This window comes from Streptosporangium roseum DSM 43021, assembly GCF_000024865.1.
Taxonomy (GTDB): Bacteria; Actinomycetota; Actinomycetes; order Streptosporangiales; family Streptosporangiaceae; genus Streptosporangium; species Streptosporangium roseum.
The window spans coordinates 1,765,484-1,878,730 of record NC_013595.1 but is presented as its reverse complement, the minus strand read 5'-3'; the positions used below and the strand labels follow the sequence as shown (position 1 = coordinate 1,878,730).

110 protein-coding genes, 1 tRNA gene and 2 riboswitches (1 of these 113 running past the window's edge) are annotated in these 113,247 nt (G+C 70.6%); of the genes, 43 read left to right on the top strand and 68 right to left on the bottom strand.

Annotated elements, in window-relative coordinates:
- From SROS_RS08480 to SROS_RS08445, 8 genes are all read left to right on the top strand, one after another.
- On the top strand, positions 1-1,049 hold the 3' portion of the coding sequence (locus SROS_RS08480) for a glutamine synthetase family protein (RefSeq protein ID WP_012888496.1). The gene continues 295 nt to the left of window position 1, outside the view; the window shows 1,049 of its 1,344 coding nt (coding positions 296-1,344); its start codon lies off the left edge, out of view; it ends in the stop codon at positions 1,047-1,049.
- A 2-nt stretch (positions 1,050-1,051) separates the two neighbouring features.
- Complete coding sequence (locus SROS_RS08475; protein ID WP_012888495.1) at positions 1,052-2,398, top strand: aldehyde dehydrogenase family protein; 1,347 nt, start codon at positions 1,052-1,054, stop codon at positions 2,396-2,398.
- 5 nt (positions 2,399-2,403) lie between these two features.
- Positions 2,404-3,168, top strand: a complete 765-nt coding sequence (locus tag SROS_RS08470; RefSeq protein ID WP_012888494.1) for a 3-oxoacyl-ACP reductase — start codon at positions 2,404-2,406, stop codon at positions 3,166-3,168.
- 180 nt (positions 3,169-3,348) lie between these two features.
- Positions 3,349-4,044, top strand: coding sequence for a gamma-glutamyl-gamma-aminobutyrate hydrolase family protein (locus SROS_RS08465; RefSeq protein ID WP_012888493.1), 696 nt, complete (start codon positions 3,349-3,351; stop codon positions 4,042-4,044).
- A 252-nt stretch (positions 4,045-4,296) separates the two neighbouring features.
- Positions 4,297-4,395, top strand: a riboswitch (glycine riboswitch).
- Positions 4,396-4,490: riboswitch (glycine riboswitch) on the top strand.
- Positions 4,491-4,523: 33 nt separating this feature from the next.
- A complete protein-coding gene (gene gcvT, locus SROS_RS08460; RefSeq protein WP_012888492.1) occupies positions 4,524-5,612 on the top strand; it encodes a glycine cleavage system aminomethyltransferase GcvT in 1,089 nt (362 codons plus the stop codon).
- Positions 5,609-5,998: a glycine cleavage system protein GcvH gene (gene gcvH, locus SROS_RS08455; protein ID WP_012888491.1), complete on the top strand. Its 390-nt coding sequence runs from the start codon at positions 5,609-5,611 to the stop codon at positions 5,996-5,998. The genes gcvT and gcvH overlap by 4 nt, the downstream gene beginning before the upstream one ends.
- A 79-nt stretch (positions 5,999-6,077) precedes the next feature.
- Positions 6,078-7,454: an L-serine ammonia-lyase gene (locus SROS_RS08450; protein ID WP_012888490.1), complete on the top strand. Its 1,377-nt coding sequence runs from the start codon at positions 6,078-6,080 to the stop codon at positions 7,452-7,454.
- 214 nt (positions 7,455-7,668) lie between these two features.
- Positions 7,669-9,357 carry a hypothetical protein gene (locus SROS_RS08445; protein WP_012888489.1) on the top strand — a complete coding sequence of 563 codons (1,689 nt, stop codon included), beginning with the start codon at positions 7,669-7,671 and terminating at the stop codon, positions 9,355-9,357.
- A gap of 185 nt (positions 9,358-9,542) precedes the next feature.
- Here the strand turns inward: SROS_RS08445 and SROS_RS08440 are convergent, their stop codons facing one another.
- The gene (locus SROS_RS08440; protein ID WP_012888488.1) at positions 9,543-10,160 is read right to left on the bottom strand and encodes a DUF6286 domain-containing protein; all 618 of its coding nucleotides are present in this window, start codon (positions 10,158-10,160) and stop codon (positions 9,543-9,545) included.
- A gap of 151 nt (positions 10,161-10,311) precedes the next feature.
- On the opposite strand from SROS_RS08440, the gene SROS_RS08435 reads away from it, so the two are divergent.
- Complete coding sequence (locus tag SROS_RS08435) at positions 10,312-11,505, top strand: amino acid deaminase/aldolase (RefSeq protein ID WP_012888487.1); 1,194 nt, start codon at positions 10,312-10,314, stop codon at positions 11,503-11,505.
- Positions 11,506-11,701: 196 nt separating this feature from the next.
- Here SROS_RS08435 and SROS_RS08430 read toward each other — a convergent pair whose 3' ends face one another.
- Positions 11,702-12,040, bottom strand: a complete 339-nt coding sequence (locus SROS_RS08430) for a DUF3618 domain-containing protein (RefSeq protein WP_012888486.1) — start codon at positions 12,038-12,040, stop codon at positions 11,702-11,704.
- A 111-nt stretch (positions 12,041-12,151) separates the two neighbouring features.
- Between SROS_RS08430 and bcp the strand changes: the two genes are divergently transcribed.
- The 3 genes from bcp (at position 12,152) to SROS_RS08420 (ending at position 13,224) form a co-directional block, all read left to right on the top strand.
- On the top strand, positions 12,152-12,616 hold the full coding sequence (bcp, locus tag SROS_RS08425; RefSeq protein WP_012888485.1) for a thioredoxin-dependent thiol peroxidase: 465 nt from the start codon (positions 12,152-12,154) through the stop codon (positions 12,614-12,616).
- Between the two features lie 74 nt (positions 12,617-12,690).
- Complete coding sequence (locus SROS_RS54375; RefSeq protein WP_081453060.1) at positions 12,691-13,161, top strand: HNH endonuclease; 471 nt, start codon at positions 12,691-12,693, stop codon at positions 13,159-13,161.
- Positions 13,152-13,224, top strand: a tRNA-Leu gene (locus SROS_RS08420). The genes SROS_RS54375 and SROS_RS08420 overlap by 10 nt, the downstream gene beginning before the upstream one ends.
- 206 nt (positions 13,225-13,430) lie before the next feature.
- Here SROS_RS08420 and SROS_RS08415 read toward each other — a convergent pair.
- Positions 13,431-14,174 (bottom strand): SAM-dependent methyltransferase, encoded by a 744-nt coding sequence (locus SROS_RS08415; protein WP_012888484.1) that lies wholly within the window; start codon positions 14,172-14,174, stop codon positions 13,431-13,433.
- A gap of 543 nt (positions 14,175-14,717) precedes the next feature.
- Between SROS_RS08415 and SROS_RS08410 the strand changes: the two genes are divergently transcribed.
- From SROS_RS08410 to SROS_RS08395, 4 genes are all read left to right on the top strand, one after another.
- Entirely contained in the window at positions 14,718-15,917 is a 1,200-nt protein-coding gene (locus SROS_RS08410; RefSeq protein ID WP_148268990.1) for a sensor histidine kinase, read from the top strand.
- 97 nt (positions 15,918-16,014) lie between these two features.
- Entirely contained in the window at positions 16,015-16,668 is a 654-nt protein-coding gene (locus SROS_RS08405) for a response regulator (RefSeq protein WP_012888482.1), read from the top strand.
- Between the two features lie 191 nt (positions 16,669-16,859).
- Positions 16,860-17,624, top strand: a complete 765-nt coding sequence (locus SROS_RS08400; protein WP_043655046.1) for an ABC transporter ATP-binding protein — start codon at positions 16,860-16,862, stop codon at positions 17,622-17,624.
- Position 17,625: 1 nt separating this feature from the next.
- Positions 17,626-20,136, top strand: a complete 2,511-nt coding sequence (locus SROS_RS08395; protein WP_012888480.1) for an ABC transporter permease — start codon at positions 17,626-17,628, stop codon at positions 20,134-20,136.
- A gap of 32 nt (positions 20,137-20,168) precedes the next feature.
- Here SROS_RS08395 and SROS_RS08390 read toward each other — a convergent pair whose 3' ends face one another.
- The 3 genes from SROS_RS08390 to SROS_RS08380 form a co-directional block, all read right to left on the bottom strand.
- Positions 20,169-20,438, bottom strand: a complete 270-nt coding sequence (locus SROS_RS08390) for a hypothetical protein (protein ID WP_012888479.1) — start codon at positions 20,436-20,438, stop codon at positions 20,169-20,171.
- Positions 20,435-21,184, bottom strand: coding sequence for a toxin glutamine deamidase domain-containing protein (locus SROS_RS08385; protein WP_245564587.1), 750 nt, complete (start codon positions 21,182-21,184; stop codon positions 20,435-20,437). The genes SROS_RS08390 and SROS_RS08385 overlap by 4 nt, the downstream gene beginning before the upstream one ends.
- 75 nt (positions 21,185-21,259) lie before the next feature.
- The gene (locus tag SROS_RS08380; protein ID WP_012888477.1) at positions 21,260-21,736 is read right to left on the bottom strand and encodes a MarR family winged helix-turn-helix transcriptional regulator; all 477 of its coding nucleotides are present in this window, start codon (positions 21,734-21,736) and stop codon (positions 21,260-21,262) included.
- A gap of 83 nt (positions 21,737-21,819) precedes the next feature.
- On the opposite strand from SROS_RS08380, the gene SROS_RS08375 reads away from it, so the two are divergent.
- Positions 21,820-22,386: an NADPH-dependent FMN reductase gene (locus SROS_RS08375; RefSeq protein ID WP_012888476.1), complete on the top strand. Its 567-nt coding sequence runs from the start codon at positions 21,820-21,822 to the stop codon at positions 22,384-22,386.
- Between the two features lie 188 nt (positions 22,387-22,574).
- On the opposite strand, the gene SROS_RS08370 is transcribed toward SROS_RS08375, so the two are convergent.
- The 9 genes from SROS_RS08370 to SROS_RS08335 all read right to left on the bottom strand — a co-directional run bounded on the left by SROS_RS08370 (position 22,575) and on the right by SROS_RS08335 (position 31,740).
- Positions 22,575-24,233 (bottom strand): molybdopterin-dependent oxidoreductase, encoded by a 1,659-nt coding sequence (locus tag SROS_RS08370; RefSeq protein ID WP_043651588.1) that lies wholly within the window; start codon positions 24,231-24,233, stop codon positions 22,575-22,577.
- Positions 24,234-24,368: 135 nt separating this feature from the next.
- Positions 24,369-24,743 (bottom strand): hypothetical protein, encoded by a 375-nt coding sequence (locus tag SROS_RS08365; protein WP_012888474.1) that lies wholly within the window; start codon positions 24,741-24,743, stop codon positions 24,369-24,371.
- 2 nt (positions 24,744-24,745) lie between these two features.
- Positions 24,746-27,487, bottom strand: coding sequence for an ADP-ribosyltransferase (locus SROS_RS53800; RefSeq protein ID WP_148268989.1), 2,742 nt, complete (start codon positions 27,485-27,487; stop codon positions 24,746-24,748).
- A 24-nt stretch (positions 27,488-27,511) separates the two neighbouring features.
- The gene (locus SROS_RS50815; protein ID WP_012888472.1) at positions 27,512-27,649 is read right to left on the bottom strand and encodes a hypothetical protein; all 138 of its coding nucleotides are present in this window, start codon (positions 27,647-27,649) and stop codon (positions 27,512-27,514) included.
- A gap of 220 nt (positions 27,650-27,869) precedes the next feature.
- On the bottom strand, positions 27,870-28,508 hold the full coding sequence (locus tag SROS_RS08355) for an XTP/dITP diphosphatase (RefSeq protein ID WP_012888471.1): 639 nt from the start codon (positions 28,506-28,508) through the stop codon (positions 27,870-27,872).
- Positions 28,505-29,221: a ribonuclease PH gene (rph, locus tag SROS_RS08350; RefSeq protein WP_012888470.1), complete on the bottom strand. Its 717-nt coding sequence runs from the start codon at positions 29,219-29,221 to the stop codon at positions 28,505-28,507. Before rph ends, SROS_RS08355 begins: the two co-directional genes overlap by 4 nt.
- A 5-nt stretch (positions 29,222-29,226) precedes the next feature.
- Entirely contained in the window at positions 29,227-29,979 is a 753-nt protein-coding gene (locus tag SROS_RS08345) for an MBL fold metallo-hydrolase (RefSeq protein WP_012888469.1), read from the bottom strand.
- Between the two features lie 79 nt (positions 29,980-30,058).
- Positions 30,059-30,880 carry a glutamate racemase gene (gene murI, locus SROS_RS08340; protein WP_043651586.1) on the bottom strand — a complete coding sequence of 274 codons (822 nt, stop codon included), beginning with the start codon at positions 30,878-30,880 and terminating at the stop codon, positions 30,059-30,061.
- A 68-nt stretch (positions 30,881-30,948) separates the two neighbouring features.
- Positions 30,949-31,740 (bottom strand): thioesterase family protein, encoded by a 792-nt coding sequence (locus tag SROS_RS08335; RefSeq protein ID WP_012888467.1) that lies wholly within the window; start codon positions 31,738-31,740, stop codon positions 30,949-30,951.
- A 151-nt stretch (positions 31,741-31,891) separates the two neighbouring features.
- On the opposite strand from SROS_RS08335, the gene SROS_RS08330 reads away from it, so the two are divergent.
- Positions 31,892-32,227, top strand: a complete 336-nt coding sequence (locus SROS_RS08330) for a hypothetical protein (protein ID WP_012888466.1) — start codon at positions 31,892-31,894, stop codon at positions 32,225-32,227.
- Between the two features lie 103 nt (positions 32,228-32,330).
- Complete coding sequence (locus SROS_RS08325; protein WP_012888465.1) at positions 32,331-34,187, top strand: DUF3352 domain-containing protein; 1,857 nt, start codon at positions 32,331-32,333, stop codon at positions 34,185-34,187.
- A 97-nt stretch (positions 34,188-34,284) separates the two neighbouring features.
- Here SROS_RS08325 and SROS_RS08320 read toward each other — a convergent pair whose 3' ends face one another.
- The 6 genes from SROS_RS08320 to clpS all read right to left on the bottom strand — a co-directional run bounded on the left by SROS_RS08320 (position 34,285) and on the right by clpS (position 37,198).
- Positions 34,285-35,232 (bottom strand): PLP-dependent cysteine synthase family protein, encoded by a 948-nt coding sequence (locus SROS_RS08320; RefSeq protein WP_012888464.1) that lies wholly within the window; start codon positions 35,230-35,232, stop codon positions 34,285-34,287.
- An 84-nt stretch (positions 35,233-35,316) separates the two neighbouring features.
- Positions 35,317-35,595: a MoaD/ThiS family protein gene (locus SROS_RS08315; RefSeq protein ID WP_012888463.1), complete on the bottom strand. Its 279-nt coding sequence runs from the start codon at positions 35,593-35,595 to the stop codon at positions 35,317-35,319.
- 86 nt (positions 35,596-35,681) lie between these two features.
- Entirely contained in the window at positions 35,682-35,819 is a 138-nt protein-coding gene (locus tag SROS_RS50810) for a hypothetical protein (protein ID WP_169369270.1), read from the bottom strand.
- Between the two features lie 62 nt (positions 35,820-35,881).
- Positions 35,882-36,298, bottom strand: a complete 417-nt coding sequence (locus SROS_RS08305; RefSeq protein WP_012888461.1) for a M67 family metallopeptidase — start codon at positions 36,296-36,298, stop codon at positions 35,882-35,884.
- A 9-nt stretch (positions 36,299-36,307) separates the two neighbouring features.
- The gene (locus SROS_RS08300; protein ID WP_012888460.1) at positions 36,308-36,832 is read right to left on the bottom strand and encodes a DUF2017 domain-containing protein; all 525 of its coding nucleotides are present in this window, start codon (positions 36,830-36,832) and stop codon (positions 36,308-36,310) included.
- Between the two features lie 96 nt (positions 36,833-36,928).
- Positions 36,929-37,198 (bottom strand): ATP-dependent Clp protease adapter ClpS, encoded by a 270-nt coding sequence (gene clpS, locus SROS_RS08295; protein WP_031159029.1) that lies wholly within the window; start codon positions 37,196-37,198, stop codon positions 36,929-36,931.
- A gap of 61 nt (positions 37,199-37,259) precedes the next feature.
- Here clpS and SROS_RS08290 point away from each other — a divergent pair, with 61 nt between their 5' ends.
- The 3 genes from SROS_RS08290 to SROS_RS50805 all read left to right on the top strand — a co-directional run bounded on the left by SROS_RS08290 (position 37,260) and on the right by SROS_RS50805 (position 39,969).
- On the top strand, positions 37,260-38,546 hold the full coding sequence (locus SROS_RS08290; RefSeq protein ID WP_012888458.1) for a nicotinate phosphoribosyltransferase: 1,287 nt from the start codon (positions 37,260-37,262) through the stop codon (positions 38,544-38,546).
- 5 nt (positions 38,547-38,551) lie between these two features.
- Entirely contained in the window at positions 38,552-39,124 is a 573-nt protein-coding gene (locus SROS_RS08285; protein ID WP_012888457.1) for an isochorismatase family protein, read from the top strand.
- 299 nt (positions 39,125-39,423) lie between these two features.
- Positions 39,424-39,969, top strand: coding sequence for a hypothetical protein (locus tag SROS_RS50805; RefSeq protein ID WP_012888456.1), 546 nt, complete (start codon positions 39,424-39,426; stop codon positions 39,967-39,969).
- A gap of 51 nt (positions 39,970-40,020) precedes the next feature.
- Here the strand turns inward: SROS_RS50805 and SROS_RS08275 are convergent, their stop codons facing one another.
- The 6 genes from SROS_RS08275 to SROS_RS08250 all read right to left on the bottom strand — a co-directional run bounded on the left by SROS_RS08275 (position 40,021) and on the right by SROS_RS08250 (position 46,044).
- Positions 40,021-41,769: a DEAD/DEAH box helicase gene (locus SROS_RS08275; RefSeq protein ID WP_012888455.1), complete on the bottom strand. Its 1,749-nt coding sequence runs from the start codon at positions 41,767-41,769 to the stop codon at positions 40,021-40,023.
- Positions 41,770-41,986: 217 nt separating this feature from the next.
- Positions 41,987-42,772: a hypothetical protein gene (locus tag SROS_RS08270; protein WP_012888454.1), complete on the bottom strand. Its 786-nt coding sequence runs from the start codon at positions 42,770-42,772 to the stop codon at positions 41,987-41,989.
- Positions 42,773-42,870: 98 nt separating this feature from the next.
- Positions 42,871-44,259, bottom strand: a complete 1,389-nt coding sequence (locus tag SROS_RS08265; RefSeq protein WP_012888453.1) for an MFS transporter — start codon at positions 44,257-44,259, stop codon at positions 42,871-42,873.
- Entirely contained in the window at positions 44,256-45,107 is an 852-nt protein-coding gene (locus SROS_RS08260; RefSeq protein ID WP_043651581.1) for a zinc metalloprotease, read from the bottom strand. Before SROS_RS08260 ends, SROS_RS08265 begins: the two co-directional genes overlap by 4 nt.
- A gap of 180 nt (positions 45,108-45,287) precedes the next feature.
- Positions 45,288-45,542, bottom strand: a complete 255-nt coding sequence (locus tag SROS_RS08255) for a DUF3039 domain-containing protein (RefSeq protein ID WP_012888451.1) — start codon at positions 45,540-45,542, stop codon at positions 45,288-45,290.
- A gap of 10 nt (positions 45,543-45,552) precedes the next feature.
- The gene (locus SROS_RS08250) at positions 45,553-46,044 is read right to left on the bottom strand and encodes a hypothetical protein (RefSeq protein WP_012888450.1); all 492 of its coding nucleotides are present in this window, start codon (positions 46,042-46,044) and stop codon (positions 45,553-45,555) included.
- A 192-nt stretch (positions 46,045-46,236) separates the two neighbouring features.
- Here SROS_RS08250 and SROS_RS08245 point away from each other — a divergent pair, with 192 nt between their 5' ends.
- Positions 46,237-47,655: a cellulase family glycosylhydrolase gene (locus tag SROS_RS08245; RefSeq protein ID WP_012888449.1), complete on the top strand. Its 1,419-nt coding sequence runs from the start codon at positions 46,237-46,239 to the stop codon at positions 47,653-47,655.
- A gap of 55 nt (positions 47,656-47,710) precedes the next feature.
- Here the strand turns inward: SROS_RS08245 and SROS_RS08240 are convergent, their stop codons facing one another.
- Positions 47,711-49,303 (bottom strand): MFS transporter, encoded by a 1,593-nt coding sequence (locus tag SROS_RS08240; protein WP_012888448.1) that lies wholly within the window; start codon positions 49,301-49,303, stop codon positions 47,711-47,713.
- A 143-nt stretch (positions 49,304-49,446) separates the two neighbouring features.
- On the opposite strand from SROS_RS08240, the gene SROS_RS08235 reads away from it, so the two are divergent.
- Positions 49,447-50,082, top strand: coding sequence for a TetR family transcriptional regulator (locus SROS_RS08235; protein WP_043651577.1), 636 nt, complete (start codon positions 49,447-49,449; stop codon positions 50,080-50,082).
- Positions 50,083-50,086: 4 nt separating this feature from the next.
- Here the strand turns inward: SROS_RS08235 and SROS_RS08230 are convergent, their stop codons facing one another.
- A complete protein-coding gene (locus SROS_RS08230) occupies positions 50,087-50,665 on the bottom strand; it encodes a YqgE/AlgH family protein (protein WP_012888446.1) in 579 nt (192 codons plus the stop codon).
- A gap of 134 nt (positions 50,666-50,799) precedes the next feature.
- On the opposite strand from SROS_RS08230, the gene SROS_RS08225 reads away from it, so the two are divergent.
- The 3 genes from SROS_RS08225 to SROS_RS08215 all read left to right on the top strand — a co-directional run bounded on the left by SROS_RS08225 (position 50,800) and on the right by SROS_RS08215 (position 56,095).
- On the top strand, positions 50,800-51,324 hold the full coding sequence (locus tag SROS_RS08225; protein ID WP_012888445.1) for a hypothetical protein: 525 nt from the start codon (positions 50,800-50,802) through the stop codon (positions 51,322-51,324).
- Between the two features lie 222 nt (positions 51,325-51,546).
- Positions 51,547-52,512 (top strand): LysR family transcriptional regulator, encoded by a 966-nt coding sequence (locus SROS_RS08220; protein WP_012888444.1) that lies wholly within the window; start codon positions 51,547-51,549, stop codon positions 52,510-52,512.
- Positions 52,513-52,651: 139 nt separating this feature from the next.
- Positions 52,652-56,095 (top strand): M28 family peptidase, encoded by a 3,444-nt coding sequence (locus SROS_RS08215; RefSeq protein ID WP_012888443.1) that lies wholly within the window; start codon positions 52,652-52,654, stop codon positions 56,093-56,095.
- A gap of 85 nt (positions 56,096-56,180) precedes the next feature.
- On the opposite strand, the gene SROS_RS08210 is transcribed toward SROS_RS08215, so the two are convergent.
- The 5 genes from SROS_RS08210 to SROS_RS08190 form a co-directional block, all read right to left on the bottom strand.
- Positions 56,181-57,593 (bottom strand): NAD-dependent malic enzyme, encoded by a 1,413-nt coding sequence (locus SROS_RS08210; protein WP_012888442.1) that lies wholly within the window; start codon positions 57,591-57,593, stop codon positions 56,181-56,183.
- An 82-nt stretch (positions 57,594-57,675) separates the two neighbouring features.
- Complete coding sequence (locus SROS_RS08205; RefSeq protein WP_012888441.1) at positions 57,676-58,305, bottom strand: cytidylate kinase-like family protein; 630 nt, start codon at positions 58,303-58,305, stop codon at positions 57,676-57,678.
- Between the two features lie 48 nt (positions 58,306-58,353).
- Positions 58,354-59,286, bottom strand: coding sequence for a tetratricopeptide repeat protein (locus SROS_RS08200; protein WP_012888440.1), 933 nt, complete (start codon positions 59,284-59,286; stop codon positions 58,354-58,356).
- Positions 59,287-59,332: 46 nt separating this feature from the next.
- Positions 59,333-61,000 carry a coenzyme B12-dependent isobutyryl-CoA mutase large subunit gene (gene icmA, locus SROS_RS08195; RefSeq protein ID WP_012888439.1) on the bottom strand — a complete coding sequence of 556 codons (1,668 nt, stop codon included), beginning with the start codon at positions 60,998-61,000 and terminating at the stop codon, positions 59,333-59,335.
- A gap of 232 nt (positions 61,001-61,232) precedes the next feature.
- Entirely contained in the window at positions 61,233-61,766 is a 534-nt protein-coding gene (locus SROS_RS08190; RefSeq protein WP_012888438.1) for a MarR family winged helix-turn-helix transcriptional regulator, read from the bottom strand.
- A gap of 339 nt (positions 61,767-62,105) precedes the next feature.
- Here SROS_RS08190 and SROS_RS08180 point away from each other — a divergent pair, with 339 nt between their 5' ends.
- Complete coding sequence (locus SROS_RS08180) at positions 62,106-63,497, top strand: hypothetical protein (RefSeq protein ID WP_012888436.1); 1,392 nt, start codon at positions 62,106-62,108, stop codon at positions 63,495-63,497.
- Between the two features lie 55 nt (positions 63,498-63,552).
- Positions 63,553-64,227 (top strand): DUF4230 domain-containing protein, encoded by a 675-nt coding sequence (locus tag SROS_RS08175; RefSeq protein ID WP_012888435.1) that lies wholly within the window; start codon positions 63,553-63,555, stop codon positions 64,225-64,227.
- Positions 64,228-64,589: 362 nt separating this feature from the next.
- Here the strand turns inward: SROS_RS08175 and meaB are convergent, their stop codons facing one another.
- Together meaB and SROS_RS08165 are read right to left on the bottom strand one after the other, a co-directional pair.
- Entirely contained in the window at positions 64,590-65,528 is a 939-nt protein-coding gene (meaB, locus tag SROS_RS08170) for a methylmalonyl Co-A mutase-associated GTPase MeaB (RefSeq protein WP_043655036.1), read from the bottom strand.
- A 47-nt stretch (positions 65,529-65,575) separates the two neighbouring features.
- Positions 65,576-66,763: an acetyl-CoA C-acetyltransferase gene (locus SROS_RS08165; RefSeq protein WP_012888433.1), complete on the bottom strand. Its 1,188-nt coding sequence runs from the start codon at positions 66,761-66,763 to the stop codon at positions 65,576-65,578.
- A gap of 84 nt (positions 66,764-66,847) precedes the next feature.
- Between SROS_RS08165 and mce the strand changes: the two genes are divergently transcribed.
- The 3 genes from mce (at position 66,848) to SROS_RS08150 (ending at position 70,237) form a co-directional block, all read left to right on the top strand.
- The gene (gene mce, locus SROS_RS08160) at positions 66,848-67,270 is read left to right on the top strand and encodes a methylmalonyl-CoA epimerase (protein ID WP_012888432.1); all 423 of its coding nucleotides are present in this window, start codon (positions 66,848-66,850) and stop codon (positions 67,268-67,270) included.
- Between the two features lie 197 nt (positions 67,271-67,467).
- Positions 67,468-68,754, top strand: a complete 1,287-nt coding sequence (locus SROS_RS08155; RefSeq protein WP_012888431.1) for a DivIVA domain-containing protein — start codon at positions 67,468-67,470, stop codon at positions 68,752-68,754.
- Between the two features lie 151 nt (positions 68,755-68,905).
- Positions 68,906-70,237 (top strand): AI-2E family transporter, encoded by a 1,332-nt coding sequence (locus SROS_RS08150; RefSeq protein WP_012888430.1) that lies wholly within the window; start codon positions 68,906-68,908, stop codon positions 70,235-70,237.
- On the opposite strand, the gene SROS_RS08145 is transcribed toward SROS_RS08150, so the two are convergent.
- On the bottom strand, positions 70,197-70,988 hold the full coding sequence (locus SROS_RS08145; protein WP_012888429.1) for an alpha/beta fold hydrolase: 792 nt from the start codon (positions 70,986-70,988) through the stop codon (positions 70,197-70,199). The two genes, SROS_RS08150 and SROS_RS08145, sit on opposite strands and share 41 nt — an antisense overlap.
- A gap of 139 nt (positions 70,989-71,127) precedes the next feature.
- On the opposite strand from SROS_RS08145, the gene SROS_RS08140 reads away from it, so the two are divergent.
- Entirely contained in the window at positions 71,128-72,204 is a 1,077-nt protein-coding gene (locus tag SROS_RS08140) for an RNA-guided endonuclease InsQ/TnpB family protein (protein WP_012888428.1), read from the top strand.
- Between the two features lie 172 nt (positions 72,205-72,376).
- On the opposite strand, the gene SROS_RS08135 is transcribed toward SROS_RS08140, so the two are convergent.
- The 3 genes from SROS_RS08135 to SROS_RS08125 form a co-directional block, all read right to left on the bottom strand.
- Entirely contained in the window at positions 72,377-73,090 is a 714-nt protein-coding gene (locus SROS_RS08135) for an alpha/beta hydrolase (RefSeq protein WP_012888427.1), read from the bottom strand.
- A 70-nt stretch (positions 73,091-73,160) separates the two neighbouring features.
- The gene (locus SROS_RS08130) at positions 73,161-73,460 is read right to left on the bottom strand and encodes a hypothetical protein (protein ID WP_043651574.1); all 300 of its coding nucleotides are present in this window, start codon (positions 73,458-73,460) and stop codon (positions 73,161-73,163) included.
- Positions 73,461-73,480: 20 nt separating this feature from the next.
- Complete coding sequence (locus SROS_RS08125; protein WP_012888425.1) at positions 73,481-74,950, bottom strand: 3-hydroxyacyl-CoA dehydrogenase family protein; 1,470 nt, start codon at positions 74,948-74,950, stop codon at positions 73,481-73,483.
- An 87-nt stretch (positions 74,951-75,037) separates the two neighbouring features.
- Between SROS_RS08125 and nucS the strand changes: the two genes are divergently transcribed.
- The 7 genes from nucS (at position 75,038) to SROS_RS08090 (ending at position 81,981) form a co-directional block, all read left to right on the top strand.
- A complete protein-coding gene (gene nucS / locus SROS_RS08120) occupies positions 75,038-75,697 on the top strand; it encodes an endonuclease NucS (protein ID WP_012888424.1) in 660 nt (219 codons plus the stop codon).
- 151 nt (positions 75,698-75,848) lie between these two features.
- A complete protein-coding gene (locus tag SROS_RS08115) occupies positions 75,849-76,691 on the top strand; it encodes an ABC transporter ATP-binding protein (RefSeq protein ID WP_012888423.1) in 843 nt (280 codons plus the stop codon).
- Positions 76,692-76,970: 279 nt separating this feature from the next.
- Positions 76,971-77,813, top strand: a complete 843-nt coding sequence (locus SROS_RS08110) for an ABC transporter permease (protein ID WP_012888422.1) — start codon at positions 76,971-76,973, stop codon at positions 77,811-77,813.
- Entirely contained in the window at positions 77,810-79,003 is a 1,194-nt protein-coding gene (locus tag SROS_RS08105; RefSeq protein WP_012888421.1) for a sensor histidine kinase, read from the top strand. Before SROS_RS08110 ends, SROS_RS08105 begins: the two co-directional genes overlap by 4 nt.
- Before the next feature lie 3 nt (positions 79,004-79,006).
- The gene (locus tag SROS_RS08100; RefSeq protein ID WP_012888420.1) at positions 79,007-79,630 is read left to right on the top strand and encodes a response regulator; all 624 of its coding nucleotides are present in this window, start codon (positions 79,007-79,009) and stop codon (positions 79,628-79,630) included.
- A gap of 137 nt (positions 79,631-79,767) precedes the next feature.
- Complete coding sequence (locus SROS_RS08095) at positions 79,768-81,252, top strand: aldehyde dehydrogenase family protein (RefSeq protein ID WP_012888419.1); 1,485 nt, start codon at positions 79,768-79,770, stop codon at positions 81,250-81,252.
- A gap of 147 nt (positions 81,253-81,399) precedes the next feature.
- Positions 81,400-81,981 carry a TetR/AcrR family transcriptional regulator gene (locus SROS_RS08090; protein ID WP_148268986.1) on the top strand — a complete coding sequence of 194 codons (582 nt, stop codon included), beginning with the start codon at positions 81,400-81,402 and terminating at the stop codon, positions 81,979-81,981.
- Between the two features lie 123 nt (positions 81,982-82,104).
- Here the strand turns inward: SROS_RS08090 and SROS_RS08085 are convergent, their stop codons facing one another.
- From SROS_RS08085 to SROS_RS08060, 6 genes are all read right to left on the bottom strand, one after another.
- Positions 82,105-82,422, bottom strand: coding sequence for an STAS domain-containing protein (locus tag SROS_RS08085; RefSeq protein ID WP_012888417.1), 318 nt, complete (start codon positions 82,420-82,422; stop codon positions 82,105-82,107).
- A gap of 192 nt (positions 82,423-82,614) precedes the next feature.
- Complete coding sequence (locus SROS_RS08080) at positions 82,615-83,208, bottom strand: response regulator transcription factor (protein ID WP_012888416.1); 594 nt, start codon at positions 83,206-83,208, stop codon at positions 82,615-82,617.
- Positions 83,205-84,485 (bottom strand): sensor histidine kinase, encoded by a 1,281-nt coding sequence (locus SROS_RS45780; protein WP_012888415.1) that lies wholly within the window; start codon positions 84,483-84,485, stop codon positions 83,205-83,207. Before SROS_RS45780 ends, SROS_RS08080 begins: the two co-directional genes overlap by 4 nt.
- Before the next feature lie 13 nt (positions 84,486-84,498).
- The gene (locus SROS_RS08070; RefSeq protein ID WP_012888414.1) at positions 84,499-85,296 is read right to left on the bottom strand and encodes an ABC transporter permease; all 798 of its coding nucleotides are present in this window, start codon (positions 85,294-85,296) and stop codon (positions 84,499-84,501) included.
- Between the two features lie 81 nt (positions 85,297-85,377).
- Positions 85,378-86,439, bottom strand: a complete 1,062-nt coding sequence (locus SROS_RS08065; RefSeq protein ID WP_012888413.1) for an ABC transporter ATP-binding protein — start codon at positions 86,437-86,439, stop codon at positions 85,378-85,380.
- Between the two features lie 95 nt (positions 86,440-86,534).
- On the bottom strand, positions 86,535-89,690 hold the full coding sequence (locus SROS_RS08060) for a S41 family peptidase (RefSeq protein WP_012888412.1): 3,156 nt from the start codon (positions 89,688-89,690) through the stop codon (positions 86,535-86,537).
- 66 nt (positions 89,691-89,756) lie between these two features.
- Between SROS_RS08060 and SROS_RS08055 the strand changes: the two genes are divergently transcribed.
- On the top strand, positions 89,757-90,347 hold the full coding sequence (locus tag SROS_RS08055) for a cob(I)yrinic acid a,c-diamide adenosyltransferase (protein ID WP_012888411.1): 591 nt from the start codon (positions 89,757-89,759) through the stop codon (positions 90,345-90,347).
- A 54-nt stretch (positions 90,348-90,401) separates the two neighbouring features.
- A complete protein-coding gene (locus SROS_RS08050; protein ID WP_245564585.1) occupies positions 90,402-90,932 on the top strand; it encodes a flavoprotein in 531 nt (176 codons plus the stop codon).
- Between the two features lie 159 nt (positions 90,933-91,091).
- Here the strand turns inward: SROS_RS08050 and SROS_RS08045 are convergent, their stop codons facing one another.
- The 19 genes from SROS_RS08045 to rpmE form a co-directional block, all read right to left on the bottom strand.
- Complete coding sequence (locus tag SROS_RS08045) at positions 91,092-91,502, bottom strand: DUF2550 domain-containing protein (protein ID WP_012888409.1); 411 nt, start codon at positions 91,500-91,502, stop codon at positions 91,092-91,094.
- A gap of 42 nt (positions 91,503-91,544) precedes the next feature.
- Positions 91,545-91,952, bottom strand: a complete 408-nt coding sequence (locus SROS_RS08040; protein WP_012888408.1) for a F0F1 ATP synthase subunit epsilon — start codon at positions 91,950-91,952, stop codon at positions 91,545-91,547.
- 65 nt (positions 91,953-92,017) lie between these two features.
- Positions 92,018-93,445, bottom strand: coding sequence for a F0F1 ATP synthase subunit beta (gene atpD, locus SROS_RS08035; protein ID WP_012888407.1), 1,428 nt, complete (start codon positions 93,443-93,445; stop codon positions 92,018-92,020).
- Between the two features lies 1 nt (position 93,446).
- Positions 93,447-94,346 carry a F0F1 ATP synthase subunit gamma gene (locus SROS_RS08030; RefSeq protein WP_012888406.1) on the bottom strand — a complete coding sequence of 300 codons (900 nt, stop codon included), beginning with the start codon at positions 94,344-94,346 and terminating at the stop codon, positions 93,447-93,449.
- 3 nt (positions 94,347-94,349) lie between these two features.
- Complete coding sequence (gene atpA / locus SROS_RS08025) at positions 94,350-95,999, bottom strand: F0F1 ATP synthase subunit alpha (RefSeq protein WP_012888405.1); 1,650 nt, start codon at positions 95,997-95,999, stop codon at positions 94,350-94,352.
- Between the two features lie 23 nt (positions 96,000-96,022).
- Complete coding sequence (locus tag SROS_RS08020; RefSeq protein ID WP_012888404.1) at positions 96,023-96,835, bottom strand: F0F1 ATP synthase subunit delta; 813 nt, start codon at positions 96,833-96,835, stop codon at positions 96,023-96,025.
- Positions 96,835-97,383, bottom strand: coding sequence for a F0F1 ATP synthase subunit B (locus SROS_RS08015; protein ID WP_012888403.1), 549 nt, complete (start codon positions 97,381-97,383; stop codon positions 96,835-96,837). Before SROS_RS08015 ends, SROS_RS08020 begins: the two co-directional genes overlap by 1 nt.
- A gap of 31 nt (positions 97,384-97,414) precedes the next feature.
- Entirely contained in the window at positions 97,415-97,648 is a 234-nt protein-coding gene (gene atpE, locus SROS_RS08010; RefSeq protein WP_012888402.1) for an ATP synthase F0 subunit C, read from the bottom strand.
- A 64-nt stretch (positions 97,649-97,712) separates the two neighbouring features.
- The gene (gene atpB / locus SROS_RS08005) at positions 97,713-98,504 is read right to left on the bottom strand and encodes a F0F1 ATP synthase subunit A (RefSeq protein WP_012888401.1); all 792 of its coding nucleotides are present in this window, start codon (positions 98,502-98,504) and stop codon (positions 97,713-97,715) included.
- A 67-nt stretch (positions 98,505-98,571) separates the two neighbouring features.
- Positions 98,572-98,787 carry an AtpZ/AtpI family protein gene (locus SROS_RS08000; RefSeq protein ID WP_043655021.1) on the bottom strand — a complete coding sequence of 72 codons (216 nt, stop codon included), beginning with the start codon at positions 98,785-98,787 and terminating at the stop codon, positions 98,572-98,574.
- Between the two features lie 88 nt (positions 98,788-98,875).
- A complete protein-coding gene (locus SROS_RS07995; RefSeq protein WP_012888399.1) occupies positions 98,876-99,292 on the bottom strand; it encodes a Cg1360 family ATP-synthase-associated protein in 417 nt (138 codons plus the stop codon).
- Positions 99,293-99,444: 152 nt separating this feature from the next.
- A complete protein-coding gene (locus tag SROS_RS07990; RefSeq protein WP_081453058.1) occupies positions 99,445-100,740 on the bottom strand; it encodes a glycosyltransferase family 4 protein in 1,296 nt (431 codons plus the stop codon).
- A gap of 57 nt (positions 100,741-100,797) precedes the next feature.
- Positions 100,798-102,063 (bottom strand): serine hydroxymethyltransferase, encoded by a 1,266-nt coding sequence (locus tag SROS_RS07985; protein WP_012888397.1) that lies wholly within the window; start codon positions 102,061-102,063, stop codon positions 100,798-100,800.
- 77 nt (positions 102,064-102,140) lie between these two features.
- Positions 102,141-102,521 carry a hypothetical protein gene (locus SROS_RS07980; RefSeq protein ID WP_012888396.1) on the bottom strand — a complete coding sequence of 127 codons (381 nt, stop codon included), beginning with the start codon at positions 102,519-102,521 and terminating at the stop codon, positions 102,141-102,143.
- Positions 102,522-102,537: 16 nt separating this feature from the next.
- Positions 102,538-104,022 (bottom strand): hypothetical protein, encoded by a 1,485-nt coding sequence (locus SROS_RS07975; RefSeq protein WP_012888395.1) that lies wholly within the window; start codon positions 104,020-104,022, stop codon positions 102,538-102,540.
- 108 nt (positions 104,023-104,130) lie between these two features.
- Positions 104,131-104,796 (bottom strand): L-threonylcarbamoyladenylate synthase, encoded by a 666-nt coding sequence (locus tag SROS_RS07970; RefSeq protein ID WP_012888394.1) that lies wholly within the window; start codon positions 104,794-104,796, stop codon positions 104,131-104,133.
- A gap of 243 nt (positions 104,797-105,039) precedes the next feature.
- The gene (gene prmC, locus SROS_RS07965) at positions 105,040-105,894 is read right to left on the bottom strand and encodes a peptide chain release factor N(5)-glutamine methyltransferase (RefSeq protein WP_012888393.1); all 855 of its coding nucleotides are present in this window, start codon (positions 105,892-105,894) and stop codon (positions 105,040-105,042) included.
- 9 nt (positions 105,895-105,903) lie between these two features.
- Positions 105,904-106,956, bottom strand: coding sequence for a peptide chain release factor 1 (prfA, locus tag SROS_RS07960; protein ID WP_012888392.1), 1,053 nt, complete (start codon positions 106,954-106,956; stop codon positions 105,904-105,906).
- A gap of 108 nt (positions 106,957-107,064) precedes the next feature.
- A complete protein-coding gene (rpmE, locus tag SROS_RS07955; protein ID WP_012888391.1) occupies positions 107,065-107,283 on the bottom strand; it encodes a 50S ribosomal protein L31 in 219 nt (72 codons plus the stop codon).
- Positions 107,284-107,567: 284 nt separating this feature from the next.
- Between rpmE and SROS_RS07950 the strand changes: the two genes are divergently transcribed.
- Complete coding sequence (locus SROS_RS07950) at positions 107,568-108,677, top strand: hypothetical protein (RefSeq protein ID WP_012888390.1); 1,110 nt, start codon at positions 107,568-107,570, stop codon at positions 108,675-108,677.
- A 132-nt stretch (positions 108,678-108,809) separates the two neighbouring features.
- Here the strand turns inward: SROS_RS07950 and SROS_RS07945 are convergent, their stop codons facing one another.
- The 3 genes from SROS_RS07945 to rho all read right to left on the bottom strand — a co-directional run bounded on the left by SROS_RS07945 (position 108,810) and on the right by rho (position 113,113).
- Positions 108,810-109,454: a response regulator transcription factor gene (locus tag SROS_RS07945; RefSeq protein ID WP_043651567.1), complete on the bottom strand. Its 645-nt coding sequence runs from the start codon at positions 109,452-109,454 to the stop codon at positions 108,810-108,812.
- 11 nt (positions 109,455-109,465) lie between these two features.
- Positions 109,466-110,785, bottom strand: coding sequence for a sensor histidine kinase (locus SROS_RS07940; protein WP_012888388.1), 1,320 nt, complete (start codon positions 110,783-110,785; stop codon positions 109,466-109,468).
- Positions 110,786-110,998: 213 nt separating this feature from the next.
- The gene (rho, locus tag SROS_RS07935; RefSeq protein WP_012888387.1) at positions 110,999-113,113 is read right to left on the bottom strand and encodes a transcription termination factor Rho; all 2,115 of its coding nucleotides are present in this window, start codon (positions 113,111-113,113) and stop codon (positions 110,999-111,001) included.
- Between the last annotated feature and the right edge of the window lie 134 nt (positions 113,114-113,247).

Here is a 113,247-nt window from a genome sequence, read left to right as displayed (position 1 = left end):
TGGTGATGGCCGACCTGGGGTGGGAGGACGGCTCGGACGTGGCCGCCTCGCCCAGGCAGATCCTGCGCCGGCAGCTCGGCAGGCTGGACGGGCGGGGCTGGGGCGCCTTCGTCGGGACCGAGCTGGAGTTCGTGGTCTACAACGACACCTACGAGGAGGCCTGGCGGCGCGCGTACCGGGACCTGACCCCGGCCAACCTCTACAACGTCGACTACTCCATCCTCGGCACCTCCAGGATCGAGCCGCTGCTGCGCAGGATCCGGCTCGGCATGGAGGGCGCCGGGATGTACGTCGAGTCGGCCAAGGGCGAGTGCAACCTCGGCCAGCACGAGATCGCCTTCCGCTTCTCGGACGCCCTCACCAGCTGCGACAACCACGCCGTGTACAAGAACGGCGCCAAGGAGATCGCCTCCCAGGAGGGCATGTCGATCACCTTCATGGCCAAGCCGAACCAGCGCGAGGGCAACTCCTGCCACATCCACGTCTCCCTCCGCGACGGAGCCGGGGAGCCGGTCATGGCCGGCGCCGGGCCGTACGGGCTGTCGAAGGTCGGCGAGCACTTCATCGCCGGCCAGCTCGCCCGCATGCGCGAGCTGACCCTGCTCTACGCCCCCAACATCAACTCCTACAAGCGGTACGTGCCGGGCAGCTTCGCCCCCACCGCGGTCAAGTGGGGCGTGGACAACCGCACCTGCGCGCTGCGGCTGGTCGGCCACGGGCCGTCGCTGCGGATCGAGAACCGCGTGCCCGGCGGCGACGTCAACCCCTACCTGGCGGTCTCGGCGCTGGTCGCGGCCGGGCTGTACGGCATCGAGAACGAGCTGCCGCTTGAGGAGCCGCTCACCGGGAACGCCTACACATCGGGCGCGGAGACCGTGCCGCACACGCTCCGCGACGCGCTGGAGCTGTGGGAGGGCTCCGAGACGGCCCGTAACGCCTTCGGCGAGGACGTCGTGGCGCACTACGCGAACAACGCCCGGGTCGAGCTGACCGCCTTCGACGCGGCGGTCACCGACTGGGAGCTGTTCCGGGGATTCGAACGGATGTGAGCATGAAGATCATCAATCCGGCGACCGAAGAGGTGCTCGCCGAGGTCGGGTCCGTGGACGCCGCCGAGGTGGACCGGGCGGTGGAACGCGCCAGGCGCGCCTTCGCCACCTGGCGGAACATCGGCCCGGGTGACCGTGCCCGGCTGCTGCGCGCCTTCGCCTCCCTGGTGGAGGAGCACGCCGAGGAGCTGGCCCAGCTGGAGATCGCCAACTCCGGGCACACGGTCGGCAACGCCCGCTGGGAGGCGGGCAACGTCCGCGACGTGCTGAACTTCTACGCCGGGGCGCCCGAACGCAACCACGGCAGGCAGATCCCGGTGGCCGGCGGGCTGGACGTCACCTTCCAGGAGCCGCTGGGCGTCGTCGGCGTCATCGTTCCGTGGAACTTCCCGATGGTCATCATGACCTGGGGGGTGGCCCCCGCGCTGGCCGCGGGGAACACGGTGATCGTCAAGCCCGCCGAGTGGACGCCGCTGACCGCCCTGCGGCTGGCGGAGCTGGCCCTCGCGGCCGGCCTCCCCGAGGGGGTGCTCCAGGTCCTGCCCGGGGCCGGGGAGGTGGCGGGGGCCCGGCTGGTCGACCACCCCGACGTGGCGAAGATCGTGTTCACCGGCTCGACCGCGGTCGGCAAGGAGATCGCCGCCAAGTGCGCCGCGCAGGTCAAGCGGATCACGCTGGAGCTGGGCGGCAAGAGCGCCAACGTGGTCTTCGCCGACGCCGACCTGGAGAGAGCCGCGGCGACCGCCCCGTACGCGGTCTTCGACAACGCGGGCCAGGACTGCTGCGCGCGCTCCCGCATCCTGGTGGAGCGCACGGTCTACGACGACTTCCTGGAACGGCTCGCGCGGGCGGTGCTGAAGGTCAGGGTCGGCGACCCGCGCGAGGAGGGCACCGAGATGGGCCCGCTGATCAGCGCCGAGCACCGGGACCGGGTCGCCTCCTTCGTCACCGGGCCGGTCCACCTGCAGGGGCCGTGCCCGCCGGGTCCGGGCTTCTGGTTCCCGCCGACGGTCCTGACCCCCGGCCGCCTCGACGACCCGGCGTTCACCGAGGAGATCTTCGGACCGGTGGTGTCGGTGGTCCCGTTCGACGACGAGGCCGACGCCGTACGGATCGCCAACGACACGAGGTACGGCCTCAGCGGGTCCATCTGGACCAGGGACGTCGGCCGCGCGCTGCGGGTGGCGCGGGCGGTCGAGGCGGGCAACCTCAGCGTGAACTCCCATTCGAGCGTCCGCTACTGGACGCCGTTCGGCGGCTTCAAGCAGTCCGGGCTCGGCCGCGAACTGGGCCCCGACGCCCTGTCCGCGTTCACCGAGACCAAGAACGTCTTCATTTCGGAGGATTGACAGCCATGCAGCGTTTGCAGGACCGGGTCGCCGTCATCACCGGCGCGGGGAGCGGGATCGGCCTGGCCACCGCCCGCCGGTTCGCCGAGGAGGGGGCCCGCGTCGTGTGCGTGGACCTGGACGAGGCGAGCGGGTCGGCGGCCGCGGCCGAGGTGGGCGGCCTGTTCGTCAAGGCCGACGTCACCGTCGAGGCCGACGTCGTCCGGATGTACCAGACGGCGTTCGACACCTACGGCAGCGTGGACATCGCCTTCAACAACGCGGGCATCTCGCCGCCGGAGGACGACTCGATCCTGGAGACCGGCATCGACGCCTGGCGCAGGGTGCAGGAGGTCAACCTCACCTCGGTCTACCTGTGCTGCAAGCACGCCATCCCCTACATGCGGCGCCAGGGCAAGGGGTCGATCATCAACACCGCGTCCTTCGTGGCCGTGATGGGCTCGGCCACCAGCCAGATCTCCTACACCGCGTCCAAGGGCGGGGTGCTGGCCATGTCCCGCGAACTCGGCGTGCAGTTCGCCCGCGAGGGCATCCGGGTCAACGCGCTCTGCCCGGGACCGGTCAACACTCCGCTGCTGCAGGAGCTGTTCGCCAAGGACCCCGAGCGGGCGCAGCGCCGCCTGGTGCACATCCCGGTCGGCCGGTTCGCCGAGGCCTCCGAGATCGCCGCCGCGGTGGCGTTCCTGGCCTCCGACGACGCGAGCTTCGTCACCGGGTCGGAGTTCCTGGTGGACGGCGGCATCTCGAGCGCCTACGTCACCCCCCTGTGATCGTCCCCGGACAGGACGGCGGCGTCCGGGCGCACCCCCGGCCGCCACCGTGGACGGCGCCCGGGTTTGCCCACCCCATACCTTCTCCTCGATAACGTGCCGGGAGTTCCTCGGTGACCGTGCCGGGAGGCGGGCACGGCCCCCGCGTCCCGGCACCCGGCACCCGGCAAGAAAGAGATCATGTCCCGTCCCGTCATCGGCATCACCTGCTACGTCGAGCCCGCGAAGTTCACCGTCTGGGAGATGACCACCGCGCTCCTGCCGTACGACTACGTCGACCACGTGGTCCGTGCGGGCGGGCAGCCGGTGATCCTGCCTCCGGCGGGCGACCCGGCCGCGCTGGCGGGACGGCTGGACGGGCTGATCCTGGCCGGTGGCGGCGACGTCGATCCGGCCCGGTACGGCGCGGCCCCGCACGAGCGGACCGGCAACGTCCGGGGTTTCCGCGACGACGCCGAGTTCGGGCTGGTGCGGGCGGCCCTGGAGCGGGGCATCCCGTTCCTGGGGGTCTGCCGGGGCCTGCAGGTCCTGAACGTCGCCCTCGGCGGCACCCTCCGGCAGCACCTGCCCGACGTGGTCGGCCACAGCGGGCACGCCCCGGCCCCCGGCGGCTTCGGCCGGATGCCGGTACGGCCGGTGCCCGGCAGCCGGCTCGCCAAGATCCTCGGCGTCGAGACCGCGGACGTGGCCCACTACCACCACCAGGCCGCCGACCGGCTGGGCGCGGGCCTGACCGCGACCGCCCACGCCGACGACGGCACGGTCGAGGCGGTGGAGCTGGAGGACCACCCGTTCGCCGTCGCCGTCCAGTGGCATCCCGAGGCCGACGACGAGAGCCTGCTGTTCGAAGAACTCGTACGGCAGACCCGTTCCTGACCTGTACGGCCGCCTCCAGACCTGTACGACCGCCTTCGGACCTGTACGACCGCCTTCGGACCTGTACGACCTGTACGGCCGCCTCAGGACCTGTACGGCCGCCTCAGGACCGCCTCTTCAGCCGTCTCCGGACCACCCCGAAGCACGCCGGGACGCCCGGAACCCCTCCGAACCGCTCCCAACGGCGAGAACACGCCGTCCGGGGGATTTCGCTCGGCCGGTGCGGACGGTTAGGCTGGCTACGACACCGATGAATCCCGTGCGGGAGAGCGTCCTGACATCCAGACCAGGACCCCTGAAGGAGCAAGCCCTCCCCGCGAACCTCTCAAGGCAAAGGACCGTACGGGTAGGTGACCTCTGGAAAGCAGGCCTGACGGCCTCGCCGAAGGTGAAAGTCCGGCAAAAACCGGGCGAAGCTCTCAGGCATCGATGACAGAGGGGGAGGATGCTCTCATCTGACCCCTGCCTGAGGTGCGAACATGTCCCGATCCACGCCGCTGCGCGGTGTCCACGAGACCCTCGGCGCGACGCTGACCGACTTCGCGGGCTGGCTGATGCCGCTGCGCTACGGCAGCGAGTCCACCGAGCACAACGCGGTCCGCCAGGCGGCGGGCCTGTTCGACCTGTCCCACATGGGCGAGATCTTCGTGACCGGCCCGCAGGCCGGCGAGGCCCTCGACTACGCGCTGGTCGGCCACCTCTCCGCCCTTGAGCCGGGCCGCGCCCGCTACACGATGATCGTCGACCCCTCCGGCGGCGTGCTGGACGACCTGATCGTCTACCGCCTGGCGGACGAGGAGTTCATGGTCGTCGCCAACGCCTCCAACTACCCGCGGGTCGCCGCCGAGCTCACCGAGCGCGCCAAGGCCTTCGACGCCGCCGTGGAGGACCGCTCCGAGCAGTACGCGCTGGTCGCGGTCCAGGGCCCGCACTCCCGCGCCATCCTGGGCGAGCTGACCGACGCCGACCTCGACGGGCTCAAGTACTACGCCGGCCTGCCCGCCACGGTGGCCGGCCGCGAGGCCCTCGTCGCCCGCACCGGATACACCGGCGAGGACGGCTTCGAGCTGTTCGTCGCGGCGGACGACGCCGAGCCGCTCTGGGCCGCGCTCACCGAGGCGGGCGAGCCGTACGGGCTGCTCCCGGCCGGGCTGTCGGCGCGCGACACCCTCCGCCTGGAAGCGGGCATGCCGCTGTACGGAAACGAGCTGTCGGCCGACCTGACTCCGTTCGACGCGGGGCTCGGCCGTGTGGTGAGGTTTGACAAGCCGGGTGACTTCGTCGGCCGGGCCGCCCTGGAGCCGCTCAAGGACGTCCCGCCGAGCCGTCGCCTGGTCGGACTGGTCGCGACAGGCCGCCGGGTGCCCCGGCACGGCTATCCGGTGGTCTCCGCGGACGGCGCCGTCGTCGGCGAGGTCACCAGCGGAGCGCCCTCCCAGTCCCTGGGCAGGCCCATCGCCATGGCCTACGTGGACGGCGACCTGTCCACCGGCCTGGCGGTGGACATCCGGGGCAGTCGCGAACCGGTCGATGTTGTCGAACTGCCTTTCTACAGGAGGAAAAAATGAGCAGCATTCCCGATGACCTGCACTACACCAAGGAGCACGAGTGGATCTCGGGCATCGATGACGGCCTGACCCTCACCGTGGGCATCACCGCCTACGCCGCCGAGGCGCTGGGTGACGTGGTCTACGTGCAGGTCCCCGAGGTCGGGACGGCGGTCAGCGCAGGTGACGCCGTCGGCGAGGTCGAGTCGACCAAGTCGGTGAGCGACATCTTCGCCCCCGTGGGCGGTGAGATCGTCGAGGTCAACCAGGCGGTCGTGGACGACCCGTCCCTGGTCAACAGCGACTCCTACGGGGAGGGCTGGCTGTTCCGCGTCCGTCTTGAGGGCGACGCCGACGACCTGCTGTCCGCCGAGGAGTACACCGCTCTCACTTCAGGCGAGTCCTGAAATTTCTCCTCTTGCGCCGTGATCATGCGCGTCATCCGGCGCGCATGATCACGGCGATGTGAAGGCAGGGACCAGATCAATGGCGATCAGCGTCTTCGATCTCTTCAAGATCGGAATCGGCCCGTCCAGCTCGCACACCGGCGGGCCGATGGCCGCCGCGCACAAATTCGCCCGCGGCCTCGACCAGGACGGGCTCCTGGACAAGACCGCCGGAGTCGAGGTGATCCTGTACGGCTCACTCGGACTGACCGGCAAGGGCCACGGCAGCGACAAAGCCGTCCTTCTCGGACTGTCGGGCGAGAAGCCGGAGCTCGTGGACGTCGACACCGTCGACGACCGGCTGGCCGCCATGCGCGCCTCCGGGACGATCCTCCTGTACGGCTCGCGCGAGATCCCCTTCGTCGTCGGCGAGCATCTCGTCTTCGAACGCAAGATCTCGCTGCCGCACCACCCCAACGGCATGCGCTTCACCGCCCTGTCCGAGACGGGCGAGCCGCTCCGCGAGAAGGTCTACTACTCGGTGGGCGGCGGCTTCGTCGTGGACGAGAACGCCACCGGCGCCGATCGGATCAAGCCCGACGACACCGCCCTGCCGTACCCCTTCACGACAGCCGCCGAACTGCTCACCCACTGCGCGGAGACCGGCCTGTCGATCTCCGGGCTGATGCTGGAGAACGAGAAGGCCTTCGGCCGCTCGGAGCAGGAGATCCGCGAGCAGTTGCTGAACCTGTGGCGGGTCATGGCCGAGTGCGTCCGGCGCGGCACCGCCAAGGAGGGCGTGCTGCCCGGCGGGCTGAAGGTCAGGCGCCGGGCCCACCAGCTCTACCGGCGGCTGCAGAGCGAGTCCCCCGAGAAGGACCCGCTCCAGGCCATGGACTGGGTCTCGCTGTACGCCCTCGCGGTGAACGAGGAGAACGCGGCGGGCGGCCGGATCGTCACCGCCCCGACCAACGGCGCCGCGGGCATCGTCCCGGCCGTGCTCACCTACTACGACCGCTTCACCCCCAAGTCCGACGACGAGGGCGTGGTCCGCTTCCTGCTCACCGCCGGGGCGATCGGCGTGCTGTTCAAGGAGAACGCCTCCATCTCCGGCGCCGAGGTCGGCTGCCAGGGCGAGGTCGGCTCGGCCTGCTCCATGGCCGCCGCCGGGCTCACCGAGGTGCTGGGCGGCACCCCGGAGCAGGTCGAGAACGCCGCCGAGATCGGCATCGAGCACAACCTGGGCCTGACCTGCGACCCCATCGGCGGCCTGGTCCAGATCCCGTGCATCGAGCGCAACGCGGTGGCCTCGATCAAGGCCATCGCCGCCGCCCGGATCGCGCTGCGCGGCGACGGCCGCCACTTCGTCTCCCTGGACAAGGCCATCAAGACGATGCGCGACACCGGCCGCGACATGCTCGACAAGTACAAGGAGACCAGCCGGGGCGGCCTGGCCGTCAACGTCATCGAGTGCTGAACGGGGCGCCCGGCGGCAAGTCGCCGGGTGCCCACCCCGCGGGCCTCCCGGGCGAACGCCCCGCGGGCCCCTCGACCTGTCCGGCAAACAGGTCAATCGGCATGATCTTCATCATCTCGTACAGGACCGCCCGTCCTCGCGCCTATGCTGGGGTGCCTTGTCGCGGAGGCTCCCGTCACGGAGCCCTCCTGTCGCGGAGACTCGGGAGGTTCTGGTGTCAGCGGGAGTACGCCCGGCGAGCCGCTTCCTCCGCGCCCACTGGCTCTTCCTGGCCGCGCTGCTGGCCGGCGCCGGGCTCAGGACCCTGGCCGTGCTCGGCTACCGGCCCGCCCTGTGGTTCTGGGCCGACTCCTTCGTCTACCTCAACGCGGGACTCGACCCCCGCCCCCTGGAGTCGCGCCCCTCGGGCTACTCGCTGTTCCTGTGGGCGCTGCAGCCGCTGTCGAGCGTCCAGGCCGTGGTCGTGGTCCAGCACCTGCTCGGCCTGGCCGTGGCCGCCTGCGTCTACCTCCTGCTGCGCCGCCTGGGCGGCCTGCCCGGCTGGGGCGCGACACTCGCCGCGCTGCCGGTGCTGCTGGACGTCCACCAGATCCAGCTCGAACACCTCGTCATGGCCGACCTGCTCATGGAGTTCCTGGCGGTGCTGGCGGTCACGCTGCTGCTGTGGTGGCGGCGGCCGCCGGTCTGGGTCGCCCTCCTCGCCGGGTTCCTGCTCGCCGCCGCGACCGTCACCCGGACGATCGGGCTGCCGCTGATCGCCGTGGTGCTGGTCTGCCTGGTCATCGGCCGCGCCGGCTGGAAGGCGGTCACCGCCACCGCGCTGGCCGCCGCGATCGGCCTGGGCTCCTACGCCGCCTGGTTCGGCTCCGAGTACGGCACCTACGGGCTGACCCGCGGAAACGCCTTCCTGTGGGCGCGCACGGCGACCTTCGCCGACTGCGCGAAGATCAAACCGACCGGGCCGGAGGCCGCCCTCTGCCTCACCGAGCCACTCAGCGAGCGCAAGCCCCCACCGGTCTACATCTGGGACGGCGCGTCGCCGCTCAACAAGATCAAGGGCACCTGGGCCGAACGCGACAGGCTCGCCGGCGACTTCGCCACCCAGGCCATCAAGGCACAGCCCCTGGACTTCCTCCGGGCGGGCCTGACCGACGTGGCCCACATCTTCGCCTGGGACCGCAGGGTCTACCCCACCCCCGGCCCGCAGAGCGCGTACATCTTCCCCGAGACGGCCAGGCCCTTCCCCAAGGGGACCGCCTCCCAGGGGAAGACCGCCCAGGAGCTGACCATCGCCTACCAGGGCGCCTCCGGCGCGCCCTCCCTGGCCGAGCCTTATGCCGGCTGGCTGCGCGCCTACCAGCAGTACGGCTTCCTCCGCGGCCCGTTCGTCGCCGCGATCCTGCTGATCGGCCTCGCCGGCGTCCTGCTCCGCCTGCGGCGGCTCGGCGGCCCCGCGCTGATGCCGTGGGCCGCGGGCACCGTCCTGCTGGCCCTGCCGCCCTTCATCGCGGCCTTCGACCACCGCTACGTGGTGCCCGCCCTGCCGCTGGCGTGCCTGGCCGCCGGACTGGCCTTCGGCCCCCGGCGGCGCTCAGCGACGCCGCACGTGCAGCCGGACGACCGCTCCGAGCCCGTCGTGGCCGACCGTCCTGCGGACCTTGCCCACGGCGTCCTTGTTCAGCCGCGCCACGAGTTTGGCGACGTCCGTCTCTGGCCCGCAGACGACCCCGATCCGCAGCCGGTCGCCCGCCACCGACCTGACCTGGATGCGCCTGAGCCCTTCGACTTCTTTAAGCGCGACCCCCAGCATCGCGGTCCCGCTCCCCGTCCGGCTCCCCCACCGCCCCCACCCCACGGCGCCCAGCACCCACCGGATCGCCAGCAGCGTCAGCGCCATCAGTAGCAGCGCGACCAGCCACCCCACCAGCGGATGCTCGGCCAGATAGCCCGGGATCCCCTTGTTCAGGATCCGGTCCCCACGCGGCTGGGGGAGCTTGCCCTGCCCCCGCAGGAACCCGTAGAGCCCGGCCCCGGCCAGCACCGCTCCGGTGACGGCCAGGCCGATCCGGTTGCCCAGGTACGCCTTCATCAGATCCCCCGCCTGCGCAGCCGTACCACGACCTCACCTCCGCACATCGCGCCCAGACCTGCCATCCGGTCGCCGACCGCCGTACCGACCTGACGCAGCAGGTGCCCGGTCCGGTCAGCGTCGCTGACCACCGTGATCTCGATGTTCCGCCATCCGAGACGGACCCGCGCCCTGCCCACGTCGTTGACCGACTCGGCCGCCGCCCGCAGCGTACGGCGGAGCCCCGACCTGGTCAGGCCCATCACCATCCGGGGATCGGCGGCCTCCAGCGGCACCAGCCGGGTCCTCCCCGGCAGCACCGCGAGCCCGAGCAGCAGGACCCCGGCCGCCGCCGCGAGCAGCGCCAGGGCGAGCGGGCCGGAGTCGGACCATCTCGACTCACCGGCCCAGGCGGCGAACTGCCGGTACGGCATCCGCCCGAACGGCGAGTCCGTCACCAGGCCGACCGTCGTCCCGGTCGCGGCCGCCAGCGCGACGGACACCGTCAGGGCGACCACCACACCGGCCGGGGTCCTGCCCGGCCTCAGCAGCCGCAGCGACCGGCGGCGGACCGCCTGCAGGCTCTCACCGCCCGCCGTGCCGCCCGCGCTCGACATGATGTCCTGGAGAGTGCTCATCACCCGGTCAGGTCTACGCGGCCCCGGCAGCCCGGGGGAGATCCGACCGGCCACTTTCACGATCTTGGGACCGCTCTGGCAGGAGAATTTACCGCCCCGACATTAACATGAATAATATTCATATTCGGTTGGATCAGGTTATCCTGCCGTCATGGATGACCGCCAGCGCTACGACCGGGCCACCGTACAACTGGATCCCCCCTTCGCCGTGCTCGACCTGGCAGCCCTGCGCTCCAACGCGTCCGGCATGACCAGGCGCGCCGGCGGCAAACCCATCAGGGTCGCCAGCAAGTCGATCCGATCCCGCCCCGTCCTGGAACGGATCCTCGCCATGGACGGCTTCGCCGGCATCATGGCCTTCACCCTGCCCGAAGCCCTCTGGCTCGCCTCCACCGGACTACGCGACATCCTCGTCGCCTACCCCACCGCGGACCGCGCCGCACTCACCGCACTCGCCGCCGACACCCGCGCGGCACAGGAGATCACGGTGATGATCGACCGGACCGAACACCTGGACTTCATCGAATCGGCCGTCACCGACGTCCGCGACCGCCACGAGATCCGGATCTGCCTCGACATCGACGCCGGATACGTCGCCCTCGGCGGCAGATTCCGCGCGGGCGCCCGGCGCTCCCCCGTCCGCGACGCCGACCAGGCCGCCGACCTCGCCGCCGACGTCGCCAAACGGCCCGGCTTCCGCCTGGTCGGCCTGATGGCCTACGAAGCACAGATCGCCGGAGTCGGCGACAACCCCCCCGGCAACGCCGCCCTCACCCGGGCGATCCGCCTGATGCAGGCCCGGTCACGGCGCGAACTGATCACACGCAGAGGCCGCATCGTCCAGGCCGTCACCCAGGTCGCCGACCTGGAGTTCGTCAACGGCGGCGGCACCGGCAGCATCGAGAAGACCACCCGCGAGAAGGCCATCACCGAGGTCGCCGCCGGATCGGGCTTCTTCCACCCCCGCCTGTTCGACTTCTACCGGAACTTCACCGGCCGCCCCGCCGCCCTGTTCGCCCTGCCCGTCGTCCGCCGCCCCGCCCCCGGAGTCGTCACCGTCCTCGGCGGCGGCTACCACGCCTCCGGCGCCCCCGGCCCCGACCGCCTCCCCCAGCCCTACCTGCCCTGCGGGCTGCGCTACGACTCCGACGAGGGCGCCGGCGAGGTCCAGACCCCACTCCTCGGCCAGGCCGCCGAAGACCTGCGCGTCGGCGACCGCGTCTGGTTCCGGCACGCCAAGGCGGGCGAGCTCTGCGAACGCTTCGCCACCCTGCACCTGATCGAAGGCGACGAGATCGTGGACCAGGTCCCCACCTACCGCGGCGAGGGCAGGACCTTCCTGTGAACACAGTCGAGCAGCCTGATCACGAACGGGCACCCTGACACGAGCGGACACCCTGAACACGGACGGGCACCCTGAACACGGACGGGCACCCTGACACGAGCGGACACCCTGAACACGGACGGGCACCCTGACACGGGCGGACACGCCCGCCGCCGGGCCGCCGGTGCCGGCCCGGCACCGGCGGACACCCCCGGGATCAACGGCGCCGGCGCCGCCACAACATGACCATCGCGCTGACCGCCAGCACCACGCCCACGCCGATCAGGACCGGCGCCAGGTCCGGCTGCTCGTCCGCCCACAGATCATCGGGCTCGTCCCCCAGCCTGACGGGCCGCGGCGCACCCCCCACCACCTCGCCGACCCTGTCTCCCACCGAGACCAGGAACTGCTTCGCACTCAACTCCGCCTTGCTGACGGTCCGCCTCGCGACCTTCTTCGGGCTCACCCGATCGGCGATGGCGTCAACCGTCTGGGCCAACTCCGCACGGGTCCGCTCGATCCGCCGTTCCAACTCCGCGGGATCGGTGTCCGCCATGGCTCTCCTCTCATCGCCCTTGACATTGATCAGTCTGTCAGGTCCGGCCCTCCCACGACACTTCGGGCAGGCCGGTAAGTTGACCTGGGAACAATTCCTCGGAGGAGCCGAATGAAACTCGAACCGGGCGACGCCGCCCCGGACGTCACACTTCCCGCCGCCGACGGCACGACCGTGTCCCTCGACGCCTACCGTGGCAAGCGGGTCATCCTCTACTTCTACCCCGCCGCGATGACCCCCGGGTGCACCAAGCAGGCCTGTGACTTCCGCGACAGCCTCGCCTCCCTGACCTCCGCGGGCTTCGTGGTCCTCGGCGTGTCGAAGGACACCCCGGCCAAGCTCGCCAAGTTCGTCGAGCACGACGCCCTGACCTTCCCCCTGCTGTCGGACCCCGGCCTGGAGGTCCACAAGGCCTACGGCGCCCACGGCGAGAAGACGATGTACGGCAAGACCACCGTCGGGGTCATCCGCTCCACCTTCGTCATCGACGCCGACGGCAAAATCGAAAAGGCCCTCTACAACGTGAAGGCGACCGGCCACGTGGCCCGCCTCCGCCGCGAACTCGGCCTCGATTAAATGCCTTTTTTCACCATTTAGCACGACCCGCGCATGCCCCAGGAATTGTCAGTCCCATTACTTATCCTTGGGGCATGCCAACCAAGTACACCCCCGAAATATTGGCCGAGGCGGCAGCCAACTCTCTGAGCATCGCCGACGTCCTCCGCCACCTCGGCGTGAAATGGACCGGCGGCTCCCACGCCCACATCAGTCGCCGCCTGAAGCACTTCGGAATCGATACCTCACACTTCTTGGGGCAGTCACACCACCGAGGACAGCCCTCACCCAGGCGCCTCCGCCCCGAACAGGTTCTCGTCGTCCTACCGGATGGCAGCCCCCGCCCCAACCCCAGGCAGCTCAGAAGGAGCCTGATCGCAACCGGGATGCCACATCGCTGCGCGGACTGTAAGATCGAGGCAGTCTGGCAAGGTCGGCCACTGACGCTACACGTCGACCACATCAGCGGCAATTGGCTTGACAACAGAAAAGAAAACCTGCGATTTCTCTGTCCAAATTGCCATTCACAGACAGAAAGTTTCGCAGGAAAAAGCAAGGGGCCGTAGTCCAAAGGCAGAGACACGCGGTTTAGGTCCGCGCCAGTTCGGGTTCGAATCCCGACGGCCCTACAGAACAGAAAATGATTATCCATTAATCAGATCGCCAGTTAATTTCATTTCCCAGCCGACCCGAGAGACGCTTTAAAAAAGCATGGCGGCGCCAAGAAGTAAGGTCACCCGGGATTTACGGCAGTACATGAAACAAATCAACTGGTGGGGCCGGTCGGCTGCGGCGGTGGTGAGCGCGACGCCGCCGACCGGTCACGGGATCTGGCTCAGTCGGTGCGGCGCAGCAGGAGGGTGACGAAGCCGAGGATGTCGCGGTAGCCGTTGAGCCACATGTCGCGGTGGTCGCGGGCTGCGGCGAGGGCGGCGTCGCCGTCGGGGCCGGGGTGGTCGAGGGCCCAGTTGGTGAGGGTGCCGATCCAGGACCATTCGTATTCGTGCCATTCGGCGAGGTCGCTGGTGTGGCCGTAGACGGTGGCGTATCCGGCGTCCTCGGCCTGGGCAACGGTCGCGGAGAGGTCGCCGTAGTCGTCGAGGTTCGCGCCGAGCTTGGTCAGTGCCTCCGGGGTGGGGGGTGTCTCCCAGAAGCCCTCTCCCACCAGTGCGAGTCCTCCGGGTCGCAGGTGGCGGCGTATGTCCTGCATGGTCGCGGTGAGCCCGTCGAAGGCGTGGGTGGAGCCTACGCAGAGGACGAGGTCGTAGGGTTCGGTGCCGGTGAAGTCGGCGGCCGGGACGTGGTGGAGGCCGAGCCGGTCGGACAGCCCGCGCTGGTCGGCGGCTTTCTGGGCGGCGGTCAGCGCGTGCTCGGAGATGTCGACCCCGTCGGCGACTGCTTCGGGGTGGAGTTCCAGTGCCCGCAGCACCCAGGGCGCCTCTCCGCAGCCGAGGTCGAGGATGCGTGCTCCGGGGGCGAGTTTGGCGCGGGTGAGCAGGCGCTCCAGGTTTTGCTCGCTCACCGGGGCGGCGATCGGGTGATCGTAGTGGGCGATGTGACTGATTAACTGGCGTTCCATCGGAGGAACTGTGCCAGAGGCCGAGGAAGGGGCGCCATCGGATTAAATCCGGCATTCGGCCAGGTCTGGGGGGCTGCGGGGAGTGCTGGGGCTGCGGCTGGAGCCGGGTGGTCCTTCGGCCGGCTCAGCGGTGTGGAGCGGTCAGCCGGTGGCGGTGGCGGACGGTCAGCCCGTCACAGTGACGGTCGGTCGGCCGGAGGTGGACGGTCAGCCCGTGGCGGTGACGGACGGTCGGCCGTGGCGGTGACGGACGGTCGGCCGGAGGTGGACGGTCAGCCCGTGGCGGTGACGGACGGTCGGCCGTGGCGGTGACGGACCGTCGGGTCGCGCGGTGCATCCTCTTCACCGCGCGACCCGGCGTGATTGTGATCCGCCATCACAAACATTCTCCCTTTACTCACCCCGGAGGGTGCTCCCGGAAACCATGATGCCCAATGAGGGGTAAAGAACACGTAAGCCATGTGCGATGTGCGACCTGGGTCGTAGGCGGGACTCCCCCTTGAGGGGGAAGGGCATTGATCTGCGGATACGTATTGTGGTGGTGTGTTCGGCAGATTGCGCGCCCGGAGCCGGCGCCATCCCGGTGTCGTGGACGCCCTGTGGCTGGCGCCGTTCATGCTGGCCTCTCTGGGCACTCTTTTCATGATCGCTTTTAGCTCGGAGGGGTATCAGAGCGGGCTGCTGGATCCGTGGGTCTATCTGGTGCTGGGTCTGGTGCTGGTGGGGCCGCTGTTCTGGCGGCGGAGCCGGCCGCTGACGGTGTTCGCGATCGTCTCGGTGGCGAGTTTCGGCCAGTGGCTCGCCGGTGTGGATCCGTTGCCGTTCAACGTGGCCGTGCTCATCGCGATGTACGCGGTGGCGTCGCTCCGGCCGTTGCGCTGGGCCGTGGCGGCGGGTCTGGTGGCCGAGCTGGGGTTGGCTCTCTCGTTCGGTCAGATAACGACGAATCCTGATCCGGGGACTTTCGCCAGTGCGTCGGTGTTCGTGGTCGCGATATGGATCGCGGGGATCTACGCCAACACGCGCCGTCGCTATCTGGAGAGTCTGGAGGAGCGGGCCGAGCGGGCCGAGCATGAGCGGGATCAGCAGGCGCGGCTGGCGGCGGCGGCGGAGCGGGCCAGGATCGCCCGTGAGTTGCACGATGTGGTCGCGCACAACGTGAGTGTGATCATTGTTCAGGCCGATGGGGCGGGTTACGCGATCGACAGTGATCCCGAGCAGGCCCGTGTGGCCATGCGGGCCATCGCTGAGACGGGGCGGCAGGCGCTGGCCGAGATGCGCAGGATGGTGGGGGTGCTGCGGACGGACGGTGTCGCCGTCGAGGAGTATGCCCCGCAGCCGAGTCTGTCGCAGTTGGACGAGTTGGTGGCGCAGGTGCGTTCTTCGGGGTTGCCGGTCGAGCTGCGGGTCGTCGGGGTTCCGCAGGAGCTGCCGGAGGGTGAGCAGTTGACGGTGTACCGGATCGTTCAGGAGGCGCTCACCAATACCCTCAAGCATGGTGGTCCGGATGCCAGTGCCACGGTCGAGATGGAGTACGGCGTGCGTGAGCTGCTTTTGCGGGTGACCGATGACGGTCGTGGTGGGGCCGCTGCGGGGCGTCCGGGCGGGCATGGGCTGGTCGGCATGCGGGAGCGTGCCGCGATGTTCGGTGGGAGCATCGAGGCCAGGCCTCGGTTGGGTGGTGGGTTTCAGGTGACCGCGCGGTTGCCGATCGGTGAGACCGGGCGGAGCCGGGCCGCGTGATGGAGCGGGTCCGGTGTGGTGGGCGGGGTCGTCGGGTGGTGGGCGGGGGCCGTTCGCGGGGTGTGCGGGGAGCGGTGAGCGGCCGGTGATCCGGGTCATGCTGGTCGATGATCAGGCGTTGCTGCGGGCCGGGTTCCGTATGGTGCTCGGGGCGCAGCCGGACATCAGGGTGGTCGCGGAGGCGGGCGACGGGGCCGCGGCGGTCGAGGCCGCGCGGTCGGCCGAGGTCGATGTGGTGCTGATGGATGTGCGGATGCCGGTCATGGACGGGGTGGAGGCGACGCGGTTGATCTGTGCGGCGGGTGAGCGGCCTCGGGTGCTGATCCTGACCACGTTCGATCTGGACGATTACGCGTTCGCGGCGTTGAAGGCGGGTGCGTCGGGGTTTCTGTTGAAGGATGTGCCGCCTTCGGATCTGATCAGTGCGATCCATTCGGTGCACAGTGGGGATGCGGTGGTCGCGCCGAGTACGACGCGGCGGCTGCTGGAGCGTTTCGCCGTGCATCTGCCGTCTCCGGGTGTGGTGGAGCAGGCGGCGCTCGGGGGGTTGACGGCGCGGGAGCGGGAGGTGCTCGTGCTGGTGGCCCGGGGGTTGTCGAATATGGAGATCGCTGATCGGCTGGATCTGGCGGAGGCGACGGTCAAGACGCATCTGGGCCGGGTTCTGGCCAAGCTGGGCCTGCGGGATCGGGCTCAGGTGGTGGTGTACGCCTATGAGTCGGGGCTTGTGACCCCTCATTCGGCGGGTTAGCGGGGCGGTGCGGGGGGTGTGTCTCGGCCGAATGGCTGAGGCGGGGCTACCCCGGAGGTGGCAGTGATCCCTCGGTGGGGGTCCTGCGGTGGACGGGGAGTCCGTCCTGGAGGCCGATGGCCTGCGCTTTCTCCGGCAATAGCGTTTGTCTCGTCATTACGCACATGTTGCCGAGGAGAGTTGACGTGACCATCACCGGAGAGGTCGGCGCGTGGAACGCGCGGGGGGACGCGGCGGCCGCCGTGGTAGCCAGGGGCCTGACGAAGGTGTACGGCCAGGGGGATGCGGCCGTGCACGCCCTCCGGGGGGTGGACATCTCTTTCGCGACGGGCGCCTTCACCGCGATCATGGGTCCTTCCGGGTCGGGTAAGTCCACGCTGATGCACTGTCTGGCGGGGCTGGACACGGTCAGCGGGGGGCAGGTCCACATCGGTGACGTGGAGCTCACCGGGCTCAACGACAAGCAGCTCACCCTGCTGCGTCGTGAGCGGATCGGTTTCATCTTCCAGGCGTTCAACCTGCTGCCGACGTTGACCGCGGAGCAGAACATCCGGCTGCCGCTGGAGATCGCGGGGCGTCAGGCCGATCGGGATCTGTTCGATCGGGTCGTGGAGACGGTGGGTCTGCGTGACCGGCTGGGTCACAAGCCGGCTGAGCTGTCGGGCGGGCAGCAGCAGCGGGTGGCGGTGGCCCGTGCTCTGATCAGCAAGCCGCAGGTGATCTTCGCCGACGAGCCGACCGGCAATCTGGACTCGCGTAGCGGTGCCGAGGTGCTGTCGTTCCTGCGCACGTCGGTGCATGAACTGGGTCAGACGATCGTGATGGTCACCCATGACCCGGTCGCGGCCTCCTATGCCGATCGGGTGGTCTTTCTCCGTGACGGTCTGCTGGTCAGCGAGCTGGTCAGGCCGACGCCGCAGACCGTGCTCGACACGCTGATGAAGCTGGAGGCCTGAGTTGCTGAAGACGACTCTGGCCGGGTTGCGGGCGCACAAGCTGCGTCTGCTGCTCACCTCGCTGGCGATCGCGCTGGGGGTGGGTTTCATCGCGGGCACGTTCGTGCTCACCGACACCATCGACGCGGGTTTCACCCAGAAGTTCTCCGCGGCGGCCGACAGGATCGATGCCGCCGTGACGCCGGCGCCGGGTGAGCGGTCCCGTGAGGAGCCGCTCGTTCCGGACGCCGTGCTGGAGAAGGTCCGCGCGGTCGGCGGGGTCGCCGACGCCCAGGGGCTCGTGCAGGGGACTTCGGCGCTGATGGGCAAGGACGGCAAGGTCGCGGGTGACTATCCCACGGCGGGTGTCTCCATCGCGGAGGGCTCGCTGAACCGCACCCTGATCACCAGTGGTTCCGCCCCGAGGACTCCGGCGGAGGCCGTGCTCGACGAGAACACCGCCAGGACCCGTGGTTTCACGGTGGGTGAGACGATCACGGTGCTGGACTCCAAGGAGGTCAAGCACGAGTTCACGCTGGTGGGCCTGTTCGATGTGGGTCTCAATCAGGAGCTCGGCTTTACCGGCGCGGTCGGTTTCACCACGGGTACGGCCCGGTCGATGACGGGGGAGAAGGGTTTCCGGGAGATCGACGTCGCCGCGGCCGAGGGCGTCACGCAGGATGCGGTGCGCGATTCGATCGCCGCGGCGCTGGGTCCGGATTATCAGGTCAAGACCGGCAAGGACTATGCCGACGCCCTGGCCAGGCAGAACGGCGCCGACACCCAGATGATCACGATGGGTCTGCTGATGTTCGGCCTGGTGGCGATGTTCGTGGCCGCGCTGGTCATCTACAACACCTTCAACATTCTGGTCGCCCAGCGGACGCGGGAGATGGCGTTGCTGCGCTGTATCGGCGCGACCCGCGGGCAGGTGTTCGGTTCCATCGTGCTGGAGTCGGTGGTGGTCGGTCTGCTGTCGTCGGTGCTGGGCCTGCTGCTGGGTTACGGCCTGGGGGCGGGTGCGCTGGCCGTACTGACCTCGGTGGGTGCGCCGTTGCCGTCCGCTACGGCCGCGCTGGCGCCGCGGACGATCGTGCTCGGCCTGCTCATCGGCCTGGTCGTCACGGTGGGGGCGGCGCTGCTGCCGGCCCGGTCGGCGACGAGGGTGGCGCCGATCGCGGCGCTGCGCACGCAGGTCGAGGAGCACACGTTCAGGGCCGGGCTGATCCGGGTGATCTTCGCTTCGCTGTTCCTGGTCGCGGGGGTGGGCGCGACGGTGGCCGCGCTGGGGATGGAGCCCGGTCAGGCCGCGCTCATCGTGGTCATGGTCGGAGGGTCGCTCGTCTTCCTCGGGGTGCTGACGCTGGGTCCGGTGATCGTCAAGCCGTTGGGGGCTTTCGTGGGCTGGTTGCCGGCGCGGCTTTTCAAGGTGCCCGGCAGGCTGGCGGTGGACAATTCGCGGCGTAATCCCAAGCGGTCGGCCACCACGACGGTGGCGCTCACCGTGGGGGTGACGCTGATGACGCTGATCGCCGTTCTGACCGGCACCATGCGGGCGACGTACTCCCAGAAGCTCGACGACCAGTTTCCCGTGGACTACATGATCCAGCCGCAGGCCCGTGATTCCGGGTTGCCCCGCGCGCTGGCGGAGGATCTGCGGAGCAGGCCGGAGCTGACCGGTGTGGCCGCGTTCCGCCAGACCATTGCCAAGGTCGGGAAGGACGAGTACGAGGTCGGGACGTTCGTCGCGCCCGCGGACTTCAGGCCGGAGCTGGTGACGGGTTCGATCGACGTGCTCAGGCCGGGGACCGCGGTCGTCGCCGACTATGTCGCCAAGGATCTCGGTCTCAAGGTCGGTGACCGGGTGCCGGTGCGGACGGCCAAGGCCGGCACGGTGGAGCTGGCGGTTGTGTCCACCTTCGACTCCGAGGTCACCGACCTGGCGGGGGTGACGGTGCCCAAGGAGGATTTCGAGCGTTACTTCGGCGCGGTCGGCGACAGCCGGGTGCTGGTCAACGCCAGGGACGGTGTCGGTCCCGAGCAGGCCCGCAAGGTGGTCGAGGCGGCGGCGCAGCCGTATCCGACGGCGAAGGTCGCCAGTTCGACGGAGGTGCGGGGCGAGTTCGACGAGGCGCTCGACATGATGTTGATGATCATCACGGGTCTGCTGGGCCTGGCGGTGCTGATCTCCCTGCTGGGTATCGCCAACACGCTCTCCCTGTCGGTCCATGAGCGGACCCGGGAGTCGGCGTTGCTGCGGGCGCTCGGGCTGACCCGGCCGCAGTTGCGGTGGATGCTCTCGGTGGAGGCGTTGATCCTGGGGCTCATCGGCGCGCTGGTCGGTGTGGTGCTCGGTGTCACGTTCGGCTGGGCCGCGGCGCAGACGATGACGGGGGATGTCGCGTTCCGGCTTCCGGTCCTGCAGATCCTGGCGTTCGTGGCGCTGTCCGGTCTGGCCGGGGTGCTGGCCGCCGTGCTGCCTGCCCGCAGGGCGGCGCGTGCCTCGATCGTGGGGTCGCTCGCCTCGGGCTGAGCGGGGTCTTCTGCCGGTGGCCGGGGCGTCTTCTATCGGGGGCGGCGCCCCGGCCACTGGTCCGCCACCGTCTCGGGGTTGAGCAGGGGGCGGATGACGACCTCGCCGGTGGCTCTGTCGATCACGACGCAGCCGGAGCCGACGGTGTCGGGCAGCACGCTGGGGTCGTCGGGTTCGGGCTCCTTCGACCAGGCGACGTAGCCTTCGTTGAAGGTGTATATCCTGATCTCCGCTGCGGAGCCGGGGCTGCGGACACCGTTGAAGTATTCCTCGGCGATGGCTCTGGCCTGGTCGAGGTTCACAGCCGGCGCCCGTCCCTGTCGATGACCACGCAGAAGACGCCCGTCACCGACTCGTAGGGCGGCTCGACCGCCATGTGGCCGCGCTGCGCGTCGATCCAGATCACCTCTCCGCCGGAGTTGACCGCGTTCCAGGCGTGGCTGCCGCCGGCCGGCCAGCGGTTGATGATGATCGCGGCGGCTCCGTGTCCTCCGGCCAGCAGGGCCTGGGCGATCGGGAGGTAGGCATGGCGCCCCTGTCCCACGTACTGGAAGCGCTGCCCCAGCCATCGCTCGGCTCGGGCGACTCCCCCGGCCTCACCGGTGAGCAGCGGCTTTCCGACCCGGTCGTACTCCGGCCGCCGGGGAGCGGCCACCGTCGGCGCGCCGTACCAGGTGCAGAGCACCGCCAGGGCGCAGTCCACCGCGTTGGTCGCCCGGAAGGGGTCCTCGGCGGCTCCGGCTCCGTTGATCAACCTGATCCACATGCCCCGGGGGTCGGGAAAGCGCCGGGGTATCCCCTGCTCCGTCACCGGCACGGCCCGCACCATGTCTTCCTGGGTCTGCGGATCGGGCCGCGCCAGCCCTCCGGCCACGCCGTACGGCCTGCAGCGCTCCAGCCGCAGTGGTCGCCACTGCCCCCGCTCGGGCTCCCGGGGCGCCGCCACCACGACCGACCCCTGAGCCTCCAGCTCGAAGTCGCGCCATCGCTGCCCGTCCGCGGTCACGACGGGGTTGTAGACCCCCGCGGGTAGAAACACCTGAGCCACACGGTCCCCCTCGCCCATCCGCCTCGGGCCCGATGTTAGGGCGGCCTGCGGTGCGGCGCGGGCGAGTTGACCAGTTCAAGGGGCGGTGTCGCCCTGGTCTTCGGCGAGGTGCGCCAGGACCGTGTCCGCGATGTCACCGAGGGTCTCGATCTGCTCCGTGGTGAGCAGGTCGATCAGGTGGCGGCGGACGGACTCGACGTGGTCGGGGGCGGCGGCCTCGATGGCGCGCATCCCTCCGTCGGTGAGGACGATGTCGGCGCCGCGGGCGTCGGCGGCGCACTCCTCGCGGGTGACCAGGCCGCGTTCCTCCATCCGGCTGATGTGCCGGGACAGGCGGCTCTTGGACCACAGCATGTGGGCGGCCAGCTGGTTGAGGCGCCAGCGGCGGTCCTTGCTGGAGGACAGCGCGGACAGCACGTCGTAGTCGGGGTCGGACAGGCCGGAGTCCCGGTTGAGGTCGCGGACGATCTGGGCGTCGAGCAGCAGGCGCATACGGCGGTAGCCGAGCCATGCCCGGAACTCCCGCTCGTCGAGCCACCGTGGGTCGGCCATGTGCCCACCCTAGCCGTTAGTTGACATGTAACCAAAATGGCGGCAAGCTCTGTTTACACGTAAACAACTTTTTGGGGGGCACCATGCCGCTGCTGAAGGTCATCGTCACCAGCACCCGGCCGACCCGGATCGGGCGGAACATCGGCGACTGGTTCACCCGGCACGCCGTCGAGCACGGCGGCTTCGACGTGGAGCTCGTCGACCTGGCCGAGGTGGGCCTGCCGTTCCTGGACGAGCCCGAGGACGCGACCACGGGCAACTACGTCCACCAGCACACCAGGGACTGGAGCGCGACGATCGACGCGGCGGACGCGTTCGTCTTCGTCATGCCGGAGTACAACTACGCCTTCAACGCGCCCCTGAAGAACGCCCTCGACTTCCTCTACCGCGAGTGGGCCCACAAGCCGGTCGGGTTCGTCAGCTACGGCGGGCTGTCCGGCGGCATGCGCGCGGTCGAGCTGCTCAAGCCGGTGGTGACCAAGCTGCGCATGGTCCCGGCGGGCGAGGCGGTGACCGTCTTCAGGCGCAGGAGCATGGACGCCGACGGCCACCTGGTCGCCGACGACACCCTGACGGGGTCGGCGGACGCGATGCTGGAGGAGCTCGGCCGGCTCACCCGGGCGATGTCCGCGATGCGCAGCCCGGTCTAGACGATCCCGAGACCGTCGCCATCCATCGGGGCGGCTCCGCACGGCATGGGAAACGGTGGGACGGGGCGGCTCCGCACGGAACGAGGGACGGCGGGGCCGGCGCTTCCCCCCGATCCGCCGGGCGCGGCCGTTCTCGGCGCGGCCGTTCTCGGCGCGGCTGACCCCGGTGGATCGGGGAAGACGCCCCGTCAGGCGACGTCGACGCTGACGCTGTGCCAGCCGGTGGCCCCGTCGGGGGCCACCGGGGCGAGGTCGGGGGTCTGGGTGTAGCCGGTGGCGTCGGTGGCCCGCACCTCGATGGTGTGGCTGCCGGGGGTGGCGTCCCAGTCGTCGACCACCCACTGGCGCCAGGTGTCGGCGGTCGGCGCCACGGCCAGGCGCGCCTGGCGCCACTGCCCCCGGTCGATCCGCACCTCGACGGCGTCCACCCCCTTGTGCTGCGCCCAGGCGACTCCCGCGATCACCGTACGGCCCGGCGCGACGCGGGCGCCGTCCCTCGGCAGGTCGATGCGCGACTGCGTCTTGACCGGCCCCCTGGCCGACCACCCCTTGGGCGTCCAGTAGGCCTCGTCCCGGTCGAACCTGGTGACCTTGATCTCCGTCACCCACTTGGTCGCCGAGACGTAGCCGTAGAGGCCGGGGACCACCTGGCGGACCGGGAAGCCGTGCGCGACCGGGAGCGCCTCGCCGTTCATCCCGAAGGCCAGCAGCGCGTCGCGGCCGTCGAGGACGACGTCCACCGGGGTGCCGCAGGTCCAGCCGTCGGCGGAGGTGCTGAGCAGCATGTCGGCCCCCTTCCGCACCCCCGCGTCGCGCAGGACGCCCGCCAGGCTGGTGCCCAGCCAGCGGGCGTTGCCGATGTACGGGCCGCCGACCTCGTTGGAGACGCAGCACAGCGTGATGTCGGCCTCCTCCAGGGGGCGTTTCATCAGGTCGGCGAAGGTCAGCTCGACGGGCCTGTCCACCATGCCGTGGATCCGCAGGGTCCAGTCGCGGGGGTCCACCTGGGGCAGCACGAGGGCGGTGTCCACCCGGTAGAAGTCGTGGTTCGGGGTGACGAACGGCGACAGCCCTCTGATCTTCAGGTCTGCGCCGGCCGGGAGCGGCGCGGCGGGGACGGCGGGGCGGGGCAGTGCCATGCCGACCCGGGCCGCGGCCACCTCCGCCCGGCCCGACAGCATCCGCCCGGCCACGCCGGCCGCTCCGGCGACGGCGACTCCACCCAGCGTCCCGATCAGCAGCCTGCGCCGGTCGAACGGGTAGGGGCCGTTCCCCGCCCGCATGACCGGCGGGACCGGCGCGCCGTACCGCTCCTCCCCTCCAGCTCCGGCGGCGGGTTCCCCGCCGCTCGGGCCGGTGCCGTGCGGGCCGGCCGGCGGACCCGCCTCGCGCGGGCCGGCCGGCGGGGCCAGGGCGCGGGCGGTGAGGCGGTGCAGGGCGAACATGGCGGCGGCGACGCCCGCCACCGTGGGGACGACGTCCACGACCGCGGCGCCGGGGCGGGTCAGGACGGCCAGGACGCCGACGACGCCGAAGGCGGCCAGGCCCGCCAGGCCGTACCGGAGGTCCCGGACCGCCAGGACTCCGACGGCGGCGGCGATCGCGGCGAGGACCAGGAAGATGCCCGTCAGCAGGACCATCTTGTCGTTCTCGCCGAAGGTGCGGATGGCGAAGTCCTTCAGCGCGGCCGGGGTGAGGTCGACGGCGGCGTTGCCGACCGCGACAACCGGGAAGGCCGAGGCTTTCACCAGGCCCGCGGCCAGCAGGGAAACCCCCACCGCCACCGCACCGGACACCAGGCCGATCAGCGCCGCCGCCCACGGGGGCATGCGCCTGTTGCTCTCCATCCTCCGACGCTACGCCCATCGGAGGGCGCAGGATCTTACGCCGCCATTACGGGACCGCCCGGCCCCGCTCCGGGCGTCGCCGGAGGCCGTTCTCCCAGCGCCGGCCTCCCTCGTCGCAGGCTCCCCGGAGGTCTTTCAGGAGCGGCCGGCGAGCTCGGAGAGCCCGGCCAGGCTGGAGATCTCGCTCTCCGCGCCGACAGGGACGGATCCGCACAGCGCGTCCTCGGCCTCCCCCGCCCACCTGCGCAGCGCCGCGAGGGGATCGTCTCCCGCCGCCTTGGCGGAACGCAGGCGTGCGACCCACGCGACACTCGCGTTCATGCCCGCCCCCCCGGAGGTGGCGGCCGGGACGAAGCCCGCGGCGCCGGGCGTCAGGGCGACCCAGAGGAAGCCCAGGGGCAGGCCCTCGCGGGTGACCGGGACATAGCGGACCGGCCCGTCGGTGGTCCAGGACCACTCCTGCGGGGCGTCGAACGTGCGGAACTCCGGATCGTCCCACCGAGGCTCCATTTTCAGCCCTCCTTGCCCAGCACCGTACCGAACACCTTCCAGCCACCGTCCTCGTACACCACCTTGTCGACCCGGTAGCGGACACCGCGGTCGAGCAGCAGCTCGTGGGTCGGGCCGAACATCTCGGTGTTCGGATGGAGACCGGTCATGTGAACCGCGTGCGTTCCCTCGGGGACGCGGAGCCAGAGCTTGACCAGCGACTCCAGCTCGAGGGCCAGGTGCATGTAGCGTTCGGGGTTCTTGGCGGTCGAGGTGGACACATAGGCGAGATCCCCCTGGACCGTCCCTTCCAACTGCGCGATCGGCCGGTCGAAAGCGGCCGGAGAGACGTGCCGGGCGACGACGACGTCCTCGGGGATGACGGACTGGTGCATCGCCGAGTCGATGTGAGCGGTGTGCTCGGCCGCGGCGGGCGAGTGGTGGCCGTGGCCGCGGAGCGGATCGTTGATCTCTCTGTAGGTCGGCTCCCTGCGGTAGGCGTCCAGCGAGTCCTTCTGGGCGTCGGTGAACCGCTCGGACTGCGGCACCATGGCTCCGTCCACCCAGGCGTCGTACTCCGCCTGGGTGCGGAAGCGCACAGCCCCCTCGCTCCACGCGGGCAGCCCGGGCCAGTCGCTGACATCCTGCGCCACGAACTCGCGTTGGCTGATCATGTCCTCGAACGGCTGGAAGCGCCCGCCCACGAAGTCGGCGAGCTCCTCGGCCGGCGACCGCCATGCCATGTGCTGCTGGACCGTCAGCGTGTTCGTGTCCGCGTCATAGGTGACCGGGATGAAGTTCTCCTGCCCCCTGACCTGCTCATCGAAGGTCCGTATCTCGATGTTGAGGCCGAATTCTCTGATCTTGGCCAGGTTCTCCGCGCGCAGACCGCCGATACCGTCCAGCTCCGCGACGACCTCGGCGATCCGCTCGGCCTGGAGGGCGTCCCGTTCGGCCCGTGCGACCTCGTCCCTGGGAGCCGTTCCCGATCGTCGCACCTCGTCGGCGGCCGCCCTGGCCGCGTCCGCCGCCGACCGGGCACCCGCGACGTCGCCGCCGGCAAGGGCGTCCCTGGCGGCGTCGAGGGGCCTGACCCCCTCGGCGGTCCTCATCGGCGCCGGACCCACGTCGGGCCACGTCGCCGCGGAGCCCGGATGGAGGTCCACGTTCTCGACATCCCTGACCGGCCCCCGATTCGAGGCCGCGGTCCCCTCACCCGGGTGTACGGGGGCGCGGTCGGGGACCGACGCGGCCACCGTGTCCGGCTCTCCCCCGCGCGGAGTGTCCGGAACGTCACGGGAACCCTCCCAACCGCCGTCGTTCCAGGTCTGCGGCCCCTCCTCGGCGTGCGCCGATCGCTCCGGAAAGCGTTGTGGCGCCGGCGCGCTCGGCTGCTCGGCCGGCCGGTTGATCAACTGGTCGATGCGCGAGAGCGGCGCCGCGCCGTCCGGCCGCCCTCCCGGGCCCGGCGCGCTGTCCGTCCTCCCGGCGGCGGGGCGCCCCCCTCCGGCCGCGCCGCCGTCCGTTCTCGCGTGTGCCGGCGGGGGTTGCGCCGCCCGCGGTGCCTGGCTCCCGTCCGGCCGCGCGCTGCCGTTCGGTACGGCATGGCCCTCCGGTGCGGCCTGCGCGCGGCCTCCCACGGGGAAACCGTTCTGGCCGGCGGGGGAAGAGGGGTCCGGTCCACCGTGCGTGGTGGAGGGAGGCCGGGCCGCCTCGGGGGTGGGGGTGTCGGCCTGGCTGAGCGAGGCGTCACGGCCGGAACCGGACGGGGACTCCGAGCCGAGCGAGACGTCACGGCCGGAACCGGACGGGGACCCCGGGCCGGGGTGGGGATCGGAGCCGGGCAGGAGGGGGGTGGGATGGGGCGGGGGCGCGCCGCCACCGTGGGTGATGGGTGCGGCCAGGTGCTGGCCGTCGGCGCCCAGCGCGCTGGAGGTGATGCCCTTGGCGAGCAGGTCCCAGCTGAAGTCGCCATTGACGAGCATGCTGCCGGCGGTGGTGATGCCGCCGGTCAGCGCGTACTGGGCGGCCTGGCCGTAGAAGGAGTTGGTGGCGGCGGCCAGCAGCTTCTCCGCCAGGCTCATCTCGGCTCGGGAAAGACCCGCCTGCAGGGCCGGAGTGGCCAGCTGGCTCAGCCCACCCGACAGTCCCCCCATCATGGCGCCCATCGCACCGCCGGCCAGCGTGGACATCAGCAGCTGCCACCGGTCGAAGTCGTCGCGGCGGCCCTGGGCGATCTGCAGGGACTGGACGCCGGCGTCCATGCCGCCGACGATGACGGCGAACAGCCGCATGTTGACCAGGGCCCGCTCGGCGATCTGCGCGACCGTCAGACGGGCGAGCTGCAACCGGGCCGGGATGAGCGCCAGGCTCGCGCCCCCACTGGTCACGGCGGCGGCCAGCAGGTAACCCAGCTGCAGGATCAGCAGCCATACCGTGGCCTCGATCATGTACTTGGCGTACTGGATCTGCACGCCGACGTTGTTGAGCGCGACGGCGGCATTGACCAGCCGGGTGACCAGCTCGGCGACCCGCCCGCCCACCACCCTGGTGACGTGCGCGGCGAAGGCGGTATGGGCCTCGCCGTCCCAGGCCGCGCCGATCTTCTGGGCGCTGTGGAGTTGGTCGGCGCCGGTCCCCTCAACGACCCGATGAGCGGCGGTCACGCAGGCGTCGGCGAGCCGGAAACACCCTTCCTCATCGCCTTCGGGCCAGTCCATCCCGACCACCCAGCCGACGTACGGCTTGGCCCAGTCGGGAACCAAGATCCCATCGAATCCCATGGGTTATCAGCCGCAGCTGTCACCGAGGTGATCGGCCCGCCGGCGTCTCCCGGCGCCGGTGCGGAGCCCGGTGACGGCGCCGTCCGGCTCCTCGACACAGGCGCCGAAGATCCCGTCTCCGACGCCGGGCTCCGCCTTCTCCAACTCGGCTCCGTGCTGATCGTCTCCGAGCGCGCCGATTCCGGTCGAAGACCGCGCGCGGCACCTCCCGTGCCTGGATCATGCTATCCCGCCGCTCGCCGGTAGCCGAGGCCTGACGGCGAAGCGCCGATCGCTCCACGGAGCAGCCGGACTCCCCACGCCGGCCGTCCCGGTCCACCGGAAGCTCCCCGGCTGTCGCCGTTCTCCCAGCTCTCAGGGCCCGTTAGGAGATCACTTCGGCGAGGATGGGCGCCAGGGCGCGGAAGGCGCGGCCCCGGTGGCTGATGGCGTCCTTCTCCTGCGCCGACAGCTCGGCGGTCGTCCGGCTCTCCCCGTCGGGCAGGAAGATCGGATCGTAGCCGAAGCCGTTGGTCCCGCGTGGCGCGTCGATGATCAGGCCGTGCAGGGACCCCTCGGCGACGCGCTCCTGGCCTGAGGGCAGGGCCAGCGCCGCGGCACACGCGAAGTGGGCGCCACGGTGCTCGCGCGGCACGTCGGACACCTGTGCGAGCAGCAGCTCCAGGTTCGCCCGGTCGTCGCCGTGCCTGCCGGACCAGCGGGCCGAGAAGATGCCCGGCATGCCGTTCAGTGCGTCGACGCACAGGCCCGAGTCGTCGGCGATCGCGGGCAGGCCTGACGCCTGGGCGACGGCGTGCGCCTTGAGCAGGGCGTTCGCGGCGAAGGTCAGGCCGGTCTCGGCGACGTCGCCGATCTCGGGGAACTCCTCCAGCCCGACGATCTCCACCGGCACCGAGGCGTCGGCGAGGATGCGACGGAGCTCGACGATCTTTCCCATGTTGCGGGTGGCCAGGACCACCCGGTCGGCGGGCACGCCGGGGCGGCCGGTCGGCTCCGCGCTCACGCCAGCGTCTCCCGCTGAAGGCGGGTGAGCTCCGCGCACCCGGCGACACCGAGGTCGAGCAGCTCGTCCAGGGCGCCGCGGTCGAACGGCTTGCCCTCGGCCGTGCCCTGCACTTCCACGAACGCGCCGCTCCCGGTCATCACCACGTTCATGTCCGTCTCGGCGGCGACGTCCTCGGTATAGCACAGGTCCAGCAGGGGTGTGGAACCGACGACGCCGACCGACACGGCCGAGACCGAGTCGATCAGCGGGTCGCCCTTGCACATCTTGCGCTCGCGCATCCAGGCGACCGCGTCGGCCAGCGCCACGTAGGCGCCGGTGATCGCGGCCGTGCGGGTGCCGCCGTCGGCCTGGAGCACGTCGCAGTCGATGACGATCGAGTTCTCGCCGAGGGTCTTGTAGTCGACGCAGGCCCGCAGGGACCGGCCGATCAGGCGGGAGATCTCGTGCGTCCGGCCGCCGATCTTGCCGCGCACCGACTCCCGGTCGTTACGGGTGTTCGTGGCCCGGGGCAGCATGGCGTACTCGGCGGTGACCCAGCCCTGGCCGCTCCCCCGGCGCCAGCGCGGCACGCTGTCCTGCACGGAGGCGGCGCAGAGCACCTTGGTGCCGCCGAACTCGACGAGCACCGATCCTTCGGCGTGGGCGAGCCAGCCGCGGGTGATGGTGACGGGGCGGAGCTGATCGGGAGAACGTCCATCTGCACGGGCCATGAAACTCACCCTAGGTCATACAGGGCCCCACTCCGCGCGAGTTCGGTCCGTCCCCCGAAACCTCCCAGGGACGCCTCCTGGAGGATCTGCTCGCGGTCGTACCAGGGCACGAGGTGGGTCAGCACCAGGGTGCCCACGTCCGCCCTCGCCGCGTGCTCGGCGGCCTGGCGGCCGGTCAGGTGCAGGCCGGCGGGGAGGCCGGGCCGTTCCAGGAAGGAGGCCTCGCACAGGAGCACGTCCGCTCCGGAGGCGAGTTTGACCAGCTCGGCGGACTCGCCGGTGTCTCCCGAGTAGGCCACCGAGCGCCCGCCGTAGGAGACCCGGAACCCGTAGGTCTCGACCGGGTGGTTCATCCGCGCGGCCGTCACCTGGAACGGGCCGACCTCGAACACCCCCGGCGTCAGCCGCGCGAAGTCGAAGGCCGTCTCAAGCCCCGGCTCGTCGGGCATGCCGTAGGCGGCGGCCAGGCGGCGGGGCGCGTCGGCGGGGGCGTGGACCGGCACTCTGGGGAGCGGTCCACGCGGGGAGTAGGTGCGGACCACATGGTAGGGGCAGAGGTCGAGGCAGTGGTCGGCGTGCAGGTGGGACAGGCAGATGGCGTCCACGTCGTAGAGGCCGATGTGCCGCTGGAGCGCGCCCAGCGCGCCGTTGCCGAAATCCAGCAGCATGCGGAACCCCTCGGCCTCCAGCAGATAGCAGGAGGAGGGACTGTCCGGGCCGGGAAAGCTTCCAGAGCACCCGATGATCGTCAATTTCACGGCGGCCTCCTCCTTCTTACGTTGCCTTCTCAGGTTGCGATGCGGCACGTCACGGCCCGGATGCCGGCGATCGCCGCCTTCACGGACGCTGCCCGTTGCCGGGGACGTCGCCCACCGGTGCGAGCTCGACCGCCTGGATCTCCGGTCCGAGGAAGCGCCGGCCGAGCTGCTCGAACAGGACGGTGTCGCCGGTGGCGCCGAACCGGTGGCGGGGGGTGCCGCCCGCCGCGGCCAGGCCCCGGTCGTGCAGGATGCGGTAGACGTCCTTGGCGGTCTCGTCGGCGCTGGAGACCAGCGTGACGCCGTCTCCGGCGACGTAGGAGATGGGGGCGGTGAGCAGCGGGTAGTGCGTGCACCCCAGGATCAGCGTGTCGCACCCGTCGCGCAGCACCGGCCCCATGTAGCCGCGGATGACCTCGATGAGCTCCTCGCTCATCGTCTCCCCGCGTTCCACGAACTCCACCAGCCGGGGCGCCGCCACCCCGGTCAGCATGACGTCGGGGGCGGCGGCGAACGCGTCGTGGTAGGCCATCGACTCGATGGTGGCCCGGGTCCCTATCACCCCGACCCGGCCGTTGCGGGTGGCCTGCACGGCCCGGCGCGCCGCCGGCTGGATCACCTCGACGACCGGCACGTCATAGCGTTCGCGCGCGTCCCGCAGCACCGCCGCGCTGGCGCTGTTGCACGCGATCACCAGCATCTTGACGTCGTGCTCGACGAGGTGGTCCATCACCTCCAGCGCGTAGGCGCGGACCTGCGCGATGGACTTGGGGCCGTACGGCTGCCGCGCCGTGTCGGCCACATAGAAGATCGATTCATTGGGCAGCTGATCGATGATCGCCCTGGCCACCGTGAGGCCGCCCACACCGCTGTCAAAGATTCCGATACTCGCTTGCGACACGGTTCCCAAGGTTAGGCGACCTGGGACGACCGCTCACGGTAAGAATCCTCACACCGCTGATTCGTGGCTCAGCCTCTGCCCACCCGGGCGAGCTGGCGGGACTGGGCCACCAGACGGCCGGCGGAGTCCCAGACCTCGACCTCCTCGTCGAACCAGCCGTCACTGATCATCCGGCCGCTGCCGAGCAGGGTGAGCCAGCCGGGGGCGGGCAGGGCGCGCAGGTGCCAGGTGAGATCCACGGTCGGGGCCCAGCCGCGGGCACCGGCGGAGAAGACCACCGGCGGCAGGGCATCCACGGCCAGCGCCAGCACGTAGGGGTCGGGGTCCTGCGGCTCGGCCATCCGGAAGTAGGCGCGGGCCTCGGGCCGGCCGGTGGGGTTGCCGTCGAGCCAGCCGATGGTGGGCGGGTCGAACGCCATCTCCATCTGCGCGTTGAGCGTCATGTTCGACTCGGGCTTGGGGGCGGGCAGCACGACGCACCGTTCGACGGGCGGCATGTCCGCCGAGGGGCGGTCCGTCCAGTCGGGGGCGACGTCGCCCAGGGTCGCCGTCGTGACGAGGGTCTCGATGAAGGAGGTGTCGTCCTGGATCAGGGTCGCCCTGGTCATCGCCGCGGTGCGACCGGCTTTGATCTGCTCCAGCCGGACCCGGGCGGGGCCGGGCCGAGGGGCGCGCAGGAACTGCGCGCTGGTGGTCACCGGGTGGTCGTGCGGCGAGGCGTCCACGACGGCGCGCAGGAGCACGGCCATCAGGTATCCGCCGTTGAGCGGCCCGCCGATCGAGTATCCGGGGTCCAGACACACGTCATAGGTGGTCTCGTCCACCCGGATGGCCTGTGTCGCCTCGTCGAACTTCGTCATCCACACTCCCGAACCTTGTTCTAGAGCGCTCACTTTACCCAGTCCGCGCCGTTCGCGCCTCACTGACCTCCAGTGCGTGCCGCTACCTGGGAAAACGTGATTCCACTGAAAGACTGATAACCATTTTCCGGGGGTTTCGCAGGAGGTCGGGATGGCGGGAGTCGGTGACCTCATCGGTCAGTCGGTGTGGGATTCGGAGGGTGTATGGGTGGGGCAGGTGGTGGACGTCCGGATGACGAGGAACCGCAGGGGCAACTTCGGCATGCAGCAGCAGTTCACGGTCTCCGGCCTGGTCGTCTCGCACCGGCGGGCTCCGGTGATGCTGGGGCTCACCCGTGACCCGGACAACCGGACGAGCTGGCTGTTCAAGATGGTGTTCCGGGTGCTCTACACCGGCAGCAGCCTCGTCTCGTGGGACGCGGTGGCCTCCACCGGCAACGGCGAGATCATGCTGAGGAAACCCGTCAAAACGCTGGAACGGGTCTGATTCCCCTTGGACAGAGCAATCTCCTGGTTAGTTCAATGCAAGCCGCCTGCTACCAATGTGCACTAACTTCTCTATATCCGAGAAGTCCACATTGTGAGTGAGCATGCCTGCCAACAATCCCCCCGACCAGTCGCCTACGCCAGGCCAGCAGCCTGACAGGACGATCGCCTACCGTTGGAACGAGGGTGCGCAGCAGAACAGTCAACCGCACGCCCAGGGCCACCCCCAGCAGGGTGGTTACCCGCAGCAGGGACAGCCCGGCTACCCGCAGCAGCCCGGATACCCACAGCAGAACTACGGCCAGCAGGGCCAGCCCGGCTACCAGCAGCAGCCGCCGAACTACGGCCAGCAGCAGGGCCAGCAGGGCTACCCCGGCTACCAGCAGCAGGGCCAGCAGGGTTACCAGCAGGCCCAGCCCGGCTACCAGCAGCAGCAGGGCTACCAGCAGCAGAACTACGGCCAGCAGCCCGGCTGGCAGCAGCAGGGCCCCGATTTCCTCGGCACGGGACAGCCGACCCCGCCCGCCCGCAAGGGCGGCAAGGGCTGGCTGATCGCGGTGATCGCCGCCCTGGTCGTCGTCCTCGTGGGCGGCGGCGGCGCCTTCGCGGTCAACCTGCTCAGCGGCGGTGGCACCCAGCCGCACGACGTGCTGCCCGGCAACGCCATCGGCTACGCGCGCCTCGACTTCGACCCGGCGGCCAACCAGAAGCTGGCGCTGTTCAGCATCGCCCGGAAGTTCACCGTCACCAAGGACTCCTTCACCGGCGACGACCCGCGCAAGGCCTTCTTCGACCAGGCCAAGAAGAGCGGCTTCGACAAGGTGGACTACGCCGCCGATGTCCAGCCGTGGCTCGGCGACCGCATCGGCATGGCCGCGCTCACCCCGGCCAAGCGCGGTGCCGAGCCCGGCTTCGTGGTCGCCGTCCAGGTGACCGACGAGGCCAAGGCGAAGGCGGGAATCGCCAAGCTGATGGACGGGGAGAAGTACGGCATCGCGTTCCGCGAGGACTACGCGCTGCTCACCGCCACCCAGGCGGAGGCCGACCAGGCCGCCAAGGCGGCGCCCCTGTCCGACAACGCCAACTTCTCCGACGACCTGAGCGCCCTGGGTGAGACCGGCGTGCTCTCCTTCTGGATGGACGCGGGCAAGCTCGCGGACCTCGCCTCCGAGATCGCCCCCCAGGACCCCGCCACCCTCGCGCAGATCAAGAACGTCCGCGTGGCCGGCGCGCTCCGCTTCGACGGCCAGTACGTCGAACTGGCCGGCATCAGCCGCGGGGCGAAGGCCCTGGAGGGCATGGGCGAGCCCGAGCCCTCCAGGATCGGCCAGCTCCCGGTCTCCACCGCCGGCGCGATCTCGATCTCCGGTCTCGGCGACGTGATCGGCAAGCAGTGGGCCCAGATCATGAAGTCGGCCGACCAGGCCGGCGGCGGCGGGAGCTTCCAGCAGTTCGCCGACCAGGCCCAGCAGAAGTACGGGCTGGCGCTCCCCGCCGACCTGGCGACGATGCTCGGCAAGAACCTCACCCTGGCGGTGGACGCCAACGGCCTCGACGGCGACCAGCCCAAGTTCGGGGCCCGGATCACCACCGACCCGGCCAAGGCGCAGGAGGTCGTCGGCAAGATCGAGAAGTTCCTCGCCGACTCGGGCACCGCGGTCCCGCAGCTCGCCAAGGTCCCCGGTGACGGCACCTTCGTCCTGGCCAGCTCGCAGGAGTACGCCGCCGAACTCGCCAAGGACGGCAGCCTGGCCGACGACGAGACGTTCAACCTCGCGATCCCCGACGCCGGCGCGGCGACCTTCGCCGCCTACGTCGACCTCAACAAGGTCGAGAAGTTCTACCTGGAGAGCCTGCAGGGTGACGACAAGGCCAACCTCCAGCAGCTGCGCGCCGTAGGGATCAGCGGAACGCAGTCCGGTACGGACGCCTCCTTCTCCCTGCGAGTGCTGTTCGACTGATTCACCCCGGCCGGGCACCGTCCCCGGCCGGACACGGACGGAGAAGGCGGGCGCCCCGGTGGGGTGCCCGCTTTCCTCGTCTTCCCCGGCTCTCCGCCTACGCCCAGAGCTGGCCTTCGAGCCGCTCCTCGGCCTCGTCCAGGGTCCCCTCGTAGGCGCCGGTGGACAGGTATTTCCAGCCGCCGTCCGCCACCACGAAAGCGATGTCGGCCCGCTCCCCGGCCTTGACGGCCTTGGCCGCCATGCCGAGCGCGGCGTGCAGGGCGGCCCCGGTGGAGACTCCGGCGAAGATGCCCTCGGCGGCCAGCAGCTCTCTCGTGCGACGGAGCGCGTCGCCGGAGGAGACGGAGAAGCGGGTGGTCAGCACGTCGGGGTCGTAGAGCTCCGGGATGAAGCCCTCGTCCACGTTGCGCAGGCCGTAGACCAGCTCGCCGTAGCGGGGCTCGGCGGCCACGATGCTCACGCCGGGGACGCGCTCGCGCAGGAACCGGCCGACGCCCATCAGGGTGCCGGTGGTGCCGAGGCCCGCCACGAAGTGGGTGACCGACGGCAGGTCCTCAAGGATCTCCGGACCCGTCGTCTCGTAGTGGGAGCGCCAGTTGGCCGGGTTGCCGTACTGGTAGAGCATCACCCAGTCGGGGTTCTCCGCGGCCAGACCCTTGGCGACCCGGACCGCCTCGTTGGAGCCGCCGGCCGCCGGGGAGGAGATGATCTCCGCTCCCCACATCCGCAGGAGCTGGCGGCGCTCCTCCGAGGTGTTCTCCGGCATCACGCAGATCAGCTTGTAGCCCTTGAGGCCGGCGGACATCGCCAGCGAGATGCCCGTGTTGCCGCTCGTGGGTTCGAGGATCGTGCAGCCGGGCCGGAGAAGGCCGTCCTTCTCCGCCTGCTCGATCATCCACAGCGCCGGGCGGTCCTTGATCGAGCCGGTCGGGTTGCGGTCCTCCAGCTTGGCCCAGATCCGCACGTCCTCCGACGGGGACAGCCGGGGCAGGCCGACCAGGGGGGTGCGGCCTACGGAGTCGATCAGTGAGTCAAAGCGCATGGTGTACGGCTTCCGCCTCGTGTCAGCAGACAAGGAACGTCGGCGGGCGCCGCCGGCCGGTCGGGGCGCGGCGGCGCCGCGCCTCTAGCGGGAGCCGCCGGCCACGGCCGGCAGGACGGTGACCGTGTCACCGTCGGAGAGCGGGGTCTCCAGACCGCCCAGGAAACGGACGTCCTCGTCGTTCAGGTACACGTTGACGAAGCGGCGCAGCGCGCCCTTGTCGATGAGACGGTCCTTGAGCCCGGGGTGCCGGGACTCCAGGTCGCCGATCAGCTCGTCGAGCGTCGCGCCCTTGGCGTCGACGGCCTTGGCGCCGTCGGTGTAGGTGCGCAGGATGGTCGGAATGCGAACCTCGATGGCCATCGCGGGTCAATCTCCTTGTGTCGTCATGGGAGTGCCGCCCCCGGATCAGAACACCGGCGGGCACGGGAGGATTCCAGAACTGCCGGTCAGCGACAGTCGTAGACGACGACGGAGGGGGTGTGCGCGAACAGGAAGCTCTGCACGGCCGCGAGACCCGCGCGCCGGGCCGGTGCGCCGGTACGTGAGAGCACGACGTCCTCCAGGCTCGGGTCAACGGTCGACATGGTCATCAGCTTACCCAAGGGGACGATTCCCCTCACGGCCGTATCGGCCACTGGGACGCCGGTCACCCCGCGGTGATCGTCACCTCTTCCTCGGACACCACGCCGTCGACGATCCGGTAGGAGCGGAACTCCGCCTCCTCGCCCAGCTCCTCGCGGGTGGAGACCAGCACGTAATGGGCGTTCGGCTCGGAGGCGTAGCTGATGTCGGTCCGCGAGGGGTAGGCCTCGGTCGCGGTGTGGGAGTGGTAGATGACCACCGGCTCCTCGTCGCGGTCGTCCATCTCGCGCCAGACCCGGAGCTGTTCCATCGAGTCGAAGCGGTAGAAGGTGGGCGACCGCTCGGCGTTCTCCATCGCGACGAACCGCTCGGGGGAGTCGGAGCCGACCGGCCCGGCGATCACGCCACAGGCCTCGTCCGGGTGGTCGGCCCGGGCGTGCGCGATGATCTTGTCAACCAGTTCCCGGGAGATCGTGAGCATGTCAGGAAGTTACCAAAGGGCACGGACCAGGGTGTCCTGCAGGTAGGTCAGCCAGTCGTAGGTGACGTACGCCGGATAGCGGGGATCGTCCTCCGTCATCTTGGCGATCTCGTCGTGGACCTCCTCGGTCACCTCCAGCCGGGTGCCGAGTGCGAGCCGTACGTCGTTCAGGGCGCGCATCCACGCCTGCGCCTGCTCCTGGGTGAGCTCGACCCGTCCGGGCTCGGCGCTGTCGAGCATGGTCTGCGCGTCGGCCCGCTTGCCGTCGCGCAGGGTCGCCTCGGTGTAGCGGCGGAACTCGGCGGACTGCTCGGCGTCCTCGTAGGCCGAGGGGAACAGCCGGGCCAGCACCGGATCCGCGGACTGCTCGGACGGGCCGATGCCGAGCGCGCGCTCCAGCGGGTCGTCCCCGGTCTCCCCGGGCTCGATCAGGCCGAGGATCTGGGAGACCAGCGAACGCAGGATCGAGACCTCGGCGGCGTCGAAGACGGTGATCACGCCGCCCTTGCGCCCCCGCTTGAACCCTGAACTCACCGCTCGCTCACCGCTCCCCGCCCGTTTCCGGCAAAGCCCGCTCCCTGCCCGCCCCGGGGCAGGCCGAGGGGCGGACGGCGGTGGATCCGCCGCCGCTCATGAATCTCGCTGCACCGTGGCCCAGAGACCGTAGGAGTGCATGATCTGCACATCGCGCTCCATCTCCTCGCGAGTGCCGCTGGACACCACGGCTCTGCCCTTCTGGTGCACGTCGAGCATCAGCTTCTCCGCCTTCTCCTTCGAGTAACCGAAGACGGACTGGAAGACATACGTGACATAGGACATCAGGTTGACCGGGTCGTTCCAGACGATGGTCAACCATGGCAGATCAGGCCGGACGTCGATCGACGGACGCTCGACCTCCATTGGAGCGGTGCTACCCACATACACCAGTCTGCCCTACGCCGGGCTTAGTCTTCGACTCGTGATGATGAGCATGAGCAGTGCGTTGCTGACAGATCACTATGAGCTGACAATGGTACAGGCGGCGTTGCGCAGCGGAGCCGCGTCACGACGCACGGTCTTCGAGGTGTTCGCCCGGCAGCTCCCCGGAGGTCGGCGCTACGGGGTGGTGGCCGGCACCGGCCGCGTGCTGGAGGCGCTGGAGGCCTTCCGGTTCGGCGACGAGGAGCTGGCCTTCCTCCGGGACAACCAGGTGGTCGACGCCCCCACCCTGGACTTCCTCGCCGGCTACCGGTTCTCCGGCGACCTGTACGGCTACCGCGAGGGCGAGTGCTACTTCCCGGGCTCCCCCATCATGACCGTGGAGGGCACCTTCGCCGAGGCCGTGCTCCTGGAGACGGTGATTTTGTCGATCCTCAACCACGACTGCGCGATCGCCACCGCGGCCTCCCGCATGGTCCGCGCCGCCGGGACCCGGCCGCTCGTCGAGATGGGGTCGCGCCGCACCCACGAGGCGGCGGCCGTGGCCGCCGCGCGGGCCGCCTACGTGAGCGGGTTCGCCTCCACCTCCAACCTGATGGCCCGCCACCGGTACGGCGTGCCGACCACCGGCACCGCGGCTCACGCGTTCACCCTGCTGCACGACTCGGAGCGGCAGGCCTTCCGGGCCCAGCTCGACTCGCTCGGCGAGCGCACCACGCTGCTGGTCGACACCTACGACGTGGCGGAGGCCGTACGGACCGGCGTGGAGCTGGCGGGCCCCGACCTGGGAGCCGTCCGCCTCGACTCCGGCGACCTGGCCGAGGCCGCCCACGCGGTCCGCGCGCAGCTCGACGCGCTGGGCGCCGGCAAGACCCGGATCCTCGTCACCAGCGACCTGGACGAATACACCATCGCGGCGCTGTCCGCCGCCCCCGTGGACGCCTACGGCGTCGGCACCTCGCTGGTCACCGGCTCCGGCGTGCCGACGGCCGCGCTGGTCTACAAGCTCGTCGTCCGGGAGGACGCCGACGGGATCATGCAGCCGGTGGCCAAGAGGTCGGTGGGCAAGCCCAGCCGGGGCGGCCGCAAGGAGGCCTTCCGGCAGCTCGACCCGGCGGGTACGGCGGTCGCCGAGCTGGTCACCGTCTCCGGCGAGCGCCCTGAGAGCGCCCGCCCCCTCCAGGCCGAGCTGGTCCGCGGCGGCGAGACCGTCGGCCGGGAGGGGCTGGAGGCGGCCCGCCTCCGGCACCGCGAGGCCGTCGCCGAGCTCCCCCCCGAAGCCCACCAGCTGTCCCGGGGCTACGCCGCCGTTCCGACCGTGTTTGACTGACTTCCATGGCAACCGCACTGATCATCGTCGATGTCCAGAACGACTTCTGCGAGGGCGGCAACCTGCCGGTGGGCGGCGGCGCCGAGGTCGCCGCGGCCATCTCCCGGCACGCCGCCTCACACGACTACGACCACGTCGTGGCCACCCGTGACTTCCACGTCGACCCCGGCGACCACTTCGCCGCCGAGCCCGACTACGTGAGCTCCTGGCCCACCCACTGCGTGGCCGGGACCCCGGGCGCGGAGTTCCACCCCGCCTTCGACACCGCGAAGGTCGAGGAGGTCTTCAGCAAGGGCACCCACGCCGCCGCCTACAGCGGCTTCGAGGGCAGCGCCCCCGACGGCACGGCGCTGGCCGACTGGCTCGCCCGGCGCGGGGTCAGCACGGTGGACGTCGTCGGCATCGCCACCGACCACTGCGTGCGCGCCACCGCCCTGGACGCGGTCGGCCACGGCCTGGCCGTACAGGTGCTGCTGGACCTGACCGCCGGGGTGGCCAGGTCCACCACGGACGCCGCGCTGGCCGCGCTCGGCGCCGCCGGAGCCCGGCTCAGCGGCGAGCCGGTGGTCCGCGGCTGAACCCGCGGCCCCGGCTCCGGGCGACCCGGACCGGTCGGTGAACCGTTCCGGCACCGGCCCGGAAATGTCTGCAGACCGGTCATGACATCCTCCCCTCCCTGAGGGGAGGGGATTCCCACGGTCGCCCGTGAGACTTCCTGCTTCACCGCCGGATCGCGCGCCGCGTTTCCTCCTCCGCCCGAGGACGGGGCTGTCCACGCTCAAGAAGATTTGATGAAACTTCCAAGACGGCAACTACCTCACGCGACAGGAGTATTACGGAGAGTCGTAATCCTCTGATCTCACGGTGGTGACCGCCCATGCTCGTGCTCGGTGTCTCGTGGCTGATCCTGGCCCCCCTGTGCCTGTGGCTGCTCCTGCGCGGCAACGGCGCGACCCGGCTGGGCAGCGTGGTCGCGCTGGCCGGGCTGGAGGCCGCCACGATCTGGGTCAACAGCACCGTCCGGCTCCCGCCCGCGCCGGCGGCCGCCCAGCCGGCGGTCATGGCCGCCCCGGCGGCCGGGGCGGCCGGGCACACGGCCGCCTGCGCCGCCCGGCTGCCCGCCCCCGAGCTGGCGCGGCCGGACCGGCGCCAGGGCGAGCTGCACGCCGTGACGCTCTTCTGGAGGGCCGCGGCGGACGAGTGCGGCACCGCGACCGTCGTCCTGCGCCGCGAGAACCGGGGCGTCAAGGTCTGGCTGCACGAGGGGCCAGTGAAGCGCCGGCCCGGCGGCGCCCGGACGCTCCCGGTGAGCGTGGCGGACGGAGTGGCCTCCACGCGGGTGCGCCTGGCGCCGCCACTGCCCGGCAAGGGGGCGTTCAGGGCGATCGACGGCCGGACCGGGCGGCCGATCACCCTGCGCTGACCGGGCCCCGCACCCCCGGCTCCCCTGCCTGCCGCGGGACGGGGACAGGGTCTACGACCGCTGGGTGGCCCAGTGGCGGATCTTGGCGATCCGCTCCTGGACCTGCTCGGCGGTGGCCTGCGCGATGGCCGGGCCACCGCAGGCCCGGCGGAGCTCGGCGTGGATGACACCGTGGGGCTGGCCGGTGCGGTGGTTCCAGGCGCCGACCAGGCCGTTGAGCTCCTTGCGCAGGTTGGCGATGAGCTCGTGCGGGGCGAGCTGGGGCTCCTTGGGCTCGGGCCTGTTCCGCTTGGCCTTGAGCTGGTCGGACTGGCGCTTGCTCAGCAGCGTCCGCACCTGGTCGGGCTCCAGCAGGCCGGGCAGTCCGAGGAAGTCCTCCTCCTCGGGCGAGCCGGGCTCGGCGGCGGTGCCGAACTCGCCGCCGTCGAAGAGCACCCGGTCGAAGGTGGCGACCGCCTCCAGCGTCTCGAAGGGCAGCTCGTCGCCCAGGACGTCGGGGTTGTCCTTCTTGCGCTGGGCGTCTTCGAGCAGGAAGTCGTCCAGGCCCTCCTCGGGCAGGTTGCGGTCGAGCACGTGGTCGCGCTCGGCCTCCATCTCACCGGCCAGCCCCATCAGGGTGGGCACCGAGGGCAGGAAGACCGAGGCGGTCTCGCCGCGCTTGCGGGCCCGGACGAAGCGGCCGACGGCCTGGGCGAAGAACAGCGGGGTCGAGGTGCTCGTGGCGTAGACCCCGACGGCCAGCCGGGGGATGTCGACGCCCTCGGAGACCATCCGGACCGCGACCAGCCAGCGGTCGTGGGACGCAGAGAACTGCTTGATCTTCTTTGACGCCTCGGGGTCGTCGGAGAGCACGACCGTGGCGCCCTCGCCGGTGATCGCGCGGATGTGCTTGGCGTAGGCCCGCGCGGTCTCGTGGTCGGTGGCGATGACCAGGGCGCCCGCGTCGGGCACGACCCTGCGCACCTCGGTCAGCCGCCTGTCGGCCGCCTGGAGCACCTGGCGGATCCAGTCGCCCTTGGGGTCGAGCGCGGCCTTCCACGCCTGACCGAGCTGGTCCTTGGTGAGCGGAGTGCCGAGGGTCGCGGCGATCTCGTCGCCGGCGCGGGTCCGCCAGCGCATCTCGCCCGCGTAGGCGAGGAAGATGACCGGCCGGACGACACCGTCGGCAAGCGCCGGGCCGTACCCGTAGGAGTAGTCGGAGACGCTGCGCCGGACGCCCTCGCCGTCCTCCATGTAGGTGACGAACGGGATCGGGTTGACGTCGGACCGGAACGGCGTGCCGGTCAGCGCCAGGCGCCGCGCGGCGGGCTCGAACGCCTCTCGCACGCCGTCGCCCCAGGACTTCGCGTCGCCCGCGTGGTGGATCTCGTCGAAGATGACGAGCGTCTTGCGCGCCTCGGTGCGGGCGCGGTGCAGCGCCGGGTGCATCGAGATCTGGGCGTAGGTGACGGCCACCCCGGCGTAGTCACGCGAGGTCGCGCCCTGGCTGTTCTTGAACTCGGGGTCGATGGCGATGCCGACTCTGGCCGCGGCGTCCGCCCACTGCTGCTTGAGGTGCTCGGTGGGTGTGACGATCGTCACAGCCCTGATGATCCCTCGTGACAGGAGGTCGCTGACGATGCGCAGCGCGAAGGTCGTCTTGCCCGCGCCGGGCGTGGCGACCGCGAGGAAGTCACGTGGCTCACGCCTGGAGTACAGGTCAAAGGCCTCCTGTTGCCAGGCGCGGAGCTTCGGCGCGGTGCCCCAGGCGGCACGGTCCGGATACGAGGGGGACAGGTGGGATGCGGCGGAAGTGCTCACAGTGTCCCCAGCGTAATCTGAGTCGCCGACAAGACGTGCCGATCCGCCGAGATCCTCGCCAAGGTCGCCTCCACGTGCTAGAGGCCCCCACCCCCGTACGGCTGCGCCCTCCCGCCCCCGCCCGGTGCCCGCCGATCACCCCGCCACGGGCGCTCACCAGGCCTTCCGGGCGGGCCGCCGCGGGCACCCGGCAGGCATTCCGGGCGGGCCGCCGCGGCTAACGGACTCCGGCGATCACCGTGTCGATCTCGGCCCGCAGCCGGGGATCGTCCGGCTGGGCCATGCCCACCACGACGACCGGCCGCCTTCCGGCGCCCGTGAGAAACACCACACGGAGATAGGCCGGCCGGTTGACGACGTCGCGGTACTCCGCCCGCAGGGAGCGGCTGTGGCCGGTCCGGCCGCCCACGGTGACCGCCCGGTCGTCGACGACCTTCACCTCGTCGCCGTGGAGCAGCAGCCGGGCGTACAGGTCGGTGAGCTCCACCGTGGCCTCGCGCACGTCGGCCACCGGCTCGGCCGGCCTGGACATCACGGTCGCCGCCCCGCCGCTGCCCGCCACGGAGGTGAACTCGGTGACCGGCGGCATCGTGCCCGTCCGCCAGCCCTCGGGCAGCGGGTACGCCACGCCCGCGAGGGGATCGCTCACGCGGGCGGGCGGCGTGGAGGCGGGCAGGATCCGGGGGGCCAGCAGGACGCCCCCGGCGACGACGGCCGCCGCCCCGGCCACCAGGGCGGTCGCCCCGAGCAGGCGGCGCCGCAGGCGGTCCGGGATCCGGCGGCGCCGGGGCGGGGCCGCGGGCGTGCCGTACCAGCGGGCCGAGGGCGGCAGGTCGTCCTGCGGCGGGTCTCCGGCGGGCTGCCACCCCTCGTGCTCGGCCCCCTCCGAGGACCACGCCCCGCGCCCGCCGGGGCGCTCGGGCTCCGCCGCCGGCCGTACCCGGCCTCCGGCCCCGCGCCCGGGGTCCTCCGGCGGCCACGCCTGGTGAGGGCGCTCGTCCACGACGTCTCCTCCCGGCGGTCACGGTCCTACCGTCCTACCATGCCTTCCGGGGCGCGGTCCGGCTATAGGTGATCGTTGTTACGGGAGGGGCCAATGAGTCAGGAGGCGTCTCGCATGCGTCCGGCGACGATCACCCCGAGCAGTCCCACGGCGGCCATCAGGACCACGATCGTCGTGTAGCCGGTGGCGATGTCGTCGTGGCCGATCAGGTTGATCAGGACACCGCCGAAGCCGATCGTGAGCGCGCCGCCCAGGGTGTCGACGACCTGGAGGGCGGCGGAGTTCGCCCCCTGCTCGGCGTCGGGCGACTGGCGCATCGCGGTGACGTTGACGCTGGTGATGCCGATGCCCATGCCGAATCCGGCGACGACCCAGGCCGGCACGGCGACCCAGGCGGTGAGGCCGGGCACGAGCGCGAGGAGCGTCAGCAGGATGCCGGTGGTGACGGCCGCGGCGCCGAGCCGTACCAGCCGGGGCCGGTCGTAGGCGCGGCGGGTCTGCAGGTAGGAGCCGGTCGTCCACCCCAGGGCCCCGATGGTGAGCGCGGCGCCGGCCTCGACGACCGACAGGCCGCGCACCTCGGTGAGGAGCAGCGGGATGAACGCGTTGACCCCGAAGAACGCCGAGGCGAGGATCCCGCGCATCATGACCGTGGTGGGCAGGCCGCGGCCGAACCTGAGCGCCCGGGGAGGCAGCAGCCTGGGCAGGCCCACGGCCAGCGCGACCAGCCCGGCGGCGGCGGTGATCCCGCCGGGCGCCGGGGTGTCGTGCAGCCGGTCCACTCCGTACAGCAGCAGCCCGGCGCCGCCCGCCGTGGCCGCGGCCGCCAGGGTCATCGCCAGCGGCCGGGAGCGGGGTCCGGTCGCCGGCTCGGGCGACGGGCCCTCCCCGGTGCGCAGCGCCGGCAGCAGCATCAGCAGGGCCGGGATCACCAGCGGCACGATCCCGTAGAAGACCCAGCGCCAGCCGACCGTCTCCGCGATGATCCCGCCCAGGCCGGGACCGACCAGCGCGGGCAGCACCCAGGCGGCGGACAGGGCGGCGAACACCCTGGGCCGCACCTCGGGAAGGTAGACCCGGGCGATCATCACGTAGATCGCCACGATGACCGCGCCGCCGCCCAACCCCTGTACGGCGCGCGCCACGATGAACAGCTCCTTGGAACCGGCCGCGCCGGCCATGGCCATGCCGACCACGAACAGTCCCACGCCGAGCAGGAAGGGCAGCGCGTGCCCCCGCCGGTCGGACCAGAGGCCCGCGACGACGTTGGCGAACAGGCCCGAGATGAGGAAGGCCGAGAAGCTCATGCCGTACAGGTCGAGCGCGTCGAGGTCCTCGGAGACCGCGGGCATCACCGCGCCGATGGACATGCCCTCGAAGGCGATCAGGGTGACGACGAGCAGGATGCCCAGGGTGGCCGTGCGGTAGTCGGAACCGAAGATCCGGGGAGGTTGGTATGGAGCGTCAAGCGTCTTCGGTGCTGTCACCCATCAAGGGTAGTGTCCGGCGCCGGGGCGCGGTAAGCGGCCCACATCTCGTGCATCCGGGCCGCCTGGCCGGTGGTGAACTCCGACATGCAGCGATCGTGAGAGTAGTCCATGAAGTTGTGGATCGGGTCGGGCTCGCCGCCCTTGCAGGTGTCCTTGCGGGCCGGGCAGCCCTCGGTGGGCCGGCCCTGCGGCGCGGTGTCGGCGACCCCGTCACCCGGTGCCTCGCAGCCTTTCTCGAAGGTGTGCAGCAGCCCGAGCCAGTGGCCGATCTCGTGGACCCCGGTGAACCCCCGGTCGAAGTTGCGCAGGGACCCGCCGGGCAGGCTGCGCCAGTCGATGACCACGCCGTCGCGTCCGGGCTCGGTCCTGTACCCGTAGGGGTAGGTGGAGTAGCCGAGCACGAGCCGGCTGAGCTGGGCGACGTAGAGGTTGAGGGTCTCCGCGCCGCCCTTGCGCCCCTGTTTGATCGACGACTCGTAGGTGACCGGATCCCGGAACCAGGTCACGTTGTCGGTCCGGGTGAGGCCGTCGAGGCGGAACTGGATCCCGGTGTCGACCCCGCCGAGCCGGCCGGAGTAGGCGGCGTTGAGCGCGTCGATCTGGCTGCGCACCGCGGTGTCCTGCGCCCCCAGGGGGCCGGCGGAGATGACGTGCACCCAGGTGGAGACCGTGACCGGTATCCAGGGCCCGAGGCGCATGGCGGACTGGCGCCGCGCCAGGTCGGCGAGCATCTCGGCGACCTGCTCCGGGCCCGGCGCCCACGGCTCGGGCACCCGCCCGGGGGCCGTGGACCGTGCGGCCGCGGACCGTGCGGCCGCGGCGCACCCCGGAGGAGGCTCGCTCACAGCGGACGCCGAGGCGGGGACGGCAGGAGCGGCGCCCGCTGTGAACAGGCACGCCGATATAGCGGCGATCGCACGCCGAGCCATGCACTCCCCCGACAGGTCACATCTGCTGGTCGATTGCCGCGCCCCCGCGGCATCCCGACCGTAACCTCATCGGTGGCGATCACCCATGAACAACACTCACTCGTTGTTGTTGTTGTCTTCGCCCTTGGGCAGCCCTTCGTAGATCTCCTTGCACTCGGGGCAGACCGGGAACTTCTGGGGGTCCCGGTTCGGCACCCAGACCTTGCCGCAGAGCGCGCGCACCGGGGTGCCGCTGAACGCGCTCTCCATGATCTTGTCTTTCTCGACGTAGTGGGCGAACCGCTCGTGGTCGCCGTCGCCGTGCGACAGGTCCGGCCGGATGTCGCTCTCAGGGAGAATCTTCGTGCTCACCCTGCCGATTTTATGCCCGCGCCACCGCGGTCTCCGCGCCGACGCTCGCCAATGTCGCGATCCCGGCCGCCCAGCCCAGAATGACGCCCCAGATCAGCCCGGCGGCCAGGGCGCCCAGGACGAGGCCGGCGTAGGCCCCCAGACCGGCCTCGACGGTCTGGGAGAGGGCCACCGCGCGCAGCAGGCCCGCCGCCGCGGCGCCCAGCGCGAAGGCGCCCCAGCCGGCGAAGAAGGCCCGTACGGCTCCGCCCCTGCGGTGGGTGGTCACCCAGGCGACCACCCCGGCCAGGACCAGGGCGGCGAGGTTCTCGGTGAGCGTGAAGGCCCAGCCGGTCTCGCCGAGCGGGACGAGCCGCAGGCCGGGCAGGCCGTACGGCAGGCCCACCGCGGAGGGCACGGCGAGATAGCCGGCGGCGGTGGCGATGCCGGTGCCGAACATCCCGAAGGCCGAGACGATCAGCAAGGTAACGACCGTCGGCAGGCTATTGCGAACGATGCTCATGTTCGGCAGGCTAGCGCCCAACCGATTTCCACGAAAGACCCGGATCCGGAGCCCGCCGCACCTCGCACGCCGGGCTTCACCGCGCCCCCGCCCGCCCCGCCGGCGCACGGAGGAGGGCCCCGGAACACGGCGGGGAGATGGAGGCATCCCGTTGAGGCACCCGCGTGCGGACGCCGTACGGAAGGCGTCCCGATGAGGCGCCCGCGCCTGGCCGCCGCCGGGCTGGCCCTGGCCGTCGCCGCGGCGGGCGGCCTGGCGTCGGCCGCCCGGGGCGACGCCCCCGAGCGGGTCTCGCGGTACGTCACCGACGACCGGGGGCGGGTGCTGACGCTGCACGGGTTCAACACCGCGAGCAGCGCCAAGAGCACTCCGGACGCGCTGCCCGAGCTGACCGAGGCGGACGTCGAGACCGAGTACCGGGCGATGGGCACGAACTTCGTCAGATTCCTGATGCAGTGGCGGGCCGTCGAGCCGTCTCCCGGCGTCTATGACACGAAATATCTGGAAAAAGTGGCTGAGCGGGTCGGCTGGTACGCCAAGCGGGGCTACCACGTCATGCTCGACATGCACCAGGACCTGTGGGGCAACCAGATCACCCCCGACGGGCGCGCGGGCAACGGCGCCCCCGGATGGGCCACCCACCTGGACGGCCTGCCTGTCGCCGGGGAGCACGACACCTGGGAGCTCTACTACCTGGACCCCGGCGTCATGCGGGCCTTCGACCACTTCTGGAACACCACCGGCGAGCACCCCGAGCTGATGGACCACTACGCCGGGGCCTGGCGGGCGGTGGCCGACCACTTCAAGAACGACCCGGCCATCATCGGCTACGACCTGATGAACGAGCCGTGGGGCGGCTCGGTGCAGGGCGCGGCGTTCGAGAACGGCCCGCTGGCCGAGCTCTACCGCCGCACGATCGCCCAGATCAGGAGCGTCGACCAGGACAACTGGATCTTCGTGGAGCCCCAAGCGGTCGGGGTCAACTGGGGCCTGCCCAGCGGCCTGCCCCGCTTCGACGACCCGCGGGCGGGCGAGCCCCGGATCGGCCTGGCCCCGCACGTCTACCCGCTCCCGCTGGACCTCGGCGAGGACTACGTGGGCGCGTCCCGCGAGTGGACCGACACCACGCTCGGCTGGTGGCGCTCGAACATGCTCCGCCTGGCCGAGCGCCAGGGCGGACCGGTCATCCTGGGCGAGTTCGGCCTCGACACCACCCGGCCGGGCGCCACCGAGCTGGTGGAACGGATGCTGGAGATGACCGACGAGCTCGGCATGGGCCGGGCCTACTGGTCGCGTGATCCCGGGCCGTGGGGCCCCTACGACGGCGAGGGCAGGCCCGGCCCGCTCGTCCCCGTCTACGCCAGGCCGTACCCGAGGGCGATCGGCGGCGTCCCCCGGCAGATCGCCTACGACCGCGCGGCCCACTCGCTGACGGTGCGCTTCGACGCCGACGGGAGCGGCCCGACCGAGATCTACCTGCCCGCCGACGAGTTCCCCCGCGGCGGCAGGGTCACCGGAGCCCTCTCCTCCTCCTGGGACCCCGACAGGCGGATCCTCACCGCGACGACCGCCGCCTCGGGCGTCCAGACGCTCACGGTCACCCCCTCCTGAAACGGAGTACGGCTCCCGCCGGGCGATGGCGGGAGCCGTACGGAGACGGGCGGGGTCAGCCCATGTGGATCGGGGCGTCCTCGGACTTGCGGCCCGCCTTGACGAACAGGGCGAGCACGGCCGCGAGGACCGCGACGCCCGTGCTGACCACGAAGCCCAGGTGCATGCCGTCCAGGAAGGACAGGTGCGACACGTTGGCGATGCCCTGGACGATCTGCTCGGGCACGCCGGGCATCTGCTCGGCGGTCGGCGCCCCGCCGAAGGTCGCCGCCTCCTTCAGCCCCGCGACCTGCTCCGGCGGGAGCGGCGGCAGCTTGGCCTCCGCCCAGTGGCCGGAGTAGACGTCCGCCACCCGCGCCGACACGATCGCGCCGAGAATGGCCGTGCCGAGCGCGCCGCCGACCTGCATGGCCGACTGCTGGACGCCGCCCGCGACACCGCTGAGGTCCTCGGGCGCGTTGCCGACGATGATCTCGGTGGCGCCGACGAAGACCGGCGAGAGCCCGAAGGCGAGCAGGACGAACGGGATCGCGCTGTCGATGAACGACGCGTCGAGGCTGAGCCGGGACATCAGGAACATGGCGGTGGCGGTGACCAGCATGCCGCCCGCGATCGTGAACTTGGTGCCGAACTTGCTGAGGAGCACGGCGGCCAGCGGCGAGGCGACGATCATGCCCGCGCTCATCGGCAGCATCCGGAGGCCTGACTCCAGCGGCGTCAGCCCGTGCACGCCCTGGAAGAAGAAAGTCAGGAAGAACATCGCGCCGAACATGGAGAACGCGACGAGCATCATGAGGCCGGTGCCGATGGAGACCGAGGCGTTGCCGAAGAGGCTGAGCGGCAGGAGCGGCTCGGAGGCACGGGCCTGCCACCACACGAACACGGCCCCCATCACCACGGTCGCGGCCAGGAAGCCGATGGTCTTGGCGTCGCCCCAGCCCCACTCCGGAGCCTTGATGATGGCCCAGACCAGGGAGAACATCACACCCGACAGCAGCACGACGCCCAGCCAGTCGATCTTCGACAGGGTCCGCGCCTTGCTCTCGGTGAGCACCCACAGGCCCATGGCCAGGGCCACGATGCCGACGGGGACGTTGATGAAGAAGACCGACTGCCAGCTCACGTGCTCCACGAGCAGGCCGCCGACGATCGGGCCGGCAGCGCTGGACAGGCCGATGATCGCGCCCCAGGCGCCCATCGCCATCTTCAGCCGCTCGCCGGGGAAGGCCGCCCGCAGCAGCGCGAGGGCGGCGGGCTGGAGCAGCGCGCCGAACAGGCCCTGAAGCACGCGCAGCCCGATCAGCATGCCGATCGAGGAGCTGAGGCCGATCGCGAGCGAGGTGATCGCGAAGCCGGCCACGCCGATCAGGAAGATCAGCCGGTGTCCGAACAGGTCACCGAGCTTGCCCGCGGTGATCAGGAACACCGCGAGCGCGAGCAGGTAACCGCTGGTCACCCACTGCAGGTCGGAGAGGGAGGCCTTGAGATCCTGGGCGATCGCCGGGTTGGCGATGCCGACGACGGTGCCGTCGAGCATCACCATGATCACGCCGAGCGACACCGCGATGAGCGTCAGCCACGGGTGCCTCTGTTTCGCCTCGCCCGTGCCTGGTGGTGGCGCTGATGCCACCGTCTTGGTGTCTGCCATGGAAGGGTCCCCCTCGTACGTTCACTCCGCCCCTCATGAGGCGCCAACTCAGGGTAATTTATGGCAGTCGCTGACATGTGACAAATCCTTTTATAAGGCAGCCCATGACTTGTGGCAGACTGTGAACGGCATGTTTCGAAGGGATGACATCCATGGACCGGATCGGCCTGCGCGAACGCAAGAAGCAGAAGACGCGGCTCGCACTGGTCGACGCCGCCCTCGACCTGTTCGCGACACAGGGGTACGAGTCCACGACCGTCGACCAGATCGCGGCCGCCGTGGACGTCTCCCCCCGCACGTTCTTCCGCTACTTCGCGACCAAGGAGGACGTCGCCCTCAGCCTGCCCCTCGACGGCCTTGAGGTCCTGCTCACCGAGCTGGCGGCCCGGCCCGCGCAGGAGCCGCCGTTCACCGCGCTCGGCCATGCCCTGCGCGCGATGGTCACCATGCTAGAGGAAGGCGATCTCGCCGATCGGACCAGGTTCCTCAAAGCGCACGAGGTGATCGAGGGCACCCCGGCGCTCTTCGCCGGGAGCATGCGGCGGATGATGGACAACGAGCGACGGCTGGTCGCCGAGATCGCCCGGCGCGAGGGCGCCGACCCCGGCGACCTCCTGCCCCACTTCGTCGTCGCGCTCTTCACCACCGTGACCCGGGTCGGCTTCGAGCACTGCGGGCCGGACGGCCTCCACGACCTCACCGCCCTGGCCGAACGCCTGGAGTCGGCCCTGGCCCTGGCCGAGCGCTCGCTGTGCCCCGGCTGGGACCGCGCGCGCTAGCGGCTCAGTTCATCGAGGGGTCGTCGGGACAGGTCGCCACGTAGGCGAGCTCGCCCCGCTGGCGGCGGAGCACCGCGCGCCACAGCGAGCCGGGGTCGTGGTAGAAGGTGTCGCCGGGCTCTGCGTCCACGATGTACCACGCGCCCTCGCCGATCTCGGCCTCCAGCTGGCCGGCGGTCCACCCGGCGTATCCCGCGAAGATCCGCATCTGGGCGATCTCCCCGGCGAGGATCTCCGGCGGGGCGTCGAGGTCGACGGTGCCGAGCCGGGACACCGCCGCGGTGCCCGCGTGCAGCCGCCGCCAGCCGAGGGGCTCCTGCCCGCTCGGGACCGCGGCCAGGGCCAGGGCGCTGTCGGTCTGCACGGGCCCGCCCTGGAACAGCACCGGCGGACCGGTCACCATGGCATCCCAGGTGGGCAGCACCTGCGTCACCGAGATGTCGCTGGGCCGGTTGAGCACCACGCCCAGAGTGCCGCCGTCGAGATCGTGCTCCAGGACCAGGACCACGCTGCGCCGGAAGTTGGGATCGTCGAGTTGCGGTGTCGCCACCAGCAGACCGCCGACGTAGATCGCCTCCGCCATACCTCCATCATGAGGGGTGGAACCCGCATCGCGCTGCTCCACCCCACTCTCAGATCTTCAAGATCTCACGATATGTTACCCAAAGCGCACAAATGGGAACTCTAGGTGACAATAGCCGTTGATCGGGAGACCCGATGGGGAGGATCAGCCACGTGGCCGCCATGACGCCCGCGATGTCCCTCGCCGCGATCCTGATGACAGCCGCGACACCCGCCACAACCGTCCTCGCCGCCGCCACGACGCCCGTCCCGTCGCTCGCCGTCATCCTCGGCACTCCCGTGACGCCCGCCACACCCGTCGCCGCGCCCCCGCCGGCGGCGGCCGGCTCCCCCGCCCCGGCCCGGGTGGACGTCACCGCCCCCTCCGTCGCCCGGCCCGCCGGCACGACCACGGCCGTCGCGTCCGCCGGAAAGGGACACCGCAGGCTGCTCCCGCCCGCCGGAGCGCCCACCGGCCTGATGGGCACGGCCACCACCGCCGGCGGCATGGTGCTGACCGGCGCCCTGCTGTGGTGGTACGGCACCGTCTGGCCGCGCCGGACCCTGGAGGGCCCCATCGACACCCGCCGCTCGCCGTACGGCCGCCGCCGCCATCCCGGCCCCAAGGTCTGGACGCGCCCGCCGGGGCGGCGGCACGGGACGGACGCCCCCGAAACGTAGGCCGCCCGCCGGCGGCTCCACGGCATGACGGCCGGCTCCGCCGAAACGCACGGATAAACACCGGCGATCGGCGGCGGTCACCGGAAAATGGAACGTTCCCTCACGTCGGTGACCGCCCGTCCCGCCCCGGGGCCGGCACGCCGCCAGAGCGGGAAAATGCTCAATTTACCGTTTATCGAAATGCACATTTATCTGCATTTTGATTTTTCCTATCATCCCCTCATGGACTTGGAAGTACGTCATCTTCGGGTCATCCATGCCATCGCCGAATACGGCAGCATCTCCAAGGCGGCCTCCTCCCTCGGGCTGTCGCAGCCGTCCCTGGCCGGGCAGTTGCAGCGGATCGAGCGCATGTTCGGGGGCCGCCTGTTCGAACGGGTCCATGAGGGCAGCCGCCCGACACCGCTGGGCCTGTGGCTCCTCGACCGCTCCGGGTCGCTGCTGCACGCCTTCGGCGCGCTGCAGCGCGACGCCCGCCATCGCGTCGAGCGGGGAGCCGACAGGCCGGTGATCCGGGTGGGATGCGGCAACACCTCCATCGCGGGCCACGTCAGCAACTGCCTGTACGATCTGGCGCCCGGCGCCGACATCGCCATCCGGACCGAGGAGGGCATGGACGTCCTGCCCGCGCTCCTGGCGGCCGGACGGCTGGAGCTGGCCGTCCTGGGCGACTACCCGGGCTACGAGCTGGTCCCCCCGCCAGGCGTGGTGTACGAGGTCCCCGCCACCGAGCCGATCTTCGTGGGCGTCGCGGCGTCCCACCCCCTGGCCCGGTGCGAGGAGATCGAGCTGGCCGACCTCGCCGGGGAGGAGTGGGCGATGCCCACGCAGGTGGAGTTCGGCTACCGCGAGCACTTCTGGGCGGCCTGCAGGGAACGCGGTTTCGCGCCGCGCCTGTCCTTCTCCCTCAACGCGAACCTCGCCTACGACCTGATCAGGGCGGGCAGATGCGTGGCGATGTTCCAGGCGACCTCCCCGGGACGGGCCGGGATCGCCGTGCGCCCGCTGGTCGACACCCCCCTGGTCTTCCGCCACGTCGTCGGATGGACCCAGTACGGCCCGCTGGCCGAGACGGCGGTCTCACTGGTGAGCAGCGTGATGCGGGCCTACTGGGGCGAGGCCCTGCAGGTGCCCGGATACGCGGCCTGGATCAAACGGAACGGGCAGCCGCTCCAGCCCCCGGCGTGAGCTCTCCATAGGGAGAACCTATGGAGAGCTAGAGGGTTCTGTAACAGGTATCAGTGATGCCACTTTTGGGTCAGCCCTGGCCGGCCTCGGCTCCTTAGGTCCCTTCCCCCCAGGGGACTGGTGAGAGGAGTCACCCAGAGTGAGCACCAAAGTCACGTTAGGCGCCGTCGCCATATTGGCGGTCGCGGCCCTGACCACCTCCACGCTGGCGAATCCGGCGAACGCCGCCGCCACGGGAGGCACCGCCCCCTCGGACCCGGTGCCGGTGAGAGTCTCCGCGGAACGCGAGCCCGCCTTCACCCCGCCGGACGCGCAGAGCCGCAAGCGCGCGATCACCACCGCCGAACGCACCCTGGCGGCGGAGTCCGCGTCCCTGCGCAAGGCGTCCGGAGACAGTTTCACCCGCGACAAGGTCGTCGTGGGAACGCACGGTCTCCAGTATCTCCACTACAGGCGCGCCTACCGCGGACTGCCGGTCTACGGCGGTGACGTGATCGTCATGACCAACAGGTCCGGCGACAGGGTGGAGAGCCTCAGCTCCGGCCAGCGGGTCAAGCTGAACCTCGACACCAAGGCCACCGTCGGCGCGGAAGCCGCCTCGGCCACCGCCCGCGGCCAGCTCACCACCGTCGAGACCGCCGCCGCCCCCGTGCTCATGGTGCACGCGGCCACCGACAGGCCCGTGCTGGCCTGGGAGGTCTCGCTCACCGGCCGCAACGCGCGGACCCCGAGCGTCCTGCACGTCTACGTCGACGCCACGACCGGCGCCGTCATCGACAAGGTGGAGGAGGTCAAGGCGGGCACCGGCAACAGCTTCTACAACGGCAACCCGGTGACCATCCAGACCTCCGGCTCCTACTCGATGACCGACACCACCCGGCCGGGGCTGCGCTGCGGCGGCCAGAACGGCTCGGCCTACACCGGCACCGACGACGCCTGGGGCAACGGCCAGGGCACCAACCTGGAGACCGCCTGCGTCGACGCGCTGTACGCCGCCCAGAAGGAATGGGACATGCTGCGCGACTGGCTGGGCCGCAGCGGCTTCAACGGCTCCGGCGGCGCCTTCCCCGCCCGCGTGGGCCTGGCGGACGTCAACGCCTACTGGAACGGCTCCTACACCAACTTCGGCCACAACCAGGCCAACACCAAACAGGCCACCCCGATGGACGTGGTCGCCCACGAGTACGGCCACGCGATCTTCCAGTTCTCCGGGTCGGGGGGCGCGGGCAGCGGCAACGAGGCCGGCGGCCTGAACGAGTCGACCGGCGACATCTTCGGCGCGCTGACCGAGCATTTCGTCAACCACCCCGCCAACCTGGACGAGCCGGACTACCTGGTCGGCGAGGAGGTCGACCTGGTCGGCCAGGGCCCGATCCGCAACATGTACAACCCGGGCGCGGTGGGCGACCCCAACTGCTACAGCTCCTCGATCCCCAACACCGAGGTGCACGCGGCGGCCGGACCGCAGAACCACTGGTTCTACCTGCTGGCCGAGGGCACCAACCCGGGCGGCGGCAAGCCCTCCAGCACGGTCTGCTCCGGCCCGTCCAACCTGACCGGCATCGGCATCCAGAAGGCCGGCCAGATCTTCATGGGCGGCCTGAACGCCAAGACCACTCCGTGGACGCACGCCAAGGCGCGCCTGCGGACCCTGGAGGCCGCCAAGGCGCTGTTCCCCAGCAGCTGCGTGGAGTTCAACGCGACCAAGGCCGCCTGGGCCGCCGTCAACGTCCCGGCGCAGGGCGGCGAGGTGACCTGCACCGCGACGGGCGACGACTACGCGATCACGGTGAGCCCGTCGTCGGGGTCGGTCCAGCCCGGCGGGTCGGCCACGGCGACGCTGAACACCTCCGTCGTCTCGGGCAGCGCGCAGACCGTGACCCTGTCGGCGGCCGGCGTCCCCTCGGGCGCCACGGTGAGCTTCAACCCCGCCTCCGTCACGGCGGGCCAGAGCTCGACGGTGACGCTCGCCACCTCGGCGAACACGCCGCAGGGGACCTTCCCGATCACCCTGAACGCCAGCGCGCCCTCCGGCGCCAAGTCGGTGACCTACTCGCTGACCGTCGGCACCGGCAACCCGCCGACCGGGGCACCGGACATCCCCGTGGCCAACGTGACGGCGCACCTGAACCAGCTGCAGTCGATCGCCTCCGGCAACGGCGGCAACCGGGCCTCGGCCACCTCCGGCTACACCGCCTCGCTGAACTACATCAAGGGCAAGCTGGACGCGGCCGGCTACACCACCGCGGTGCAGAACTTCACCTACAACGGCCAGACCCACTCCAACCTGATCGCCAACTGGCCGGCCGGTCCCACCGGCCCGACGATCATGCTCGGCAGCCACCTGGACAGCGTCAGCTCCGGGCCCGGCATCAACGACAACGGCTCGGGCTCGGCGGCGCTGCTGGAGGTCGCGCTGACGCTGGCCGACCGCAACCCCACGCTGGACAAGCACGTCCGCTTCGCCTGGTGGGGCGCCGAGGAGCTGGGCCTGCGCGGCTCGCAGCACTACGTGTCGAACTCCGGTGTCTCCGGCATCGAGGCCTACCTCAACTTCGACATGATCGCCTCGCCGAACCCGGGCTACTTCGTCTACGACGACGACACCGCGCTGGAGAAGGTGTTCAAGGACTACTTCGCCACGCTCAACGTCCCGACCGAGATCGAGACCGCGGGTGACGGCCGCAGCGACCACGCCCCGTTCAAGAACGCGGGCGTCAGAGTGGGCGGCCTGTTCACCGGCGCCGAGACGGCCAAGACCTCGGCACAGGCCGCCAAGTGGGGCGGCACCGCGGGCCAGGCCTTCGACCGCTGCTACCACTCCGCCTGCGACACCACCTCCAACATCAACAGCACCGCGCTGGACCGCAACAGCGACGCCGTGGCCAACGCGCTGTGGAAGCTGGCGGTGCGCCCCGGCCCGGTCGGCGACGACTACTCGATGGCGGTGAACCCGGCGTCCGGCACCGTCCAGGCGGGCCAGTCGGCCGACGCGACGCTGAGCACCACGGTCACCGGCGGCAACGCGCAGAGCGTGTCGCTGTCGGCCTCCGGCGCCCCCGCCGGGACCACGGTGACCTTCACCCCCTCGACCGTCACGGCCGGCCAGACGTCCGCGGTGCGGATCACGACCTCCGCCTCCACCCCGGCGGGCACCTACACCATCGCCCTCAACGGCACCGGGACCTCCGCCAACCGCTCGGCGATCTACACCCTGACGGTCGGCGGGACCGGCGGCGGCCGCACCTTCACCAACGACACGCCCTTCGAGATCAACGACGGCTACCAGGACTCCAGTGACATCCCGGTCACCCTCACCGGGTCCCCGAACGCCACGTTCACGGTCTCGGCCGACATCGACCACACCTGCTCGCAGGACCTGCGCCTGACCCTCGTCCGGCCGAACGGGACCTCACAGGTGCTGAAGTACGAGTCCTACACCGCCTGCACGCCGTACAGCGGGCCGGTGCGGTTCACGGTGAACAACCCCTCCCGCTTCGGCAACGGCACCTGGTCCCTCGTGGTCGGCGACTACTACCAGGGCGACACCGGCACCCTCAACGCCTGGAGCATCACCTTCTAGCGGCCCCCTCCCCGGCCGGAAAGGACAGCAGGACGGCAGGACGGCCCGGACGCGTCGCGTCCGGGCCGTCTCGCGTCTCCGGCCGTCAGGCCTCGGTCATGCCGCTGCGCGCCCGGCCGCCGGCCGACTCGCGTACGGCGGCCGCGACGGCGCCCGCCACATCGGCGTGGAACACGCTGGGGATGATGTAGTTCGGGCCGAGCTCCTCGTCGGTGACCACGGCGGACAGCGCCCTGGCCGCCGCCAGCAGCATCTCCTGGGTGACCACGTTGGCCTGGGCGTCCAGCAGGCCGCGGAAGACGCCGGGGAAGGCCAGCACGTTGTTGATCTGGTTCGGGTAGTCCGAGCGGCCGGTGGCGACCACGGCGGCGTGCTCGCGTGCGTCGTCCGGTGAGACCTCCGGCTCCGGGTTGGCCAGCGCGAAGACCACCGCGCCCTCGGCCATCGTGGCGATGTCGTCGCCGTTGAGGATGCCGGGGGCGGAGACGCCGATGAACACGTCGGCGCCCTTGACCGCGCCGCGCAGGTCGCCGGAGTAGCCGTCGGCGTTGGTGTGGTCGGCGATCCACCGGAGCGAGTCGTCCAGGTCCTCGCGCCCGCCGTGCACCGCGCCCAGGTAGTCGCAGACGATGACGTTGTGCGCGCCGGCCGCGAGCAGCAGCCGCAGCACGGCCGTACCGGCGGCGCCGGCGCCGGCGAGGGCGATGCGGACCTCGCTCAGGTCCTTGCCGACCACGCGCAGCGCGTTGGTGAGCGCGGCGAGCACGCAGATCGCGGTGCCGTGCTGGTCGTCGTGGAAGACCGGGATGTCCAGCAGCTCGCGCAGCCGCCGCTCCACCTCGAAGCAGCGCGGCGCCGAGATGTCCTCCAGGTTGATGCCGCCGAAGCCGGGGGCGATGACCTGGACGGTGCGGACGATCTCGTCGACGTCCTGGGTGTCCAGGCAGATCGGCCAGGCGTCGATGTCGGCGAACCGCTTGAACAGCGCGGCCTTGCCCTCCATGACGGGCAGCGCGGCGGCCGGGCCGATGTTGCCCAGGCCCAGCACGGCCGAGCCGTCGGTGACCACCGCGACGCTGTTGCGCTTGATGGTCAGGCGGCGGGCGTCCTCGGGGTTGCGGGCGATGGCCATGGAGACCCGGGCGACACCCGGGGTGTAGGCCATGGACAGCTCGTCACGGTTGCGCAACGGCACCTTCGACTTCATCTCGATCTTGCCACCGAGATGCATGAGGAAGGTCCGGTCGGAGACCTTGTGGATGACGACGCCCTCGACGGCGTCGAGCTTGTCGACGATCGCCTGGGCGTGGTCGGTGTCACGGGCGGCACAGGTTACGTCGATGCGCAGGGTCTCGTGTCCGGCGGTGGTCACGTCGAGTGCGGTGACCACACCTCCTGCGGACTCTACGGCGTGGGTGAGCTGGCTGACAGCCTTACCACCCGCCGGCACCTCCAGGCGCACGGTGATGGAGTACGACACACTCGGCACAGTGGCCACAGTCAATCCGCTCCTTTGCGACTGACTTGGTTGGGATGCCTCCATGGTGCCACCACCAGACGGGTGTCCGGGCCGAGCGGGCTCAGCTCAGCGCTGTCGATGCGGTCACAATCAGCTCCACGCACGTGTCGATCGGGATGCTCGTGCTGTCCAGCACCAGGTGGTACAGGAGCGGGGAGGCCGGGTCCACGTGGTAGAAGTGGCGGACGTAGGCGGCCCGTGCCCGGTCGTTGTCCTCCACGAGCCTGCGGGCCTGGCGCTCGGTCACCCCGGTCAGGGTCGCCGTCTGGAGCACCCGGCGCTTCGAGGGCGCGTCCAGCCGTACGTGCAGCGCGCCCGGATGGTCGGCCAGGACCAGCGCCCCGGCCCTGCCGAGGATCACCCCGCCCTGGCCGCGCGCGGTCTGCCTGATCACCCTCTCGGTGTGGGCGACGAAGTCCTCGGCGGGCAGGGGCATGTTCCCCGGTAGGTACATGTCCACGCCGCCGAAGGTGACCGTCGGGAGCCGCATGGCCTCCGCCAGCAGCCGGGCGAGCCCGTGCTCGGCCCGGTCGTCATGGGCGAGCACCTCCTCCAGCGTGCAGCCGAGCTCGTCGGCCACCGCGCCGGGGATCGCCCGGTCCATGAAGGGCACGCCCAGACGTCCGGCCACCGCCGGGCCGATCACACTGCCGGCGGTGCCGTACGTCGCGGAGATGGTGACGACCCGCATGCCTTGTTCATGCCCGTGAAGCGGGCGGTTCAGAGCTGGGAGCCGTACTCAGAACAGCGCGTTGGCCAGGTTCCTGCGGGCCCGCACGATCGACGGGTCGTCGCCGGGAAGGGTGTCGAAGAGGCCGAGCAGGTGCACCCTCGCCCTGTCACGATCGTCGCCCGAGGTCCGGCGCACCACCCCGATGAGCCGGTCGAAGGCCTTGTCCACCTCGCCGGCGAGCATCTCGAAGTCGGCCGCCAGGAGCTGGGCGTCGATGTCGGCGGGGTCGGCCAGGCGGCTCTCCACCTCGGCGGGGTCGACGTCCTGGGTCCGCCGGATCAGGCCGAGACCGGCCAGGCCCAGCTTGGCGTCCTCGTTGTTCGGGGAACGGGCCAGCAGCCGCTCGTAGGCGGCCACGGCGCCGTCGAGGTCGCCGGCGTCGATGGCCTGCTCGGCGGCGAGCACGTCCGGATCGGCCGGGGGCTCCTCCGGCTGCCCCTCCGCCGGGGCGCCCTCGGCGGCCGGCGGGAGATACTGGGCCAGGGCCTCCATGAGCTGCGACAGCCACTCGCGTAGCTGCTGCTCGGTGGCGATGCCGGGGGCGACCGCCACCGGCTGGCCCTGGAAGATGGCGTACAGGGCGGGCACGTTCTGCACCCGGAGCGCCTGTGCGATCTGCGGGCTGGCCTCGACGTCCACACGGGCCAGGACCCACCTGCCGGTGTTCTCGGCGGTGAGCTTCTCCAGCAGCAGGCTGTATTCCTTCGCCTGCTCCGCACGGGTCACCGTGAGCTCCAGCAGCACGAGGCTGTTCATGGAGCTTTCGACGACTTCCGTCGCGAAGTTGGCGTCATCGACGTAGACGACCTGCACCGGGGTGCCGCCGCTCTCGTGCGCGGTGGTCTCCCGCCGCGCCTGCGCGTCCAGCGCCTGCTTGCGCGCGCCGAGGTCCACGGCACCGTAGAGCGATCCGGGTCGAGTGAAGTCCGCTGGGCTCATACCTCCAATCCTGCCGTATCCCGATTACTGCACCGACTCGCCACCGCTAGAAACGGGCCGGCTCGCTGTAGACGCCCCACTCGCCGCGGAGCGCGTCGCAGATCTCGCCCAGCGTGGCCTCGGCGCGGACGGCGTCGAGCATGGGCGGAACCAGGTTGCCCTCACCCCTCGCGACCTGCACCATCGCGGCCAGCGCGCCATCCACGGCCCCCTGGTCGCGCTCGGCTCGGCGGGCGGCCAGGACCCGGTTCTGCTCGCGTTCGACCTCGTGGCCGACGCGGAGGATCTCCAGCGGCTCGTCGACGGAGGCCGTGTGGCGGTTGACCCCGACGATCCGCTTCTCCCCCTTCTCCAGCTTGCGCTGGTAGTCGAAGGCGGCCTCGGCGATCTCGGAAGTGAACCAGCCGTCCTCGATGCCGCGCAGGATCCCCGAGGTCATCGAGCCGTCCCGCCCCATGTCCCGGATCTTCGCGAAAATCGCCTCGGCCTCGGCTTCGAGCCGGTCCGTCAGCGCCTCCACGTACCAGGACCCGCCGAGCGGGTCGGCGACGTTGACGACCTCGGTCTCCTCCATGATCACCTGCTGGGTGCGCAGGGCGATCTCGGCGGCCTTCTCCGAGGGCAGCGCCAGAACCTCGTCCAGCGCGTTGGTGTGCAGCGAGTTGGTGCCGCCGAGCACGGCCGCGAGCGCCTCGACCGTGGTGCGCACCACGTTGTTGTGCGGCTGCTGCGCGGTCAGCGACACCCCCGCCGTCTGGGTGTGGAAGCGCAGCCACTGGGCCCTGTCGGTCCTGGCCCCGTAGACGTCGCGCAGCCACCGCGCCCAGATCCGCCGGGCGGCCCGGAACTTGGCGATCTCCTCGAAGAAGTCGATGTGCGCGTCGAAGAAGAACGACAGGCCGGGGGCGAAGGCGTCGACGTCCAGCCCGCGCGACAGGCCGAGCTCCACGTAGCCGAACCCGTCGGCCAGGGTGAAGGCCAGCTCCTGCGCGGCCGTGGAGCCGGCTTCGCGGATGTGGTAGCCGGACACGCTGAGCGGCTTGTAGGCCGGGACGCCGGCGGCGCAGAACTCCATCAGGTCGCCGATCAGCCGCAGGTGCGGCTCGGGGGCGAACAGCCACTCCTTCTGCGCGATGTACTCCTTGAAGATGTCGGTCTGGAGCGTCCCGTTCAGCTTGCCGGCCGGCACTCCCTGCCGCTCGGCGGCGACGACGTACATGCAGAAGATCGGGACGGCCGGGCCGCTGATCGTCATCGAGGTGGTGATGTCGCCGAGCGGGATGCCGTCGAAGAGCAGGTCCATGTCCAGCGCGGAGTCGATCGCCACACCGCAGTGGCCGACCTCGCCGAGCGAGCGCGGATCGTCGGAGTCGCGGCCCATCAGCGTCGGCATGTCGAAGGCCACGCTCAGGCCGCCGCCGCCCGCGCCGAGGATCATCTTGTACCGCTCGTTGGTCTGCCGGGCGTTGCCGAACCCGGCGAACTGCCGGATGGTCCACGTCCTGCCCCGGTAGCCGGTGGCGTGCAGGCCCCGGGTGAAGGGATACTCCCCCGGCCAGCCGATGCGCGCCATGCGCGGGTCGTCGCCGCCGGGCCCGTAGACCGGCTCCACGTCGAGCCCGGAGAGCGTCCTGAACTCGGATCCGCGCTTGACGGCCCCGTCGAACCGCGCCTGCCAGCGCGACCGCCCCGCCTCGATCTCCTCGGCGTCCATGGCCAACCCCCTTGTACGGCTTGCGGCTCCTGCACGACTCGTGGCCCCGGAGAAAATACTAGGACGTCCTATTAATTTTTGGCCAGAAAGGTCGCCGGGATGTCCCCGCCAGGCCATGGCGCGTGATCGCGGACAGAGGACCTCGCCGTCCGATCCGTCCCGGGGCCCGCCGTCCGGTCCGCCCCGAGGGTGCCGGAGACCTCCGCACCCCTCGGCCCTCTCGGTCCTCGAATCAGTCCTCGAAATCCCCCGCGGCCACCCGCAAGGTCCTGAGCAGGCCGAACATCTGATCCAGCTCCGCCTCGCCGTACATGGTCATGGCGAAGTCGGCGCCCATCAGATCGGCGGTCGCCCGGCTCACGACCCCCCGGCCCCCGTCGGTGATCTCCGCCAGCACCCCGCGGCCGTCCCGGGGGTTGCGCATGCGGCGGACCAGCCCGGCCCGCTCCAGCCGGCCCACGGTGTTGGTCACGCTCGTGGGATGCACCATCAGGCGCTCGCCGATCGTGGACAGCGGCAACGCCCCCGTCTTGCTGAAAGTCAGCAAAACCAACGCCTCGTACCGGGCAAAGGTCAAGTCATGCGGCTTGAGTAGCGTGTCCAGTTGCGAGAGCAGGATCTGGTGCGCTCTCATGATCGACGTGACGGCGGCCATGGCCGAGGAAGGCCCGAACTGAACGCGCCACGTCTCCGCGGCGCGCTCGATGGGGTCGAACGGCAGATTCAGCTGACCTGTAGCCACAGGGCTACGGTAGCGCGGCCTCATCCCGGTTCGCCCATATACGTAGAGTTACCAGATTGATGGCTTCACCAAGAACCCGGGCACCAAACGTCACGCTCAGTTATGGTTCCCACATCGAATGGTGAGGGCGCGGCCAAATGGCCGCGCGGACTCGCTCCGGCCTGCGGGGGATGCAGGCCGGATCGGTGGCCGAGGGGACCGGCTACCGCATTCACGGCACGGGGGGTTTGATGAACGACAACTCAATGGCGTTCAGACGCCACACGGACTTCTGCTCGGCCGACACGGCGTGGATCCGCTCCACGCGTGCCGGTGCGTGAGCACAGAGGCGTTTCACGCGAAGAACTCCAGCAGAGCGCGTTGGTGGCGGTCGCCGTCCTGCTCGTGCTCGGCGTGGTCGCGGCGTGGAGCGTCCTCATACCCGGTGTCAGCGCGTGGGAGAACATCATCGTCGCGGTGATCGGCTCGCTCCGGCTCACCGGGCCGGTGGCCGCGGCGTTCGCCGCCTGGGTGGCGGTGAGCAGGCGGCGCGGGACCGGCCGGCGGTCGCTGACCACCTGGCAGGCGGTCCGCGCGCCACTGGCGATCCTGGTGGTGGTCGGGGGCGCCTTCACCGCGACGCTGCTGGTCCTGGCGGTCAGGACCATGCTCACCGAGCAGGCGGGACGGCTGCTGCCCAGCGGCCTCGTCATGGGCGTGGCCGGGCTGGCGCTGTACGTCGCGATCGGCTGGGTGACCGGCTGGCTGCTGCCGTGGACGATCACTCCGATGCTCGCCGGGCTCGGCTGCTACGGACTGTTCGCCTGGATGGCGCAGGGGGCGACCTGGGCCGACCGGCTCATCCCCGCCACGCGGGAGCCGTACGACCCCTTCCGCGGGCTCAACGCCGCCGCCCTGACCGACCAGACGCTCTGGCTGCTGGGCATCAGCGCCGCGCTGCTGCTCGGCTGGGCCGCGGTCGTGACGCGGCAGGCGCTCGTGCTGGCCGCCGCGCTGCTCGCGGTGCTGGCCGCCGGGACCGGGGTCGCCCGGCTGCTCACCGAGCCTCGGACGATCTCCGCCCAGCGGGTGGTCTACAGCTGCCAGGAATGGCCGATCATGGTCTGCGTGCACCCGGGGATGCGGACCGGCCTTCCCGAGCTCGGCTCCGCGTTCGTCAAGATCGCCTCCCGGCTGGCGGGGACGCCCGGCGAGTTCTCCCGCCTTGAGCAGCACCCCCGGCGCGAGGACATCCCCCTCGCCCCGGGCGCGGTCCCGATCCACGTCGACGACCTGGCCGCCGGCTTCGCCGACGAGGCCGCCGAGGAGTTCGTCGAGAACCTGGCCCAGGAATGCGACGGCACCCCGGCCGGCGGTTACCGCGACATCGTCGTCGCGTGGCTGCGCGGCAAGCCGCTGCCCAGCGGCCCGCTCCCCGAGCACCAGTACGCCGCCGCGTGGTTCTCCGGTCTCACCGACGCCCAGCGCAGGGACTGGCTGCGGCTGTACTACTCCGACTTCTCCGGATGCCGGCTACAGAGCACTCACTTCGGCGGCCAGGTCGGCGAGACCGGGCAGACAGGGCGGCCTGCGGTGCCGGGGCAGATCAGCCAGACCGGCCAGGGCGCCGAGATCGGGCGGGGCGCGCCGGACTCGCAGGTCGTGCCGCCCTACCCGGCGCCCGCCACCGCGCCCTCCGCCGCCTCGGTCCCGCCCTTCGTCCCGAGGGACGCCCCGGCCGGCAGGCCGAGGACGGAAGTACGGTCCCGCGGCTGACAAGATCAGCACAGGTTCGGCGTGAGAAAGCGGCCGCCGAGGGAAGGAGACCGCCGTGAAAGCCCCCCTAGAAGCACCGCCCGAGGCCCCCTCGGCGCCTCGCCGGCGCCGCTGGCGCTTCCTCGCGGGACTGCTCGTCGTCGTGGTCCTCCTCGTCGTGGGCGTCCGCCTGACCTGGTCGTGGCTGAACCCGTTCGGCGAGACCACGATCGACCGCAGCCAGCCCGTGCTGCTGCAGTCCATTCACAACCTCAGCCGCTTCGAGGCGGCCACCGGCAACTTCCAGGTCGTCGTGGACCTGGAGAGGGACGCCGCCTTCCTGCCCGACGCGGTCAAGGGCAGCCGCACGCTCTTCGTGGGCGCGGGCGGCGTCGACGCCTACGTCGACTTCGGCGGCCTGGCCAAGGGCGCGCTGACCGTCTCGCCCGACCGCAGAGAGGTGACGGTGAAGCTGCCGCGCGCGCAGCTCGAGAAGCCCAACCTCGACAACAAGCGCTCCTACGTCTACGCGCAGCAGCGCGGCCTGTTCGACCGGGTCGAGGACTTCCTGTCCTCCTCCCCCGCCGACCAGCAGGAGCTCTACGTGCTGGCCGAGAAGAAGATCGCCGAAGCCGCGCAGGCCAGCGACCTGCGCAACCGGGCCGACCAGAACACCAAGAGCATGCTCCAGGGCATGCTGACCACCCTCGGTTTCGAGAAGGTGACCGTCAAGTTCGCCGACGAGCCGTAGCCGCCGCGCCCGCGACCGGGCCCGCGGTCGCCCGCCGCCGCGGCGCTCGGCGCGGCCTTTGTGGATGCCGGCCGTGACGGGATTCCGTATGAACGCCGTCACCGGCACGGACATATGCCTGCCGTTATCCGTGAGGCCGGAGCGTTTCTCATCGGCACCGCCCTGACTCCGCCACCGCCAAGCGGGTAAACCCATCGTGTTCCGACCGCCGCTTCACGGAGTCACGATTCCGGCCCTTGTCCGGGCGCCCATTTCCGACCGGCCGAACAAGCGATTCACCTTTTTACCCAGAGCGAGAACGACTTATGCGCTGTCGCGGCCAGGAATGTTCGTCCTCTCCGTGCCGCGACCATGACACCGGCTCATCCAAGGGCCGCCAGCAGCTCGTCGGCGGCCCGGTAGGGGTCGAGATCGGCGTCCAGGACACGGGTGGCGAGGGCGTCCAGGCGCTGGTCGCCGTGGAGGTCGGCGAAGCGGGAGCGGAGAGCGGTCAGCGCGATGGCCTCGATCTCGTCCCGGGCCCTGGCATGGCGGCGGCGTCCGAGCTCGCCCGACTTCTCAAGGTGGGCCAGGTGCTCGTCGAGGGCGCCGACCACCTCTCCGGCCCCCTCTCCCCGGTAGGCCACGGTCGGCACGATCGGCGGCCTCCAGGCCCGCTCGACCAGCGCGGTCATGTTTCGGAGCTCGCGGATGGCCGCCTGGGCCCCGTCGCGGTCGGCCTTGTTCACCACGAACACGTCGGCGATCTCCAGGATGCCCGCCTTGGCCGCCTGGACGCCGTCGCCCATGCCCGGGGCGAGCAGCACGACGGTGGTGTCGGCCAGCGAGGCGATCTCCACCTCGGCCTGGCCGACCCCGACGGTCTCGACGAGGATGACCTCGCAGCCGGCGGCGTCCAGGACGCGCAGCGCCTGGGGCGTGGCCCAGGCCAGGCCGCCGAGGTGGCCGCGGCTGGCCATCGACCGGATGAACACCCCCGGATCGGTGGCGTGGTCCTGCATGCGCACCCGGTCGCCGAGCAGGGCCCCGCCGGTGAACGGCGAGGACGGGTCCACCGCGAGGACACCGACCTTCCTGCCCCGCTCGCGGAACGCCCGGACCAGCATCCCGGTGGAGGTGGACTTGCCCACCCCGGGGGAGCCGGTGAGCCCGATGACCCGGGCCCGGTACGGCCGGCCCGCGCAGAGCAGCGCCGTGATCTCCCGGAGCAGCGGGGAGCCGTTCTCCACCATGGAGATCAGCCTCGCCACCGCGCGGGGCTGCCCGTCCCGTGCCCGCGCCACCAGATCGGGGACGTCCACGGCCGGGGGCGGGCCGCCCCCGGCAGCCACGCCGGGGCCCTCCACGGTCAGGCCGAGGGGACCCGGATGATCAGCGCATCGCCCTGGCCGCCGCCGCCGCACAGGCCCGCGGCACCGAGCCCGCCGCCCCGGCGCCTGAGCTCGTGGGCGAGGGCGAGGACGATGCGGGCGCCGGAGGCGCCGATCGGATGGCCGACGGCGATGCCGCCGCCGTTGACGTTGACCTTGTCGAGCGGGACGCCGAGGTCCTTGGCCGACTGGAGGACGACCTGGGCGAAGGCCTCGTTGATCTCCAGCAGGTCGAGGTCCTCGACCGAGAGCCCCTGCTTGCCGAGGGCGTGCTTGATCGCGTTGGCGGGCTGGGACTGGAGCGAGTTGTCGGGCCCGGCCACGTTGCCGTGCGCGCCGATCTCCGCCAGCCACTCCAGGCCCAGTTCCTCGGCCTTGGCCTTGGACATCACGACCACCGCGCAGGCGCCGTCGGAGATCTGCGAGGCGGACCCGGCGGTGATGGTGCCGTCCTTGCTGAAGGCCGGCCGCAGCCGTCCCAGGGTCTCGACCGTGGTGTCGCCGCGCACGCCCTCGTCGGCGGCGAACATCACCGGCTCCCCCTTGCGCTGCGGGACCGGCACCGGAACGATCTCGTCGTCGAGCACGCCGTTCTTGATCGCGGCGGCGGCGAGCTCGTGGGAACGGGCGGAGAACGCGTCCTGCTCCTCGCGGGTCAGGCCGAGGCGCGCGTTGTGCCGCTCGGTGGACTCGCCCATGGACACCTGGTCGTAGGCGTCGGTCAGGCCGTCGAAGGCCATCGAGTCCACGATGCCGGCGTCGCCGTACTTCACTCCCCTGCGCAGGCCGGGCAGCAGGTGGGGGGCGTTCGACATGGACTCCATGCCGCCGGCGACCACGACGTCGAACTCGCCCGCCCTGATGAGCTGGTCGGCCAAGGCGATGGCGTCCAGCCCGGACAGGCAGACCTTGTTGATCGTCAGCGACGGCACGGTCATCGGGATCCCGGCCTTGACGGCCGCCTGGCGGGAGGGGATCTGACCCGCTCCGGCCTGGAGGACCTGGCCCATGATCACGTACTGCACGGACTCGGGGGCGACGCCGGAGCGCTCCAGCGCGGCCTTGATGGCGATGCCGCCGAGCTCGACGGCCGACAGGCCGGCCAGCGAGCCGAGCAACCGGCCGATGGGGGTGCGAGCTCCGGCGACGATGACGGAACCAGACATAAAAGGGGCCTCCCTGGCGGGACTTGGGGCGACTTTGCCACCATACCCATGAGCACCCGAGCAACCGCCATGGAGGCCGACCCTATGTTCATGCGCATCGACCATGTGGGAATCGCCTGCCACGACCTTGAGGAGAAGATCGCGCTCTTCGAGCGGACCTTCGAGCTCACCGTGGTGGCACGCGAGATCAACGAGGAGCAGGGCGTCAAGGAGGCGATGCTGCACATCGCCGACGGCAACGGCGGCGGCTCCTACATCCAGCTCCTCGAACCGCTCGGCCCCGACACCCCGGTCGGTAAGTTCCTCGCCAAGCGCGGGGAGGGGGTCCACCATGTCGCGTTCGGCGTCCCGGATGTGACAGAGGCCATGAGAGAAATTGGGAGCAAGGGCGTCAGACTGCTCGACGAGAAGCCTCGGCACGGCTCGATGGGGTCCTCCATCGCCTTCTTGCATCCCAAGGATGTGGGGGGAATGCTGACGGAGCTCGTTCAAGCCCAAGAGCACTGACCGAGCCTTATGTCAAATGCAAGAAAGGTTCATACGTAACAAGTCACGCAGAAAGTCGGAGGGGACCTCCAACACGGCAACACCAGAGTACGCTGGCCTACCACCGGACGTGGATCCCGCCACGGCTCCCGCCTCGGATGTCCGAAATCCCCCGTCCGGCCCGTGTAGCCGTCTCGACAACCCAGGATCGAGCCTCCATGCAGTCCGACATCGACGCACAGCTCAACAACTTCTTTGAAGACGCCCCCGCTCGGGAATTCGACGTGGTGCTCCGTGGCTATGACCGGCACCAGGTCCATGACCATCTGAAGCAGGTCGACAACGAGTTGCGCCAGTCCCGCGAACAGGTTCAGGGCCTGCAGCGTGACCTATCCGACTCCCAGCGTCAGCTGCAGGAGCAGGAGCGTCCGACGTACTCTGGCCTTGGTGCGCGGATCGAGCAGTTGCTCCGTCTCGCCGAGGAGCAGGCCACCGAGCTGGTCCAGGCCGCCCGGTCCGAGGCGAACGAGATCAAGGCCGCGTCCAAGGTCGACGCCGCCGACCTGCGCGCCGCCGCGGAGAACGAGGCGGCCGAGAAGCGCGCCCTCGCCACCCGCGAGGCCGACGACATGCGCACCACCGCCGAGCGCGAGGCCGAGGAGATCCGCTCGACCGCTCGCCGTGAGGCCGACGAGCTGACCGCCACCACCGAGCGCGAGGTCGCCAAGCTGCGGGCCACCGCCGACCACGAGGTGGCCGAGAAGCGCGCGGACGCCGAGCGCGAGATCGCCAAGCTCCGCACCACCACCGAGCGCGAGGTCGCCCAGCTCCGCGCCTCGACCAAGCGCGAGCGCGACGAGGTCCTCACCACCGCCAAGCGTCAGGCGGACGAGATGCGCGCCCAGGCCCAGCGGGTCCTGGAGGAGTCCGAGGCCAAGCGCGCCCAGGACGAGGCCGAGTTCGAGATCCAGCTCGCCGCCCGCCGCGAGGAGGCCGAGCGCCAGGAGGCCGAGCGCCACGCCACCGCGCAGGCCAACACGCAGAAGCTGGTCTCCGAGGCCGAGCAGCGCGCGGCCACCGCCGAGCAGCGCGCCACCAAGGCCACCCAGCAGGCCGAGCAGACCCGGCGCGAGGCGGACACCCACGCCAAGCAGCTGCTCGCCAACGCGCGCAAGAACGCCGACCAGCTCGTCTCCGAGGCGAAGTCGAGCGCCGAGTCGATCGTCAGCGACGCCAAGACCGAGTCCGAGCGGACCCGCTCCATCGCCCAGCGTCAGGTCGACGAGCTGACCCGCCAGCGCGACAGCATCACCAGCCACCTCGCGCAGCTGCGCCAGCTGCTCGGCGGCGCGCCGCTCCCGGCCGCCGACCCGGAGCCCGCGATCGCCGCGGCCCCGGTCAAGCCGGCCATTCCCGCCGCCAACGGCAGCGAGAAGCCGGCTCCGGCCCCCGCTCCGGCCAAGGCCGAGACCAAGGACGACGATGCGGAGTGGTGGCAGGAGTAGGCACCGCTGAATCGGGGCGTTGACGACGGCTACGGGAGAGCCTGGTGACCTTGGCGGTCGCTAGGCTCTCCTCTGTGTTTTCGCCGTTCCGCGCGGCCATGCGCACCCCCCCGGAGCGCGGCTTCGCGCGTCCTCAGAGCTAGGAGCAACCGTGCCCGAAGCGTCCCCGACAGCCGACGTCTCCACGGCGCCTGACCCGGGATCCCACCCCGCCGCGGACGCCGCCCCCCGGTCCTCCGCGGCCACGGGCGGACCGCCCGGAGCCGCGGACGGGCCACCCAGGACGGCGGATGGGCGATCCGGGACGACGGACGGCCCGCCCACGGCCGCGGACGGGGCGCCAGGGGCCGCGAACGGGCTCTCCGCGGCCGCGGACGGGTTCCCCGGGGCCGAGGGGCCCCAGGCCTCTCCGGGGGCCCCGGACGAGCATGCGGCGCCGTACGGCAGGCCGGGCAAGCCGCTGGCCAAGAACCCCTTCCTGATCGGCCTGACCGCCGGAATGGGCCTGCTCACCTCGTGGGCGCTGGCCCAGGCCCTGGTCACCTCGCGCAGCGTGATCGTGCTGGTCGTGGTGGCGATGTTCCTCGCCCTGGGGCTGAACCCGGCCGTCGAGTCGCTGCAGCGGCGCAGGCTGGCACGGCGCTGGGCGATCTCGATCGTCTTCGGCGCGGTGATCCTGTTCTTCGTGCTCTTCGGGCTGGCGATCGTCCCGCCGGTGAGCCAGGAAGCGGCCTCGTTCATCAGCGCGGTCCCCGGCTACACCCAGGAACTGCTCGCCAACCCCACGCTCAAGGAGCTGGACAGCGACTACCAGATCCTGACCAGGATCGGCGACTACATCACCAGCGGCGGCCTCGCCCAGACCGTGGCGGGAGGCCTGGTCGGCGCGGGCGCGGTGGTGTTCAACGCGTTCTTCTCCGGGGTCACGCTGCTGGTGCTGACGCTGTACTTCCTCGGCTCGCTGCCCTCGATAAAGGACTACCTCTTCCGGCTCGTGCCGAGCAGCCGCCGGGAGCGGACCCGGGGGCTCGGCGACGAGATCATCAGCGGCATCGGCGGCTACGTGGCCGGCAACCTGCTGATCTCGGTGATCGCCGGCGTGGTCACCTGGGTGTTCCTGGCCTTCGCGGGCGTCGAGTACGCGCTGGCGCTCGCCCTGGTGGTGGCGGTCACCGACCTGATCCCGCTGGTCGGCGCGACGATCGGCGCCGTACTGGTGAGCGGGGTGGCACTGCTCCAGTCGGGGACGCTCGGCATCGCCTGCGCGATCTTCTTCCTGGTCTACCAGCAGGTGGAGAACTACCTGATCTATCCGCGTGTGATGAAGCGCTCGGTCGACGTGGCCCCGGCGGTCACCGTCATCGCCGCGCTGTTCGGCGGCGCGCTGCTCGGCATCGTCGGAGCGCTGCTGGCCATCCCGGTGGCCGCCGCGATCGCACTGATCATCCGCGAGGTGGTGATCCCCCGGCAAGCTCGGCTATGAAGCCCGCCACCGCGCGGTTGAACGCCTCGGGCTGTTCGATCGCGCTCAGGTGACCCGCCTTCTCGATCACGGCCAGCCGCCCGTCCGGCACGGCCCCGACCATCGTCTCGGCGTCGGCGGGCGGGGTGAGCCGGTCCTCCTCCCCCACGATCACGAGGGCGGGCACCTTGAGCCCGCGCAGGGTGTCGAAGGAGTCGGGGCGGCCCGCCATGGCCCGCTGGGCCCAGGCCACGGCCTTGGGCGGGGCCGACTGGACCAGCCCGCGCACCCGGCCGAACACCATCGCCCTGCGCTGCACGGTGGTGACCCCGATCAGCGACGGCAGCACCTCCTCCACCAGGATCGAGGTGCCGTCGTCGAGGACGGCGGCGGCGATGCGCTCGCGGTTCGCCCTGGCCGCCTCGGGATCGGCGGCCGCCTTGGTGTCGGCGAGGATCACCCCCAGCACCCGGTCGGGGTGCCGGCGGCACAGGGCCATCGTCACGTAGCCGCCCATGGACAGGCCGCCGACGACGGCCCGGTCGACGCCCTCGCGATCGAGCAGGCGGACGACGTCGTCGGCCATCGCGTCGAGGGAGGGCTCGTCGTCGCCCAGCACCGAGCCGCCGAAGCCGCGCAGATCGGGGGTGATGACCTTGCAGACGGCGCCCAGGCCCTCGCGCTGGGCCAGCCACATGGCCGATGACAGGGGGAACGCGTGGAGGAGGACGACCGGAAGTCCCTCGCCCGCCGATCGCGTGTACAGGTCCACGCAGTCCACCGTAATCGCGGACTTACGATCTGGCACCCCTTGATTCACCGAGATCTACAGCGTGGATGCCCTGTCGTTCACGGCGGGAAGGAAACGCGGAACGGTGCCACGCCTTAGCATTGAATGTTATGTTCAATGCATGTTGGTGACGGAGATGTTGAAGCTCGCACCGAGCGCTGAGCAGCGCGAGGCGCTGCTGGCGACGATGCGCGCGTGCAACGCCGCCGCCAACCGGGTCGCCGAAGTCGCATTCGAGCAGCGAACCGCGAACAAAATCGCACTTCAGAAGCTCGTCTACGCCGACCTGCGCCACGAGTTCGGGCTGTCGGCGCAGATGGCCATCCGTTCCATCGCCAAAGCCTGTGAGGCGTACAAGCGAGACAAGAAGATCAAGCCGGCGTTCCGGAAGCTGGGGGCGGTCGCCTACGACCCGCGCATCCTCACCTGGAAAGGCCGCGACGCGGTCAGCATCCTCACCTTGACCGGCCGCGCCCTTATCCCGGTCGTCTACCAGGGACGGTGGACGCAAGGCCCGGAGAACCGCATCCGAGGCCAGGCAGATCTGGTCTACCACGACGGCATGTTTTTCCTCGCCGTCGTGATCGACGTCCCCGAACCGCCGGGAGGTGGCGAGCCGGACGGGTGGCTCGGCGTGGACCTCGGCATCGTCAACCTCGCCACCGACTCCACCGGCGAAGCCCACAGCGGCAAGGGCGTGCGGGCCGTACGGCGCCGCAACGCCGCCCTTCGGGCACGCCTGCAGGCCAAGGGCACGAAATCCGCCAAGCGGCTGCTGAAGAAACGCCGCCGCAAGGAGTCCCGGTTCGCCCGGGACGTCAACCACGTCATCTCCAAACACCTGGTCGGCAAAGCCAAAGGCACCCGCTCCGGAATCGCCCTCGAAGACCTCGAAGGAATCCGGGACCGGGTAACGGTTCGTAAGGCTCAGCGTGCCGACCTGCACTCCTGGAGCTTCCATCAGCTCCGCACGTTCGTGATGTACAAGGCCGCCCTCACCGGGGTGCCCGTGCGGCTGGTGGACGCCCGCAACACCTCCCGCACCTGTCATCGGTGCGGGCAATGCAAGAAGAAGAACCGTCCCAGCAGGGACGATTTCCGGTGCGTCGACTGCGGGTTCGCTGGCCCCGCCGACCATAACGCTGCGATCAACATCGGTCGTAGGGCAGTGAGTCACGCTGCCATCGACGCGGCCTGACCCGTGCACCCCATGCATGATGAGGAGCTGCAAGCTTGGCCCTTCAAGGCCAAGAAGTTGACAACGGGTTGTGATGTCGCACTGACTCCGCCGTCAAGACCCTCCCCTTGCCCCGGCCGTGGCTCCGCGAACGGCACGGCCTGGGCCGGGGCTCCGCGGACGCCCCGGGGATCTACGGACCGGCGATCTCCGTGGGGAGGGGCGAGGCGGCCGGGTTCACCCGCCGGACGATCTCGTCGAGGACGATCCGCACGTACGGCTCGCCGACCCACAGGTGCTTGGCCCCGTCCACCCCGACGACCTCCGCCTGGGGGACCCGGGCGAAGCGCTCACGGGCCTTCTCCGGCTGGAGGTAGTCGTCGAACTCGGGGACCAGCACGGTCAGCGGCCGGCCGAACGCCGCCCACGCGTCGAGGTCGGCGTCGGTGGCCCGGTGCAGCGGCGGGGAGAGGAGGACGGCGCCCTCCACCAGCGGATCGTGCCCCCACTTGAGCGCGAGCTCGGTGCCGAAGGACCAGCCGACCAGCCAGGCCCGGGGCAGGTCGTGGAACTCGGCGTACTCCAGCGCGGCGGCGACGTCGAAGCGTTCGTCCTGCCCCCCGCCGAAGGCCCCCTGGGATGTGCCCCGGTCGGAGGTCGTGCCGCGCGTGTTGAAGCGCAGCACGGCGAGATCAGCCAGCGCGGGCAGCCGGTTGGCGGCCTTCTTGTAGACGTGGCTGTCCATCATGCCGCCGTGCGTGGGCAGCGGGTGCAGGCAGATCAGCGTGGCCACCGGGGGCCTGTCCGCCGGCAGGGCCAGCTCGCCGACGAGCGTCAGCCCGTCGCCGGTCTGCAGCTCGATCGGCTCCCTGCGCGCGGGCAGCACCGTAGAGGCCCGGATCTCCATCTTTTCCCCACTCCGTCTCGTGAGCGGGCGCCGGTGGACCGGATCTCCGGGAGGCGCCGCGCGGTCGTTGTCAGTATCGGGTCCGGCCGGGACCGCGCTTGACCCGGTTGCGCCAGCACGCGGTGTGCCAGTGCCTGCGCTCGTCCTCCCCGCCCGCCCAGGCCGGCCAGCTCACCAGGTGCGGCAGGCCGGCCCTGATCTCCTGGTCGCAGCCCGGACAGCGGTAGACCTTGTCCGCTCCGGAACCGGTGACCCGGCGCACGTGCCAGTCGCCGTCGGGCCACTCCTCGACCTGGTCGACCCCGGGCACGGACCCGCCGACCGGCCGGGAGGAGGAACCCCGGCTGCCGCCCCGGTCGAACGGGCTCATCCGGCGGGCTTTACGGGGGCTCATGGCAGGTCGCGGATGCTCCGCACCCCGGCCGTGACGAGCTGGTCGAGCAGCGGCGCGGGGGCGAAAGACGGCTCACGGTACTCGGCGTAGAGCGCGCGCAGCCCGTCGCGGACGGTCTCCAGCCCCAGCTCGTCGAGCATCTCGAAGGGCCCCGAGGGGTAGCCGCAGCCCAGCCTCATGGCCGAGTCGATGTCCTCGACGGTCGCGTAACCGGAGTCGTACATCCGCACGGCGTCGTTCAGATACGGGTAGAGGAGCGCGTCCACCACGAACTCGGCCCGGTCCCTGCACCGCACCGGGGTCCGGCCGACGATCCGTACCAGACCCTCCACGGCGCGTGCGGCCTCGGCCGAGGTGAGCACCGTGGAGGCGACCTCGGCGACCCCGTCTCCGACCAGGTGCAGGCCGACCAGGCGCTCGGGGTGCGGAAGCCCGGCGGCCAGCTCGATCACGGGATTGCGGGACAGCGCGACGACCACGTCGGCGGCCTCGGCGGAGGCGGTCTTGAAACCGGCGGCGGAGAGCTTGGCGGTGAACTCCTCCGCCCCCTCTCCCAGCACCGCCACCGAACCCACCGAGGGTTTGACCGTCGGCGGCGGCCCGCCGGGCTCCTCGTCCCGGTGGAAGCCGCCGCCGGCCTTGCGGCCGAGCAGCCCGGCGGTGACCAGCTCGCGCAGGATCGGCGCGGGAGCGTGGCGGCGGTCGCGGCTCTCCTGGAACAGCACGCACAGCACCTCGTAGGAGGTGTCCAGGCCGATCAGGTCGAGCAGGGTGAAGGGCCCCATCGGCAGCCCGACGCCGAGCTTCATCGCGGCGTCGATGTCGTCACGGGTCGCCAGGCCGTTCTCCAGCAGGACAGCGGCGTGGTTGAGATAGGTCAGCAGCAGCCGGTTGACCACGAACCCGGCGCGGTCGCCGACGCTCACCGGGGTCTTGCCGAGCCTGCGCGCGAGGGCGGCCACCTCCTCCGCCAGGCCGTCCTCGGTGGTCACCGTGTGGATCACCTCGACCAGCTTCATGATCGGCGCGGGGTTGAAGAAGTGCATGCCGACGACCTGGCCGGGGCGGGCGGTGGTGGCCGCGATCTCGGTGACGGAGAGCGAGGAGGTGTTGGTCGCGAGCACCGCGGACGGCTTGCAGATCCGGTCCAGGTCGGTGAAGAGCGCCCGTTTGAAATCCATGACCTCGGGGATGGCCTCGATCACCAGGTCGGCGTCGGCGAGGTCCTCCAGGGAGGTGGTGAAGGTCACCCTGCCGAGGATCTCCGCGCGCTCGGCCTCGGTCAGCCGGCCCTTGGCCAGAGCCCTGCCCGTGGAGCCCTCCAGATGGCCGCGGCCCCGCTCCAGCGCAGCCGGGTCGGCCTCCACGCCGGTCACCCCGAGCCCCGCCCGGGCGAACACCTCGGCGATCCCCGCGCCCATCGTGCCGAGCCCGACCACTCCGACCTTCTCAAAGCTGCGCGTCATGCCGCCCAGTGTCCCAGAGGTGCCCGCCCCACCCCAAAACCGGCTTGGACCCTCGGCATCCGGGCCGCACCGGTAGGGTTGGCGCTCATGCGGCTGGTCATCGCGCGATGCAGCGTGGATTATCTGGGAAAGCTCACTGCGCATCTTCCGATGGCGCCCCGGCTCATCCTGATCAAAGCGGACACCTCGGTCTCCATTCATGCGGACGACCGGGCTTTCAAACCGCTCAACTGGATGAACCCGCCGTGCAAGCTCCGTGAGGAGGAGGGCACCTGGACGGTGACCCACGGCAAGACCGGTGAGAAGCTCGTGCTCACCATGGAGGAGATCATCCACGACTCCAGCCACGAGCTGGGCGTGGACCCCGGTCTGATCAAGGACGGCGTCGAGGCCCACCTGCAGGAGCTGCTGGCCGAGCACATCACCACGCTGGGCGCGGGCTGGACGCTGGTCCGCCGCGAATACATGACGGCGATCGGCCCGGTGGACATCCTCTGCCGCGACCACGCGGGCGCGAACGTGGCCGTGGAGCTCAAGCGCCGCGCGGGCATCGACGCGGTGGAACAGCTCACCCGTTACCTGGAGCTGATGAACCGCGATCCCCTGCTCGCCCCCGTCACCGGCATCCTGGCCGCCCAGGCCATCGCGCCGCAGGCCAAGACCCTGGCAGAGGACCGCGGCATCCGCTGCGTGACCCTGGACTACGACGCGCTGCGGGGCATCGAGCGCAACGACACCCTGTTCTGACGGCTCCGGCACTCCGGCGGGCGTCCCGTACGGCGGGCCTGGCCGGGTGGTGGTGTCCACCGGACGACGTGGCCCTGTCCTCCGAACGGAGGACAGGGGGTTCCACCGGTCGTTGGTGCCCCGGGAACCGCGGCGGCGCGACGATTGGGACATGAGAACAGCGGTGACGGCGCGGGGCCTGACCAAGCGCTACGGCGACGTGCAGGCGGTCGGGGGCATCGACCTCGACATCCACGTGGGCGAGGTGTTCGCGATCCTCGGCCCGAACGGGGCGGGGAAGTCCACCACGGTGGAGATCATGGAGGGCTACCGGACCCGGGACGCCGGAGAGGTCAGCGTCCTGGGCGCCGACCCGGGCAGGCCGACTCGGGAGTGGCGCTCCCGGATCGGCGTGGTGCTGCAGACGTCCAACGACGTGGCCGAGGTGACGGTGCGGGAGACCGTGCGGCACTTCGCGGGCTACTACCCCAACCCCAAGGACCCGGACGAGGTGATCGAGCTGGTCGGCCTGTCGGACAAGGCCGGCAAGCGGATCCGCCAGCTCTCCGGCGGCCAGCGGCGCCGGGTGGACGTGGCGCTGGGCGTGATCGGCGGCCCGGAGCTGCTCTTCCTCGACGAGCCGACCACCGGGTTCGACCCCGAGGCGCGCCGGCAGTTCTGGGACCTGATCCAGGGGCTGGCGCAGCAGGGGACCACGATCGTGCTGACCACCCACTACCTGGACGAGGCCGAGGCGCTGGCCGACCGGGTGGCCGTGGTGGCGGGGGGCCTCATCGTGGCCGAGGGCGAGCCCAAGACCCTGGGCGGCCGGGCCACCGCCAAGGCCAGGGTGAGCTGGTCCGACGAGGGCGAGCGCCGCACGCTGGAGACCGACACCCCGACCAGGACCGTGCTTGAGCTGACCCACCGCTTCGACGGCGAGGTGCCCGAGCTGACCGTGACCCGTCCTTCCCTGGAGGACGTCTATCTCAAGCTCATCGAGCCTCCCGCCTGACCTCCGCGGCCCCGCCCCTCCGGCCCGCCGGCTCCCCTGCCGAGCCCCCGGCCGACGAGCCTCCCGCCCAGGCACCCCGCGCTCCCCCGGACGGCACCCGCCCCGGCCCGTCGCGCCCCCGCCTGGCCGCCTCCTCCCCTCGCCCCCTCGCCTCCTCGCCCCCTCGCCCCCTCGCCGCCTCCTCCCCTCGCCCCCTCGCCTCCTCGCCCGGAGCCGACCGTCCGTCACCCTCCCGGCGACGCCCACCCATCCCCATCGATCCCCTGAGGTGATCACGCCATGACGCAGACCACCACCCGGCCCCCCGCTCCGCCGCTGGCCGGCGGGCAGCCCTCCGCGATACGGCTGGGGCTGTCGCGGGCGGCCTTCGAGACCAAGATGTTCTTCCGGGAGAAGGACGCGGTCATCTTCACCTTCGCCTTCCCGATCGTCCTGCTGGTGATCTTCGGTTCGATCTTCGCGGACGATCTGGAGGGGACCGGGCTGAACGTCTCCCAGCTCTACGTGGCCGGCCTGATCGGCTCGGCGGCGATGACGGGTTTCCAGAACCTCGGCATCGGCATCGCGGTGGACCGCGACGACGGCACGCTCAAGCGGCTGCTGGGCACGCCTCTGCCGCGCACGTCCTACTTCATCGGCAAGGCGCTCAACACCCTGGTCGTCTCCGCCTTCCAGGTCGTGATCCTGCTGGCCATCGGGGTCACGCTGTTCGGCCTGAAGCTGCCCTCCGAGGTCTCGACGTGGCTGACCTTCGTCTGGGTGTTCGTGCTCGGCGTGATCGGCTCGTCCCTGCTCGGCATCGCGGTCAGCAGCCTGCCCCGGTCCGGCAAGAGCGCCAGTGCGGTGATCGCCATGCCGTTCGTGGTGCTGCAGTTCATCTCGGGGGTGTTCATCCCCGTCGCCCAGCTTCCGGCCTGGCTGGCGAACATCGCGTCGTTCTTCCCTCTCAAGTGGATGTGCCAGGGTTTCCGCTCGGTCTTCCTGGGCGACGCCGGTGCCACACTGGAGCTCACGAAATCGTATGAACTCGACCGGGTCGCCCTGATCCTGGGAGCCTGGGTCGTCGGAGGACTGGTGCTGTGCCTGGTGACGTTCCGCTGGAAGAGCCGCCGCGACGGATGAGGGCGTTGATCTGGTCCGGACGGAGCATCGACCCGTCCGGGCCGCACGTCTGGCACTCGCTGCGCGGCTGGGAGGTGCTCCTCGCCGTCGCGACGCTCGTGCCCGTGGCGTTCATCGTGCCAGGCGACCTCCCCGTCACGGAGAAGATCCTCTTCGCCGGGCTCATGGCCGCGATCCTCCCCGTCTACTTCCTGTTCGGCCGGTCGGCGATCCTGACCGAGGACCGGCGGCGGGGCGCGGTCTACCTCGCCGTCCTAGTCGTCCTGTTCACTCCGGCGGCGTTCATCGAACCCTCGGCGGCGTTCGCCCTCTTCGGCCTCTGCCCGCAGTGCTTCATGGTCTTCCCGGCCAAGCCGGCGGTCGGGGTGGTGATCGTGCTGAACGCCGGTCCGGTCGTCCGCTTCCTGGTCGAGAACCAGGGCGACACGTTCAACTTCCTGAGCGTCAGCACCATCGTGATCTTCTTCTCCGCCGTGTTCGGCATCTGGATGGAGCGGATCATGCGGCAGAGCGAGGAGCGGGCGGCCCTCATCGCGGAGCTGGAGGCCCAGCGGGCCGAGGTCTCCAGGCTCTCGGCCGAGCGCGGAGCCCTGGCCGAGCGCGAACGCCTCGCCGGGGAGATCCACGACACCCTGGCCCAGGGCTTCACCAGCATCATCATGCTGATCCAGGCCGCCGAGGCCCAGTCCGACCCGGCCCGCCACCTGTCGCTGGCCGTACAGACGGCGCGCGAGAACCTGGCCGAGGCCCGCGCGCTGATAGCCGCGCTCAGCCCGGCGCCGCTGGACGGCTCCACCCTGGACGAGGCGCTGGTGCGGCTGGCCGGCCGGCTCAGGGAGGAGACGGGGATCGCCACCGCCTTCTCCCTCCGCGGGGAGTCGCGCCCGCTGCCGCCGCCCACCGAGGTGGTGCTCCTCCGGGCGGCCCAGGAGGCGCTGGCCAACGTGCGCAAGCACGCGGCGGCCGGCCGGGTGGAGGTCTCGGCCTCCTACGGCCCGGAGACGGTGGCGCTGGAGATCCGCGACGACGGGCGCGGTTTCGATCCCGCCGTCGCCGAGGGGTACGGCCTGCGCGGCATGCGTGCCCGGGTGGAGCAGGTGGGCGGCACCTTGACGTTGACCAGTTCGCCGGCGGGAGGTACGACCCTGGAGGCCGTCCTCCCCGCCGAGCAGCCAGATCGGGGAGCGTGACGCGTGCTGCGTCTGATGATCGTCGATGACCATCCGGTGGTCCGCGAGGGGCTGCGGGGGATGCTGGAGGCCGACCCCGGGATCACGGTGGTGGGCGAGGCGGCGTCGGGGGACGAGGCGGTCGTGCGGGCCGGGGAGCTGCGGCCCGACGTGATCCTGATGGACCTGCGCATGCCGGACGGCGACGGGGTGAGCGCCACCGGGCGCATCCTCGCCGAGCGGCCGGAGAGCCGGGTGATCGTGCTGACCACCTACGAGACCGACCAGGACATCGTGCGGGCGGTCGAGGCGGGGGCCGCCGGATACCTGCTGAAGGACACCTCCAGGGCCGACCTGCTGGCCGCGATCGTCTCCGCGGCGCGGGGCGAGACCGTGCTGTCGCCGTCGGTGGCGACCCGTCTGGTCACCCGGATGCGGGCCCCGGTGAGCGAGTCGCTGTCGCCGCGGGAGGCCGAGGTGCTCTCCCTGGTGGCCCGGGGGCTGACCAACGCGCAGATCGGCAAGGAGCTGTTCATCAGCGAGACCACGGTCAAGACCCACCTGCTGCGCGTCTTCGGCAAGCTCGGCGTCTCCGACCGCACCGCCGCCGTGACCACGGCGCTGGACCGGGGACTTCTCACCCGGTAAGTGATGGTTTACCGGACAACGGTCCCGGTCTATCGTGGGCGGACCGCGCCCGTTCGGCTCGCCGCGCCCGCGAGGGCCGCCGCGGACGCCGCTCCCTCCGCCCTCGGGCATCCGCCACGGCACAGCAGGAGGCCACGATGACCACGGCGACCGGCCGGCTCACCTTCGACTCCCTCGATCCGGCCACGGGCGCCGTCGTCGGCACCCACCCGATCCAGGACGCGGCGGCCGTGCGCGCGGCCGTGGCGGAGGCCGGGGCTGCCGCCGTCCGGTGGGCCGGGCTGGGGTGGGTCGAGCGCAGGCGGCGGCTGCTCGACTACAAGGCCGTCATCACCCGGAACATCGCCGGGATCGTCGCCACCGTCCACGACGAGACCGGCAAGCCTGAGGCCGACGCCACCCTGGAGGTCGTCCTGACCATCACCCATCTCGACTGGGCCGCGCGGAACGCGCACCGGGTGCTCGGGCCGAGAAGGGTCTCCCCCGGGATGATGGGCGCCAACATCTCGGCCACGCTGGAGTACCGGCCGCTCGGGGTGGTCGGGGTGATCGGACCGTGGAACTACCCGGTGTTCACCCCGATGGGGTCGATCGCCTACGCGCTGGCGGCGGGGAACGCGGTGGTGTTCAAGCCCAGCGAGCTGACCCCCGGCGTGGGCGTGCTGCTGGCGGAGCTGTTCAGCGAGGCCGTTCCCGAGCACGGGGTGTTCCGGACGGTCACCGGGCTGGGCGAGACGGGGGCCGCGCTGGCCGGTGACCCGGGGGTGGGGAAGATCGCCTTCACCGGCTCGACCGCCACCGCCAAGCGGGTGATGGCCGCGTGCGCGGCGAACCTCACGCCGCTGGTCGCCGAGTGCGGCGGCAAGGACGCGCTGATCGTGGACGAGGGTGCCGACCTGCCGGCCGCGGCGGACGCGGCCCTGTGGGGCGCGCTGTCCAACGCGGGCCAGACCTGCGTCGGCGTGGAGCGCGTCTACGTGGTGGACGCGGTCTACGACGGCTTCATGGGGGAGCTGACCCGGCGGGCCCGGAAGGTCAGGGCCGGGGAGGACTACGGCCCGATCACCATGCCGGCCCAGCTCGACGTCATCCGGCGGCACATCCAGGACGCGGTCGCGGGCGGCAGGGCCGTCCTCGGCGGCCCCGAGTCGGTTCGCGCGCCCTTCGTGGACCCGGTGATCGTGGAGGACGTGCCGGAGGAGTCCGTGTCGGTCCGCGAGGAGACGTTCGGCCCGACCCTGACGGTCAAACGGGTCGCCGACGTGGAGGAGGCACTGGAGAAGGCCAACGCCTCCGCGTACGGCCTGGCCGGGACGGTCTTCTCCGGCAACGCGCGGCGGGCCGTGGAGCTCGCGCGCCGGATGCGCGGCGGGATGACCGCGATCAATTCGATCATCTCCTTCGCCGCGGTCCCCTCGCTGCCGTTCGGCGGGGTGGGCGACTCCGGCTTCGGCCGCATCCACGGCGCGGACGGGCTGCGGGAGTTCTCCCGCCCCAAGGCCGTCTCGCGGCAGCGCTTCGCGCTGCCCGGAATGAACCTCACCTCGTTCACTCGCGGCCAGAAGGAACTTGACCGACTAGTCAGGCTTGTCACCTTCTTGCATGGACGACGGAAGCGATAGCACACTTACTCTTCCGCAAAAAGGATCTTGCACCCATAATGGTGGATTCTGGGGGCCAGGATCATGAGGTGGAAGTGATAAAGCGAGTGTTTGTCAAGTCCGCATTAAAGGCGGAGGCTTGACATGAATGGACGATCATACAGAGGAATGTCAGCGGAGGAGCGGCTGGCGGAGCGCCGGGAGCGCTTGATCACCGCGGCGTACACGCTCTACTCCGACCCCGGTTTTCCGGAGACCACGATCGAGAAGCTGTGCGCCGCGGCCCGCATCTCCAATCGTGCCTTCTACGAGTGTTTCTCCGGCCGTAACGAGTTACTGCAGGCGGTGCACGACAGATGTGTGCAGGAGACGCTGTTGTCGGTGTCGAAGTCCATCGAGCAGGCCCCGGACACGCTGCTCAGCCGGGTCGAGGCGGGCATCGCCGGATATATCGGCTTCGTCACCGAGGACAGGCGCCGTGCCCGGATCATGCACCTGGAGGTGCGCCGGGCGGGCGACTGCCTCACCAGGTCGCGGCAGCAGGCGGTGGCGGCCTTCAGCCAGATCATCGAGGCCAACGTCTTCGACCTGCCGGGGGCGGTCAAGGCCAACCAGCGCCTGCTGGCACTGGGCATGATCGGCGCCATCCAGGAGCTGCTCATCGAGTGGGTGCTGGCCGACGACCCGCCCGCGGTCGATCACCTGATCAGCACCGCCGTGCACATCTTCTACCGGTCTTTCGTCACGTGAGCCCCGCCGGGACCCGCGTGACGTGACCTCCGACGGGCGAGCCGGGCGGGGAGAGCGCCCGCGATCGCCCTCGGACCCGAGCGGTTCCGCGACACGGTGGAGCACTGACGCGCGTGACCGGGGTCAGGCCACCGCGGCCATGGACAGCTCGACGGTGAGCACCCGGTTGAGCCGGGTCACCGCCAGCACGCGCATGACGCGAGGCGGCACCCCGCGCAGGATGAGACGGCGTTCCGCGGCCAGCGCGCGGCGGTGCGTGCCCACCAGCACGCCGAGGCCGGTGGCGTCGATCATCTCCAGCCCGGAGAGATCCACGATCAGATCGCCGCGGCCGGAATCGACCGCGTCGTGCAGTCGCGGGCGCACTCCGGCGACGGTGCCCACGTCGAGCCGGTTGCCGACACTGACCACCTGGGCTCCGGGGTTTCCAGTGGCGCGCATGCCTCCTCCTCAGACCGGACCGCGGGATGGACGCGACCGGACGTAATCTCCGTGCGGCGCCGCGCCAGGCGGGCACGCAATGCATTTACCGATGACATGACGCGGGGAAAGGCGCGGATCTCACGCACTCCCGGGTTCACGTCCGCTGCCACCATGTGTTCCCCCTGCCCCAACGCAGAGAAAAAACTCTGTTTAGAGCCAACCTTTTTCCTGGGCGGCGTGGATGGCGGTGATCCGGTTGCTGGCGCCCAGCTTGGTGATGGCGCTGGACAGGTAGTTGCGCACGGTGCCCTCGGTGAGGTGCAGCGACACCGCGATCTCCCCGACCGACGCGCCCCGCGAGGCCAGGGCCAGAGCGTCACGCTCACGCTCGGTGAGCGGGCTCTCCCCCGCCATCATCGCCGAGGCCGCCATCTCCGGGTCGAGATAGCGTCCGCCGGAGCTTACCTTACGGATCGCCGTCGCCAGTTCGTCGGCGGAGGCGTCCTTGGGGATGAAGCCGCGCACCCCCGCCGCGAGCGCCCTTCTCAGATATCCGGGACGGCCGAAACTGCTCAGCATCAGCACCGCGTGGCCGGGCAGCGTCTCGGCCACGGTCAGCCCGTCCATCCCGGGCATCTCGATGTCCAGCACGATCACATCGGGCCGGTGATCCCGTACGGCCTGCGCCACCAGGTCGCCCCTGGCGACCTGCGCCACCACCTCGATGTCCGGCTCCAGGCCGAGCAGCGTGGCGATCGCCCCGCGGATGAGATGCTCGTCGTCGGCCAGCAGCACCCGGATCATCTGACCCCCTCCAGCGGGACCGTCGCCCGCAACCTGAACTCTCCCGCGCCGCCGGCGCCGGCGGCGACGGCACCCCCCATGGCGGCCACCCGCTCCGACAGCCCGATGAGGCCGGTGCCGCCGCGCCCGTCCAGCCCGGTCACGCCGTCGTTGACCATCTCCAGCACGGCCACGCCGCCGCGGAGGGTGATCGTGATCCGGCACCGGGTCGCCGAGCTGTGCCGCAGCACGTTGGTGGTGCCCTCGCGGACCACCCAGGCCAGCAGCGTGCCCAGCTCCTCGGGCACCGGCTCCTGAGGCGTCTCCAGCGTGCAGCGGATGCCGTCGGCCTCCAGCACCGCGGTCATGCTGCGCAGCTCGGCGTCGAGATCGACCGTCCGGTAGCCGCGCACCGCCGCTCGGATCTCCTTCAGCGCCTCCCGGGCCAGTCCCCGGACCTCCTCCATCTCGCCGGCGGCCCGCTCGGTGTCCACCTTCGACAGCTTGGCGGCCACCTCGCTCTTGACCGCGATCGCGGACAGGCTGTGCCCGACCAGGTCGTGCAGGTCGCGCGAGAAGCGGAGCCGCTCCTCGGTGACGGCCAGCCGGGCCTGGGCCTCCTTGCCCTCCTCCGCCAGCCTGACGACCTCCCAGAACCAGAGCTGCAACCGGTTCGCGCAGGGCAGCGACAGGGCGACCCCGACGAAGGCGCCCGCGAGGGCGCCGGCGAGGGGGGCCGTGTCCTCGCCCGGGTGTGGTGCGGCCAGCACGCGTCCGATGATGGAGCCGGAGCCGTCATCGACCGGTGTGAGAAGCAGTGCGACCACGGCGGCGCCGAGACCGGCGACGAACGTGCCCATCCTGCTCAGCAGCAGCGCCGCGCCCGCCGCCCAGGCCGGGGCGACCAGCCCCCAGGTCCACAGCTGGGTCTCCTGGGTCAGCAGCAGGACGACCGCGAGCACGGCCGAGGCCACGATCTCGCGGTTGGCCGAGGTCCCCGCGATGGCAGCCTTCACCATCCTCATGTAGAGGACGCTGAAGGCGGCCAGCCCCAGCAGCCCGAGGATGAGGACGAGCAGGTCCGCCCCCGCGTGCTCGGCGATCCCGCCGGGGACACTGAACTCCTCGGCGATCCCGCCGAGGGCACCGAACCAGACCAGGAGCGGACCGGTGGTCAGCGACCAGATGGTCAACCGGCGGAGCCGCTCGAAGGTCGTGCGCTTCCTGCGCCGGGGGAACACGTGGAGGACGGAGCGCCTGAAGCGCCCCGCCACTCTTCCGTCAGCTTTTATCGACATTTCGTGATGCACGTTATCCGTGCCGGGGCTCCCACCGGAACAGCCACCTGGCCAGCAGGGCCGCCACCGCGATCCAGGCCACCAGGATTCCGAGCGAGGGCAGCGCGGCCACCCACTGCCCGGCCATGCTCAGCGCCTCGCCGCTCCCGGAGATGTGGTCGGCGCCGAGGAAGCCCGTACGCATGATCTCCACGACCGGGGTCACCGGGAGCAGGTTGGAGACCACCCCCAGCGGGCCGGGCAGCGCGTCGGCGGGGTAGGCCACCGGCGCGCCGATCATCATGACCAGGATCACCGGCAGGACCGTGATCTGGGCCAGCTCGGCGTTGGGCGTGATCCCGGAGAAGGCGGCGGCCAGCAGGCCGAACAGCGCGACTCCCAGGGCGGCCGCGACCAGCAGCAGCGGCACGTTGGCCGGCAGGACCCCGTCGGTCCGGTGCATCCAGATCGCCAGCAGCACCACCTGGCCGAGGAAGAGCGCGAGCGCGCCGAGGGCGGCGCCGCCGAGGACCGCCGGCCCGGACGGCTGGCCCCCGCGCAGCCGCTTGAGCACCAGTTCCTCACGCCGGGCCGTGAAGGAGTTGACCAGGTTGATGAAGACCGCGAACCCCAGCATCAGGCCGGGCACCCCGGTCAGCACGAAAAGCTCCCCGGACACCCCGGCGATGTCCGTGCCTCCCTGGGTCTGGGTGAACATCCAGGCCATCAGGAGCGGCAGCAGCAGCACGTTGAACATCACCGTGGTGTTCCTGGCCACCAGGGTCAGGTCGAGCCTCGCCAGCCGTACGGCGTGCAGAACGTCGGTCTTCATATCACTCACCACTCCTCATCCGCTCCGTCCACCCCATGGCCACGCACTCCCCGCCGGCGGTCGCACCGGCTCCGCTCCGCCTCATCGCCGCTCTCCCACCACGCGCATGAAGGCGTCCTCAAGGGTCCCCCGGCGTACGGCGAGCCGCTCCAGGACCTCGCCGCGCTCGTCGGCCCAGGCCAGCAGTGGCCGGAGCGCGGCGTGCGCGCGGGTCCCCGGCTGTCCGCCGGTGAGGGTGTAGGCGACCTCGGTGCCGCCGTCGGCATAGGTCAGCGTGGGGATGACGCCGTCCGGGGCGGGCAGGTCGCCGAAGGACCAGGCGGTGCCGGGGAGCCGGAAGGCGATGGTGTCGCCGGAGCCGGCCACCACCTCCTCGACCGTCCCGTAGGTGTGGATGAGGCCCTCATGCATGATGGCCAGCCTGCTGGCGAGGCGCTCGGCCTCCTCCAGGTAGTGCGTGGTGAGCAGCACCGTGGTGCCGCCGGCCCGCAGGTCCTCGATCACCTGCCAGGTGGTACGGCGGGCCTCGGGGTCCATCCCGGTGGTCGGCTCGTCCAGGAAGAGCACCTCCGGCCGCGAGAGCACCGCGAGCGCGAGGTCGAGCCTGCGCTTCTGGCCGCCGGAGAGCTGCCGGACCTTGGTCCTGGCCTTGCTCTCCAGTCCGACCAGCTCCAGCGCCCCCATGGTCGCCCGGTCCACGCCCCGGACCCGGCCGAAGAGGCTGAGGCTCCCGGACAGCTCGGTGCTGCCGGCCATCGTGACCGGGCGGCCGGCGTCCTCGCTCAGCCCCTTCCACAGGTCCACAGTCTCGGCCACGGTGAGGTCGCCGAGGAAGCCCCCCTCCTGCAGCATGATCCCGACGCGGGGCCGCAGCTCGCGGTGCTGCCTGACCGGATCGAGGCCGAGCACCCGGACCGTGCCGTCGGTGGCGGGGGTGAAGCCCTCCAGGACCTCCATCGTGGTGGTCTTGCCCGCGCCGTTGGTGCCGAGCAGGGCGAACAGCTCGCCCTTCGGGACGGTGAAGGAGATCCCGCGTACGGCCTCGAAGTCGCCGTACTTCTGCCGGAGACCGCCGACCTCGATCACGTTCCCGAGGCCGGCGGTTCCGGTGCCGGTCGCGTCCGCAAGCTGTGGTGTTCTCATGCGGACAATCCTCGCCTTACGGCGTTTTAGGAGGTAGACACCGATATCACCGGCATCCCACGGATCTTTCAGCTCTGTGGGATGACAAATGTCACCTACGGGCGGGGCGGCAGCGCCGGGCGGCGGCGGGAGGGGCGGGTGGCGGGGTCGGGCGGGGACGCCGCGGGCCGCTCGTCGAGGGCGGCCAGCGCGAGCCGTACCGCCTCCTCAAGCTGCGGGTCCCGGCCGGCCGCCCAGTCATCGGGGGTGATGTCCACCTCGACGTCCGGGTCGACGCCGTAGTTCTCCACGCCCCAGCCGAGCCCCTCGAACCAGAACGAGTACCGGGGCACCGTGATGTGCGACCCGTCGACCAGGCGGTGACCCCCCTCGATGCCGATGACGCCACCCCAGGTGCGGGTGCCGACCACCGGCCCGAGCTTGTGGATCTTGAAAGCGGCGGTGACGATGTCGCCGTCGGATCCGGCGTCCTGGTCGGTGACCGCGACCAGCGGACCGCGCGGAGCGTCCTCGGGGTAGGTGATCGGCGTCATGCCCCGGGGCAGGTCCCAGGCGATGACCCGGCGGATCAGCTTCTCGATGACGAGTTCGGAGGTGTGGCCGCCCCGGTTGCCCCGGACGTCCACGACGAGCGCCTCGAAGGTCATCTCCCTGCGCAGGTCGCGGTGGAACTGCGCCCACCCCTCGGCGACCATGTCCGGGATGTGCAGGTAGCCGACACGGCCGTCACCGAGACCTCGGACATGCGCCCGGCGCCCGGCCACCCAGTCCTGGTAGCGCAGGCGCCGATCGTCGCGGAGCGGCGTGACGACCACCCTCCGCCCGCCGCCCAGGGTCAGCTCGACCGCCTTGTCCGCCGCGCCGACCAGCAGCGAGGCGGGGCCCTGCGGCGGCACCGGGCGGCCGTCGACCGCCAGCAGCGTCTCCCCCTGCTGGATCCCCGCTCCGGGCACGGCCAGCGGTGAGCGGGCGTGCACGTCGGAGGACTCGCCGGGCAGCACCCGGTCCACCTGCCAGCGGCCGTCGCCGTTCCAGGACAGGTCGGCGCCGAGCAGGCCGACCGAGTCGGAGGCGGGGTGCCCCCAGGGGGCGGCGTCGACGTAGGCGTGCGAGCTGCCCAGCTCCCCGAGCACCTCCCAGAGCAGGTCGGCGAAGTCGTCGGCGGTCGCGACGCGCTCCACCAGCGGCCGGTACTCCTCCAGCACGGCGTCCCACTCGACGTCCGCCATGTCCTCGACCCAGAAGTCGGCCCGCATCCGGCGGCCCATCTGGCTGTAGGCGTGCCGCCGCTGGGCCTGCGGGTCGGCGGTGACGCGGATCCGCGACAGGTCGACCGTCGCGTCGTCCCCGCCGTTCTTGCCGGTCACCGGGCGGACGGTGAGCGCGCCCTTGTCACGGACGACGAGCTGGGTGCCGTCCCCGCTCACCCAGTACCGGTCGAGCTTGTCGACCACTTCCTCGCACTTGCGCTTGACCAGGTCGTAACGGTCCAGCGCGGGCTGGGGCGGCTCGCCCCCCACCTGGTCGCGGTCCTCGCCGAGCTCCCCGGCCAGCGGCTCGCGCAGCCAGACGAACCCGCCCTTGACCGCGCGGAGCGCCGAGTAGCGCCCCTCGGGCACCGGCACCTGCACGACCCGGGCGGCGATACCGTCCAGGTCGACGGTCATCGCGGCGTCGTCCTTGCGCTTCTTCTTGTCGTCGTCATCGGGTTCGCCGACGGCCCGGCCGTCGGAGCTGGGCGCGAACGGCGACGGGGTCGCCGCGGCCAGCGGTACCAGGTAGGGGCGGTAGCCGAACGGGAAGGACATGTCGAAGGAGTGCGCGTCGTAGACCGGGTCGAAGCCGCGCCGGGACAGGAACGCCAGATAGTCCCCGGCGAATGCGGGCGAGACGTCCACGAACCGGCCGTCGGTGACGTCGGTGACGACCCGGTCCATCACCCTGGCCAGCCGGATCCGGCGCAGCGGCGTGGCCTCCGGGTGCGACCAGGCCAGCCAGGCGGAGTCGGGGGACCAGGCCAGTCCCTCGATCTCACCGTTGGCGGTGGCGAGCTCGGTGACCTCACCGGAGGCCACGTCCACCAGGAGCAGCCGCCCGTCCCTGGCGGCCACCGCGATCGCGTTCCCGTCGGGTGCGACGGCCAGGTCACCGACCTCGCCGAGCTTGCCCGCGGCGATCCTGCGGCTCTCCCCGCCACTGGCCGGCCCGATCTCCAGGCCCTGCCGCTCCCCGTCGTCGAAGACCCACACCACCCGGTCCGTACCGAGGATGCGGGGTTTCCCCGCCGACAGGCCGGTGCTGAGCTGCCGCGCCGGGCCGTCCCGGTGGGTGATCCAGTGCACCGAGCCCTGGATCTCCACCGCGCTGGCCCGCCCGGTCGCGTCCACGGCCAGATCGTGCAGCCTGCGGCCCGCGTTGACCTGGTACGGCTGCCGCCCCCGCAGCGGGGAGCCGAGCGTGACGTCGAGCTTGCGGGTCTCGGCGTCAAGGTCGTCCAGCAGGTAGAGGTCACCGGCGTTCTGGTAGACGATCCGGGTCCCGTCGGTGGTGGCGTGCCGGGCGTAGAAGACATCGTGGTCGGTGTGCCGGCGCAGACCGGTGCCGTCCAGCGCGCAGGAGTAGAGGTTGCCGACCCCCTCGTGGTCGGAGAGGAAGACCAGGCGCCCGCCGACGAGCATGGGGCTGGCGAAGTGGCCGTTCACCTCCGCCAGGAGCCGGGTGAAGTCGCCACCCGCCCGCTGGACCCAGAGGCGCCCCGCCGTACCGCCCCGGTAGCGCTTCCAGGTGCCCGGATCCCGGGCGAGGGAGGCCGTGAGCAGCGCCACCGCGTCGCCGGTGACCGACAGATCGGTGACGGGGCCGTACGGCAGCCGCTCGACCCGGCCGTCGCCCAGGGCGTAGGCCCAGCTCCGCGAGGCGAACGGCTGGCCGGTCGCGCTGATCGCGAGGACCCTGCCGTCCGGCGTCCAGCCGCGCGTGCGGGTCCGGCGGTCGCCCCAGTAGGTCAGCCGCTCGGCGGAGCCGGACTCCAGGTCGGCCAGGAACACCTCCGGGGCACCGTCGCGGACGCTGGTCCAGGCGACCTTCGTGGCGTCCGGGGACAGGTGGGGGTGGCCGGCGGGCGCGCGGTCAGAGGAGAGACGCCAGGCCCGTCCTCCGGCCGCGGGAGCCGCCCAGACGTCGTCGTCTGCGACGAACGTCAGCGTCTCGCGGGAGATGTGAGGGAATCGCAGGTAAAAACCAGAAGCCATCGGTAAATCATATTGTCCGCTATCGGGGCAATCTTAATAATTTTACTGACCGATACGCTGGGCCACATGACGAGAGCTGACAGGGACGAGCCGGTGGTGCTCTCCAAGATCTACACGCGGACCGGTGACGACGGCACGACCGCGCTCGGCGACATGAGCCGCACCCGCAAGTCCGACCCCCGCCTGGCCGCGTACGCGGACGTGGAGGAGGCCAACGCAGCGATCGGCGTGGCCCTGGCCATGGGCTCCCTCGACGAGGACATCTCCGCGGTCCTCGTCCGGATCCAGAACGAGCTGTTCGACGTGGGCGCCGACCTGTGCACCCCGGTGGTGGAGGCCCCCGAGTTCCCGCCGCTGCGCGTCGAGCCCTCCTACATCGAGTGGCTGGAGGCGCGGTGCGACGAGTTCAACGGGCGGCTCAAGCCGCTGCGCAGCTTCATCCTGCCGGGCGGCACCCCGGCCGTCGCCCAGCTCCACGTGGCCAGGACGGTGACCCGGCGGGCCGAACGGACCACCTGGTCGGCCCTGGAGGCGCACGACGACGTCAACCCGCTGACCGCGAAGTACCTCAACCGGCTGAGCGACCTGATGTTCATCCTCTGCCGGGTCGCCGCCCACGGCGACGAGATCCTCTGGAAGCCCGGCGGCACCCGCTAGCCCGGGAGACTCCCCCACACAGACGCGAGGCCTCACATGCTCGACGGAAAACCGGTGCTGTACGTGATCGCGTGCGGCGGTCGTCCCGCGGGCGAGCTGGCCGGCTTCGTGACGCACGCACAGGCCGGAGGCTGGACGGTGTGCGTGGTCACGACGCCGTCGGGGACGAAGTTCATCGACGCCGCCCGGCTCGCCGAACTTACCGGCCACCCGGTCAGGAGCGACTACAAGCGGCCGGAGGAGCCCGACGTCCTGCCGCCCGCCGACGCCATGGCGGTCGTCCCCGCGACGTTCAACACGACCAACAAGTGGGCGGCGGGCATCAGCGACACCTTGGCCCTCGGCCTGCTCAACGAGGCCCTCGGCCTCGGGCTGCCTATCGTGTCCGTCCCCTGGCCGAACGCGGCCCTGGCGCGCCACCCCGCTTTCGCCGGCAGCGTCGCCGCTCTGCGGGAGTGGGGGGTGAGGGTCATCCTCGATCTCGACCGGCTTCCCGCTCCGGACTCCGTCGCCCCGGAGTCCGGCGTGTTCCCCTGGGACGACCTCCGCGAGGAGCTGGACGACGTCCGCCGCTCCCTGAAGTGACCCGCCGGGCGTGCGGGGCCCGGCGGCTCGACGGGCCCCGCGGTACCCCGTCTTCACCGACGGGCCCGCGTGGGTGTTCCCGGCCAGGGCGGAGCTCACCGGGCGGCGGCGTCCGGCCGGGCGGTCCGCCGGCCGCGCGGAACGGGCGTCCGGGGAAGGTCAGGAGACGTCGAGGTAGGCGCCGGGCGGGGCGGACTCCAGCCAGGCGACGAACCCCGTGAGGGCGCGGTATCCCATGGCGAGCTCGAAAGCGCTCTGCCCGTTCCGGCACTCCAGTGCCGTCATGCCCTCGATGAACCCGTAGAACTCACCGGACCCGAGCTTGCGGCGCCCGGAAACCACAAGGCCGCGCCTCACGATCACGTGGCGCGGCCTTGGAAGCAGACCTATGAGTGGGATCCAGTTGAGCTGGCCGTCGGCGTAGCGGGCTACCCCCACACGCCAGCCCCGCTCCCCCGGCATCGGGCGCAGGCAACACAGCACCGAGCCCCGGGAGCGGGTCAGGATCAGCACGCGGGAGGCAAGGAGGGCGACGAGAAGCGCCACCACGATGAGTACGTCCAGCACCATGCCTGCCGCCCCCAAAAAAGCCGTACCGCTCAGAAGCAGAATTTATCCGACTTCCTCGCCGGCCGCGCGCAACCGGGCCCTGGCACGCTTGGCCGCGACAGCGGCGTCCGCGTCCTCCTGGTTGGCCTCGATCGAGGCCTGCGCACGCTGAAGCGCGTCCTTCGCCGCGGCGACGTCGACCTCGGAGCCGAGCTCGGCCATTTCGGCCAGGATCGACACCTCGTCGTCGGCCACCGAGAGGAACCCTCCGTGGACCGCGGCGATGAGGTCGCTCTCGCCACCTCCACGCTTGACCGTCAGCACGCCGCCCTCGACGAGAACACCGAGCACGGGCGCATGCTTAGGCATGATACCGATCTCGCCGTCGATGGTCTTGGCAATCACCATGTCGGCCTCGCCGGACCAGATCTCACGCTCCGGCGAGACAACGCCTACTCGCAGCTTCGCCACGTTCTCTCCAGTTCCTTTCGAACCAGGCACCGGTACGGCTCACGCCGTACCGGTGCCGAAGGCGACTAGCGGGCGAGGCCCTTGGCCTTGGCGATGGCCTGCTCGATGCCACCGACCATGAAGAACGCCTGCTCGGGCAGGTGGTCGTACTCGCCGGCGCACAGACCCTTGAACGAGGCGATCGTCTCGTCCAGCGGCACGAACTCGCCCGGCTGGCCGGTGAACGCCTCGGCGGCGTACATCGGGTGGGAGAGGAAGCGCTCGATACGGCGGGCCCGCTGGACGGTGACCTTGTCCTCTTCGGACAGCTCGTCGATACCGAGGATCGCGATGATGTCCTGCAGTTCCTTGTACTTCTGCAGGATCCGCTTGGTCTCCTGGGCGACACGGTAGTGCTCCTCGCCCAGGATGAGCGGGTCGAGGATCCGCGAGGTGGAGTCGAGCGGGTCCACCGCGGGGTAGATGCCCTTCTCCGAGATCGGCCGGGACAGAACGGTCTGCGCGTCGAGGTGCGCGAACGCGTTGTGCGGGGCCGGGTCGGTGATGTCGTCCGCGGGGACGTAGATCGCCTGCATCGAGGTGATCGAGTGACCACGGGTCGAGGTGATGCGCTCCTGGAGGACACCCATCTCGTCGGCCAGGGTCGGCTGGTAACCCACCGCGGACGGCATGCGGCCGAGCAGGGTGGAGACCTCGGAACCGGCCTGGGTGAACCGGAAGATGTTGTCGATGAACAGAAGCACGTCCTGCTTCTGCACGTCACGGAAGTACTCCGCCATGGTGAGGGCGGAGAGCGCGACGCGCAGACGCGTGCCCGGCGGCTCGTCCATCTGGCCGAAGACGAGCGCGGTGTCCTTGAGGACGCCGGCCTCGTCCATCTCCAGCCAGAGGTCGTTGCCCTCACGGGTGCGCTCGCCGACGCCCGCGAACACCGAGGTGCCCGAGAACTTCAGCGCGACCCGGCGGATCATCTCCTGGATCAGAACGGTCTTGCCGACGCCGGCGCCACCGAACAGACCGATCTTTCCACCCTTGACGTACGGGGTGAGCAGGTCGATGACCTTGATGCCGGTGGGCAGCATCTCGGTGCGCGACTCAAGGGTGTCGAAGGCGGGCGACGGGCGGTGGATGCCCCAGCGCTCCTCGATCTTGAGCGACGCGGTCGGCACGTCCAGCGACTCGCCGAGGGTGCTCCACACGTGCCCCTTGACGACGTCGCCGACCGGGACGGAGATGGCGGCGCCGCTGTCGGTCACCGCCGCACCGCGGGTCAGGCCGTCGGTGGGCTGCATGGAGATGGCGCGGACCAGGTTGTCACCCAGGTGCTGGGCGACCTCCAGGGTCAGGGTCTTGGTCTCCTCGCCGAGGGTGACGTCGACCGTCAGCGCGTTGTAGATATCGGGCATCGCCTCGACGGGGAACTCCACGTCGACGACGGGACCGGTGACCCGCGCGACGCGGCCCACGCCGGTCTCAACAGTCTGTGCAGTCATTTCACTCTTTCCCCGCTGCGGCGTCAGCCAGCGCGTTCGCGCCACCGACGATCTCGCTGATTTCCTGGGTGATCTCGGCCTGGCGAGCCTGGTTCATCTGCATGGTGAACACGCGGATCAGCTCGTTGGCGTTGTCGGTCGCCGACTTCATGGCCCGGCGGCGCGAAGCGTGCTCCGAGGCCGCCGACTGGAGCAGCGCGCTGAAGATGCGCGACTCCACATAGCGCGGCAGCAGTGAGTCGAGCACGGCGCCGGCGCTGGGCTCGAACTCGAAGTACGGCAGCGGCGTGTCCGGCTTCTCGGAGGTCTCCTCGACCTCCAGCGGCAGGATGCGCTTTACCGTGACCTCTTGCGTGAGCATGGACACGAACTCGGTGGAGACGATGTGGATCTCATCCACGCCGTCCTCGGCCGAGAACGTCTGGATCAGCGTGTCCGCGATCTCCTTGGCGTTGGAGTAGGAGGGGCTGTCGGAGAACCCGTCCCACTGCCCGCCCATCTCACGGCCACGGAACGTGTGCCAGGTGATGCCCTTGCGGCCCACCACGAAGGGGACGGGCTCGATGCCCTTGCCCTTGAGCAGGGAGCCGAGGGCCTCGGCCTCACGCAGGATGTTCGCGTTGAAGCCGCCGCAGAACCCGCGGTCGCTGGTGACGATGAGCACGGCCGCCTTGGTGGGCTGCTCCTTGGCCACGGTCAGCGGGTGGTCGACGCTGCTGGTGTTGCTGACGACGCCCGTGACGGCGCGAGTGATCTCGCGCTCGTACGGCACGGCCGCCTGCATCCGCTGCTGCGCCTTCACGATGCGCGACGAAGCGATGAGCTCCTGGGCGCGCGTGATCTTCGCCGTGGACTTGACCGACTTGATCCGCCGCCGCAGCAGTCTTAGCTGGGCACCCATCGGCTACTTCTTCTCAGCCGTACGGACGTGCTTGGTGATCTTCTCCTGGCCGACCTCGCCGGCGGCGAGCGCCGCGACCGGCTCCTCGTTGACCAGCAGCTCGCCCGAAGAGGTCTCGAAGGACTTCTTGAACTCGGTGATGGCGTCCTTGAGAGCGGTGACCGTGTCGTCCGCCAGGTCCTTCGTCTCGCGGATGCTGTCGAAGATGCCCTTGTTCTCGCGCGAGATGTAGTCGTGGAAGTCCGCCTCGAAGCGGCGGATGTCCTCGACCGGGACGTCGTCGAGCTCGCCGGTGGTGCCCGCCCAGACCGACACGACCTGCTTCTCGACCGGGAGCGGGCTGTACTGGGCCTGCTTGAGCAGCTCGACCAGGCGCTGGCCGCGCTCCAGCTGGGCACGGGAGGCCGCGTCCAGGTCGGAGGCGAAGGAGGCGAAGGCCTCCAGGTCACGGAACTGCGACAGCGACAGGCGCAGCGTGCCGGCGACCTTCCGCATGGCCTTGACCTGCGCGGAGCCACCGACTCGGGAGACGGAGACACCGACGTTGATGGCCGGACGCACACCCGAGTTGAACAGGTCGGTCTCGAGGAAGCACTGGCCGTCGGTGATGGAGATGACGTTGGTCGGGATGAACGCCGAGACGTCGTTGCCCTTCGTCTCGATGATCGGCAGACCGGTCATCGAGCCCGAGCCCATGTCCTTGGAGAGCTTCGCACAGCGCTCCAGGAGACGGGAGTGCAAGTAGAAGACGTCGCCGGGGAAGGCCTCACGGCCCGGCGGGCGGCGCAGCAGCAGCGAGACGGCGCGGTAGGCGTCGGCCTGCTTGGTCAGGTCGTCGAAGACGATGAGGACGTGCTTGCCCTGGTACATCCAGTGCTGGCCGATGGCCGAACCGGTATAGGGGGCGAGGTACTTGTAACCGGCCGGGTCGGACGCCGGGGCGGCGACGATGGTGGTGTACTCCATCGCGCCCGCCTCCTCAAGGCGGCCCTTGACCTGGGCGATCGTGGAACCCTTCTGGCCGACCGCGACGTAGACGCAGCGGACCTGCTTGTCGGGGTCGCCGGAGAGCCAGTTCTCCCGCTGGTTGAGGATGGTGTCCACGGCGATGGCGGTCTTGCCGGTGCCACGGTCACCGATGATCAGCTGGCGCTGGCCGCGGCCGATCGGCGTCATGGCGTCGACCGCCTTGAGACCGGTCTGCAGCGGCTCCTTCACCGGCTGGCGCTGGACCACGGACGGGGCCTGGAGCTCAAGGGCGCGCAGGCCCTCGGACTCGATGGCGCCCTTGCCGTCCATCGGAACGCCCAGCGGGTCGACCACACGGCCGAGGAAGGCGTCGCCGACCGGCACGGACAGGACCTCGCCCGTCCGGCGGACCGACTGGCCCTCTTCGATCTTGCTGAAGTCGCCCAGAACAACGACACCGATCTCCCGGACGTCCAGGTTCAGTGCCAGGCCACGCGTGCCGTCCTCGAACTCAAGCAGCTCGTTCGCCATCGCCGAGGGAAGGCCGGAGACATGGGCGATACCGTCGCCGCAGTCGACGACGGTCCCGATCTCCTCGCGCGCGGCGCCTTCCGGCTCGTACGCCTGGACGAAGCGCTCAAGCGCGTCCCGGATCTCGTCCGGCCGGATCGTAAGCTCCGCCATCTCTCTTCAGTCTCCCTATTCGCCTAGCCGGCCAACCGGCGGCGGACTTCTTCGATTCGTCCCGCGATGGTGGTGTCGATGAGGTCGTCCCCGATGTGAACCGAGAACCCTCCGAGCACTCGCGGATCCACCTCGACGTTCAGATGAACGTCGCGGCCATACGAGGTGCGCAGCCACGTGGCGAGACGCCGCTTCTGCTCCTCGGAGAGCTCGACAGCGCTGCGCACCACCGCGACGAGACGCTGTCGCTGGGCGGCGACCAGGTAGCCGAACTCCTCCAGTCCTCTGTCCAGGCTACGTCCTCGCGGATGGACCACGAGCTGCGAGATCAGACGGAGGGTGGTGGGGGCGACCTTGCCGGCGAGCAGGGAGCCGAGCAGCTCCTGCTTGGCCTGCGCGGGGACGCCGGGGGCGGTCAGGGTCCGGTACAGCTCCAGGTCCGAGGCGACGATGCGCCCGAACCGGAACAGCTCGTCCTCGACGTCGTCGAGCCTGCTCGCCGCCTCGGCCTCGGCCGCGGCGGCGATCACGCCGAGACGTTCGAGCACGTCGGCCAGGTCGCCCGAGCGCGCCCACTTGGCGGAGACGGCCGCGATGACCGTCTCCAGTGCGGCACCGCTGACCTTGCCCTCCAGCAGGACCCGTACGGCTTGCGCCTTCTGGGCCGCCGGGCGGGCGGGGTCGGACAGGTTGCGGCGGAGCCCGTGCTCACGGTCGAACAGGTCGGCGACCGCGAAGAGCTCGTCGGCCAGCGAGCCGAGGTCCGCGCTTCCCGCCACGGCGTTGAAGCGCTCTTCGACCTCGGCCAGCGAAGCCCTGCTCAGACCTCTCAGCATCAGCGGACCGCCGCGCTGCTCGACTCGAGCTCCTCAAGGAACCGGTCGACGGTGCGGCGCTGACGCGCCTCGTCCTCCAGGGACTCACCGACGATGCGGCTGGCCAGATCGGTCGACAGACGGCCGATCTCGGAGCGGAGCTGGGCGAACGCCTGCTGGCGGTCGGCCTCGATCTGGGTGTGCGCGGCCTCGACGAGACGACGGGCCTCGGCCTGCGCCTCCTCGCGGAGCTCGGCCTTGATCTGAGCACCCTGCTCGCGAGCCTCTTCACGCAGGCGCGAAGCCTCGTGACGAGCCTCGGCGAGCTGCTCCTTGTACTGCTTGAGCAGCGCCTGGGCCTCGGCCTGCGCGTCCTGTGCCTTCTGGATCCCGCCTTCGATGGCCTCGGTCCGCTCGACCAGGGTCTTCTGGATGCGCGGGGTGAGGATCTTACCGACGACGACGAGGACGACGAGGAACGCGAAGACGCCGACGACCAGCTCGTAGGTGTGTGGGATGAGGGGGTTGCCCCCCTCCTCCGCTGCCAGGAGTGAAGCTGCCTGAATCATGTGTGCAGCCTTCCGTCAGGTTTGTTGCGTCTTAGCGGAACATGAACGGCGCGACGAGGCCGATCAGGGCCAGGGCCTCGGTCAGAACGAAGCCGAGCAGCATGTTCTGGCGGATCAGGCCGTAGGCCTCAGGCTGGCGGGCGATCGCCTGCACACCCTGACCGAAGATGATGCCGACGCCGATGCCGGGGCCGATGGCGGCGAGACCGTAGCCGATCGAGCCGAGAGCGTTGAGGGAGCCGGTGACCTCAGCGAGGACGGACATTCCTGTATTCCTTTACGGTCGGCCGGTGGGACGTCCCACCGGTCTGGACTATTCGAGGTTGGTCTTAGTGCTCGGCGTGGAGCGAGTTGCCGATGTACATCGCGGCGAGCATGGAGAAGAGGAACGCCTGCAGGAACTGGATGAACATCTCGAAGCCGGTCATGGCGATCGTCATGAGGACGCCGACCACGCCGAGCGGGGCACCCAGCGGCGTGAGCTTCTCGAAGAGGAACCAGAAGCCGACCATGCTGAAGAACGCGAGGATGATGTGGCCGGCGAACATGTTGGCGAACAGTCGGACCGCGTGGGTGAAGGGCGCGATGATCATGTTCGAGAGGAACTCGATCGGGGCCAGCAGCACGTAGATCGGCTTGGGCAACCCCGGCGGGAACATCATGTTCTTGAAATAACCGACCGGTCCCTGGTGCTTGACACCCAGGTAGACCTTGAGGACGTAGATGCTGAGCGCAAGCACGATCGGGAAGGCGATGTGCGAGGCCACGGGGAACTGCAGGACGGGGACGACCCCCATCAGGTTCCAGATCCAGACCAGGAAGAAGATGCTGAGCAGCAGGCCCATCCACCGGTCGGCGTCCTTGCCGAGGAACGGCCGGGCGACCTGGTCGCGGACGAACATGTAGCCCATCTCGGCGACGTTCTGGACGCCCCGGGGCACGATCTTCGGATTTGCGAATGCGGACCAGCAGAAGACCACGACGATGAGCGTGCTCAGAAGCGCCAGCAGCACGGGCTTCGTGAACCAGTCGACGCCTGGAATGATCGGGGGGAGGTCGAAGAGTTCGAGGCCCGGAGGCGTGAACTCGTCCCCGGAAGCGAGGAGCGTCAGCGTGCTCACGCGGCGTTCCCTTCAGCGTGGTAGTGGATCGAAATGGCTTCGTCAGCGAAGCGACCGCCGCCGAAGGCTAGCGACCGTACTTCCGGTAGACCAGGTAGACGGCGAGAGAGACTCCGAGGATCAATCCGATCGGGGTGAAAGCGATCACGCCCGTCCATTTGGACAGCAACCATCCGGCACCGCCGTACAGAATCATCCCGGAGAGGAGATAGCTGGGGATCGACCAAGCGGCGCTGGCAAAGTCGCGGCCGTCGTCCTCGGGCCGGATTTTCTTCTCGCTCATCGCGGGCATGACGATAGCAGCCGCGGTGAGGACTAGTCATATCGGGCCCGGTCACACACGCGAGCGAGATACTACGCCTCATCGGGTATCACCCGGACCCGGGGGTCTTGCCATCGGGGTCGACATAGAGCATTTTGAGCTTCATGAACCCGCGCATCTCGCCGATGGTCCAGGCGACGGTGCACACGACGGCACCCCAGCCGAACGCCTTGGGCTCGAACGCGGTGGCGTTCTCGAACGCCTTCAACAGGGCCATGACTATGAGAATTTTCACCGCGTAGGTCACGACCGCGGCGGTCATCATCGCCATCGGCGAGACTCGGCCGGCGTAGGAGATCGCGACGATGCCGAGGGTGAAGAAGACACAGACGACCAGTGCCCCGATCGCCGCGCCCAGCGCCCCCTTGCCTCCGGCCACGAGGGCGGCGACGACGACCACGACAAGCCCCACCAGCAGCGTGGGTATCGCAGCCCCCTTCAGGAGGCGCACGTCGTTGGCCTGCATCGGCACTCCAAGTAACTGTTATCAAGCGAGCGATTGCTACCTTGCAGGGCTCATCCTGTTGAGCGGCTGCTAGTGAAAGCTATCACAAGCTCACAGAAGAGCGCCTTTACCTGCCGTTTCAAGTAAACGATCAAGAGGTTTCCGGCAGGTGTTCAGCGCGGCGTCTCAGGGGCTGAGAAACCCGGACTGGGAGCGGTAAGTGACAGGTCAGGGAGCACGGAGAGCACCGCCGTGTCGTCGTCGGCCGCCACCGACCGGGGGCCGGGCGTCTCCGGCGGGAGTGGTCGGCTCTGCCCCTGGACCGGCCCTCCGCCGGGGCGGACGTGACGCCCGCCGGCGCCGGCACCGCCGCCCCCGCTCTTGCGCGCGCGCCAGCTCGGCAGCGCCATCATCACCAGCACGCCCACGGCCAGCAGCACGGTGAGCGGGAACAGCACGAGCGGGACGCCCTCGACGGACATCGCCACGACCGTGAAGGCGAACAGGAACGTCCAGGTGTACATGATCAGCACGCTGCGCCGGTGCGAGTGACCGATGTCCAGCAGCCGGTGGTGCAGATGTCCCCGGTCGGGGGAGAACGGCGACAGGCCGTTGGAGGTGCGCCGGATCACCGCCATGATCAGGTCGAGCAGCGGCAGCACCAGGATGGCGACCGGCACCAGCATCGGCAGGATCACCGGGAAGCGGTTGATGCTGGTCGAGTCGAGGGGCGTGATGGTGATCATCGTGGACGCGAGGACCAGGCCGATCAGCATCGCCCCGGTGTCACCCATGAAGATCTTCGCCGGGTGGAAGTTGTGCGGCAGGAAGCCCAGGCACATGCCGATGAGCACCGAGGCGATCGCCGCCGTGACGTTGATGCTGGTGTCGCCGTAGTCCTTGGACAGCACGATGGAGTAGGTCCAGGTGGCCATGGCGGCGATGCCGACGATCCCGCCCGCCAGGCCGTCCAGCCCGTCGACGAAGTTCACCGCGTTGATCATGACGACCACGACCAGGATCGTGAGCAGTGGACTCAGCGTGGAGTCGAGGATGATCTGACCGCCCAGCGCGGTGGGGAACGGGAGCCACGGCAGGCTGACGTCGAAGGCGACGAGGACACCCGCGGCGCCGACCTGCCCGGCGAGTTTGATGAGGGCGTCCATCCCCCACCAGTCGTCCAGGAAGCCGGTGAGGGTGATCAGGCCACCCGCCGCGATCAGCGCGATCACGGTCTTGCCCTCGGCCAGCCTGCCCCCGGCGTAGGGTAACTGGCTGGCGATCAGCAGGCCGGCGACGAGCCCCCCGTACATCGCCAGACCGCCGAGTCTGGGCGTCGGGGTGGTGTGCACGTCACGGTCACGGACCTCTGGCATCGCACCGATGCGGATGGCGAACACGCGGACCAGCGGGACCAGGAGGTAGGTCACCGCTGCCGCCACCAGCGCCATGAGTAGATATTCGCGCACGGACCTAGTTTCGCGGATAGTCCGGCCAGCTGTGACCGGAAAACGACACAGAACAGCTCATAGTTCGCTGGGATATATCTGATGGATCTCCGTGAGGGCCGCCACCCGCGCCCTGGTCTCTCCCACTGCGTCAGGGTTACGGATGACCTGTGCCACCAGCGAGGCCACCTCTTTCATCTGCTCGGCCCCCATCCCCTGCGTCGTGACACAGGGGGTTCCCACCCGTATCCCGGACGTCACCGTGGGCGGCTCGGGGTCGTAGGGGATGGTGTTGCGGTTCAGTGTGATCCCTGCGGCGGTGCACCGCTGCTCGGCCACCGCACCGGTGACCCCGACGTCGCGCAGGTCGATCAGGGCCAGATGGCTGTCGGTGCCCCCGGAGACGGGCCGCATCCCCTCGGCGGCCAGCGCGTCGGCCAGCACCTGGGCGTTGGCCACCACCTGGCGCGCGTAGTCGGCGAACTCCGGCCGGAGCGCCTCACCGAACGCCACCGCCTTGGCCGCCACCGCGTGCATGAGCGGGCCTCCCTGGACGAACGGGAAGACCGCCCGGTCGATCCGGGCCGCCAGCTCCCGCGTGCACATGATCCCGCCGCCTCTCGGACCGCGCAGCGCCTTGTGCGTGGTGAAGGTGACCACGTCGGCGTACGGCACGGCGGACGGCAGGGCGCCTCCGGCCATCAGGCCGACGGTGTGGGCGACGTCGGCCAGCAGCCAGGCGCCGACCTCGTCCGCGATCCCCCGGAAGGCGGCGAAGTCGATCTCACGCGGGTAGGCCGTGGCACCACAAATGATCATCTTGGGCTGGTGCCGCAGCGCCAGCTCCCTGACCTCGTCGTAGTCGATCAGCTCGGTGTCCCTGCGCACGCCGTACGCGACGACGTCGAACCACCGGCCGGAGAAGTTGACCTTGGAACCGTGGGTGAGGTGGCCGCCGTGTGACAGCTCCATGGCCAGCACCGTGTCGCCCGGCTGGAGCAGCGCGGCGTAGGCCGCCAGGTTCGCCGAGGCGCCCGAGTGCGGCTGGACGTTGACGTGGTCGGCGCCGAACAGCCGCCTGGCCCGGTCGATCGCGAGCCGCTCGGCCCGGTCGACGACCTCGCAGCCGGCGTAGTAGCGCCTGCCGGGATACCCCTCGGCGTACTTGTTGGTGAGCGTCGATCCGAGCGCGGCGAGCACCGCCGGCGAGGCGAAGTTCTCGCTGGCGATGAGCTGGAGGCCACCGCGGAGCCGATCGAGCTCGTCGAGGAGGACCTGCGCGACCTCTGGGTCCTGCCTGTGCAGGAGCCCGAAGTCGGGCCCGTAGTACGGCTCTGCGCCCATGGCTCACACCCCAGGGATGACGACTCACCCCACTGTAAGCCCGGGCGCCCCTGTTTTCCGAAGTCAGGGGCGCGCCGTCACGAGAATGCGTGCGGAGCGCCGGCGTTGGCGGGCACCCATCTCGGGGTGTCGGCCGCCTGGTCGCTGATCGAGGTGAGGATCGCCTGGCGGTAGAGGCCGAGGCGGGTGCGCCACTCGGCCATCTCCTCCACGTAACGCCCCGAGACCGGGGCGTCCCAGACGTCCCTGCTCCTGGCCAGCTGGTAGGCCTTGTCCAGGGTGGAGGTCAGGGTGTCGAGCGTGGGGAGCACCTGCCGCCACATCGTGACCAGCCGCTGGTAGTCGGGGTTGAACTCCCACGCGATCGTCCCGTCCGGGGACGGCAGGCCGGGAGCCGCCGAGGCGGGCGGGGTCTCCCCCGGCTGTAGCGGCTGCGGTGCGGGTGGATCCACGAACATCACAGACTCCTCACGCTCACTGCCCGCCCACCCGTCCGCCGCCGGGCGGCGGGATCGGCTGCAGCGGGTCTCCCGGATCCACATCGCCCGCCGAGCCGTCGGGCCCGACGTCCATGGGCGCCCACGCGCCCTCACCCCACGTCTCGCCGTCGGGAACCTGCACGCCGGGCATGTCCAGCGGCTCGATGTCGCGAGCGTTGTCGGCGAGCGTCCTGAGCGCGTCGGCGCTCGGCGGATCCGCCTGGACCGAGACCACGTCGGTGCCGTCGGACGCCCACCGCGCCGCCGACTCGCCCACCGCTGTCTCGGCGGGCGGCGTCTCCGCGCTCCCGGGCGCGTTCCCCGCCGACTGGGTGCCGCTCTCCCCGCCCGTGCCCGGCGGTTGGACCCTCTGCTCGGGATCGGGCTCCACCGTGTCGGGGACGGAGATGTCGGAGTCGGTCCACGGCGGCGCCGGAGTCGGGTCGACCCGGTCGGGCTGCGCGCCGGTGGTATCGGAGGCGCCCTCGACGCCGGGCATCTCCAGCGGCGGGATGTCCTCGATGTTCTTCAGCAGCTCGGCGACCTCCGCCGCCGTGGGCGAGTCGAGCGGGACCTGGAGCACCTGCACCCCGTCCACCGCCACGACCCTCGGCTTCATGTCACCCCGCTGGTCGACGTCGTCGGGGTGGTCCTTGCCCGCGGTGTCCGGGAGGTCGACACCGGAGACACCGCCCCCGTCCCTGGGCGAGCGCTCGTCGCCCTTGGAACCGGTCTCCCCCTTGGAGCCGGTGTCATCGACACCCTCCACCCGAGGAGGCGCCTCGGAAACCGAACCCCCATCACGCGGAGACGTCTCGTCAGCCTTGGAGCCGGTGTCCGGCTTGGCGTCCGGAGCGGTGTCGTTGACGTTCGCCGTCCGCGGGTCGTGGACGGTCACCTTGTGGGAATCGGGGTCGCCCCGGGGCGCCTCGGAGGTGGGCTCCCCCTTACGCGGAGACGTCTCGTCGCCCTTGGAACCGGTCTCCCCCTTGGAGCCGGAATCGGTGTCCTTCTTGGACTCGGGCTTCGGGTCGTCCTTGGAACCGCTGTCCGGGGACTGGTCCCGTGACGGGGGAGCCTCGTCGCCCTTGGGCACGGCGGGCTTCAGATCCTCGACCTTCGGCCTCTCCGGCTTCGGCTCGGACTTACCGTCCGCCCCGGAATCCGGCTTCGGCTCGGACTTACCGTCCGCCCCGGAATCCGCGATCTTCGGCTCTCCGGCCTTCGGCTCGGCCAGAGGCGCCGACTCCTGCCTGATCCTCTTCTCCAGCAGTGCCACGCGGGCGGAGACGTCGCGGACCATCACCTCGCACGCGTCGGCGATCTGCGACGGACGGTGGGTGGACTGCGAGGAGAGACCCGCCCCGCTCATCAGCCGGGTGACCTGGCCCTCGACGGCCCGCATCTGCTTGGACGCCTGATTGACCTCGGACAGCAGATCACGGACCAGCTTGGGGTCCATTCCGTCGAACTTACCCATGGACGTCTCCCGGAAGTGTCGGCGGACTTCACGGTACCGGGGAGACAGCCTCGCGTCACGAGGATAATCAGACAGCATGGATCACGGCATAAGCCGTGGATCCGCTGGTCAGTCGTCGGACTCCGGACCCGCGTCCGTCGCCACGTAGCCGATCACCCCGCGCAGCTTCTCCACCGAGACGGCCCCGCGGCGCAGGAGCCGGGGAACCGCCGTGGTCAGGTCGAGGATCGTGGACGGGGTGTCGTCGGCGCACGGCCCGCCGTCGAGATAGACGGCGACCGAGTCACCGAGCTGCTTCTCCGCGTCGGCCGCCGTGATGGCGGCGGGGGCCCCGGAGCGGTTGGCGCTGGAGACGGCCATCGGGCCGGTCTCCTTGAGCAGCTCCAGAGCGACCGAGTGCAGGGGCATCCGGATCGCGACGGTGCCCTTGCTGTCGCCCAGGTCCCATGACAGCGACCGGTTGGCGCGGCAGATCAGCGTGAGGGGACCGGGCCAGAAGGAGTCGACGAGATCCTGGCCGTAAGGACCGAGGTTCTCCACGAGGGCGTTGGCGGCGCGCACGGTGCCGACCAGCACGGGCACCGGCATGTCCCGGCCGCGCCCCTTGGCCTCCAGCAGGGAGGTGACGGCGGACGGCGTGAAAGCGTCGGCGCCGATGCCGTAGACGGTGTCGGTCGGGAGCACCACAAGCTCGCCCCGCCGTACGGCTGACGCCGCGTCGGTCAGGCCGGCGGCTCGCTGCTCGGCATCCGTGCATTCATAACGTCGGCTCACTTTGCCTCCTCGCCTAGCGGCTCGTCATCAGTGAGCCAAAGCTACTGTGTCCATCGGCTCGCTCGCTGCGCTCACTCACGTGCCTCCTCGCCCAGCGACCCGCCATCAGTGAGCCAAAGCTACTGTGTCCACCGGCTCGCTCGCTGCGCTCACTCACGTGCCTCCTCGCCCAGCGACCCGCCACCAGCGAGCCAAAGCTACTGTGCCCACCGGCTCGCTCGCACCGCGCCAACGCGTTCCTGCCTATTCCTGGCCGAAACGGGCGGTGACGAAGCGGTCCCTGCGGGTGAGGTCCTGGCGGCTGCGGACGTCGCGCCAGCCGTTGTCCTCGGAGAAGATCAGATAGACCGGGGTGCCCTGCTCGTCGGCGTGTTCCACGGCGACGAAGCCGCCCGGACGCAGCAGCCGCCTGGCGGTCCGCTCCACCGCCCTGACCTCGTCGAGACCGTCGCTGCCGGAGCCGTACAGCGCCCGGTGCGGGTCGTAGTCACGCACCTCGGGATCGCGGGGGATCGCCCCCGGCGGGATGTAGGGCGGATTCGAGATGACCAGGTCCACCTGGCCGTTCAGCTCGGACAGGGCGTCGGCCAGGTCCTCCGGGTGCAGGTGGACCCGGCCCTGGCCGTGCTCCAGGATGTTGCGCTTGGCCCAGCGGTAGGCGTCCGGGTCGACCTCGACCGCGTGCACCGTGGCCAGCGCGATCTCCTGGGCGATGGACAGCGCGATGGCGCCGGAGCCGGTGCCGAGGTCCACGACCACCGGGGAGGCGACGTCCATCTCCCGCAGCCGCTCGATGGCCCACCCGGCCACGACCTCGGTCTCCGGGCGCGGCACGAACACGCCGGGCCCGACCTCCAGGGACAGGTAGCGGAAGTAGGCGCGCCCGGTGATGTGCTGGAGTGGTTCGCGGGCCTCACGCCGCGCGACCCCCTCCCAGAACAGCGCGTCGAAGTCCGCGTCCGTCACGTTGTGCAGCTCACTGCGCCGGACACCGTGGACATATGCGGCGATCTCCTCGGCGTCGGTGCGTGGCGACGGCACACCTGCCTCGGCGAGCCGGGCGGTGGCGAGGGCGATCTCGTCCAGCAGAAAGGTCATGGGCGCGTTCTATGAGTGGGCGGCGAGCTTCTCCGCCATCTCGGCGTCAAGCAGGGACTGGATGACGGCCGTGAGGTCACCGTCCAGAACCTGATCAAGGTTGTAGGCCTTGAAGCCGACACGGTGGTCGGAGATGCGGTTCTCGGGGAAGTTGTAGGTGCGGATCCGCTCGGAGCGGTCGACCGTCCGGATCTGGGACTTGCGCTCGGCCATCGCGGCGGCGTTGGCCTCCTCCTCGGCGATGGCCTGCAGGCGTGCCCGCAGGATGCGCATGGCCGACTCCTTGTTCTGGAGCTGGCTCTTCTCGTTCTGGCAGGAGGCGACCACGCCGGTCGGGATGTGCGTGATCCGCACGGCGGAGTCGGTGGTGTTGACGCTCTGGCCGCCGGGGCCGCTGGAGCGGTAGACGTCGATGCGCAGGTCGTTCGGGTCGACCTGGACGTCGACCTCCTCGGCCTCCGGATAGACCAGGACGCCCGCGGCGCTGGTGTGGATACGGCCCTGCGACTCGGTGACCGGCACCCGCTGAACGCGGTGCACGCCGCCCTCGAACTTCAGCCTCGACCAGACGCCTTCGTCGCCCCTGGCCTTCAGCGCGACCGTGACGTCCTTGTAGCCGCCCAGGTCGGAGTGGGTGGCGTCGATGAGCTCGGTCTTCCAGCCGACCCGCTCGGCGTACCGCAGATACATCCGCAGGAGGTCACCGGCGAACAGCGCCGACTCCTCACCGCCCTCGCCCGCCTTGATCTCCATGATGATGTCCTTGTCATCGTTGGGATCACGCGGGATGAGCAGGTGCCTGAGCTTGTCCTCCAGCTCGGGGACGCGTCCTTCGAGCTCCTTGGCCTCCTCGGCGAAGGCCTCGTCCTCGGACGCCAGCTCCCTGGCCGTGTCCAGGTCGTTCTGGACGCCTTCGAGCTCCCGATAGGTGGTGATGATCGGGGTCAGCTCGGCGTAGCGCCTGCCGAAGGTACGCGCCTGTGCCGGGTGGGCGTGCACGGTGGGGTCGGCGAGCTTGAGTTCCAGCTCGGCGTACTCACTGAGCAGCTCGTCGAGATTCACCGTGCGTCCTTCCTGAAAAACCGTCGAAGCCTGCCTCATCACCACGAACGCCGACCCGGGCGCACCCACGGAGAACGGGGGTGGTTCCGGGCCGGCGTCGGGTGTGGGCTACTGGCCCGTGGTCTTCTTGCCGAAGCGCTTCTCGAAGCGCGCCACCCGGCCGCCGGTGTCCAGGATCTTCTGCTTGCCCGTGTAGAACGGGTGGCAGGCGGAGCAGACGTCGGCGTGGATCGCGCCGCTCTTCGCGGTGCTGCGAGTGGTGAAGGTGTTACCACAGGTGCAGGTCACCTCGGTGGTCACATACTCCGGGTGAATGTCGGGCTTCATGGCTTCAGTTCCTCTCCAAAGCGCGGTCGCCGGGTCGCCACTGTCTCTCGCCTGTCAGGCTTGCGCGCGGTGTGCACACTGAGGTGCGCGCGGGCGGGAACCGGAACCGCTGCGGTTCGGCTACCAGTGTGCCAGATGCTCCAACCATCCCAGGCCACAAGACATTCCCAGCGGAGATGACCTGCGTTTGTAGACGAGTCACACCAGCCCCACTAGGCTCCGGTGCCCAAACCGTAACTTTACCCATTTTTTTACCTCAGTTAGGGGACCAGATGAGGAAGGGAATGCGGTTGCTTCTTGCGGCCGCAACGGGGGCTGCCGTCTTCGCAACTGGTACGGCGACTGCTTTCGCCACCCAGACCAGCGCCACCGCAGTGGCCTGTGCTCTGAACACCGCCGACGTCACCGCCATCACCTTCGGTGACGCCTACGTCCCGCTCAAGGACGACGCCACCGTCGACTTCGAGGCGACCCTCAAGGACGCCTGGAAGCTCGTCGAGGGCAAGGTCGACAGGAACATCACCGCCGTCACGGCCGAGTTCCAGCGCGTCGGCGAGACCGCCTGGAACAGCGCCACGATCGAGGCCCTGCCCGCCGTCCCGGCTCCGCCGGCCGCCGGCACCACCCCGACGCTGCCCACCGCCGACGTCAAGCTCAAGGGCAGCTTCAAGGTCACCAAGGACAACAAGGACGGCAACTGGCAGGTCCGCCTGCATGTCAGCCGTAGCGGCGCGAGCAGCGACAGCTGCAAGGAAGTCACGGTCAGCCCGCAGGTCAAGTACGTCAGCGCCTCGGTGACGGACCCGGTCGTCGTGAGCGCCGGCGAGGAGACCGAGGTGGTCGTCAAGGCGAACGTCGTCGGCGCCTCCTCGGTCACCGCCCGTCTCTTCAGCAACGACAGCAACGACTCCGTCGACCTGGAGCTGTCGAAGAGCAACACCGCCAACCAGTGGTACCGGGAGACCTGGTTCGACGACGACTACGCCACGGGGTCCTGGACCCTGGAACTGGTCGCCGCGCGCGGCAAGGAGAGCGTCAAGATCGAGAAGGCCGACACCTTCTGGGTCCAGACGGGCACCTCCAAGTCGAAGAAGGCCAAGTCGAAGGTCTCGTTCGACGTGAGCGCGAACAAGGTCAAGAAGGGCAAGAAGGTCCGCCTGTACGGCAAGGTCTACCGGGGCAGCTCCGCCTACTCCGGCAAGATGATCGAGCTCTACTCCAAGAAGAAGGGCTCTGCCTCCTGGAAGTTCGCCTACTTCGTGAAGGCGAACGGCAGCGGCAAGTTCAGCAAGACCGTCAAGCCGAAGACCGACGCCTACTGGCGCGCCCAGGTCCCCGGCACCAGCAAGACCTACGGCTCCAAGTCCGGCTACGAGTTCGTGGACGTCCGCTAAACGACACCCTCCGCGCCGCGCTGTACGACTCGCGTCCCCAACCCCGGGCGCAAGCCGCACAGACGGCGGGCAGGACACGCGGGAGCTGAGAACGGCAGGGACGCCCGGCGGTGACAACCGCCGGGCGTTCGGTCATCTGCCCAGGTAGGCGAGGACGGCCAGGACCCGGCGGTGGTCGTCGGAGGCGGGTTCGAGGCCGAGTTTGCCGAAGATGCCGGAGATGTGTTTCTCCACCGCGCCGTCGGTGACGGCCAGGCGCGCGGCGACCGCCGCGTTGGAGCGCCCCTCGGCCATCAGGGCCAGGACCTCCCGCTCCCGGGCGGTCAGGGACTCCAGCGGGTCGTCCCGGCGGTGGCGGCTCAGCAACTGCGCGATCACCTCGGGGTCGATGACCGTCCCCCCGGACGCCACCCGGCGCACCGCGTCGAGGAACTCCGACACGTCCGCGATCCGCTCCTTGAGCAGGTAACCGACCGCCGACGCCCCCCCGCCGATCAACTCGGCGGCGTACTGCTGCTCGACGTACTGCGACAGCACCAGGATCGGCAGCCCCGGCCGCCGCGACCTGGCCTCCAGGGCGGCGCGCAGCCCCTCGTCGGTGTGGCTCGGCGGCATCCGCACGTCCACGATCGCCAGGTCGGGGCCGTGCTCGGCGACCGCGGTCACCAGCCCCGGGCCGTCCCCCGCCACCCCGACGGTCTCGATCCCGCCGTCGGCCAGCAGCCGGGCCAGCCCCTCACGCAACAGCACCGAGTCTTCGGCGATCACCACCCGCATGGTCCGAGTTTTCACCATTGGCAGGGCAGTTCGGCGCGGATCAGCGTAGGACCGCCGAGCGGGCTGTCCACGGTCAGGGTGCCGTCGATGGTCGCGGCCCGGTCCGCCAGCCCCGCGAGGCCCCCTCCGGCGCGCGGCACCGCGGCCCCGACCCCGTTGTCGTGCACCTCGACGACCACCCGCTGGCCTTCGCGGCTGACCCGGATGGAGACCTCGGTCGCCTCGGCGTGCTTGACCATGTTGGTCAGGGACTCGGCCACGACGAAGTACGCGATGCTCTCCACCGCGGGCGGGGGGCGGTGGGAGACCTCCACCGACAGGTCCACCCGCACGGGGGCTCGGGCCGCGAGCGAGGAGAGCGCCGCGTCCAGTCCGCGGTCGGTGAGGATCGCCGGGTGGATGCCCCTGGCGAGGTCGCGCAGCTCGGCGATCGCCGCCTTGGCGCCGGCGTGGGCCTGGGCGAGGAGCTCCCGGGCGCCCTGGGGGTCGGAGTCCATCTTGGCCTGGGCCCGGCCCAGGTCCATGGCGACGGAGAGCAGCCGCTGCTGGGCGCCGTCGTGCAGGTCGCGCTCGATCCTGCGCCGCTCCGCCTCGGCCGCGTCGACCGCGCGGGCCCGGCTGGCCCGCAGGTGGGCCGCCCGGGCGGCCAGCAGGTTCTTCTCCCCCGCCCCCAGCAGCGCGACGGCGAGCAGCGCGTGCAGCCAGGCCATCCCCCGCGTCGCGTAGAGCGCGACGAGGAGGACCCCCACTCCGACGGGCACGCACAGCAGCGCCTCCGGCACGCTGTCGACCAGCAGCCCGTCGGTGATCGTCACCGGGGCTCCGCCGAACAGCAGGACGGTGGGCACGATGATCATGCCGAACCCCAGGCACCACAGGGCCACCGAGACGACGAACTCCACGACTCCGATCGGCAGCAACAGCAGGAGGTAGAGGAGGTCCTTCCAGGTCGCCGGGTCGACGAACATGTCCTTCCAGCGCAGGAACAGGTTGTCGCCCCGGGAGGGCCGGTAGGGGTCGCGGATCGTGACGCCGAAGGCCAGCCGGACCAGCCTGCGCTCCAGCATCGCCGCGGCGCGCCAGGCGCACATGGTCAGCGCGAGCAGCGGCAGTCCGGCCCACACGATCACCAGGCTGAGCGCGATCGGGATGGCGGACGCCATGAAGGCGGAGCAGACCGCGCCGTAGAAGACGCTCACCAGCATGTACGGCACGGCACGCCAGGTCATCGGGTCGACGAGCATGCCCAGCGGCCCGTTGGGCCCCAGCGGAACGCGCCGCCGCGGCGGCATGCCCACCACCGGTCCGCCCACTGCCGTCTCGGCCGTCATGCGCCCCCCTCTGGCTCCGCGCTGCGATCACGGTCCGCGCCCGGAGCTCGTCCCGGGGCGTCGGAACCTGCGGACCCGGGGCGCGGCGAAATCGAAATGGAGCGGGCGGGCGTCCTGGAGTATGGATATCCCGAAGAGCGCGGTCGCACAAGGGCCTTGAAACGGCGGACGCCCCGGCCGCGGGGCCGGGGCGTCCGTCGTAGAGCCGGTCGATCAGTCGCGGTCGGAGCTGACCGTCGTCTTCTGGACCTGGAGGAGGAACTCCGCGTTGGACTTGGTCTCCCTCATCTTCTCCAGGAGAAGCTCCAGGGCCTGCTGCATGTCCAGGGCGTGCAGCACGCGCCGCAGCTTCCAGGTGATCTGCAGCTCGTCCTTGCCCATGAGGATCTCTTCCTTACGGGTGCCGGACGCGTCGACGTCCACCGCGGGGAAGATCCGCTTGTCGGCGAGCGAGCGGTTGAGCTTGAGCTCCAGGTTTCCGGTGCCCTTGAACTCCTCGAAGATGACCTCGTCCATCTTGGAGCCGGTCTCGACCAGCGCCGTGGCGAGGATCGTCAGCGAGCCGCCGTTCTCGATGTTGCGGGCGGCGCCGAAGAAGCGCTTCGGCGGGTAGAGCGCGGTGGAGTCGACACCACCGGACAGGATCCGGCCGGAGGCCGGGGCCGCCAGGTTGTAGGCCCGGCCCAGACGGGTGATCGAGTCGAGCAGCACGACGACGTCGTGGCCCAGCTCCACCAGACGCTTGGCGCGCTCGATGGCGAGCTCGGCGACCGTGGTGTGGTCCTCGGCGGGACGGTCGAAGGTCGAGTGGATGACCTCGCCCTTCACCGACCGCTGCATGTCGGTGACCTCTTCCGGACGCTCGTCGACCAGGACGACCATCAGGTGGCACTCGGGGTTGTTCCGGGTGATCGCGTTGGCGATCGCCTGGAGCACCATGGTCTTCCCCGCCTTGGGCGGGGAGACGATGAGGCCGCGCTGGCCCTTGCCGATCGGCGCCACCATGTCGATGATCCGGGTGGTCAGAACGTTCGGCTCGGTCTCCAGGCGCAGCCGCTCCTGCGGGTAGAGCGGGACGAGCTTGTTGAAGTCGGGCCGCTGCCGCGCCTGCTCCGGGTCCATGCCGTTGACCGTGTCGAGGCGGACGAGCGCGTTGAACTTCTCGCGGCGCTCGCCGTCGCGGGGCTGGCGGACGGCGCCGGTGACGACGTCACCCTTGCGCAGGCCGTTACGGCGGATCTGGGCCAGCGAGACGTAGACGTCGTTGGAGCCCGGCAGGTAACCGCTGGTCCGCACGAACGCGTAGTTGTCGAGGATGTCCAGGATGCCGGCGATCGGGATCAGGACGTCGTCGTCGCCGACCACGGGCTCGTTGCTGTCGAAGCGGTCACGGCCGCGACGGTTCCGCTCCCGGAACCGGCCACGGCGGCCACGGCGGTCGTCGTCCTCGCCGACGCCGTGCTGGTCGCCGCGGTCCTGCGGACCACGGTTCTGCGGGCCACGGTCGCCGCGGTCACCACGGTCGGTACGGTCGCCGCGGTCGCTGACGCGCTCGCCACGGTCACCGCGGTCGCTGACGCGGTCACCGCGGTCGGCGCGCTCACCGCGGTCGTTACGGTCGCTGACGCGCTCGCCACGGTCGGCGCGCTCGCCACGGTCGTTACGGTCGCTGGCGCGCTCGCCACGGTCGGCGCGCTCGCCACGGTTCTGGCCCGCGTCGGCGGCGCGCTGGTCGCCACGCTCGCCACGGTTGTCACCGCGCTCGCCACGGCTGTCGCCACGGTCGCGGCGGTCGCCGGTGCGCTCGCCACGGTCGCTGTTGCGGCTGCGGCGGTCGCCACGCTCACGGCGGCTCTCACCGCGCTCGGCGCGGGTGTCGGCCTGAGCGGCATCGGCCTGCTGCTCCACGACGGGAGCGGCTGCGGCCACGGGCTCGGGCGCGACGGGCGCCTGCTCGGCCACGGGTTCGGCGACGGCGGCGGGCCGGGAACGTTCCCTGCGGCTGCGGGCCGGGCGCTCGGCGACCGGCTCGGCCGCGACGGCCGGGGCCGGCGGAGTTTCCTTGACCGCGGCGGGAGCGGGAGCAGGGGCGCTCTCGGGTGCTACGCCCTGCTTCTCCTGGATGGCCGCGATGAGCTGGCTCTTGCGCATCCGCCCTGTCCCGCTGATGCCAAGCCCGGAGGCCATGGCCTGCAGCTCGGGCAGCACCATGGCGGACAGGCCGGTGCCGGAGCGACGGCGCGGCCTGGCCGCGGCGCGGGTGGGGGTGTCGCCGGCCACCGGCGGTGCGCCGGCGGCGTCGGAGAGGAGTTCGGTGGTGTCGCTCACTAATGGGTCCTTCCCAGGGGTCGGGCGTGGCCACGATCAGCCAATCGTCCCGGTGGTGCGATCAACCCGGTGGGACAGACCGGGTCGGGTTGCACGTTGCGATCCTCGACGGCCCTTGAGGACCGCCGCCACTG

Bases quoted from the DNA above. Each gene is read 5' to 3' on its own strand.
- SROS_RS08245 (WP_012888449.1), top strand. From the start codon at position 46,237: ATGAGGCGCCCGCGCCTGGCCGCCGCCGGGCTGGCCCTGGCCGTCGCC.
- SROS_RS08285 (WP_012888457.1), top strand. From the start codon at position 38,552: ATGGCAACCGCACTGATCATCGTCGATGTCCAGAACGACTTCTGCGAG.
- SROS_RS08225 (WP_012888445.1), top strand. From the start codon at position 50,800: ATGGGGAGGATCAGCCACGTGGCCGCCATGACGCCCGCGATGTCCCTC.
- SROS_RS08240 (WP_012888448.1), bottom strand. From the start codon at position 49,303: ATGGCAGACACCAAGACGGTGGCATCAGCGCCACCACCAGGCACGGGC.
- atpE (WP_012888402.1), bottom strand. From the start codon at position 97,648: ATGTCCGTCCTCGCTGAGGTCACCGGCTCCCTCAACGCTCTCGGCTCG.
- bcp (WP_012888485.1), top strand. From the start codon at position 12,152: ATGAAACTCGAACCGGGCGACGCCGCCCCGGACGTCACACTTCCCGCC.
- SROS_RS08435 (WP_012888487.1), top strand. From the start codon at position 10,312: ATGGATGACCGCCAGCGCTACGACCGGGCCACCGTACAACTGGATCCC.
- SROS_RS08060 (WP_012888412.1), bottom strand. From the start codon at position 89,690: ATGGCTTCTGGTTTTTACCTGCGATTCCCTCACATCTCCCGCGAGACG.
- SROS_RS08465 (WP_012888493.1), top strand. From the start codon at position 3,349: ATGTCCCGTCCCGTCATCGGCATCACCTGCTACGTCGAGCCCGCGAAG.
- prmC (WP_012888393.1), bottom strand. From the start codon at position 105,894: ATGACCTTTCTGCTGGACGAGATCGCCCTCGCCACCGCCCGGCTCGCC.
- SROS_RS08055 (WP_012888411.1), top strand. From the start codon at position 89,757: ATGACGAGAGCTGACAGGGACGAGCCGGTGGTGCTCTCCAAGATCTAC.
- SROS_RS50805 (WP_012888456.1), top strand. From the start codon at position 39,424: ATGCTCGTGCTCGGTGTCTCGTGGCTGATCCTGGCCCCCCTGTGCCTG.
- SROS_RS08200 (WP_012888440.1), bottom strand. From the start codon at position 59,286: ATGAGCCCAGCGGACTTCACTCGACCCGGATCGCTCTACGGTGCCGTG.
- SROS_RS07985 (WP_012888397.1), bottom strand. From the start codon at position 102,063: ATGGGCGCAGAGCCGTACTACGGGCCCGACTTCGGGCTCCTGCACAGG.
- SROS_RS08335 (WP_012888467.1), bottom strand. From the start codon at position 31,740: ATGACGAAGTTCGACGAGGCGACACAGGCCATCCGGGTGGACGAGACC.
- SROS_RS07995 (WP_012888399.1), bottom strand. From the start codon at position 99,292: ATGCAGGCCAACGACGTGCGCCTCCTGAAGGGGGCTGCGATACCCACG.
- SROS_RS08475 (WP_012888495.1), top strand. From the start codon at position 1,052: ATGAAGATCATCAATCCGGCGACCGAAGAGGTGCTCGCCGAGGTCGGG.
- SROS_RS08370 (WP_043651588.1), bottom strand. From the start codon at position 24,233: ATGGAGAGCAACAGGCGCATGCCCCCGTGGGCGGCGGCGCTGATCGGC.
- atpD (WP_012888407.1), bottom strand. From the start codon at position 93,445: ATGACTGCACAGACTGTTGAGACCGGCGTGGGCCGCGTCGCGCGGGTC.
- SROS_RS08125 (WP_012888425.1), bottom strand. From the start codon at position 74,950: ATGACGCGCAGCTTTGAGAAGGTCGGAGTGGTCGGGCTCGGCACGATG.
- SROS_RS08070 (WP_012888414.1), bottom strand. From the start codon at position 85,296: ATGAAGACCGACGTTCTGCACGCCGTACGGCTGGCGAGGCTCGACCTG.
- SROS_RS08405 (WP_012888482.1), top strand. From the start codon at position 16,015: ATGCTGGTCGATGATCAGGCGTTGCTGCGGGCCGGGTTCCGTATGGTG.
- SROS_RS07950 (WP_012888390.1), top strand. From the start codon at position 107,568: ATGCGGTTGCTTCTTGCGGCCGCAACGGGGGCTGCCGTCTTCGCAACT.
- SROS_RS07980 (WP_012888396.1), bottom strand. From the start codon at position 102,521: ATGTTCGTGGATCCACCCGCACCGCAGCCGCTACAGCCGGGGGAGACC.
- SROS_RS54375 (WP_081453060.1), top strand. From the start codon at position 12,691: ATGCCAACCAAGTACACCCCCGAAATATTGGCCGAGGCGGCAGCCAAC.
- SROS_RS08105 (WP_012888421.1), top strand. From the start codon at position 77,810: ATGAGGGCGTTGATCTGGTCCGGACGGAGCATCGACCCGTCCGGGCCG.
- SROS_RS08375 (WP_012888476.1), top strand. From the start codon at position 21,820: ATGCCGCTGCTGAAGGTCATCGTCACCAGCACCCGGCCGACCCGGATC.
- SROS_RS08330 (WP_012888466.1), top strand. From the start codon at position 31,892: ATGGCGGGAGTCGGTGACCTCATCGGTCAGTCGGTGTGGGATTCGGAG.
- SROS_RS08325 (WP_012888465.1), top strand. From the start codon at position 32,331: ATGCCTGCCAACAATCCCCCCGACCAGTCGCCTACGCCAGGCCAGCAG.
- SROS_RS08440 (WP_012888488.1), bottom strand. From the start codon at position 10,160: ATGAGCACTCTCCAGGACATCATGTCGAGCGCGGGCGGCACGGCGGGC.
- SROS_RS08080 (WP_012888416.1), bottom strand. From the start codon at position 83,208: ATGATCCGGGTGCTGCTGGCCGACGACGAGCATCTCATCCGCGGGGCG.
- SROS_RS08315 (WP_012888463.1), bottom strand. From the start codon at position 35,595: ATGGCCATCGAGGTTCGCATTCCGACCATCCTGCGCACCTACACCGAC.
- SROS_RS08220 (WP_012888444.1), top strand. From the start codon at position 51,547: ATGGACTTGGAAGTACGTCATCTTCGGGTCATCCATGCCATCGCCGAA.
- SROS_RS08250 (WP_012888450.1), bottom strand. From the start codon at position 46,044: ATGAGCATCGTTCGCAATAGCCTGCCGACGGTCGTTACCTTGCTGATC.
- SROS_RS08110 (WP_012888422.1), top strand. From the start codon at position 76,971: ATGACGCAGACCACCACCCGGCCCCCCGCTCCGCCGCTGGCCGGCGGG.
- SROS_RS08020 (WP_012888404.1), bottom strand. From the start codon at position 96,835: ATGCTGAGAGGTCTGAGCAGGGCTTCGCTGGCCGAGGTCGAAGAGCGC.
- SROS_RS07975 (WP_012888395.1), bottom strand. From the start codon at position 104,022: ATGGGTAAGTTCGACGGAATGGACCCCAAGCTGGTCCGTGATCTGCTG.
- SROS_RS08115 (WP_012888423.1), top strand. From the start codon at position 75,849: ATGAGAACAGCGGTGACGGCGCGGGGCCTGACCAAGCGCTACGGCGAC.
- SROS_RS08320 (WP_012888464.1), bottom strand. From the start codon at position 35,232: ATGCGCTTTGACTCACTGATCGACTCCGTAGGCCGCACCCCCCTGGTC.
- gcvT (WP_012888492.1), top strand. From the start codon at position 4,524: ATGTCCCGATCCACGCCGCTGCGCGGTGTCCACGAGACCCTCGGCGCG.
- SROS_RS08130 (WP_043651574.1), bottom strand. From the start codon at position 73,460: ATGAGCCCGTTCGACCGGGGCGGCAGCCGGGGTTCCTCCTCCCGGCCG.
- SROS_RS08090 (WP_148268986.1), top strand. From the start codon at position 81,400: ATGTCAGCGGAGGAGCGGCTGGCGGAGCGCCGGGAGCGCTTGATCACC.
- SROS_RS50810 (WP_169369270.1), bottom strand. From the start codon at position 35,819: ATGTCGACCGTTGACCCGAGCCTGGAGGACGTCGTGCTCTCACGTACC.
- icmA (WP_012888439.1), bottom strand. From the start codon at position 61,000: ATGGACGCCGAGGAGATCGAGGCGGGGCGGTCGCGCTGGCAGGCGCGG.
- gcvH (WP_012888491.1), top strand. From the start codon at position 5,609: ATGAGCAGCATTCCCGATGACCTGCACTACACCAAGGAGCACGAGTGG.
- SROS_RS08470 (WP_012888494.1), top strand. From the start codon at position 2,404: ATGCAGCGTTTGCAGGACCGGGTCGCCGTCATCACCGGCGCGGGGAGC.
- SROS_RS08030 (WP_012888406.1), bottom strand. From the start codon at position 94,346: ATGGGTGCCCAGCTAAGACTGCTGCGGCGGCGGATCAAGTCGGTCAAG.
- SROS_RS08380 (WP_012888477.1), bottom strand. From the start codon at position 21,736: ATGGCCGACCCACGGTGGCTCGACGAGCGGGAGTTCCGGGCATGGCTC.
- SROS_RS08365 (WP_012888474.1), bottom strand. From the start codon at position 24,743: ATGGAGCCTCGGTGGGACGATCCGGAGTTCCGCACGTTCGACGCCCCG.
- SROS_RS08235 (WP_043651577.1), top strand. From the start codon at position 49,447: ATGACATCCATGGACCGGATCGGCCTGCGCGAACGCAAGAAGCAGAAG.
- SROS_RS45780 (WP_012888415.1), bottom strand. From the start codon at position 84,485: ATGTCGATAAAAGCTGACGGAAGAGTGGCGGGGCGCTTCAGGCGCTCC.
- clpS (WP_031159029.1), bottom strand. From the start codon at position 37,198: ATGGAGGTCGAGCGTCCGTCGATCGACGTCCGGCCTGATCTGCCATGG.
- SROS_RS08085 (WP_012888417.1), bottom strand. From the start codon at position 82,422: ATGCGCGCCACTGGAAACCCCGGAGCCCAGGTGGTCAGTGTCGGCAAC.
- SROS_RS08135 (WP_012888427.1), bottom strand. From the start codon at position 73,090: ATGGAGATCCGGGCCTCTACGGTGCTGCCCGCGCGCAGGGAGCCGATC.
- SROS_RS08190 (WP_012888438.1), bottom strand. From the start codon at position 61,766: ATGAGGCCGCGCTACCGTAGCCCTGTGGCTACAGGTCAGCTGAATCTG.
- rpmE (WP_012888391.1), bottom strand. From the start codon at position 107,283: ATGAAGCCCGACATTCACCCGGAGTATGTGACCACCGAGGTGACCTGC.
- SROS_RS08065 (WP_012888413.1), bottom strand. From the start codon at position 86,439: ATGAGAACACCACAGCTTGCGGACGCGACCGGCACCGGAACCGCCGGC.
- atpA (WP_012888405.1), bottom strand. From the start codon at position 95,999: ATGGCGGAGCTTACGATCCGGCCGGACGAGATCCGGGACGCGCTTGAG.
- SROS_RS08165 (WP_012888433.1), bottom strand. From the start codon at position 66,763: ATGTCTGGTTCCGTCATCGTCGCCGGAGCTCGCACCCCCATCGGCCGG.
- SROS_RS07945 (WP_043651567.1), bottom strand. From the start codon at position 109,454: ATGCGGGTGGTGATCGCCGAAGACTCGGTGCTGTTGCGTGAGGGGCTG.
- rph (WP_012888470.1), bottom strand. From the start codon at position 29,221: ATGGCCCGTGCAGATGGACGTTCTCCCGATCAGCTCCGCCCCGTCACC.
- mce (WP_012888432.1), top strand. From the start codon at position 66,848: ATGTTCATGCGCATCGACCATGTGGGAATCGCCTGCCACGACCTTGAG.
- SROS_RS08415 (WP_012888484.1), bottom strand. From the start codon at position 14,174: ATGGAACGCCAGTTAATCAGTCACATCGCCCACTACGATCACCCGATC.
- SROS_RS08015 (WP_012888403.1), bottom strand. From the start codon at position 97,383: ATGATTCAGGCAGCTTCACTCCTGGCAGCGGAGGAGGGGGGCAACCCC.
- SROS_RS08290 (WP_012888458.1), top strand. From the start codon at position 37,260: ATGATGAGCATGAGCAGTGCGTTGCTGACAGATCACTATGAGCTGACA.
- SROS_RS08000 (WP_043655021.1), bottom strand. From the start codon at position 98,787: ATGAGCGAGAAGAAAATCCGGCCCGAGGACGACGGCCGCGACTTTGCC.
- SROS_RS08095 (WP_012888419.1), top strand. From the start codon at position 79,768: ATGACCACGGCGACCGGCCGGCTCACCTTCGACTCCCTCGATCCGGCC.
- SROS_RS08305 (WP_012888461.1), bottom strand. From the start codon at position 36,298: ATGCTCACGATCTCCCGGGAACTGGTTGACAAGATCATCGCGCACGCC.
- SROS_RS08205 (WP_012888441.1), bottom strand. From the start codon at position 58,305: ATGCGGGTCGTCACCATCTCCGCGACGTACGGCACCGCCGGCAGTGTG.
- SROS_RS08450 (WP_012888490.1), top strand. From the start codon at position 6,078: ATGGCGATCAGCGTCTTCGATCTCTTCAAGATCGGAATCGGCCCGTCC.
- SROS_RS08230 (WP_012888446.1), bottom strand. From the start codon at position 50,665: ATGGCGGAGGCGATCTACGTCGGCGGTCTGCTGGTGGCGACACCGCAA.
- SROS_RS07940 (WP_012888388.1), bottom strand. From the start codon at position 110,785: ATGACGGCCGAGACGGCAGTGGGCGGACCGGTGGTGGGCATGCCGCCG.
- nucS (WP_012888424.1), top strand. From the start codon at position 75,038: ATGCGGCTGGTCATCGCGCGATGCAGCGTGGATTATCTGGGAAAGCTC.
- SROS_RS08045 (WP_012888409.1), bottom strand. From the start codon at position 91,502: ATGGTGCTGGACGTACTCATCGTGGTGGCGCTTCTCGTCGCCCTCCTT.
- SROS_RS08155 (WP_012888431.1), top strand. From the start codon at position 67,468: ATGCAGTCCGACATCGACGCACAGCTCAACAACTTCTTTGAAGACGCC.
- SROS_RS08430 (WP_012888486.1), bottom strand. From the start codon at position 12,040: ATGGCGGACACCGATCCCGCGGAGTTGGAACGGCGGATCGAGCGGACC.
- SROS_RS08140 (WP_012888428.1), top strand. From the start codon at position 71,128: ATGTTGGTGACGGAGATGTTGAAGCTCGCACCGAGCGCTGAGCAGCGC.